This window comes from Myroides sp. LJL116, assembly GCF_054871685.1.
The window spans coordinates 288,356-403,698 of sequence record NZ_JBTXLR010000001.1; the positions used below are offsets into that span (position 1 = coordinate 288,356).

The 115,343-nt window shown below is 34.0% G+C and carries 95 protein-coding genes and 10 tRNA genes (1 of these 105 cut by a window edge); 54 read left to right on the plus strand and 51 right to left on the minus strand.

Annotated elements, in window-relative coordinates; all coding sequences use genetic code 11:
- Positions 1 to 56: 56 nt before the first annotated feature.
- Entirely contained in the window at positions 57 to 659 is a 603-nt protein-coding gene (locus ACYSNM_RS01350; protein ID WP_461755313.1) for a thioredoxin family protein, read from the plus strand.
- 194 nt (positions 660 to 853) lie between these two features.
- Positions 854 to 1,150 carry a hypothetical protein gene (locus tag ACYSNM_RS01355; RefSeq protein WP_461755314.1) on the plus strand — a complete coding sequence of 99 codons (297 nt, stop codon included), beginning with the start codon at positions 854 to 856 and terminating at the stop codon, positions 1,148 to 1,150.
- A gap of 58 nt (positions 1,151 to 1,208) precedes the next feature.
- Here ACYSNM_RS01355 and truB read toward each other — a convergent pair whose 3' ends face one another.
- From truB to ACYSNM_RS01375, 4 genes are read right to left on the minus strand one after another with little or no spacing between them, the layout of a single operon-like run.
- Positions 1,209 to 1,925, minus strand: a complete 717-nt coding sequence (truB, locus tag ACYSNM_RS01360) for a tRNA pseudouridine(55) synthase TruB (protein ID WP_461755315.1) — start codon at positions 1,923 to 1,925, stop codon at positions 1,209 to 1,211.
- On the minus strand, positions 1,925 to 2,734 hold the full coding sequence (locus ACYSNM_RS01365) for an undecaprenyl-diphosphate phosphatase (protein WP_461755316.1): 810 nt from the start codon (positions 2,732 to 2,734) through the stop codon (positions 1,925 to 1,927). Before ACYSNM_RS01365 ends, truB begins: the two co-directional genes overlap by 1 nt.
- A gap of 20 nt (positions 2,735 to 2,754) precedes the next feature.
- Positions 2,755 to 2,982, minus strand: coding sequence for a DUF3098 domain-containing protein (locus ACYSNM_RS01370; RefSeq protein WP_461752932.1), 228 nt, complete (start codon positions 2,980 to 2,982; stop codon positions 2,755 to 2,757).
- Between the two features lie 9 nt (positions 2,983 to 2,991).
- The gene (locus ACYSNM_RS01375) at positions 2,992 to 3,873 is read right to left on the minus strand and encodes a cell division protein FtsX (protein ID WP_461755317.1); all 882 of its coding nucleotides are present in this window, start codon (positions 3,871 to 3,873) and stop codon (positions 2,992 to 2,994) included.
- 174 nt (positions 3,874 to 4,047) lie between these two features.
- On the opposite strand from ACYSNM_RS01375, the gene leuS reads away from it, so the two are divergent.
- The gene (gene leuS / locus ACYSNM_RS01380; RefSeq protein WP_461755318.1) at positions 4,048 to 6,861 is read left to right on the plus strand and encodes a leucine--tRNA ligase; all 2,814 of its coding nucleotides are present in this window, start codon (positions 4,048 to 4,050) and stop codon (positions 6,859 to 6,861) included.
- A gap of 114 nt (positions 6,862 to 6,975) precedes the next feature.
- On the opposite strand, the gene ACYSNM_RS01385 is transcribed toward leuS, so the two are convergent.
- Positions 6,976 to 7,356 (minus strand): SPOR domain-containing protein, encoded by a 381-nt coding sequence (locus ACYSNM_RS01385; RefSeq protein ID WP_461755319.1) that lies wholly within the window; start codon positions 7,354 to 7,356, stop codon positions 6,976 to 6,978.
- 217 nt (positions 7,357 to 7,573) lie between these two features.
- Between ACYSNM_RS01385 and ACYSNM_RS01390 the strand changes: the two genes are divergently transcribed.
- From ACYSNM_RS01390 to tsaB, 27 genes are all read left to right on the plus strand, one after another.
- The gene (locus tag ACYSNM_RS01390; RefSeq protein ID WP_461755320.1) at positions 7,574 to 8,854 is read left to right on the plus strand and encodes a cytochrome c3 family protein; all 1,281 of its coding nucleotides are present in this window, start codon (positions 7,574 to 7,576) and stop codon (positions 8,852 to 8,854) included.
- Between the two features lie 40 nt (positions 8,855 to 8,894).
- Entirely contained in the window at positions 8,895 to 11,945 is a 3,051-nt protein-coding gene (locus tag ACYSNM_RS01395) for a TAT-variant-translocated molybdopterin oxidoreductase (RefSeq protein ID WP_461755321.1), read from the plus strand.
- A 38-nt stretch (positions 11,946 to 11,983) separates the two neighbouring features.
- Positions 11,984 to 13,393: an NrfD/PsrC family molybdoenzyme membrane anchor subunit gene (gene nrfD / locus ACYSNM_RS01400; RefSeq protein WP_461752938.1), complete on the plus strand. Its 1,410-nt coding sequence runs from the start codon at positions 11,984 to 11,986 to the stop codon at positions 13,391 to 13,393.
- Between the two features lie 6 nt (positions 13,394 to 13,399).
- Positions 13,400 to 13,921 carry a DUF3341 domain-containing protein gene (locus ACYSNM_RS01405; RefSeq protein ID WP_461755322.1) on the plus strand — a complete coding sequence of 174 codons (522 nt, stop codon included), beginning with the start codon at positions 13,400 to 13,402 and terminating at the stop codon, positions 13,919 to 13,921.
- 7 nt (positions 13,922 to 13,928) lie between these two features.
- Positions 13,929 to 14,477 carry a c-type cytochrome gene (locus ACYSNM_RS01410; RefSeq protein ID WP_461755323.1) on the plus strand — a complete coding sequence of 183 codons (549 nt, stop codon included), beginning with the start codon at positions 13,929 to 13,931 and terminating at the stop codon, positions 14,475 to 14,477.
- 31 nt (positions 14,478 to 14,508) lie between these two features.
- Positions 14,509 to 15,816: a quinol:cytochrome C oxidoreductase gene (locus ACYSNM_RS01415; RefSeq protein ID WP_461755324.1), complete on the plus strand. Its 1,308-nt coding sequence runs from the start codon at positions 14,509 to 14,511 to the stop codon at positions 15,814 to 15,816.
- A 17-nt stretch (positions 15,817 to 15,833) separates the two neighbouring features.
- Positions 15,834 to 16,955 carry a cytochrome c oxidase subunit II gene (locus ACYSNM_RS01420; RefSeq protein WP_461755325.1) on the plus strand — a complete coding sequence of 374 codons (1,122 nt, stop codon included), beginning with the start codon at positions 15,834 to 15,836 and terminating at the stop codon, positions 16,953 to 16,955.
- 28 nt (positions 16,956 to 16,983) lie between these two features.
- Positions 16,984 to 18,780: a cytochrome c oxidase subunit I gene (locus ACYSNM_RS01425; protein ID WP_461755326.1), complete on the plus strand. Its 1,797-nt coding sequence runs from the start codon at positions 16,984 to 16,986 to the stop codon at positions 18,778 to 18,780.
- 112 nt (positions 18,781 to 18,892) lie between these two features.
- Positions 18,893 to 19,903, plus strand: coding sequence for a Holliday junction branch migration DNA helicase RuvB (ruvB, locus tag ACYSNM_RS01430; RefSeq protein ID WP_461755327.1), 1,011 nt, complete (start codon positions 18,893 to 18,895; stop codon positions 19,901 to 19,903).
- A 23-nt stretch (positions 19,904 to 19,926) separates the two neighbouring features.
- Positions 19,927 to 20,853, plus strand: coding sequence for a tRNA epoxyqueuosine(34) reductase QueG (gene queG / locus ACYSNM_RS01435; protein WP_461755328.1), 927 nt, complete (start codon positions 19,927 to 19,929; stop codon positions 20,851 to 20,853).
- Positions 20,854 to 20,916: 63 nt separating this feature from the next.
- Positions 20,917 to 23,196: an NADP-dependent malic enzyme gene (locus ACYSNM_RS01440; RefSeq protein ID WP_461755329.1), complete on the plus strand. Its 2,280-nt coding sequence runs from the start codon at positions 20,917 to 20,919 to the stop codon at positions 23,194 to 23,196.
- A gap of 93 nt (positions 23,197 to 23,289) precedes the next feature.
- On the plus strand, positions 23,290 to 23,871 hold the full coding sequence (ruvA, locus tag ACYSNM_RS01445) for a Holliday junction branch migration protein RuvA (RefSeq protein ID WP_461755330.1): 582 nt from the start codon (positions 23,290 to 23,292) through the stop codon (positions 23,869 to 23,871).
- A gap of 180 nt (positions 23,872 to 24,051) precedes the next feature.
- Complete coding sequence (sov, locus tag ACYSNM_RS01450) at positions 24,052 to 31,482, plus strand: T9SS outer membrane translocon Sov/SprA (RefSeq protein ID WP_461755433.1); 7,431 nt, start codon at positions 24,052 to 24,054, stop codon at positions 31,480 to 31,482.
- Between the two features lie 59 nt (positions 31,483 to 31,541).
- Complete coding sequence (gene gcvH / locus ACYSNM_RS01455) at positions 31,542 to 31,922, plus strand: glycine cleavage system protein GcvH (RefSeq protein WP_461752948.1); 381 nt, start codon at positions 31,542 to 31,544, stop codon at positions 31,920 to 31,922.
- Positions 31,915 to 32,292: a VanZ family protein gene (locus ACYSNM_RS01460; RefSeq protein ID WP_461755331.1), complete on the plus strand. Its 378-nt coding sequence runs from the start codon at positions 31,915 to 31,917 to the stop codon at positions 32,290 to 32,292. The genes gcvH and ACYSNM_RS01460 overlap by 8 nt, the downstream gene beginning before the upstream one ends.
- A 50-nt stretch (positions 32,293 to 32,342) precedes the next feature.
- A complete protein-coding gene (deoC, locus tag ACYSNM_RS01465; protein ID WP_461755332.1) occupies positions 32,343 to 33,095 on the plus strand; it encodes a deoxyribose-phosphate aldolase in 753 nt (250 codons plus the stop codon).
- 159 nt (positions 33,096 to 33,254) lie between these two features.
- Positions 33,255 to 34,100: a heme o synthase gene (gene cyoE, locus ACYSNM_RS01470; RefSeq protein ID WP_461752967.1), complete on the plus strand. Its 846-nt coding sequence runs from the start codon at positions 33,255 to 33,257 to the stop codon at positions 34,098 to 34,100.
- Between the two features lie 3 nt (positions 34,101 to 34,103).
- Positions 34,104 to 34,688 (plus strand): cytochrome c oxidase subunit 3, encoded by a 585-nt coding sequence (locus ACYSNM_RS01475; RefSeq protein WP_461752951.1) that lies wholly within the window; start codon positions 34,104 to 34,106, stop codon positions 34,686 to 34,688.
- Positions 34,689 to 34,732: 44 nt separating this feature from the next.
- Positions 34,733 to 35,728: a cytochrome c oxidase subunit 3 gene (locus ACYSNM_RS01480; protein WP_461752952.1), complete on the plus strand. Its 996-nt coding sequence runs from the start codon at positions 34,733 to 34,735 to the stop codon at positions 35,726 to 35,728.
- A 21-nt stretch (positions 35,729 to 35,749) separates the two neighbouring features.
- The gene (locus tag ACYSNM_RS01485; RefSeq protein ID WP_461755333.1) at positions 35,750 to 36,103 is read left to right on the plus strand and encodes a cytochrome C oxidase subunit IV family protein; all 354 of its coding nucleotides are present in this window, start codon (positions 35,750 to 35,752) and stop codon (positions 36,101 to 36,103) included.
- Between the two features lie 79 nt (positions 36,104 to 36,182).
- The gene (locus ACYSNM_RS01490) at positions 36,183 to 36,839 is read left to right on the plus strand and encodes a hypothetical protein (RefSeq protein ID WP_461755334.1); all 657 of its coding nucleotides are present in this window, start codon (positions 36,183 to 36,185) and stop codon (positions 36,837 to 36,839) included.
- 2 nt (positions 36,840 to 36,841) lie between these two features.
- Positions 36,842 to 37,465: an SCO family protein gene (locus ACYSNM_RS01495; RefSeq protein ID WP_461752955.1), complete on the plus strand. Its 624-nt coding sequence runs from the start codon at positions 36,842 to 36,844 to the stop codon at positions 37,463 to 37,465.
- Between the two features lie 2 nt (positions 37,466 to 37,467).
- Positions 37,468 to 38,013, plus strand: coding sequence for a DUF420 domain-containing protein (locus tag ACYSNM_RS01500; protein WP_461752956.1), 546 nt, complete (start codon positions 37,468 to 37,470; stop codon positions 38,011 to 38,013).
- A 15-nt stretch (positions 38,014 to 38,028) separates the two neighbouring features.
- Complete coding sequence (locus ACYSNM_RS01505; protein WP_461755335.1) at positions 38,029 to 38,259, plus strand: hypothetical protein; 231 nt, start codon at positions 38,029 to 38,031, stop codon at positions 38,257 to 38,259.
- 94 nt (positions 38,260 to 38,353) lie between these two features.
- Positions 38,354 to 39,787, plus strand: coding sequence for a TolC family protein (locus ACYSNM_RS01510; RefSeq protein WP_461755336.1), 1,434 nt, complete (start codon positions 38,354 to 38,356; stop codon positions 39,785 to 39,787).
- 12 nt (positions 39,788 to 39,799) lie between these two features.
- A complete protein-coding gene (locus ACYSNM_RS01515) occupies positions 39,800 to 41,056 on the plus strand; it encodes an efflux RND transporter periplasmic adaptor subunit (protein WP_461755337.1) in 1,257 nt (418 codons plus the stop codon).
- A gap of 11 nt (positions 41,057 to 41,067) precedes the next feature.
- Complete coding sequence (gene tsaB, locus ACYSNM_RS01520; protein WP_461755338.1) at positions 41,068 to 41,745, plus strand: tRNA (adenosine(37)-N6)-threonylcarbamoyltransferase complex dimerization subunit type 1 TsaB; 678 nt, start codon at positions 41,068 to 41,070, stop codon at positions 41,743 to 41,745.
- Positions 41,746 to 41,747: 2 nt separating this feature from the next.
- On the opposite strand, the gene ACYSNM_RS01525 is transcribed toward tsaB, so the two are convergent.
- Both ACYSNM_RS01525 and ACYSNM_RS01530 read right to left on the minus strand, forming a co-directional pair.
- Positions 41,748 to 42,509, minus strand: a complete 762-nt coding sequence (locus ACYSNM_RS01525; RefSeq protein WP_461755339.1) for a mechanosensitive ion channel family protein — start codon at positions 42,507 to 42,509, stop codon at positions 41,748 to 41,750.
- 15 nt (positions 42,510 to 42,524) lie between these two features.
- Complete coding sequence (locus ACYSNM_RS01530; protein ID WP_461755340.1) at positions 42,525 to 44,525, minus strand: thioredoxin domain-containing protein; 2,001 nt, start codon at positions 44,523 to 44,525, stop codon at positions 42,525 to 42,527.
- Between the two features lie 145 nt (positions 44,526 to 44,670).
- Here ACYSNM_RS01530 and ACYSNM_RS01535 point away from each other — a divergent pair, with 145 nt between their 5' ends.
- Positions 44,671 to 46,953, plus strand: a complete 2,283-nt coding sequence (locus tag ACYSNM_RS01535) for an inorganic phosphate transporter (protein WP_461755341.1) — start codon at positions 44,671 to 44,673, stop codon at positions 46,951 to 46,953.
- Positions 46,954 to 47,155: 202 nt separating this feature from the next.
- On the opposite strand, the gene ACYSNM_RS01540 is transcribed toward ACYSNM_RS01535, so the two are convergent.
- Positions 47,156 to 48,055: a NifU family protein gene (locus ACYSNM_RS01540; RefSeq protein ID WP_461755342.1), complete on the minus strand. Its 900-nt coding sequence runs from the start codon at positions 48,053 to 48,055 to the stop codon at positions 47,156 to 47,158.
- Between the two features lie 117 nt (positions 48,056 to 48,172).
- Here ACYSNM_RS01540 and ACYSNM_RS01545 point away from each other — a divergent pair, with 117 nt between their 5' ends.
- From ACYSNM_RS01545 to ACYSNM_RS01555, 3 genes are read left to right on the plus strand one after another with little or no spacing between them, the layout of a single operon-like run.
- Complete coding sequence (locus ACYSNM_RS01545) at positions 48,173 to 50,764, plus strand: T9SS type B sorting domain-containing protein (protein ID WP_461755343.1); 2,592 nt, start codon at positions 48,173 to 48,175, stop codon at positions 50,762 to 50,764.
- A gap of 7 nt (positions 50,765 to 50,771) precedes the next feature.
- Positions 50,772 to 51,779 (plus strand): PorP/SprF family type IX secretion system membrane protein, encoded by a 1,008-nt coding sequence (locus tag ACYSNM_RS01550; protein WP_461755344.1) that lies wholly within the window; start codon positions 50,772 to 50,774, stop codon positions 51,777 to 51,779.
- Between the two features lie 50 nt (positions 51,780 to 51,829).
- On the plus strand, positions 51,830 to 52,351 hold the full coding sequence (locus ACYSNM_RS01555) for a gamma carbonic anhydrase family protein (RefSeq protein WP_461754083.1): 522 nt from the start codon (positions 51,830 to 51,832) through the stop codon (positions 52,349 to 52,351).
- A gap of 43 nt (positions 52,352 to 52,394) precedes the next feature.
- Here the strand turns inward: ACYSNM_RS01555 and murI are convergent, their stop codons facing one another.
- The 8 genes from murI to ACYSNM_RS01595 all read right to left on the minus strand — a co-directional run bounded on the left by murI (position 52,395) and on the right by ACYSNM_RS01595 (position 60,922).
- The gene (murI, locus tag ACYSNM_RS01560; protein ID WP_461755345.1) at positions 52,395 to 53,174 is read right to left on the minus strand and encodes a glutamate racemase; all 780 of its coding nucleotides are present in this window, start codon (positions 53,172 to 53,174) and stop codon (positions 52,395 to 52,397) included.
- Between the two features lie 64 nt (positions 53,175 to 53,238).
- A complete protein-coding gene (locus tag ACYSNM_RS01565) occupies positions 53,239 to 53,754 on the minus strand; it encodes an OmpH/Skp family outer membrane protein (protein ID WP_461754085.1) in 516 nt (171 codons plus the stop codon).
- A 40-nt stretch (positions 53,755 to 53,794) separates the two neighbouring features.
- On the minus strand, positions 53,795 to 55,066 hold the full coding sequence (locus ACYSNM_RS01570) for an OmpH/Skp family outer membrane protein (protein ID WP_461755346.1): 1,272 nt from the start codon (positions 55,064 to 55,066) through the stop codon (positions 53,795 to 53,797).
- Between the two features lie 26 nt (positions 55,067 to 55,092).
- Positions 55,093 to 57,759, minus strand: coding sequence for a BamA/OMP85 family outer membrane protein (locus ACYSNM_RS01575; protein WP_461755347.1), 2,667 nt, complete (start codon positions 57,757 to 57,759; stop codon positions 55,093 to 55,095).
- A 15-nt stretch (positions 57,760 to 57,774) separates the two neighbouring features.
- The gene (locus tag ACYSNM_RS01580; protein WP_461755348.1) at positions 57,775 to 58,512 is read right to left on the minus strand and encodes an isoprenyl transferase; all 738 of its coding nucleotides are present in this window, start codon (positions 58,510 to 58,512) and stop codon (positions 57,775 to 57,777) included.
- Positions 58,513 to 59,229, minus strand: coding sequence for a type IX secretion system protein PorG (porG, locus tag ACYSNM_RS01585; protein WP_461755349.1), 717 nt, complete (start codon positions 59,227 to 59,229; stop codon positions 58,513 to 58,515).
- A gap of 137 nt (positions 59,230 to 59,366) precedes the next feature.
- Positions 59,367 to 60,251, minus strand: a complete 885-nt coding sequence (locus ACYSNM_RS01590; protein ID WP_461755350.1) for an NAD kinase — start codon at positions 60,249 to 60,251, stop codon at positions 59,367 to 59,369.
- A 2-nt stretch (positions 60,252 to 60,253) separates the two neighbouring features.
- On the minus strand, positions 60,254 to 60,922 hold the full coding sequence (locus tag ACYSNM_RS01595; protein WP_461755351.1) for a CBS domain-containing protein: 669 nt from the start codon (positions 60,920 to 60,922) through the stop codon (positions 60,254 to 60,256).
- Between the two features lie 96 nt (positions 60,923 to 61,018).
- Here ACYSNM_RS01595 and ACYSNM_RS01600 point away from each other — a divergent pair, with 96 nt between their 5' ends.
- The 8 genes from ACYSNM_RS01600 to clpX all read left to right on the plus strand — a co-directional run bounded on the left by ACYSNM_RS01600 (position 61,019) and on the right by clpX (position 69,589).
- Positions 61,019 to 61,732 carry a pyridoxine 5'-phosphate synthase gene (locus ACYSNM_RS01600; RefSeq protein WP_461755352.1) on the plus strand — a complete coding sequence of 238 codons (714 nt, stop codon included), beginning with the start codon at positions 61,019 to 61,021 and terminating at the stop codon, positions 61,730 to 61,732.
- A complete protein-coding gene (locus tag ACYSNM_RS01605) occupies positions 61,732 to 62,505 on the plus strand; it encodes an alpha/beta fold hydrolase (RefSeq protein ID WP_461755353.1) in 774 nt (257 codons plus the stop codon). Before ACYSNM_RS01600 ends, ACYSNM_RS01605 begins: the two co-directional genes overlap by 1 nt.
- A gap of 411 nt (positions 62,506 to 62,916) precedes the next feature.
- A complete protein-coding gene (locus tag ACYSNM_RS01610; protein ID WP_461755354.1) occupies positions 62,917 to 64,167 on the plus strand; it encodes an OmpP1/FadL family transporter in 1,251 nt (416 codons plus the stop codon).
- 38 nt (positions 64,168 to 64,205) lie between these two features.
- A complete protein-coding gene (locus ACYSNM_RS01615) occupies positions 64,206 to 65,795 on the plus strand; it encodes a hypothetical protein (protein ID WP_461755355.1) in 1,590 nt (529 codons plus the stop codon).
- 27 nt (positions 65,796 to 65,822) lie between these two features.
- Positions 65,823 to 66,179, plus strand: a complete 357-nt coding sequence (locus ACYSNM_RS01620; RefSeq protein WP_461755356.1) for a phage holin family protein — start codon at positions 65,823 to 65,825, stop codon at positions 66,177 to 66,179.
- A 99-nt stretch (positions 66,180 to 66,278) separates the two neighbouring features.
- Complete coding sequence (locus ACYSNM_RS01625; RefSeq protein WP_461755357.1) at positions 66,279 to 67,592, plus strand: trigger factor; 1,314 nt, start codon at positions 66,279 to 66,281, stop codon at positions 67,590 to 67,592.
- Positions 67,593 to 67,675: 83 nt separating this feature from the next.
- Entirely contained in the window at positions 67,676 to 68,335 is a 660-nt protein-coding gene (gene clpP, locus ACYSNM_RS01630) for an ATP-dependent Clp endopeptidase proteolytic subunit ClpP (protein WP_461754098.1), read from the plus strand.
- A gap of 6 nt (positions 68,336 to 68,341) precedes the next feature.
- A complete protein-coding gene (gene clpX, locus ACYSNM_RS01635) occupies positions 68,342 to 69,589 on the plus strand; it encodes an ATP-dependent Clp protease ATP-binding subunit ClpX (RefSeq protein WP_461755358.1) in 1,248 nt (415 codons plus the stop codon).
- A 95-nt stretch (positions 69,590 to 69,684) separates the two neighbouring features.
- Here the strand turns inward: clpX and ACYSNM_RS01640 are convergent.
- From ACYSNM_RS01640 to ACYSNM_RS01675, 8 genes are all read right to left on the minus strand, one after another.
- A tRNA-Leu gene (locus tag ACYSNM_RS01640) sits at positions 69,685 to 69,773 on the minus strand.
- 507 nt (positions 69,774 to 70,280) lie between these two features.
- Positions 70,281 to 70,369 (minus strand) — tRNA-Leu (locus ACYSNM_RS01645).
- Positions 70,370 to 70,739: 370 nt separating this feature from the next.
- Positions 70,740 to 70,828: transfer RNA gene (locus tag ACYSNM_RS01650), tRNA-Leu, on the minus strand.
- Between the two features lie 189 nt (positions 70,829 to 71,017).
- Positions 71,018 to 71,377, minus strand: coding sequence for a hypothetical protein (locus ACYSNM_RS01655; protein ID WP_461755359.1), 360 nt, complete (start codon positions 71,375 to 71,377; stop codon positions 71,018 to 71,020).
- Between the two features lie 102 nt (positions 71,378 to 71,479).
- Positions 71,480 to 71,568 (minus strand) — tRNA-Leu (locus ACYSNM_RS01660).
- 11 nt (positions 71,569 to 71,579) lie between these two features.
- Positions 71,580 to 71,652, minus strand: a tRNA-Gly gene (locus tag ACYSNM_RS01665).
- Between the two features lie 205 nt (positions 71,653 to 71,857).
- On the minus strand, positions 71,858 to 74,458 hold the full coding sequence (gene mutS, locus ACYSNM_RS01670; RefSeq protein WP_461755360.1) for a DNA mismatch repair protein MutS: 2,601 nt from the start codon (positions 74,456 to 74,458) through the stop codon (positions 71,858 to 71,860).
- Between the two features lie 83 nt (positions 74,459 to 74,541).
- Positions 74,542 to 75,084, minus strand: a complete 543-nt coding sequence (locus ACYSNM_RS01675) for an FUSC family protein (protein WP_461755361.1) — start codon at positions 75,082 to 75,084, stop codon at positions 74,542 to 74,544.
- A gap of 256 nt (positions 75,085 to 75,340) precedes the next feature.
- Between ACYSNM_RS01675 and ACYSNM_RS01680 the strand changes: the two genes are divergently transcribed.
- On the plus strand, positions 75,341 to 75,871 hold the full coding sequence (locus ACYSNM_RS01680; RefSeq protein WP_461755362.1) for an RNA methyltransferase: 531 nt from the start codon (positions 75,341 to 75,343) through the stop codon (positions 75,869 to 75,871).
- 33 nt (positions 75,872 to 75,904) lie between these two features.
- Here ACYSNM_RS01680 and folK read toward each other — a convergent pair whose 3' ends face one another.
- A complete protein-coding gene (folK, locus tag ACYSNM_RS01685; RefSeq protein WP_461755363.1) occupies positions 75,905 to 77,050 on the minus strand; it encodes a 2-amino-4-hydroxy-6-hydroxymethyldihydropteridine diphosphokinase in 1,146 nt (381 codons plus the stop codon).
- A gap of 125 nt (positions 77,051 to 77,175) precedes the next feature.
- Here folK and sppA point away from each other — a divergent pair, with 125 nt between their 5' ends.
- Complete coding sequence (sppA, locus tag ACYSNM_RS01690) at positions 77,176 to 78,936, plus strand: signal peptide peptidase SppA (RefSeq protein WP_461755364.1); 1,761 nt, start codon at positions 77,176 to 77,178, stop codon at positions 78,934 to 78,936.
- A 69-nt stretch (positions 78,937 to 79,005) separates the two neighbouring features.
- On the opposite strand, the gene ACYSNM_RS01695 is transcribed toward sppA, so the two are convergent.
- The gene (locus ACYSNM_RS01695; protein ID WP_461755365.1) at positions 79,006 to 79,806 is read right to left on the minus strand and encodes a DUF2797 domain-containing protein; all 801 of its coding nucleotides are present in this window, start codon (positions 79,804 to 79,806) and stop codon (positions 79,006 to 79,008) included.
- Between the two features lie 109 nt (positions 79,807 to 79,915).
- Here ACYSNM_RS01695 and ACYSNM_RS01700 point away from each other — a divergent pair, with 109 nt between their 5' ends.
- Positions 79,916 to 81,442 (plus strand): GH3 auxin-responsive promoter family protein, encoded by a 1,527-nt coding sequence (locus tag ACYSNM_RS01700; protein ID WP_461755366.1) that lies wholly within the window; start codon positions 79,916 to 79,918, stop codon positions 81,440 to 81,442.
- Positions 81,443 to 81,510: 68 nt separating this feature from the next.
- On the opposite strand, the gene ACYSNM_RS01705 is transcribed toward ACYSNM_RS01700, so the two are convergent.
- Complete coding sequence (locus ACYSNM_RS01705) at positions 81,511 to 81,741, minus strand: hypothetical protein (protein ID WP_461755367.1); 231 nt, start codon at positions 81,739 to 81,741, stop codon at positions 81,511 to 81,513.
- Positions 81,742 to 81,871: 130 nt separating this feature from the next.
- Positions 81,872 to 84,025 carry a S46 family peptidase gene (locus ACYSNM_RS01710; protein ID WP_461755368.1) on the minus strand — a complete coding sequence of 718 codons (2,154 nt, stop codon included), beginning with the start codon at positions 84,023 to 84,025 and terminating at the stop codon, positions 81,872 to 81,874.
- Between the two features lie 275 nt (positions 84,026 to 84,300).
- Between ACYSNM_RS01710 and ACYSNM_RS01715 the strand changes: the two genes are divergently transcribed.
- Complete coding sequence (locus ACYSNM_RS01715; RefSeq protein WP_461755369.1) at positions 84,301 to 85,140, plus strand: aldo/keto reductase; 840 nt, start codon at positions 84,301 to 84,303, stop codon at positions 85,138 to 85,140.
- A 90-nt stretch (positions 85,141 to 85,230) separates the two neighbouring features.
- Here ACYSNM_RS01715 and ACYSNM_RS01720 read toward each other — a convergent pair whose 3' ends face one another.
- Positions 85,231 to 86,466 carry a 3-deoxy-D-manno-octulosonic acid transferase gene (locus ACYSNM_RS01720; protein WP_461755370.1) on the minus strand — a complete coding sequence of 412 codons (1,236 nt, stop codon included), beginning with the start codon at positions 86,464 to 86,466 and terminating at the stop codon, positions 85,231 to 85,233.
- Between the two features lie 158 nt (positions 86,467 to 86,624).
- On the opposite strand from ACYSNM_RS01720, the gene ACYSNM_RS01725 reads away from it, so the two are divergent.
- A complete protein-coding gene (locus ACYSNM_RS01725; RefSeq protein ID WP_461755371.1) occupies positions 86,625 to 87,758 on the plus strand; it encodes a DegT/DnrJ/EryC1/StrS family aminotransferase in 1,134 nt (377 codons plus the stop codon).
- 74 nt (positions 87,759 to 87,832) lie between these two features.
- Here ACYSNM_RS01725 and ACYSNM_RS01730 read toward each other — a convergent pair whose 3' ends face one another.
- From ACYSNM_RS01730 to ACYSNM_RS01760, 7 genes are all read right to left on the minus strand, one after another.
- The gene (locus ACYSNM_RS01730) at positions 87,833 to 89,020 is read right to left on the minus strand and encodes a multidrug effflux MFS transporter (RefSeq protein ID WP_461755372.1); all 1,188 of its coding nucleotides are present in this window, start codon (positions 89,018 to 89,020) and stop codon (positions 87,833 to 87,835) included.
- 73 nt (positions 89,021 to 89,093) lie between these two features.
- Positions 89,094 to 89,966, minus strand: a complete 873-nt coding sequence (gene fabD, locus ACYSNM_RS01735) for an ACP S-malonyltransferase (protein ID WP_461755373.1) — start codon at positions 89,964 to 89,966, stop codon at positions 89,094 to 89,096.
- 116 nt (positions 89,967 to 90,082) lie between these two features.
- Positions 90,083 to 92,185: a peptidylprolyl isomerase gene (locus tag ACYSNM_RS01740; RefSeq protein ID WP_461755374.1), complete on the minus strand. Its 2,103-nt coding sequence runs from the start codon at positions 92,183 to 92,185 to the stop codon at positions 90,083 to 90,085.
- A gap of 246 nt (positions 92,186 to 92,431) precedes the next feature.
- Positions 92,432 to 92,626, minus strand: coding sequence for a hypothetical protein (locus ACYSNM_RS01745; protein WP_461754578.1), 195 nt, complete (start codon positions 92,624 to 92,626; stop codon positions 92,432 to 92,434).
- A 1-nt stretch (position 92,627) separates the two neighbouring features.
- Positions 92,628 to 93,188: an LPS export ABC transporter periplasmic protein LptC gene (gene lptC, locus ACYSNM_RS01750; RefSeq protein ID WP_461755375.1), complete on the minus strand. Its 561-nt coding sequence runs from the start codon at positions 93,186 to 93,188 to the stop codon at positions 92,628 to 92,630.
- A 14-nt stretch (positions 93,189 to 93,202) separates the two neighbouring features.
- A complete protein-coding gene (locus ACYSNM_RS01755) occupies positions 93,203 to 94,471 on the minus strand; it encodes a hypothetical protein (protein WP_461755376.1) in 1,269 nt (422 codons plus the stop codon).
- Entirely contained in the window at positions 94,443 to 95,198 is a 756-nt protein-coding gene (locus ACYSNM_RS01760) for a type III pantothenate kinase (protein WP_461755377.1), read from the minus strand. The genes ACYSNM_RS01755 and ACYSNM_RS01760 overlap by 29 nt, the downstream gene beginning before the upstream one ends.
- A gap of 129 nt (positions 95,199 to 95,327) precedes the next feature.
- Here ACYSNM_RS01760 and ACYSNM_RS01765 point away from each other — a divergent pair.
- The 5 genes from ACYSNM_RS01765 (at position 95,328) to ACYSNM_RS01785 (ending at position 95,859) form a co-directional block, all read left to right on the plus strand.
- Positions 95,328 to 95,400 (plus strand) — tRNA-Phe (locus ACYSNM_RS01765).
- 32 nt (positions 95,401 to 95,432) lie between these two features.
- Positions 95,433 to 95,505 (plus strand) — tRNA-Phe (locus tag ACYSNM_RS01770).
- A 27-nt stretch (positions 95,506 to 95,532) separates the two neighbouring features.
- Positions 95,533 to 95,605: transfer RNA gene (locus tag ACYSNM_RS01775), tRNA-Phe, on the plus strand.
- 81 nt (positions 95,606 to 95,686) lie between these two features.
- Positions 95,687 to 95,759, plus strand: a tRNA-Phe gene (locus tag ACYSNM_RS01780).
- 27 nt (positions 95,760 to 95,786) lie between these two features.
- Positions 95,787 to 95,859: transfer RNA gene (locus ACYSNM_RS01785), tRNA-Phe, on the plus strand.
- A 116-nt stretch (positions 95,860 to 95,975) separates the two neighbouring features.
- Here the strand turns inward: ACYSNM_RS01785 and ACYSNM_RS01790 are convergent.
- The 7 genes from ACYSNM_RS01790 to purH form a co-directional block, all read right to left on the minus strand.
- Positions 95,976 to 96,509 (minus strand): hypothetical protein, encoded by a 534-nt coding sequence (locus tag ACYSNM_RS01790; protein WP_461755378.1) that lies wholly within the window; start codon positions 96,507 to 96,509, stop codon positions 95,976 to 95,978.
- Positions 96,510 to 96,577: 68 nt separating this feature from the next.
- Positions 96,578 to 97,831 (minus strand): rod shape-determining protein RodA, encoded by a 1,254-nt coding sequence (gene rodA, locus ACYSNM_RS01795; RefSeq protein WP_461754573.1) that lies wholly within the window; start codon positions 97,829 to 97,831, stop codon positions 96,578 to 96,580.
- Complete coding sequence (gene mrdA, locus ACYSNM_RS01800; RefSeq protein ID WP_461755379.1) at positions 97,828 to 99,690, minus strand: penicillin-binding protein 2; 1,863 nt, start codon at positions 99,688 to 99,690, stop codon at positions 97,828 to 97,830. Before mrdA ends, rodA begins: the two co-directional genes overlap by 4 nt.
- Complete coding sequence (locus ACYSNM_RS01805) at positions 99,687 to 100,211, minus strand: rod shape-determining protein MreD (protein WP_461755380.1); 525 nt, start codon at positions 100,209 to 100,211, stop codon at positions 99,687 to 99,689. Before ACYSNM_RS01805 ends, mrdA begins: the two co-directional genes overlap by 4 nt.
- 3 nt (positions 100,212 to 100,214) lie before the next feature.
- Complete coding sequence (gene mreC, locus ACYSNM_RS01810; RefSeq protein ID WP_461755381.1) at positions 100,215 to 101,036, minus strand: rod shape-determining protein MreC; 822 nt, start codon at positions 101,034 to 101,036, stop codon at positions 100,215 to 100,217.
- 10 nt (positions 101,037 to 101,046) lie between these two features.
- On the minus strand, positions 101,047 to 102,075 hold the full coding sequence (locus ACYSNM_RS01815; protein ID WP_461754569.1) for a rod shape-determining protein: 1,029 nt from the start codon (positions 102,073 to 102,075) through the stop codon (positions 101,047 to 101,049).
- Positions 102,076 to 102,128: 53 nt separating this feature from the next.
- Entirely contained in the window at positions 102,129 to 103,658 is a 1,530-nt protein-coding gene (gene purH / locus ACYSNM_RS01820) for a bifunctional phosphoribosylaminoimidazolecarboxamide formyltransferase/IMP cyclohydrolase (protein WP_461755382.1), read from the minus strand.
- Between the two features lie 158 nt (positions 103,659 to 103,816).
- Between purH and ACYSNM_RS01825 the strand changes: the two genes are divergently transcribed.
- A complete protein-coding gene (locus ACYSNM_RS01825) occupies positions 103,817 to 105,073 on the plus strand; it encodes an ABC transporter permease (protein ID WP_461755383.1) in 1,257 nt (418 codons plus the stop codon).
- Positions 105,074 to 105,136: 63 nt separating this feature from the next.
- Here the strand turns inward: ACYSNM_RS01825 and accD are convergent, their stop codons facing one another.
- From accD to tamL, 3 genes are read right to left on the minus strand one after another with little or no spacing between them, the layout of a single operon-like run.
- Positions 105,137 to 105,991, minus strand: a complete 855-nt coding sequence (accD, locus tag ACYSNM_RS01830; protein ID WP_461754566.1) for an acetyl-CoA carboxylase, carboxyltransferase subunit beta — start codon at positions 105,989 to 105,991, stop codon at positions 105,137 to 105,139.
- Positions 105,992 to 106,033: 42 nt separating this feature from the next.
- The gene (gene fbaA / locus ACYSNM_RS01835) at positions 106,034 to 107,101 is read right to left on the minus strand and encodes a class II fructose-bisphosphate aldolase (protein WP_461755384.1); all 1,068 of its coding nucleotides are present in this window, start codon (positions 107,099 to 107,101) and stop codon (positions 106,034 to 106,036) included.
- Between the two features lie 47 nt (positions 107,102 to 107,148).
- On the minus strand, positions 107,149 to 109,716 hold the full coding sequence (gene tamL / locus ACYSNM_RS01840) for a translocation and assembly module lipoprotein TamL (RefSeq protein ID WP_461755385.1): 2,568 nt from the start codon (positions 109,714 to 109,716) through the stop codon (positions 107,149 to 107,151).
- A gap of 39 nt (positions 109,717 to 109,755) precedes the next feature.
- On the opposite strand from tamL, the gene ACYSNM_RS01845 reads away from it, so the two are divergent.
- A complete protein-coding gene (locus ACYSNM_RS01845) occupies positions 109,756 to 110,490 on the plus strand; it encodes a TrmH family RNA methyltransferase (protein ID WP_461755386.1) in 735 nt (244 codons plus the stop codon).
- A 65-nt stretch (positions 110,491 to 110,555) separates the two neighbouring features.
- Here ACYSNM_RS01845 and porT read toward each other — a convergent pair whose 3' ends face one another.
- The 5 genes from porT to ACYSNM_RS01870 form a co-directional block, all read right to left on the minus strand.
- Positions 110,556 to 111,365 carry a type IX secretion/gliding motility protein PorT/SprT gene (gene porT / locus ACYSNM_RS01850; RefSeq protein WP_461755387.1) on the minus strand — a complete coding sequence of 270 codons (810 nt, stop codon included), beginning with the start codon at positions 111,363 to 111,365 and terminating at the stop codon, positions 110,556 to 110,558.
- 1 nt (position 111,366) lies between these two features.
- Positions 111,367 to 112,095 carry a bifunctional demethylmenaquinone methyltransferase/2-methoxy-6-polyprenyl-1,4-benzoquinol methylase UbiE gene (gene ubiE / locus ACYSNM_RS01855; RefSeq protein WP_461755388.1) on the minus strand — a complete coding sequence of 243 codons (729 nt, stop codon included), beginning with the start codon at positions 112,093 to 112,095 and terminating at the stop codon, positions 111,367 to 111,369.
- A gap of 145 nt (positions 112,096 to 112,240) precedes the next feature.
- On the minus strand, positions 112,241 to 112,801 hold the full coding sequence (locus tag ACYSNM_RS01860; protein WP_461755389.1) for a GNAT family N-acetyltransferase: 561 nt from the start codon (positions 112,799 to 112,801) through the stop codon (positions 112,241 to 112,243).
- A 53-nt stretch (positions 112,802 to 112,854) separates the two neighbouring features.
- Positions 112,855 to 114,330, minus strand: a complete 1,476-nt coding sequence (locus tag ACYSNM_RS01865) for an alanine/glycine:cation symporter family protein (RefSeq protein ID WP_461755390.1) — start codon at positions 114,328 to 114,330, stop codon at positions 112,855 to 112,857.
- Positions 114,331 to 114,894: 564 nt separating this feature from the next.
- Positions 114,895 to 115,343 carry the 3' portion of an inorganic diphosphatase gene (locus ACYSNM_RS01870; protein WP_461755391.1) on the minus strand. The gene runs 79 nt beyond the window's last position, so 449 of the gene's 528 nt are visible here — the last part of the coding sequence; its start codon lies off the right edge, out of view — the gene reads right to left on this strand; the stop codon is at positions 114,895 to 114,897.

A 115,343-nucleotide genomic window follows, 5' to 3' on the forward strand; every position in this document is an offset into this window, starting at 1 on the left:
TAAGGATTGATAAAATATCTTACCTTTGATAGATGTTTAATCTAAAATTAAGGAAAATGAAGCACATTAGCTTAGATTTAATAGAGAAAAGTATAAAATATTCTGCATTTCGAGATTTAATAACCAATGCATTGGAAAATGACCCTTCTGTTTTGGAATTAAGTGAAGATTATTTGCAATATGCCATTTTGAATCAAACTCGCGTTAAGCGTTTGGATAAAACCTTAAAAGTACTACCGGAAGTTAAAGAACAACTGGAGCATCTTAGTAAAGATTTTATTTGGTTAGTAATCACCGAGAGCTGGTGTGGTGATGCAGCACAGATTTTGCCTATGATTCATAAAATGAGTGAATGTAGTGCGCATATTAGTCTTAAAATTTTATTCAGAGATCAAAACTTGGAATTAATGGATGCTTTTTTAACTAATGGGGCAAGGGCAATTCCTAAATTAATTGTGTTAGATAAAAAAAGTTTAGAGGTCTTGGCTTCTTGGGGGCCACGTCCAAAACTTGCTCAAGATGTGGTTGTAGCCTATAAACAAGAGCACGGGGTGTTTGACTCTCAGGGTGGTACCGAACTACAGTTATGGTATACTAAAGATAAAGGTGTTGAAATTCAAAAAGAGATTGCGGCTCTAATGCAGACCCTAAATAAATAATTCTAGGTTAAAGCTTGGGGATGCTGTTTTTTAGTTTACTCAAGAAAAAGGTTTGTTAGCATAATTTCTTAATGCTTAATACATGTTTTATGCTATTTTTACTTTTAATAATTAGTCAACTATAACAAGTGAGATTTTTCTATTTAATAAAAATTCTATTAGGATTAAGCTTTTTAATTTGCTGTAAAAATTCCATGGAATCAATAGCAGATAATAAACGTTCAAAATCCTTTTCTGTTAACTACTGTGAGTTAGTAGAGAAAGAGTCCCTTTTAGAGGATAAGGCAGTTTCATTACGGGTAACGGCTAAACAAAAAAGTGGAGTCATTTACAATGGAGAAATTTTTTTTAAAGGAGATATTGGAGCAGGCTATGTCAATAATAATGTGAAAGATTCCATATTTATTCATGTTCGCCGCTCTATCAGTCTAGGTTTTATTGGAGTTGATCTCAATGGAAATAAGTATCAAGTTCTTATTCAGAGTAATTAATATACAAAAAAGGCTGTCTTTTAAAGACAGCCTTTTTTGTATGTATAAGTTGTAAACCTTATTCCTGTAATGGAGTACTTTGTAAAATTTCTTTTTCAAAATCTTCTATGTTCCACGCATTATCTACATCGTAAAGACCTATCTTGGTTCTTCTTAATGCAGTTAAATGTGCTCCGCTTTGTAGAGATTTCCCTATGTCAAAAGCTAGTGAACGAATATAGGTTCCCTTTGAGCAGTCTACTTTGAAATCTATAGTAGGTAGGTCTATTTTAGTAAACTCTAAATCAGCAATATTAATTAATCTGCTTTGGATTTCTACTTGTTCTCCTTTTCTAGCATGTTCATAAAGACGTTTACCATCTTTTTTTAAAGCGGAGAAAATTGGTGGAACTTGTTGAATATCCCCAATATAACTTAAACGAACTTGCTCAATATTCTCTTGGGTGATGTGTTGAGTCTCAAAAGTTTGATCAATCTGAGTTTCTAAATCATAGGATGGTGTAGTTGCACCTATAAAAATACTACCTGTATATTGTTTTTGTTGGCCTTGTAACTCAGAAATAGACTTTGTCATTTTTCCGGTACAAATTAAAAGTAATCCTGTGGCTAGTGGATCTAAAGTTCCAGCATGTCCAACTTTTATTTTCTTTAAATTGTATTGCTTTTTAATTAGCCATTTCACTTTGTTAACCACTTGGAAGGAAGACCAGTTAAGTGGTTTGTCTATTAGTAAAACCTGGCCGTTTTCAAAGGCTTCTTTTGTAAATTGAGTCATTATGCTTTAATGTATCCGAAGTAAATTAATAAAATAATACCAACAATAATTCTATAGTAACCCCATGGTTTAAAACCATATTTACTAATAATGTTGATAAAAAACTTTATAGCAAAAATTGAAACGATAAATGCAATTAGGTTTCCTAGTAAAAACATATTCATGTTTTGTTGGTTTTCCAACAAAAGTTCATATCCAATTTTTCCAGATTCGTATTTTTTTATTGCTATAGAATAAACAGTTACTGCTAACATTGTAGGAACTGCTAAGAAAAAGGAGAATTCTGCAGCTAATTTTCTGGTTAGCCCTTGTTGCATTCCCCCAATAATAGATGCAGCTGATCTACTTGTTCCTGGCATCATGGCTAAACATTGCCAGAATCCAATTGTAATAGCCTGTTTGATTGAGATATCTTTCTCATGATGTGTTTTGGGATTTTTAAACCATTTATCGACAAATAAAAGGACGATTCCTCCTACAATCAACATGATTGCAATGTAAATTGTTTTACCTAAAACTGCGTCAATTTTTTCATCTAAAAGCTTACCAAAAAATAAGGCTGGTATAACTGCTAGAAATAGTTTTAAAAAGAAATTTATACGGGTAAAATCTAGGAATTTTCTCCAATATAATACAACAACTGCTAGGATTGCACCAAACTGAATAGCTGTTTGGAAAAGTTTGACAAAGTCATCATTTTGAATATTGTAGTACGAGCTAACAAAAATCATGTGAGCTGTTGAAGATACCGGAAGGTATTCAGTTAATCCTTCTACAATTGCAAGAAGAATTGCTTGTATTAAATCCATTTATTGAATGTTATAGTTGTTTACTTTTTGAAAATAGCATAGATAGCTGTAGCTATTCCAATGAAAAATACTGTAGGAGCTAATCGAATTCTTCTAAAGCTATAGATTTGCTCATTGAACTGAGTAGGATCATCATTAGAAGCCCCTGCCATTAAAATAAAGCTTAATGCAATTAGTGCTAGTGCTATAAATAAGATATAATAGTTTTTCTTTTTAAAAAGAAGTTCTTTTTGAGGTGTGTTTTTCATAATGTAAGCTTAGTAAAGTTCATCAGATTTTAGATTTAAAAATCGTTGGGTTGCAAAAAAGGTACTAATTGAAGTGATAATAATACCGATTAAAAACAAGCCAAGGCAAACAATAGCCAAAGGCATATAATCTTCTTTTGGATTAATGTCTAAATCAGGAAATTTGTTGTCGATATAAAAGTACAAACCAGTTAAGGTTATAATAGCCAATAATGAGCCGATACAACCTAATTTTATACTATGTCTGATAAAAGGTCTTCGAATAAAGTTTTTAGTAGCTCCAACCATTTGCATTGTTTTAATGGTAAATCTGCTAGAGTAAATAAGTAGTCGCAAAGAGCTGTTTATTAGTAGCATGGAAATAAAAGCTAACACTGCTGTTAATATTAAAACCCACTTAGTGATTACTTTTATATTTTCATTTACAAGACTAACTAAGTCTTTGTCATAGGAAACCTGAGATACACCACTTGCTTTTAAAAAGGTATCTTCAATTTTCTGAATACTATCTGTTTGCACATAATCTCCTACTAAATAAATATCGAAAGAGTCTTGTAAAGGGTTAAAGCCAAGAAATTCAAGAAAGTTTTCTCCTAAGTCTTCTTGATGTTGCGTAGCAGCATCCTCTTTAGAGACATATTTATACTCTTTAATATAAGGAAGGCTTTCTAAGTTTTTGTCGAATTCCTTTACTGATTTGTCTGTTGCTTTTTTATCGAAAAAGACAGTCATTGGAATAGTTTCTCTAAAATTATTAGATATTTTTTGAGAATTTATTACAAATAAGCCTAAGCTTCCTAGTAAGAAAAGAACAAGGAAAATACTAAATATTACCGAGAAATAAGAGGTTATTAATTTTCTCTTTTGATATTTTTCGTATGAACTAGCCATAGTGAGTGTTATTTTAAAGGTGTAAAAATAGCAAACAAAAATGTTTTTAAAGGATTATAAGCATTAAAGTTTTCTAATTGTTAGAAATATAGTTTATTTTTGCCTTTAAGGCGTGGTTTTTAAATAAGAATTGCGCGATGTGAATTTATTGTAAAATCTATTTATAAAAGTAGTATGAAGTATAATCCGAATGAAATTGAAGCCAAATGGCAGAAATTTTGGAGTGAGAACCAGACCTTTAAAACCGACAATGTTTCGGATAAACCAAAATATTATGTGCTCGACATGTTTCCTTATCCTTCAGGAGCAGGACTCCATGTAGGACATCCGCTTGGATATATCGCCTCTGATATTTTTTCACGTTATAAACGTCACCAAGGTTTTAATGTCCTTCACCCACAAGGATATGATAGTTTCGGATTGCCAGCAGAACAATATGCTATTCAAACAGGACAACACCCTGCAATTACCACTCAAGAGAATATTGCTAGATATCGTGAGCAATTAGATCGTATTGGATTTTCTTTTGACTGGGATAGAGAAGTGCGTACTTCTGATGCTGATTACTACAAACATACACAGTGGATTTTTATACAATTGTTTAATGCTTGGTTTAATTTAGATAAGAATAAAGCGGAAGATATTTCGACGCTTATCCAAGAGTTTGAGCAAAACGGAAACACTAAGGTGAATGCTGTTTGTCAAGACGATATTTCAAGCTTTAGCGCACAAGAATGGAATGCGTTTACGGATAAAGAAAAGCAAGAAGTTCTTTTACAGTATAGAATGACTTATTTGGCGGAAACAGAAGTGAACTGGTGTCCAGCACTAGGTACAGTTTTGGCCAATGATGAAATTAAAGATGGACTTTCTGAAAGAGGTGGACATCCTGTTGTTCGCAAAAAGATGATGCAATGGAGTATGCGAATCGCTGCTTACGCAGATAGACTATTAGAAGGATTAAATGATATTGACTGGACAGAGAGTTTAAAAGAAAGTCAAAGAAACTGGATAGGTAAAAGTGTTGGTGCTTCCGTTGTTTTCAATGTTAAGGACTCTAATGACACTATTGAAGTCTTTACTACTAGACCAGAAACTATCTTTGGGGTGACTTTTATGACTTTAGCTCCTGAGCATGAATTAGTAGAGAAAATAACTACTGCAGAACAAAAAGAACAAGTACAACAATATGTTGAAGCTACTTCTAAGCGTAGTGAAAGAGAGCGTATGGCAGATGTTAAAACTATCTCTGGAGTTTTTACAGGAGCTTATGCTGAACACCCGTTTACAAAGGAGCCTGTTCAAATTTGGATTGGAGATTATGTGTTAGCTGGTTATGGTACAGGTGCAGTAATGGCCGTTCCTTCTGGAGATACTAGAGACTATGCTTTTGCTAAGCATTTTGACATTCCTATTATTAATGTTTTTGATAAAGATATTTCAGAACAAGCCTATAGTGAGAAAACAGGTTTTAAATTAATAAACTCTGATTTTTTAAATGGGATGTCTTTTGAAGATGGTGTTGCAAAGGCTATTGAAGAGTTAGAGAAGATTAATCATGGTAAAGGGAAAGTAAATTACCGTTTACGTGATGCAGTGTTCTCAAGACAAAGATATTGGGGAGAACCTTTCCCTGTATATTACCAAGATGGTTTACCTCAGATGATCGATAAGGAATTTTTGCCAATTGTTTTACCAGAGGTGGAAAAATATTTACCAACTTCTGATGGACAACCTCCTTTAGGTAATGCCAAACAATGGGCTTGGGATACTGTAGCAAATAAAGTAGTAGCTACGGATTTGATTGATAATAAAACAGTCTTTCCTTTAGAGTTGAATACTATGCCAGGTTGGGCTGGTTCTTCTTGGTATTGGATGCGTTATATGGATGCAGATAATAAGGAAGAGTTTGCAAGTAAAGAAGCTTTAGATTACTGGAGAGAGGTAGATCTATATATAGGAGGGAATGAGCATGCAACAGGACACTTATTATATAGTAGATTTTGGAATAAGTTTCTTAAGGATTTAGGTTATGCTCCTACAGAGGAACCTTTCAAGAAGCTTATTAATCAAGGAATGATTTTAGGTACGTCTGCTTTTGTATATAGAATTGAAGGGACAAATACCTTTATATCTAAGGATATGATTACAGATCAGAAAGTACAACAATTATATGTGTATGTTGGTTATGTAAATTCTTCTTCAGAATTAGACACAGATAGCTTTAAGGCATGGAGACCTGATTATGCAGATGCGGAATTTATTTTAAATGATCAAGGAAAGTATATCGTTGGACACGAAGTAGAGAAGATGTCAAAGTCTTATTTCAACGTAGTTAATCCAGATGATATCTGTAATGAGTATGGTGCAGATACCCTTCGTTTGTATGAAATGTTTTTAGGACCTTTGGAGCAAGCTAAGCCATGGAATACAGCTGGTATTTCAGGTGTGGCAGGGTTCTTGAAAAAGTTATGGAGACTATATGCAGATGACAATGGAGTAATTGTAAATGATGACAAGCCAACTCCTGAGATGTACAAGACTTTACATAAGACAATCAAGAAAGTAATCGAGGATATTGAAGGTTTCTCTTTTAATACTTCTGTTTCTCAGTTTATGATCTGTGTAAATGAGCTTAGTCAGCAAAAATGCCATAACCGTGATATTTTAGAGCCATTGGCAATTTTAGTATCGCCATATGCTCCACATATAGCAGAGGAGCTATGGTCTATGTTAGGGCATACAGAATCTATCTCATTGGCAAAGTTCCCTGAATTTAACCAAGAATATTTAGTGGAGAGTTCTAAGGAGTATCCAGTTTCTTTCAATGGGAAGATGCGATTCAAAATTGAATTAGCATTAGATTTGACTTCTGAGCAAATCCAAGAAATTGTATTGGCAGATGAGAGAACAATAGCTCAGTTGGCAGGTAAGCAACCTAAGAAGATAATTATTATTCCAGGAAAAATTATCAACTTAGTAGGATAGATTTTTTAGGATAGTAAATTTAGATAATTAAAAAACGCTTGTTGAAAAGTATGCATACTTTCAACAAGCGTTTTTTTTTTTAGAACAAAAAACTCTAACGGTAGAAGATTAGAATTACTTTCCAGGTCTTATTATAAAGGAGTTTGGAAAGTCTATTTTTATAATTTGCATATGCTTTTCAGCTTCTAATCTAGTTTTGAAATTCCCTACCATTACTTTATATGAAGGTGCGCTATATATTATAGTAGCATCCAAGTTAGGGTAAGCTAATCTAAATTTTTGTAAGGCCTCTTGGGCTGCTGTATTCTTTCCATAAAAAACTTGGATTTTGTATTTGTCATTTGTTATGGTGGATGAATTATGAGTCTTTTTATAATCAAGCAAATTTGTAACTGCTGAAGGCTCATTTATGTGTGCATTTTTTTCCTGACCATAGAATGTAGTAATGCTAAAAACTACGGTAGTATACGCTAATAAAACTCTTAAAATTCTCATAATGAAATGTATTTTGTGTAAAATTACAATTATTCTGTAATATCAGGCAAAAAGGTTTTATTTAGAATGGGTATAAATTAGATTTAAAGGGCAGTAAAGGTTTTAAGAGTAAGGCATAAATTGTATTTTTGTCGGAGTTTGTAAATAAGGTGTATAAGATAGCGGTCTAATTGGCTGTTAAATAAGACCAAATTTAGTTGAAAATCATTTTATAACTATGAAAAAAGTGGGTAACCATAATTCGTTTTCAAAGATTTTATTCTTTTGTTTAGCGTTAATGCTATCGTTTACGACAATTTCGTCTGCGCAAGATGCAGTAAAAGGTAAGGAATTGTTTAATTCTAACTGTGCCGCATGTCACAAGTTAGATGGTGCTGCTACTGGACCGGCTCTTCGTGGAGTTGTTGATCATCACGATGGAGACGTAGAATGGCTGCATAAATGGATTAAAAGTAGCTCTTCTTTGATTAAGTCAGGGGATGCAAGAGCTGTGAAACTGTTTGAGGAGTGGAACAAAGTTGTTATGAATGACTTCCCGGCGTTGTCGGATGAGGACATTGATAACATCTTAGCATATACTTCTTTACCAAAAGCTGAGCCAAAAGCGGGAGCAGTAAGTGGAGCACAAGCGCAAAATGGAGGGAATTCTGATGGAGTTTCTAACGTTATTGTGTTAGGTGCTTTAGTTGTTGTTTTACTGTTATTGGTTACAATGTTATTCTTTGTACGTAAAGTATTGAATAGAATTGTTGAAGCTAATGGATTAACACCAGAGATTGAAAAAACTATGCCATTATGTAAGGCTTTTATTAAGAATCAGTTCTTAGTAATCGTTTCTGTAATTGTTATGGTTTTAGTAGGGTCTTATTTTGCATTTGGGTATTTAATGCAAGTTGGAGTTGATCAAGGGTATGAACCAGTTCAACCAATCCATTTCTCGCATAAAATTCACGCTGGTGACAACGGTATTGATTGTAAATACTGTCACTCTGCTGCACGTACAAGTAAAACTTCAGGTATTCCTTCATTAAATGTTTGTATGAACTGTCATGAGAACATTAGTGAGTTTACAGGGGTAGAAGGTAAAGATTATGGTGTTTATACTCCAGATTTTTATACTGCTGAAATCCAGAAGTTATACGAGGCTGTTGGATGGGATGTTGCAACTCAGAAGTACACTGGGAATGTTAAGCCAGTTAAATGGGTTAGAATTCACAATTTACCTGATTTCGCTTACTACAATCACTCACAACACGTAAATGTTGCAGGATTAGAGTGTCAAACTTGTCACGGACCTGTTGAGGAAATGGAAATCGTTAGACAATATTCTCCATTAACAATGGGATGGTGTATCGATTGTCATAGAAAGACAGATGTGAAATTGCAGGATAATGAGTACTATGCTAAAATTCACCAAGAATTATCTGAGAAATACGGTGTTGAGAAATTAACTGTAGCTCAAATGGGTGGATTAGAGTGTGGAAAATGTCACTATTAATATAATTAATTAAAGAATAAGAAGCTAATATATATATACAATGGCATCAAACAAAAAATACTGGAAAAGTGTTGAAGAGCTGAACGAAAATAGTTCTATTGTTGAGACGCTAAGAAACAATGAGTTTGTTGATCAGATTCCAACAGATGAGTTTCTTGGTGATAAAGACGCTTTGTCTTCGTCTTCTACTACTCGTCGAGACTTTTTGAAATATGTAGGTTTCTCAACTGCTGCAGCTACATTAGCAGCATGTGAGGGTCCTGTTGTAAAAGCTATCCCGTATGTTGTGCAACCAGAGGAAATTATCCCTGGGGTTGCGGATTACTATGCTACTACAATAGCAGACGGATTTGATTTTGTGAATGTTTTAATTAAAACACGCGAAGGACGTCCAATTAAAGTTGAAAATAATAGATTAAGTGGTGCTTACTCAGGTGCTAATGCTCGTGTAAATGCTTCAGTTTTATCTTTATATGATAGTCTACGTTTAAAAGGACCAAAGATCGACGGAGAAGCCGCTTCTTGGGACGAGGTAGATGCTAAAGTTAGAGCTAGTTTACAAGATGCTAAAGCTAAAGGTGGTAATGTTGTATTATTAACTAATACAATGGCTAGTCCTTCAACGGATAAGATTATCGCTGAGTTTTTAGCTCAAAACCCTACTGCTAAGCAAGTTGTTTATGATGCTGTATCAAGTTCAGCTGCATTAGACGCTTACCAAAAAGCTTACGGTACTAGAGGTTTAGCTGATTATGACTTCGGTAAAGCAGACGTGATTGTAGCTGTAGGAGCTGATATTTTGTCAGATTGGCAAGGTGGAGGTTATGATGCTGCTTACTCACAAGGACGTATTCCTAAAAATGGAAAGATGTCTAAGCATATTCAAATGGAAGCTAATATGTCTTTAGCAGGAGCTAATGCAGATGTTAGAATTCCTTTGACTGTTGCAGAGCAAAAAGCTGCTTTAATCAAATTATATAACGCTGTTACAGGTTCTTCAGTTAAGGCTGCTGCTACATCTCAAGATGAGAAAATTGCAAAAGCTGCTCAGCAATTAAAAGCTGCTGGATCTAAAGGTGTTGTTGTTACAGGTTTAGAAGATGAGAATGCTCAGTTAGTTGTTTTTGCAATTAATGAGGCTTTAAAATCTCAAGCATTCTTACCAGAGCAAACAAAATTTGTTAGACAAGGTAACGCTAAAGAAGTAAGTCAATTAATTAAAGATATGAATGCTGGTAAAGTACATACTTTAATTATGAGTGGTGTTAACCCAGTTTATACTTTAGCAAACAGTGCTGATTTCGTAAGCGGATTAGGGAAAGTAAATACTTCTGTTGCATTTTCATTAAAAGAAGATGAAACAGCTTTACATTCTACTGTTGCTGCTGCTGCTCCTCATTACTTAGAATCATGGGGTGATGTAATGATCAAAAAAGGACATTATTCGGTTACTCAACCAACTATTCGTCCATTATTTGATACACGTCAGTTCCAAGATGCTATGTTATTATGGACAAATAATAATACTTCTTACTACGATTACGTAAAAGCTGTTGGTGCTAATATCGCTTCAGGTTTAACTTGGAATAAATTAGTTCACGATGGTTTTGCTTTAGTAGACACGCCAAGTAAAGTAAGTTCTTCAATAGATCTTTCTTCTGCTGCGACTGCTTTAAGTAATAGCAAAAACGTAGATGGAATGGAGTTAGTTTTCTATACTAAAGTTGGTATGGGAGATGGACAACAAGCAAATAACCCTTGGTTACAAGAGTTTCCAGACCCAATCTCAAGAGTTTCATGGGATAACTACGTTACTGTTTCTAGAAAAGATGCAGAGAACTTAGGTATTAAAAACTACCATGTTGCTAACGGAGGTTTAAACGGAAGCTATGTTACTTTAACAGTTAATGGAGTTACTTTAGAAAATGTACCTGCATTAATTCAACCAGGACAAGCGCCTAATACTGTAGGTTTAGCTTTTGGTTATGGAAAACAAGCTGGATTAAAAGAGGAAATGCAAGTTGGTGTTAATGCTTATGCGTTATACAATAACTTCGATGGTGTACAATCTGTTACTGTTGAAAAAAGCTCTGGAGATCACGAATTTGCATGTGTTCAGTTACAAAATACATTAATGTCTAGAAGTGATATCTTAAAAGATACTACTTTAGATATTTACAATACAGAAGATCCTTTAAAATGGAATATTCCTGCTGTTGTTTCTTACGATCACCAAGAGGTGAAAGCAAATACAATTGATATTTGGGAATCTTTTGACCGTTCAGTAGGACATCACTTTAACCTTTCTATCGACTTAAATGCTTGTACTGGATGTGGGGCTTGTGTTATTGCATGTCACGCTGAAAACAACGTTCCAGTTGTTGGTAAAGATGAGATCCGTAGAAGTAGAGATATGCACTGGTTACGTATCGATAGATACTATTCATCAGAAGATACTTTCGCTGCTGATTATCAAAAGAAAAAGGATGCAACTGGTTTTGGAGAATACCGCGAGGCTTTCCAAGAATTGGAGCACCCAGCTGATAACCCACAAGTTGCTTTCCAACCTGTAATGTGTCAGCACTGTAACCACGCTCCTTGTGAGACTGTGTGTCCGGTAGCTGCAACTTCTCATGGTCGTCAAGGACAAAACCAAATGGCTTATAACCGTTGTGTTGGTACTAGATACTGTGCTAACAACTGTCCTTACAAAGTAAGACGTTTTAACTGGTTCTTATATTCTCAAAATGATGCATTTGATTTCAATATGAATGACGATTTAGGTCGTATGGTATTAAATCCAGATGTTGTAGTTCGTTCAAGAGGAGTTATGGAGAAATGTTCTCTATGTATCCAAATGACTCAAGCTACTATTTTGAAAGCTAAAAACGAAGGTAGAGCTGTACGCCCTAATGAATTCCAAACTGCTTGTTCTGCTGCTTGTTCTAGTGGAGCGATGGTTTTCGGAGATGTTAATGATAAAGAATCTGACGTAACTGAGTTAGCAGAATCTAATCGTGCATACCATTTATTAGAGCACATTGGTACTAAACCAAACGTATTCTATCACGTGAAGGTTAAAAACGTGTAATTAAAAGAATTATTAATTAAAGAAACATATAAAGGATTATGTCGTCACATTACGAAGCACCCATTAGAAAACCTTTAGTTATTGGTGAGAAAACTTATCACGATATAACTGTGGATGTGGCTAGACCTGTAGAAGGAAGAGCAAATAAACTTTGGTGGAGAGTTTTCACATTAAGTTTAATCGCGTTTCTATGGGGAGTAGGTTCTATGGCTTACACAGTAGGTACTGGAATTGGAACTTGGGGATTGAATAAAACTATTGGATGGGCTTGGGATATTACCAACTTCGTTTGGTGGGTAGGTATCGGTCACGCAGGTACACTTATCTCAGCCGTATTATTATTATTTAGACAAAAATGGAGAATGGCCATTAACCGTTCTGCAGAGGCAATGACAATTTTCTCTGTTGTTCAGGCTGGTTTATTCCCTATCATACACATGGGACGTCCATGGTTAGCTTACTGGGTATTACCTTTACCTAACCAATTTGGGTCATTATGGGTTAACTTTAACTCTCCATTATTATGGGACGTTTTCGCAATTTCTACGTATTTATCTGTATCATTGGTTTTCTGGTGGACAGGTTTACTTCCAGACTTTGCTATGTTACGTGATAGAGCTATTACGCCATTTACAAAAAGAGTTTACGGAATTTTATCATTTGGTTGGTCAGGTAGAGCTAAAGACTGGCAACGTTTCGAGGAAGTTCACTTAGTGTTAGCTGGTTTAGCTACACCATTAGTACTTTCAGTACACACGATTGTATCTTTTGACTTCGCTACTTCTGTTATCCCAGGATGGCACACTACAATCTTACCTCCATATTTCGTAGCAGGAGCTATTTTCTCTGGATTCGCGATGGTAACAACGCTTTTAATCATCATGAGAAAAGTTTCTAACTTAGAAGACTATATTACTGTTCAACATATTGAATTAATGAACATTATTGTAATGATCACTGGTTCTATTGTTGGAGTAGCATATATCACTGAGTTATGGGTAGCTTGGTATTCAGGAGTAGAGTATGAACAATACGCTTTCTTAAACCGTGCTTCAGGACCATACTGGTGGGCTTATTGGTTGATGATGACTTGTAACGTAATTTCTCCACAGGTTATGTGGTTTAAGAAAATTAGAACTAGTATCATGGCTTCATTCATTATTTCTATTATTGTAAATATTGGGATGTGGTTTGAGCGTTTCGTAATTATCGTTACATCATTACACAGAGACTACTTACCATCTTCTTGGACGATGTTCCAACCTACATTTGTAGACGCTGGAATTTACATCGGAACAATTGGATTCTTCTTCGTATTATTCTTATTATACTCTAGAAGTTTCCCTGTAATTGCTCAAGCAGAGGTAAAAACTATCTTAAAGTCTTCAGGAGAATACTATAAGAAAGAAAGAGACAGTAAAGCGAATCATCAATCTTTAAATCATTAATTCGTTATGAGTAATAAAGTAATTTACGCTATATACAATGATGATGATGTATTGTTAGATGCAGTAAAGGAAACTAGATCTGCTCATCATCATATTGAAGAGATTTATACTCCTTTCCCAGTACACGGCCTAGATAAGGCTATGGGATTAAAACCAACAAGACTTGCAATTTGTGCATTCTTATTCGGATTAGTAGGTTTAGCATTTGGAACAAGTATGATGTATTATATCATGATTGTTGACTGGCCTCAAGATATCGGTGGAAAACCAAGTTTTAGCTTTATCCAAAATATGCCAGCATTCGTGCCTATTATGTTTGAGATGACTGTACTATTTTCTGCTCACTTAATGGTAATTACATTCTTCTTAAGAAGTAAGTTATGGCCATTTAAAGAAGCTGAAAATCCAGATGTTAGAACAACGGATGATCACTTTTTAATGGAAGTAGCTCTTAAAGGTGATGAAGAAGCTGCTGTTGAGTTCTTCAAGAATACTGGAGCAGTTGAAGTTAAAGTAATTGAAAAGTAATTGTAGAATGAAGAACATATATAAAATAGTAGCTTTAGTAGGAGTGTCAGTATTGAGTGCTTCTTGTTTTAATAAAGAGCGTCCAAACTATCAGTTTATGCCTAATATGTACGAAGCAGTACCATATGAGACTTATTCTGAAGTTCCTACAACTGTTTTTGCAGATGGAATGGAAGCTCAATTACCAGCTGAAGGTTCAATCCCTAGAGGGTTTGAACCAGAAGTTTACCCTAATACTCCTGAAGGATTAGCACAAGCGAGACTTTACTTAAAGTCTCCACTTGCTGATAGTGAGAAAAACCTTGAAAAAGGAAAAGAGTTGTACTCAATTTATTGCTCTGTTTGTCACGGTTCAAAAGGAGATGGGAAAGGTACTTTAGTTAAAAACGAAAAGTTTTTAGGAGTTCCTAACTACCACGATCGTGATCTTACTGAAGGTGGTGTTTACCAAGTGATTACTTATGGTTTGAATTCTATGGGTTCTCATGCTAACCAATTAACGCAACACGAACGTTGGTTAGTAACAGATTACGTTTTAAAATTGAAATCAGAATAATAAATTGTAAAACTTATTTGAAAGTTTAGATATGTACACATTATCAAAAAATTTAAAAACCTTTGCGATGGTCCTTATGGTTCTAGGATTAATAGGGATTGCATATGGTTTTTTTAGTGCACCTAAGACAACTGCTGAAGTAGAGCAGATCTTAACTGAGCAAGCACACCACAGTGGAGATGCTCATCAAGAGTCATCGCATGCAGTTTCTGAGGCTGATCATGCTGCCCACGAACAGCACTTAGAGCATGTTTTAACTCAGTTACAAAACAAACCTTGGACTGCAGTATATACGGCTTGTATCTTTGTTATGTTAGTTTCTTTAGGGATCTTAACATTCCAAGCTATTAACCAAGCTGCAAGTGCTGGTTGGTCTCCTATCCTTTTTAGAGTGATGGAAGGTTTATCAGCTTACCTATTACCAGGATCGATTATTTTCTTCGTTATCCTTGTAATCTCAGTAATGGGAGGTAACCATTTATTTATTTGGGCTGACCCAGAAGTAGTAGCAAATGATGTTATTATTCAAGGAAAAACAGCTTACTTAAACGTTCCTTTCTTTTTAATTCGTGCAGTAGTGTACTTATTAGGATGGAACTTCTACAGAATCTATTTACGTAAGCAGTCATTAGCTTTATGTGAAACTGGAGATTTAAGTTACCACAAGAAAATTTTCAAAGCATCAGCTGCTTTCTTAGTTTTCTTCATCGTAACAGAATCAATGGCTTCATGGGACTGGATTATGTCAATCGATACACACTGGTATAGTACATTATTCGGATGGTACGTATTTGCTAGTTTCTTCGTAACTGCTATTACTACTATTGCTTTTGCTACTTTATACCTTAAGAGTAAAGGACATTTAGAGCTTGTTAATCATAGCCATATTCATGATTTAGCTAAATTTATGTTTGGATTAAGTATTTTCTGGACTTATCTTTGGTTCTCTCAATTCATGTTACAGTGGTATTCTAATATTCCAGAGGAGGTTACATACTTCATCTTTAGAATTCAAGAGTTTAACTTACCATTCTTTGGAATGTTATTATTAAACTTTGCTCTACCTTTGGTTTTATTAATCAATACAGACTTCAAACGTTTAGGATGGGTTGTAGTAATGGCTGGTACTTGTATCATCGTAGGACATTACCTTGACTTCTTCTTAATGATTGCACCTGGTACAGTTGGAGGTTCTTGGTTTATTGGTGTTCCTGAAATTGCTTCTTTAATGTTCTTCATAGGATTATTCATCTATGTTGGATTTAGTGCAATTGCTAAAGCGCCATTAGTTTGCCATAATCACCCACTTATTGAAGAGAGTAAACATTTTCATTATTAATATTTAAAGATAAACAGATGACAAGTTTATTAATAATAACTGTAGTTGTATTATTAGGAATTGCTATTTGGCAATTAACTAAGATATTCGATTTGACTCAAGTTGGATCTGGATCAAAAGATGCAGCTTCAGAGATCGCAAATGACAAGGACAATAACATTAATGGTTATTTGAATTTCGCTTTCTTAGGGTTTATCTACGTCTTTACTATTTTTAATTTAGTGAAGTATGGTAGTTTTCCTTTAATGAGTGATTCTGCGTCAGAACATGGTGAAACAGTGGATAACTTAATGTGGATCTCTATGGGTCTTATTGGGTTTACACAAATTTTCACTCAATTCTTACTTTACTGGTTCGCTTTCAAAGGAAGAGGAGTAAAAGGAAGAAAAGCTCTTTATTTTTCAGATAATGATAAATTAGAGGCAATATGGACAATTATTCCAGTAGTTACTTTATCTGGTTTAATCCTTTACGGACTTTTCGCTTGGAACGACATTATGTTTGTTGACGAGGAAGAAGATGTTTTAATTGTAGAGGTTTATGCTAAGCAATTTGGATGGGATGTTCGTTATTCAGGAAAAGATAATGTTCTAGGAAAAGCAAACGTTAGATTCATTGAAGGAATCAACGTTGTTGGAGTAGATATGTCAGATCCAAACTCGTATGATGATCAAATGGCTTCAGAATTACACTTACCATTAGGAAAGAAAGTAGTTTTAAAGTTCCGTTCACAAGACGTTTTACACTCTGCTTACTTACCTCACTTTAGAGCTCAGATGAACTGTGTACCAGGAATGGTTACTCAATTCGCTTTTACTCCTACAATCACTACGGAGGATATGAGATCTCGTGAAGCTATGGTTACTAAGGTTAATAACATTAACAAAATTAGAGCAGAGCGTAGCCAAGAATTAATTGCAAAAGGAGAGGAAGCATTAGATCCTTACCAATTCGATTACTTAATCCTTTGTAACAAAATTTGTGGTGCTTCTCACTATAACATGCAAATTAAAGTTGTAGTTGAAACTCCAGAAGAGTTTGAGAACTGGGTTGACGCACTTCCTACTTTAGGAGAGCAGTTAGCTCAAACAAAAGAAGTAACTAACACATCGGATGAATTTGCTCAAGTTGTAAAGTAAAACACTCGTATTAAAATCAAATTATACTATGTCAGCATTAGGACACGAAATAATTCATGATCATGACCATGATCATCACGATAAAGGGAATTTCTTTACTAAATATGTATTTAGTTTAGATCACAAGATGATCGCGAAACAATACTTGATAACTGGTATTATCATGGGTATTGTTGGGATCATGATGTCTCTTTTATTTAGAATGCAAATTGCATGGCCAGAGGAATCTTTTACGCTTTTTAAATGGTTACTAGGCGAAAAAATGGCTCCTGATGGAGTAATGAAGAACGATGCGTACTTAGCCTTGGTAACAATGCACGGTACAATCATGGTATTCTTCGTATTAACTGCAGGTTTAAGTGGTACGTTCTCGAACTTACTTATTCCATTGCAAATTGGAGCTAGAGATATGGCTTCAGGATTCTTAAACATGTTATCTTACTGGATTTTCTTTATCTCTGCAGTATTAATGATTATCTCATTATTCGTAGAAGGAGGACCAGCTTCATCAGGATGGACTGTATACCCACCATTGAGTGCGTTACCACAGGCAATCCCAGGATCTGGAACAGGGATGACTTTATGGTTAGTTGCTATGGCTTTGTTTATTGTATCTTCTACAATGGGATCATTAAACTACGTTGCTACAGTTATTAACATGAGAACTAAGGGAATGTCTATGACAAGATTACCATTGAGTGTTTGGGCTTTATTTACTACAGCTATCATTGGTATTGTTTCTTTCCCAGTATTATTATCAGCAGCTTTATTATTATTATTTGATAGAAGCTTTGGTACATCTTTCTTCTTATCAGATATTTATTTAGCTGGAGAGGTATTACACTACCAAGGAGGATCACCAGTATTATATGAGCACCTTTTCTGGTTCTTAGGACACCCGGAAGTTTACATCGTTATTTTACCAGCGATGGGATTAACTTCTGAAATTATTGCTTGTAACGCTCGTAAACCAATTTTCGGTTACCGTGCGATGATTGCTTCAATTTTAGGTATTGCGTTTTTATCAACGATTGTATGGGGTCACCACATGTTCGTTTCAGGAATGAATCCATTCTTGGGATCTGTGTTTACTTTTACAACTCTTTTAATTGCAATTCCTTCAGCTGTTAAGGCATTCAACTATATTACTACTATTTGGAGTGGAAATATCCAAATGAACCCTTCTATGTTATTCTGTATTGGTTTCGTTTCTACGTTCATTACAGGAGGATTAACAGGGATCATCTTAGGAGACTCAACTTTAGATATTAACGTTCACGATACATATTTCGTTATTGCTCACTTCCACTTAGTAATGGGTATTTCTGCTCTTTACGGAATGTTTGCTGGTATCTACCACTGGTACCCGAAAATGTTCGGAAGAATGATGAACAAAAACTTAGGATACATTCACTTCTGGGTAACTGCAGTTTGTGCTTACGGAGTTTTCTTCCCAATGCACTTTATCGGATTAGCAGGTTTACCTCGTCGTTACTACACAAATACAGCGTTCCCATTATTTGACGAGTTCTATGATGTTAACGTATTAATTACAGTATTTGCTCTTGTAGGATCAGCATTCCAGTTATTGTTCTTATGGAACTTCTTCTATAGTATTTTCTACGGTAAGAAAGCTCCTCAGAACCCATGGAAAGCTAACACTCTTGAATGGACTACTCCAGTGGAGCACATCCACGGAAACTGGCCAGGAGAGTTACCAGTTGTTCACAGATGGCCTTATGACTACAGTAAACCAGGTTTACCAGAAGACTATGCGCCACAAACTATGCCAATGCAAGAAGGTGAAGAAGAATTACATCACTAGAAGTATTTAAATAGAAATATAAAAAAGGTCATCCAATTTTTTGGATGACCTTTTTTTTTATACTGTTCGTAATTGTATTTTAAAGCAGCAATTTTTAGTATATCTTTGTAGTATGAATGAGAATTTAGACCCTACAGCTAGGCATTTTTCCTCAGAGGAATTTGATGTTGAAAAGAAGTTGAGACCCCTTAGTTTTGATGATTTCGCAGGACAAGAAAACGTATTAGATAATTTACAAGTTTTTGTAGAAGCTGCTAATATGCGTGGTGAGGCTTTAGATCATACTCTTTTTCACGGTCCTCCAGGGCTAGGTAAAACTACATTGGCCAATATTTTAGCCAATGAGCTTAATGTAGGTATTAAAATTACCTCTGGACCTGTTTTGGATAAACCTGGTGATTTAGCCGGTCTTCTAACGAATTTAGAGGAAAGGGATGTTTTATTTATTGATGAGATTCATCGTTTAAGTCCAATTGTAGAAGAGTATTTATATTCTGCTATGGAAGACTTTAAGATTGATATCATGATTGAATCTGGTCCTAACGCTCGTTCTGTTCAGATTAATTTAAATCCATTTACATTAGTTGGTGCCACCACTAGAAGTGGATTACTTACAGCTCCTATGCGTGCTCGTTTTGGTATTCAAAGTCGATTACAATATTATAGTAAAGAACTTTTAGCTGGTATTATAGAGCGTAGTGCTTTTATTTTAGGTGTGCCTATTTCTATAGAAGCTTCCATTGAAATCGCTGGTAGGAGTAGAGGGACTCCTCGTATCGCTAATGCTTTATTGCGCCGTGTACGAGATTTCGCTCAAATTAAAGGTAATGGTAGTATCGATTTGCCTATCGCACAGTATGCTTTGAACGCCCTTAATGTAGATTCTCATGGTTTAGATGAAATGGATAATAAGATTCTTTCGACTATTATAGAAAAATTTAAAGGTGGTCCTGTTGGTTTGTCTACTTTATCGACAGCCGTTTCTGACAATGGAGAAACCATAGAAGAAGTTTACGAGCCATATTTAATTCAAGAAGGTTTCATTGTTCGAACTCCTCGTGGTCGAGAAGCTACTCAAAAGGCTTATCAGCATTTAGGAATTGAGTTTGATCTGGAAGATTAGCACTATTAAAAACGCCTAGTTTTATGATTAATAATCCTAGTTTATATTCTAAGTTAATTAAAGACCGTGCTTTAGAGCTTGGCTTTGCACAATGTGGTATCTCTAAAGCTGATTTTTTAGCTCAAGATGCACCAAGATTGGAAAGTTGGCTTAAAGCTGGTATGCATGGGAATATGCAATACATGGAGAATAATTTTGACAAGCGTTTAGATCCTAGAATTTTAGTTCCCGGTGCTAAAAGTGTTATTTCTTTGTCTTTAAATTATTTTCCCGATAAAGTACAGCTTGGCGATACCTATAAGGTTTCTAAGTATGCCTATGGAGAAGATTATCATTTTGTTATAAAGGACAAGCTAAAGGAATTATTTGCCTTCATTCAAGAAACTATTGGTGATATAGATGGGAGAGTCTTTGTTGACTCAGCACCTGTATTAGACAAGGCGTGGGCTGCTAAGAGCGGGCTAGGTTGGGTTGGTAAGAATAATAATTTAATCCATAAAAAGATGGGTTCTTTCTTTTTTTTGGCCGAACTTATTATCGATCTTGAGTTAGAGTACGATTCTATTACCACAGATCATTGTGGAACTTGTACAAAATGTATAGATGCTTGTCCAACACAAGCAATTGAAGGACCTTATATTGTCAATGGGAGTAAGTGTATTTCTTATTTAACCATTGAGTTAAAGGATGACATTCCAAAAGAATTTAGTGGTTTATTGGATGATTGGGCTTTTGGTTGTGATATCTGTCAAGATGTATGTCCGTGGAATAGATTCTCTAAAGCGCATAATGAACCTCGTTTTTCTGCTAATGAGGCTATTTTGAACTACGATAAGAAGCAATGGAATGAGATAACTCAAGAAACTTTTAATGAAATTTTTAAAAAATCTCCTGTAAAACGTTCCAAGTATGTTGGGTTTATGAGAAATATACAATTTTTAAACGACTGAGTTAAGGAAGTTTGAATGTAAAGTAAAAACGTTACCTTTGTTTGAAATGAAAAACTAGTTTTTATGAACAAAGATAATTTACGTAGGGAGGCATTGAAATACCATGCTGAGCCAATACCTGGAAAAATTCAAGTAGTTCCTACCAAAAAGTATTCTTCGCAAAGAGATTTATCTTTAGCTTACTCTCCGGGAGTAGCAGAGCCTTGTTTAGAGATTGCAAAAAATGTGGATGATGTTTATAAATACACAGCAAAAGGAAATTTAGTTGCTGTTATTTCTAACGGAACGGCTGTATTGGGGCTTGGAGACATTGGTCCAGAAGCTTCAAAACCGGTAATGGAAGGAAAAGGATTATTATTTAAGATTTTTGCTGACATTGATGTTTTCGATATCGAAGTAGATGCCACAGATGTGGATAAATTTATTGAAACTGTAAAAAATATTTCTCCTACTTTTGGAGGAATAAACTTAGAAGATATTAAAGCTCCTGAATCTTTTGAAATCGAAAGAAGATTAAAAGAGGAGTTGAACATTCCTGTAATGCACGACGATCAACACGGTACTGCTATTATTTCTGCCGCTGCTTTATTAAATGCTGTAGAATTAGCTGGTAAAGAGATGAAAGACGTTAAGATGGTTGTTTCTGGTGCAGGTTCTGCTGCTATTGCATGTGCTAAATTGTACGTTGCATTTGGTGTACAGATACAAAACATTAAAATGTTCAACAGTAAAGGTGTTTTAAAGAAGGACGATTCTCGTATTTCTGACTTACAAAGAGAATTTGCTGTTGATCAGGATATTTCTTTAGCGGATGCTGTTAATGGTTGTGACGTTTTTATTGGATTATCTACTGCAGATGTATTAAAGCCTGAGATGCTTGCAAGTATGGCTGAGAACCCAATCGTTTTTGCTATGGCTAACCCATCACCAGAAATCGATTATAACTTAGCAGTTGAAACACGTAAGGATGTTATCATGGCTACAGGACGTTCTGATTTCCCTAACCAGGTAAATAACGTTTTAGGTTTCCCATATATTTTCCGTGGAGCATTAGATGTTCGCGCAACAAAGATCAACGAGGAAATGAAAATGGCTGCTGTAGTGGCTTTAGCTAAATTAGCTAAAGAACCAGTGCCAGAACAAGTGAATATTGCTTATGGTGCTACTAAATTAAGTTTTGGTAGAGAGTATATTATTCCTAAACCTTTTGATCCAAGATTAATTACTATTGTTCCTCCTGCAGTTGCTTTAGCAGCAATGGAAAGTGGAATTGCAAAAGCTCCTATTACAGATTGGGAAGCTTATAAGCAAGAGTTAGCCTTGAGAATGGGGTCTGACAACAAGCTTTTACGTATGTTGATTAATCGCGCTAAAACTTCTCCTAAGAAAGTTGTTTACGCAGAGGCTGATCATTTAGATGTTTTAAAAGCTGCTCAAATCGCTTATGAAGAAGGAATGGTAACTCCAATCTTATTAGGAGATAGAGATACTATTGTTGAACTTAAGAAAGAGATTGATTTTAATGCAGAGATTGAAATAATAGACCCTAAATGTGATGCTGAAAAAGCAAGAAGAACTAGTTTCGCTAAGTCTTATTGGCAAGCAAGATTACGTAAAGGGATTACTTTATACGATGCAGAGAAATTAATGCTAGAGCGTAATTATTTTGCAGCAATGCTTGTGAATGAAAATCAAGCTGATGCTATGTTAACAGGGTACTCTAGAGCTTATCCAACGGTTGTAAAGCCAATCTTGGAATTAATCCCTAAGGCACCTGGTGTGTCAAAGGTGGCTACTACAAACCTTATGATGACAAAAAGAGGACCTATGTTCTTAGCAGATACTGCTATTAATCCTAATCCAACAGCTGAGGAAATTGCTAAAATTGCTGTAATGACAGATAAAGCAGTTAGAATGTTTGGAATGGAGCCAGTAACAGCATTATTATCTTATGCTAACTTTGGATCAGCAGATCAAAGCTCACCTTCAAAAATGAGAGATGCAGTGAAAATGTTACATGAGCAACATCCTGATATGGTTGTAGATGGTGAAATTCAAATTGATTTTGCTTTAAATGATCAAATGCTTAAAAATAAGTTCCCTTTTTCTAAGTTAGTTGACAAGCAAGTTAATACGTTGATTTTCCCTAATCTAGATTCTGCTAATATTACTTATAAAATGTTAAAAGAATTGAATAAGGCAACTTCTATTGGACCTATTATTTTAGGTTTAGATCGTGCTGTTCACGTATTTCAATTAGGGGCTAGCGTGGATGAAATGGTTAATATGACTGCTGTAGCAGTGGTAGACGCTCAAGTTCGCGATAGCCGTAAACGCAAATAAAAAATAAAAATTCGCCTTTTGTTAGAGTGTGATTTTTAATGCTAATAATAGTTAATTTTTATTGCTATTTTTGAGCTTAAATTAAAAAATAACATGATAGCACATATTCAAGGGCGTTTAGTGGAAAAAACACCCACTGAAGTAGTAATAGATTGCGGGGGAGTAGGATATTTAATCCATATTTCCCTGCATACTTTTTCTCAACTAGGCTCAAGTGAGCAAGTTCGATTATATACCCACCTACAAATTAAAGATGACGCACATACCCTTTTCGGTTTTAGTGAAAAGATTGAGCGTGAACTATTCAAATTACTGATTTCTGTATCAGGTATTGGAGGAAATACTGCTCGTAATATGCTTTCCTCTATTAATCCAAATGATCTTTTCAAAGCAATTGCAAATGCCGATGCAAAAACAATCCAATCTGTAAAAGGGATTGGTACTAAAACGGCCCAACGCGTTATTTTAGACTTACAAGAGAAAGTAGTTAAATTATACGATATGGACCAAGTTTCTACTACTTCTAACAATACAAACTTAGAAGAAGCGTTATTAGCATTAGAGGTTTTAGGGTTTGCAAGAAAAGCTGCTGAGAAGGTAGTGAATAAAGTTTTGCAGCAGAATCCTGATGCTAGTGTTGAAGTTATTATTAAACTAGCTTTAAAAAATTTGTAGACATTGAAGGGGTACTATCCTAATTTATATCTTTTGTTACCTATAACAGTTTTATTTTTGTTCTTAACCACCTTTGGTTTTGGACAGAATATTATTGTGCAACCAAGTGAGCCAGAATTTGGGACTACCCAAGAGCTTACTTTAGAGGAGCAAGAAGAAATAGAACAATGGGAAGCCCAAATGCTACAAGATTGGGAAGATTTTGAACTTAATCAAGTCCAAGATTCTTTGGCTCCTGCTTATAAACCAGGAAATATTACTTTTCCTGATCCAAGTTTTATACGCGAAGTTTATTCCTACAACCCAGTTACTGATAAATACTATTACACTAGGGGATTAGATACCTATGATATTAATCTACCTGTAATCCTATCTAGGCCTGAGTATGAGCAATTAGTACTTAGGGCTGAAATTAGAAAATATTTCCAATTAAAGTTTGACGCAATGCATGGCCGTTTAGAAGACGAAGAAGCTATGCGTGATATGTTGCCTCGTTATTATGTGAACTCTAAGCTATTTGAGGGTATTTTTGGATCGAATACCATCGATGTAAAACCAACAGGTTCGGTTGAGTTCGACATGGGTGTACGCTTTAGTAAGCAAGATAACCCAGTTATTTCTCCTCGAAATAGAAAAAGCATGACTTTTGATTTCGATCAGCGTATTAGTATGGGACTTCATGGAATGGTAGGAACACGTATGGGGGTTAATATTAACTATGATACCCAAAGTACCTTCGATTTTCAGAACATGATGAAATTGGCCTACGAGCCAGATGAAGATGCAATTATTAGAAAGATTGAGGTAGGTAACGTAAGTATGCCTATTGGAGGAACCCTTATTAGAGGTGCTCAAAGCCTTTTTGGAGTAAGAACAGAATTGCAATTTGGTAAAACAACCATTAGTGGAGTGTTCTCTGAGCAAAAAAGTCAAACTAGTAGTGTAGTTGCTCAAGGAGCAGGTACCTTAGAAGATTTTGAATTGTTCGCTTTGGATTACGATGAAGATAGACACTTTTTCTTGTCCCAATACTTTAGAAATAATTACGACAGTGCTTTAGAGAAATACCCTTATATTAACTCTAGAGTTAGAATTATACGCGTAGAGGTTTGGGTTACTAATCGCTATAGTCGAATGGGACCTACTAATAATAACTCTAGAAATCTTATCGCAATTCAAGATTTAGGGGAAGGTAGAAATAAAAGAGGTACTGGGGAACGAGTAGTTTCAAAAGACGAACCAGGTTTCTTTGTTAACCCTAATCCTAATGCCTATCCGGATAACAATAATAACTTATACGACCCTAGTAAAATTGGTGTAGGTGGATATTATTTGAGTCCATCTATTAGAAATAGTACCTCTGGTGCACAAGGGTTTAATACTTCTGTGCAAGAGGGAAGGGATTTCGTTAAATTAGAAAGTGCTAGAAAACTAAACAGTAACGAATTTACTTTTCATTCCCAATTAGGGTATATTTCTTTGAATCAGCGTTTATCCAATGATGAAGTCCTTGCTGTAGCTTTTCAATATAGTGTTGGAGATAAAGTTTACCAGGTTGGTGAATTTGGAAATGACACTCAAGTAGCTCCAGAGAATATAGGAACAGTACCAGGGGATGATCAACCTGTATTACTATCAGAAGCTTTAGTGGTTAAACTTTTGAAAAGTAGTTTAACTCTAACGCATGCACCTGTGTGGAATTTGATGATGAAAAATATTTATCAAATCCCAAATGCTTCTTACGTTACGCCGGAAAAATTCAGATTTAATATTCTTTATACCGATCCAAGTCCTTTGAATTACATTTCTTCTGTGGATGGAAATGAATTACCTGAAGGAGTGGAAAGAACAGCTTTATTAAATGTCTTCCATTTGGATAGATTGAATTCAGTGAATGACCCACAAAAAGGTGGGGATGGTTTCTTTGACTTTCTACCTAATGGGGGACTACAAAATATTTATGATCCGAATAATCCTTCAGGTAGTTTTACTGGAAATAACAATAACCAACCTGGCTATGGCTCAAACAATGGTTTTGGAAGCAATGGTAGTTTAAATAATAACAACCAACCAGGCTATGGAAGCGGAGGAGGAAATTATGGTGGTGGTAGCTATAACAACAATAATGGTAATAACCGCAATAGTTTTGATGGAATTACCATAGATGCAGTTAATGGTAGATTAATTTTCACAACTGTAGAACCTTTTGGAGAGTACCTTTATAATAAGTTAGATAAAAATCCAGGTAATAATCCAGATGCTTATTATAACCAAGCTTCTTATAATGAAAATCAACGAAAATATGTGTTTTCTGAGTTGTATAGAAGTACCAAAGCCACTGCAATTAGAAACCAAAGTAATAAGAATAAGTTCTTATTAAAAGGAAAATACTCTAGTCAAAATGGAGAGGGAATCCCTATTGGTGCTTATAATGTGGCAGCTGGTTCTGTTGTGGTTAAATCTGCTGGTAGATTATTAGTTGAAGGAGTAGATTATACGGTGGATTACAACAGAGGAAGGGTGATGATTTTGGATCAGGCTTTGTTAGCCTCTAATGCTCCTATTGAAGTATCTGTGGAAAATAATACGATGTTTGGCCAGCAAACAAAAAGATTCTTTGGACTTAATATTGAACACAAAGTGAATAAGGATTTATTATTTGGTGGTACTATACTTCGATTATCAGAAAGACCTATGACACACAAAAGTGTTTATGGGCAAGAAGCTGTAAATAATACTATTTGGGGGATTCATGGACAATACTCAACCGAAGTGCCGTTTTTGACTCGAATGGTTAATAAGTTACCAAATATCGACACAGATGTAGAATCTAGAGTTACACTAAGAGGAGAATTCGCTTACCTTAAACCAGGAAGTTCTAAGATAGATCAAATGAATGGAGAGGCTACCTCTTATTTAGATGACTTTGAAGCTGCTCAATCCAACGTTGATATTAAAGGATCTTTTGCATGGAAATTAGCTAGTACGCCGTTAGGATTTTATACTGAAAATTCTAGTGATGCGGAAAATTCCTTAGGTAATTACTCCTTAGTGGATGGCTATAGAAGAGCAAAGTTATCTTGGTATACTATTGACCCTACTTTTTATTTAGGTTCTAGACCAAATGGAGTAGATGAATATGATTTGAATTCTAGTAGAACTCGCCGTATATACAGTGAAGAACTTTTCCCTACAAAGGATATTGCTTATGGAGAAAGTAGGGTGATTAATACTCTGGACTTAACCTATTATCCTTTTGCTAGAGGGCCATATAACTTTAATCCTAAATATAAAAATGCAAGCGGTTCAGCTTCCATAGAACCCTCTAGAAACTGGGCTGGTATTATGCGCGGATTAACCACTACTAACTTTGAGCAAAGCAATATTGAATTTGTACAATTTTGGTTGATGGACCCTTTTGTGGGAACTTCTGTGGATAATTTCTCTTCCCAATATTTAAGTGATAAAGGAGAATTACGTTTTAACTTAGGTTTAATCTCTGAGGATGTTTTACGCGATGGATATAAGCAATACGAGAATGGTTTACCAGGAAGTGGACAAAACCAAGTTACCACTATTGAAACTATTTGGGGTAGAGTACCTGCTGCTCCATCTTTAATTTATGCCTTTGATGTAGATGCACGATCTCGTGCATTGCAAGACGTTGGTATTGATGGACTAGATGATGAACAAGAGAGAATCTGGTTCAAAGATTTTGCCCATTTAGATGACCCATCTGGAGATAACTTCGTACACTATTTAGATGCAGATGGAGGAATATTAAATCGTTATTACAATTATAATGGTACACAAGGAAATAGCCCGATTAATGATGGGCGAGGTGGTAATAACTTACCCGATACAGAAGATATCGATTCCGATAATACCATGAATACAATTAATGCTTACTTAGAATATAAAGTTCCAATTCGAGCTAATTTACAAGTAGGTGATCTTTATGTAGCAGATGTTAGAGAAGAATTAGCTCAACTTGCCGATGGTAAATTAGAAAAAGTAAGATGGATTCAATTCAAAATTCCTATCGACAGAAATGGGCTGGCTAAAGGAGACTTAGCTAATTCTGCGGACTCTAGTTTTGATGACGTAATTCGTTCGATACGTTTTATGCGTATGTATGTTACTGGTTTTAAAAGTCAGATAACACTGCGTTTTGCAACATTAGATTTAGTTAGGAGTAATTGGAGAAAGTCAGATAGAGACATGCAAATTAGTTCAAATGGACAGTATCCAGATGAGTCTCAACCTGAACGAATTTCCAATACAGGTTTTGATGTGTCCGCTGTAAATATCCAAGATAATTTTGATAGAAAACCAATCCCTTATGTGACTCCTCCAGGAGTTCGTAGAGAACAAGCTTATATCAATAATACCCTAATTAATCAAAATGAACAGTCTTTAGCTTTACGATTATATCCAAAGGATTTAAACAGCCAGCCTAATGGTCTTCGTTCAGGAGATGCAAGGGGAGTTTATAAAGGCTTTAATGTAGATATGCGACAATATAAGAAGTTGCGTATGTTTGTGCATGCGGAGGCTTTAACTAATGCTAGTGCTGCTGGATTGATGGATGATCAAGCGTATGCTTTCATTCGTTTAGGAAGTGATTTGACTTCCAATTATTATCAAATTAGAATCCCATTAAAGGTAACTCGTCCAGGGGCAAGTACTCCAGAGGAAATTTGGCCTGAAATCAATGAGTTCTTAGTTGACTTAGATCTTTTGACAAAAATCAAAGTGAATAAAATGACCGATAAAGGTCAATCTTCCACTGATGCAAATAGCTTTTATGAATTATCTGCTACTGAATTAGGCGGGGAAAGAAGTGATATGTATATCGGTATAAAAGGAAATCCTAATTTCGCAAATGTTCGTATTATGATGTTGGGAATTAGAAACGAGAGTTTATCTGATTTAGCTGGAGAGTTTTGGTTTGATGAATTGCGTTTATCTGATATGGATAATAAAGGCGGATGGGCGGCAATAGCAACTGTAGATGCCAATATTGCTGATTTTGCAACTGTTTCAGCTAGTGGTATGCGTTCAACAGCAGGCTTTGGTGCATTAGAACAAGGACCAGAGCAAAGAAGTAAAGAGGATTACAAATCCTATAGTGTTGTAGCGAATGTAAACTTGGGTCATCTTTTACCAAAACATTGGGGTGTAGTAGTTCCATTTAACTATGCTATAAGTGAAGAAACAATTACCCCGGAATACGATCCTGGAAACTTAGACTTAAAATTAAGTCTAGTGAAAAGTTATGCAAAATCTTCAGCCGAGGCCGAAGAGATTGAGAAAAGAGCCTTAGATTATACCAAGCGTAAGAGTATAAACTTTATAGGGGTAACTAAGCAAAAAAATCCTGAGAAGAAAAGTACACCAATAGATATTTCTAACTTTACGGTTTCACACTCTTATAATGAAGTCAAACACCATGACTATGAAGTACAGTCCATGTTAGATCAACAAGTGCGTAGTTCGGTGGATTACGGTTATTCATTTAGTCCTAAAACGGTAGAGCCATTAAAAAATGTAAGCTTCTTATCTAATGATTATTTTGCTCTTTTACGTGACTTTAACTTCAATTATATTCCTTCTAATATTACTTTTAGTAGTAATGTTTTACGCCAATACAATAGACAGGAATTTCGATTGTTGGATGTTCAAGGGATAGGATTGGATCCTTTATACCGTAGAAATTATTTCTTTAATTATACCTATGGCTTTAATTTTGACTTGACACGCTCTTTGCGTATAACTTATGTAGGGGGAAGTAATAACGTAGTTAAGAATTACTACGATAGTACAAATGGTATAGTGGATAATACCAATACGATTTGGGATGATTATTTTGATATTGGTACACCAAATCAATTTACTCAGCAGTTAAACTTTACTTATGAGCTGCCAATTAATAAACTTCCATTTTTAGCATTTGTTCGATCAAGCTATAATTATACTGGAACCTATAACTGGCAAAAATCATCTGAATCATTTTCTAATATTGAATTAGATGGACAGTTTTATAATTTAGGAAATACAATACAGAATTCAAGAACACAGGTATTAAATACAACCTTTTCTATGGATGTTTTCTATCGATACATAGGATTGGTGAAAAGTTCACAAAGAGGAAAAAAACCTAAGAGTAACGCGCGTACAGCTGCTATTGTTCCAGGACAAAAGGTAGTGCAACAACCTAGTGGAAATAAGCAACAAGAAAAAGAGCCTTCCAAATTATTGGATGCTGTAATTGGAGTGATAACTTCAGTGAAGAACATCCAAGTAAACTATAGTGAGAATAGTGGAACCATGTTACCAGGATTTTTACCAGGAGTAGGCTTCTTTGGGACTAGTAAACCAAATTTTGGTTTTGCTTTTGGAAGTCAATCCGACATTAGAGATGTAGCCGCAAATGCAGGGTATTTAAGTAACTTCCCTAACTTGAGCGAGTCTTTCTTACAAATTAGTAATAAGACCTTAAATCTGAATGCTACTTTAATGCCTATACCAGATTTGATTATTGATGTTTTTGCCATGAGAAGTAAGTCCGATAATCTTTCGGAGCAATTCAAGATAGAAGACTTTAATTATATAGGCTTAGCCCCTTATAATTATGGTAACTTTAGCATATCTACTAATATGATTTCTACATCATTTAGCAAATCAGATTTAAACTACTCTGATGTTTTTAATCAAATGTTAGACAATAGATTAATTGTTGCTAATCGATTAGCCCAGGCTGATGGGATTGATATTAATAATCCCGCTAATTTAGATGCACAAGGTTTCCCGATTGGTTATTCTTCTAAGAGCCAGGCGGTAATTTTACCTTCTTTCTTAGCAGCTTATACAGGAGGTGATGCAAACGGAGTTTCTACTAGTATGTTTAGAAGTATGCCTCTTCCTAACTGGAATCTTAAATATAACGGGTTTATGAAAATCGGATTTATTCGCAAGAATTTTAGAAGATTTTCTGTTCAACATGGATACTTAGCTTCCTACACATTAGGATCTTATACTTCTAATTTAGCATACTATAATAAGGAAAGTGATTTAAATCCTGTCAGAGGGGATAAACCAGTAAAAGACCTTATAAGTAATGCTACTTTGTATGAACAGTTTAATCCGCTAATTCGCGTTGATTTAGAAACAAGAAGTGCTATTCGTTTCTTAGCAGAGATGAGAAGAGATAGAATGCTTTCTTTAAGTTTTGATAATAATTCATTAACTGAAACCCAAGGGCAAGATTTTATTTTGGGTCTTGGTTACAGAATAAAAGATGTTGGATTTAATTCCTCTTATGCCAATAACGGTTATGGAGGTAGAATTAGTAGTGATATTAATATTAAGGCAGATGTTACCTTGAGTAAGCGACATACCTTAGTGCGTTACTTAGATTATGAGAATAATCAAATGGGAGGAGGACAAAATACTTGGTCCTTGAGATTAACAGCAGATTATATGCTTAGTCAAAATTTAACTGCTATTTTCTTTTATGATCATTCCTTCTCTAAAGCGATAATTTCCACCATGTACCCTATAACAAATATACGAGCTGGTTTTACCATTCGATACAATTTTGGAAATTAATTGCTAGAAGCTTTAGTTTATTGCAATATTATTATACATTTGTCTAAAACTAAATTATAATGAACATACCAGCTAACTTAAAGTACACCAAAGACCACGAGTGGGTTTCTATTGAGGGTGATATCGCAACAATCGGAATTACTGACTTCGCACAAAGCGAATTAGGAGACATCGTTTATGTTGAAGTTGAGACATTAGATCAAACTTTAGACAAAGACGAAGTTTTTGGAACAGTTGAAGCAGTAAAAACTGTATCAGATTTATTTTTACCATTAACAGGAGAGGTTATCGAATTTAATGAAGGATTAGATACTGAGCCAGAATTAGTAAATACAGATCCTTACGGAGCTGGATGGATGATTAAACTGAAAATAACAGAAGTTTCAGAAATCGAAGGTTTACTTTCTGATGAGCAATATAAAGAAATCATAGGTGCGTAACATTATTTTAGGTATAGCACTTTGTTGGACTATACTTATAATAATTTTATGTTTAGTAGAGGCAAATAACTTTGCTTCTAGTTCAAACTTAAGCATACCTTTTAAAGATAAGATTGCCCACTTTATTTTTTACTGTACTTTTTCCTTTTTATGGTTAATGTATTTGATAAAAAGTAATAAAAAGGCAAGTAGAATTTCTCTAACATTGCTTATCTTTACCATAGCTGCTATTCTTGGAGGCGGTATAGAATTAGCTCAATTCTATCTTACCTCAAGTAGAAGTGCAGAATGGGCAGATTTCTTTGCGAATTGTTTAGGGAGTTTAACAGGTTTACTACTCTGCTTAACAATCACCAGAAAAAACAAATAATTTAAAAAGCCCCTTATTTTAAGGGGCTTTTTTATTTAAATATCTACATTATGCAAGAAAAGGATTTAAAAGAGTTTATGGATTCTACTTATTTGAAGCAACCTGAACACGCAGGGTTAACAGTAGAACAAAATAATTTACAAGTAGCTGAATTAGTAAAAGAGGCAATAGAAGAAAACTTTAAGTTAGCAATGATCCGTCCTGAACAAGTTAGTTTTGCTAGAAATTGCATTGATCAAGCTAAAAGTAATGTTTTAGTTGGAACTGTAATTGATTTCCCTCTAGGACATGGAGGATTACAAGCTAAATTGGAGCAAGCTCAGAAGGCTATTGATGATGGAGCAGATGAACTAGACTTCGTTGTGGATTACACCGCTTTTATTAATGGACAAGTGGATAAAGTTAAAGAGGAAGTAAATAAATGTACTGCTTTAGGTTTGAAGCATAAGAAAGTAGTCAAGTGGATTATTGAAAGCGCTGCTTTAACAGATAATCAAATTGCGGAGATAACTAAGTTAATCAAAGGAGAAGTTATCATGCACTTTCCTCAAGAAGTTTTTGAAAAAGTATATGTGAAGTCTTCCACTGGTTTTTTTGTAACTAACGATGGAAAACCTAACGGTGCTACCTTCGAAGCGATTAAAATTATGCTTGAAAATGCTGGCCCATTACCAGTTAAAGCATCTGGAGGGATAAAAGACCGCAAAACTGCAGCTCAAATGATTGAGTTAGGTGTTAAAAGATTGGGAACTTCTTCAGCAAAAGCAATAGTTAATGGGATTGAAGGCTCAAATTCTTATTAAAACTTAAATAAAGGTTATATTCAAAGGTGTGCTACTTGTTTTTAAGGTTTGTTTTAAAATTTGAATTATATTTGCACTGCATTAAAAATAAATAAAACAGCTTTGAGTATATCTTCAAATAATAACAACCCTGTTTCAGTGTTGAAAGAGTTTAAGGAAATGACCAAAATGGGATTAGCCTTTAGCGTAGTGTTTTCTACTATTGCGGGTTATCTGATTGCAATTCCAGATTTTCGAGATATAAATTATTGGGTTCTATTAGCATTAGCAGTAGGAGGCTATTGTATGGTAGGGGCATCTAATGTTTATAATCAAATAATAGAAAAGGATTTAGATGCTAAAATGGATCGAACTAAAAATCGACCAATTGCTTCAGGGAGAGTAACTCCTAGAGCAGCATTTGTTTTAGCAAGTATTTTAACTGTGTTAGGTATAGGGATTCTATATGCAGTTAATCCTAAAACAGCCATGTTTGGCGCGATTTCTATTTTTTTATATGCTTGTATTTACACGCCTTTAAAAACAATAACGCCTTTATCTGTTTTCGTTGGAGCCTTTCCAGGAGCTATTCCTTTTATGTTAGGATGGGTAGCGGAAACAAATCATTTCGGAATTGAGGCTGGAACTTTATTTTTGATTCAGTTTTTTTGGCAGTTCCCTCACTTTTGGGCTATTGGATGGTTTTTATATGATGATTATAAAAAAGGAGGATTCTCTATGTTACCTACAGGTAAAAGAGATACCAAAACAGCCATGCAAATCATTCTTTATACTGTTTGGTTAATAATTATTTCTGTTTTCCCAGCAACTGGATTAACAGGTAGACTATATTTATCGCCAATTGCAGCAGCTTTAGTGTTCATTGCTGGACTTTGGATGCTATGGGCAGCAATCAGGCTATATAAACAGCGTACTGCTAAAGTAGCACGCGCTTTGATGCTTGTAAGTGTAACTTATATTACATTAATTCAAATTATTTATATTCTCGATAAAATTTTTAGATAACCAATGGATACTTTAACACAACAAGAACAATACCTGAAAAAGGGTAAGGCTTTAAAGATAATGTTACTATTTGCAATCGGAAGTATTGCAATGGTTTTTGCTGGACTTACTAGTGCCTATGTAGTAAGTGAGTCTCGACCTGATTGGTTAGAAGATTTTGTATTACCGCCAGCTTTTTTATACAGCACAATAGCAATTTTAATAAGTAGTGGGACATTTCACATGGCATATCGTGCCGTTTTGGATAATAAACAGTCAAAAGCGACAGTTTATTTGCTTTCTACTTTGATATTAGGATTCTTATTTGTTTTTTTGCAGTTCGAAGGCTTTGCTGAAGTTATTTCAGAGGGGTATTTCTTCACTGGAAGTGAAAGTACAATTACTACATCATTTTTATATGTGATCGTAATTGTTCATATTGCTCACCTGATTGGTGGGATGATAGCGCTTATGGTTGTAATTTATAATCATTTTAAACAAAAATATAATGCACAGCAACACATTGGTATTGAGTTGTGTGGGTGGTTTTGGCATTTCTTAGGATTGCTTTGGCTATATTTGTTTTTGTTTTTTACATTCTATAAGTAAAAAAAATAAACTAAATTTGAGAACTTTATAACTAACAACTTTTTATGGGAGCGACAGTTACTACAGCAGCTACTAAGGAAACAACATGGGGTGGAGGAAATGAGCCCTTTAAAGTAAGCTACGGTAAAATGATGATGTGGTATTTCATATTATCAGATTCATTAACATTTTGTGGATTCCTTGTAGGATACGGTTTTACAAGATACAAGTTCATGGATTCTTGGCCAATTGCGGATGAGGTATTTAATCACTTCCCGTTCTTACATGGGGTAGATGCACCAATGTACTATGTAGCATTAATGACATTTATCTTAATTTTCTCATCTGTAACTATGGTTTTGGCTGTAGATGCAGGGCATCAAATGAAACGTAATAAGGTAGCTACTTATATGTTTATGACAATTATCGGGGGATTAGTTTTCCTTGGGTCACAAGCATGGGAGTGGAAAAACTTTATTCAAGGAACGTATGGTGCTGTTGAGACAAGAGGAGGTGCTATCTTACAATTCGTTGGAGCGGATAACAAACAAATTGCATTGTCTGATTTTGCTATTATAGACAAAAATAGAGATGAAACGACTATGCAAAGAAACGACGGTTTATGGTTTATGAATGGACCAAAAGTACCGACGTATTCAATGGAAGAGATCACAAAAGGATTTTTAGCTAATCCTGATCTTAAGATTAGAACACAATTTACTATCGAAGATCAAGAAACTGGTCATAGAGAGAAAGAAGTGTTAACTAGAGAAGAGTCTATTAGCCGTCTTCAAGATGCAGTAATCGTAGTAGAAGGTGCTAACCTTATTCGCAACGAATATGGACACAGAACTTTCGGAGATTTCTTCTTCTTTATTACTGGGTTCCACGGATTCCACGTGTTTACTGGTATTTTAATTAACACTATTATCTTCTTTAACGTACTTATTGGTACTTATGACAGAAGAGGTAGTTATGAAATGGTTGAAAAAGGTGGATTATACTGGCACTTTGTTGACTTAGTATGGGTATTCGTATTTACCTTCTTCTATTTAGTTTAATCTTACAAAAATTTATTTGAAATGGCAGCAGAAGGACATAAATCAAACACGAAAAGAATCTGGAGTGTATTTATCATTTTATCTTTAATAACTCTTGTTGAGGTTGTTTTAGGGATTTACAAACCAGACATGTTACACAACGTACGTCTTTTCGGATTAAGTGTGTTAAATTATATCTTCATTATTTTAACAATTTGGAAAGCATACTATATCATGTGGGCGTTCATGCACTTAGAAGGTGAAACTAAAGCATTTAGATGGTCAGTAGCGGGAGTTCTTTCTTTCCTATGTACTTATTTGATTACATTAGTTTTAATTGAAGGAGATTACGTATTTGAGGTTTACCAACAGTCTCAAATCAGATGGATATTTTAATAACTAATTATAGTTTTAAAGGCGGTTTATTGACCGCCTTTTTTTATTTTTGTACCTGAGTGATTTAACAAAATATAAAATGAAGAAGTATCTTATTTTAGCTTTGCTTTTTATTATGCCTATATGTGCATATCTTTTTTTTGCTACTGGCGTAAACCAATTTCAAAGGCTACCCATTATTAGTGAAAACGTAAACGAGTTACCTAAGGGTAAAACTCTATTGGGTAATGAACCTAAATTAGAAGGTAAGATTACTATTCTTGGTTTTCCTGGTGCTAATCTTTTAGCCGATAAAGGGGATGCTTTCAATTTAAATCAAAAGATTTATAAACGCTACATGGATTTTGAGGATTTTCAATTGATTATGATTCTTCCAATCGGTAGTGAAAAGCAAGCCCAAGCTGTAGTAGATGAATTATCTCCTATTTCAGATATGTCTAATTGGAACTACTTGTTTTTAGAACCACAGCAAATCACTGAATTTTATAACTCTTTGGGACTTGTTGGTAAGTTAGATGATGAATTGGCAAGTACCAATATCTACATTATAGATAAAGATTTGAATGTTCGCGGAAGAAATGGAAAAAACAAAAAAGGAGACTTCGAATATAAAGAAGGATATTCAACCATCTCTGCAGCAGAACTACACAACGATATGATGGATGATGTTAAAGTTGTTTTAGCAGAATATCGTCTAGCATTAAAGCAATATAAACGTATTAATAAACAAGATTAAATATGAAAGATAAATCCTATATCTGGATATCCTTAGTTGTTTTGGTTTTTGGAATTTGGGCTGTACCAAAGATTGTAGATCGTTTTTCTTCTCCAAGTTTACATGTCATGGGTAAAGCTCCTGCATTTGAACTTACCAATCAACACAATAAAATTATTACTCAAGATAATTATAAGGGGAAAGTACATGTAGTAGAATTCTTTTTTGCTAACTGTCCGACAATTTGTCCTATTATGAATCAAAATATGTTGAAACTTCAAAATGACTTTTATGGAAATATGAAGTTTGGTATTGCCTCTATTACTATTGATCCAACCAATGATACTGTTGAGGCTTTAAATCAACATGCTAATGATTTAGGGGTTAAAAATCCATACTGGTACATGTTAACTGGAGATTCAAAGTATATTTATGATTTAGCTGCACAGTTTAATTTATATACAGGTGTTAATCCAGAGGCTCCAGGAGGTTTTGAACATTCTGGGTTATTTGCCCTAATTGACCAAGATGGAAATATTCGTTGCCGTGAAGATGAATTTGGTAATCCAATTTTATACTATGACGGAACAACTGACGAAGGTTACCAAATGATCAAAGAAGATATTAAATTACTATTAGGAAATTAATCATGCAAAACGAAAAAGATTTAGAGAAGAAATATACAAAATGGATTTGGATTTTATCTATTACTATTCCTGTGGTAGTAGCTATTTTATTCGGAGTAAATTTGCAAAAGTTAGGGTATGATGTAAAACCGTTGACGTTTTTACCTCCTATTTATGCTACAATAAATGGAATTACTGCACTTTTACTTGTACTAGCAGTTAGAGCAGTTAAGAAAGGTAATGTAGTTTTACACGAGAGATTAATCAAAGTGTGTATAGGATGTTCCATAGCCTTTTTAGCTATGTATGTTGCCTACCATATGACATCCATTGAAACCAGTTATGGAGGGGAAGGATTTATCCGTTACGTTTATTTCTTTATTTTAATTACTCATATTTTATTATCCATTATCATTATCCCTTTTGTATTAGTTACTTTTGTTAGAGGGATTGCAGGTTCTTATCAAAGACATAAGAAATTAGCGAGAATCACTTATCCTATGTGGCTTTATGTTGCTGTTACTGGTGTGATTGTTTACTGGATGATTTCTCCTTATTATATTCACTAATTTTTTTATAAGACCATGAGAAAGAAATTTAGTTGGCTACTTGTTTTTACTCTGCTAGGAAGCTTTTCTACCTATGCCCAATGTGCAATGTGTAGAGCTGCCTTAGAAACGGAAGAGGGAGGAGTTAAAGCCGAAGCAGTAAATGATGGAATTGTTTATTTGATGATTTTCCCTTATCTGCTTGTAGGTATTGCTTTCTTTTTAACGTATAGAGTTTATAAAGGTAAGACCACTCAAAATAAATAAAATAAAAACCGCTTTTATAGCGGTTTTTTTTATTATTTTAACCTAAGTGTAACATTTGTTGTGTTAGTGCGTCTTATTATAAAATACAATAGGGATGAGAAAAGTTAATATTTGGATTTTTTTAGCATTGTTTGGTAATTTGGGCTTGTATAGCAGTATGGCGCAAGATTCCAAATTATGGACTTTAGAACAATGTATAGAACACGCAGTACAGAACAATATACAAGTTAAGCAAGTACTAATTGAACAGGAGGTTGCTGGGATTTATAATCAGAATGCCAAGTTGGATTTCTTGCCTACTTTAAGTGCCAGCTCTCAACACTCTTGGACATTGTCTGATGTATTAAACACCCAAAGTAATACCTTTGAGAGTCAAACTTTACAAGGAACTAGTATAGCCGGGGCCTTAAGTGTGGATTTATATAAAGGGATGGAGAAGCAGCACCGTATGGTAAAGACTAGATTAGATCTATTAGCTGCAAGTTATTCCTCTCAAAAAATGAAAGAGGACATTTCTTTAAATGTTATTAATGCTTACTTACAGGTTATTTTTAATAAAGAATTGGTTTCAACTAATGAAAAGCAGTTAGCCTATGACCAAAGTCAAGGGGAAAGAACACAATTATTAGTAGATGCTGGATCTGTACCTGCAGGAGATTTATTAGAAGCTAAAGCGACTATAGCCACCAGTAATCAACGTTTGATTTTATCGCAGAATCAATTAGTGATGGCCCGACTTAATTTGGCACAATTATTACAAATACAAGCCTATGAGTCTTTTGATGTGGCAGCGGATGATTATCCAGTTAGTATTAGTGAGGCTTTAAGTTATACCCCAGCTCAAGTAACCCAGCGTGCTTTTGAGTCCTTGACAGATATAAAAACAGCCCAAGTACGTGCAGAGATTGCTCAAAAGAATGTAGATATCTCTAAAAGTGCCTTACTTCCAACCTTAAGAGGGTTTTATAATTTATCGAGTTCCATGAATTATGGAAGTAGGATAGTAGGACAAAGTACAGAAGCCATTGAAACTAGTATAGGTTATGTAGAAGGAACTAATCAAAGAGTTTTGACTCAAAGTTATATGCCTGTCTATGGAGCGGAGGATCCTTTTTTTAGACAATTTAAAGATAATCTAAACTCTAACTTTGGTCTTTCTTTATCCATTCCTATATTCAATGGAAACAAGGCTAGAAATAATGTCAAAATAAATCGTTTGATTTTAGAACAAGTAGAAAACGAGAAAGAACAAGCTATCCTTAAGTTAGAACAATTAGTTTTTAAAGCTTATACCGATACACAAAGTTCTTTGAAGAGTTTTGAAGCTAGTCAGATTACTTTAGAAAGTAGAGAGAAGAGTTTTGAATATGCCCAAGAGAGATATCAAGTTGGATTAATTAATATTTTCGAATTAAATCAAAATCAAATTTTACTAGTAAATGCCCAAAGTGAGGTGTTAAAGGCAAAATACGATTATATTTTTAAGACAAAGATATTAGAGTATTATTTTGGAATTCCCCTTTTTTAAAAAGTTAGTTTTATGAAAAAAAAATATATTTATTTAGGCCTTGCAGTAGTAATTATCTTAGGTCTTGTCTTTAGTGGTTTATTTGATAAGAAACCAGTAATAACCAATGTAGAGGTTAGTGAGCTTGGTAAACGTGAGATTATTCAAGTAGTTTCAGGTACAGGAAAGATTCAACCTGAAATTGAAATAAAAATTTCTTCCGAAGTATCAGGAGAAATCATAAATTTGCCTGTTAAAGAAGGTCAAGTTGTAAATAAAGGGGACTTATTGGTAAATATAAACCCGGATTTATATGACTCCCAAGTGGATAGGAATAAGGCTCTTTTAGCTACTAGTATTGCCAATTTAGCTATGGCGGAAGCTCAGTTAGTAGAAACTAAGTCCAACTATAATAGAAATAGTACTTTATTTGAAAAAGGGGTTATTTCTGGAGCAGAATGGGATAAGGTGATCTCTAGTTTTGAAGCAGCAAAGGCAAGTCATAATTCTGCTTTTTATAATGTAGAAAGTGCGAAAGCTGCCTTGACTGAAGCTCAAAGAAATTTATTGCGTACCACTATCTATGCTCCTACCTACGGAACTATTTCTCGTATAGATGTAGAGTTGGGAGAAAGAGTTCTTGGAACCCAACAAATGGCTGGTACAGAATTATTGCGTATTGCCAACTTGTCTAAAATGGAAGTAGAGGTAAACGTGAATGAAAATGATATCGTAAAGATTAAAGAAGGAAACGATGTTATTATAAATGTAGATGCCTATTTAAAGAAAGAGTTTAAAGGTAAAGTTAGTAGCATTTCTAATTCTGCTTCCAATGAAAACCTTTCTGCTGATCAGGTAACTACTTTTAAAGTAAAAATAAAAATTTTAGAAGATTCTTATCAGGATTTAATTGATACAGAAGTTGAGAATTACTCTCCATTTCGACCTGGGATGACCGCGGCTGTAGATATTATTACAGAGGTTAAGCCCGATGTGTTTTATGTGCCAATTTCTGCCGTAACAGTAAAAAGACCAAGTGACACTATTGCTAATAAAGAGGAGAATTTCGATATAGATAAAGAATTAGCTCGTGAAGCAGTTTTCGTGGATGAAGGTGGAATAGCTAAAATTAAATTTATCAAAACTGGAATACAAGATGATCGTTACATTGAAGTAAAAGAAGGATTAAATAAAGAGGATAAAATTATCACTGGTCCATATACTGTTGTTAGTAGATCTTTAAAACATGGCGATCAAATAAGTAGTACAATAAAGAAAAAAGAAGAATAGTAAAATAAAGAATGGTTACAATATTAAATATAGAAACATCAACTAAAAATTGCTCTGTTTCTCTATCCCAAAATGGGGTCTTAGTTCAAATTAAGGAAATTGCAGAGGAGAATTTTTCTCATGCAGAAAAACTACATGTGTTTATAGAAGAACTCTTGCAAAACAACCAAATGAACTTTAAGGATCTAAGCGCTGTTGCTGTAAGTCAGGGTCCAGGATCTTATACAGGATTGCGCATTGGGGTATCTAGTGTAAAGGGGTTATGTTATGCTTTGTCCATTCCAATGATTGCATTAGATACTTTAGAAATCCTTGCCAGACAAGTAGATTCTCCAAATGCTTGGATAGTAAGTTTGATTGATGCAAGGAGAATGGAAGTATTCTCAGCTATTTTTGATTCTAATTATACTACCCTTCGTGAAATCCAAGCCAATGTTATAGAACCTGGTAGTTTTGATGAGCTGCCTAGCGATCGTCTTGTTTACTTTTTAGGTGATGGCGCCTCAAAGTGTAAAGAAATACTTGAAAAGGAAAATACTATATTCTTAGAAGAAAATTTATATCCTTCTGCAAAAGAAATGGTAGAGATGAGTTACCAAAAATATCTGAATAAAGATTTTGTAGATACGGCCTATTTTGAGCCATTTTATTTAAAAGACTTTGTGATGTTGACAAAAAAAAATAAGTGATGCTACATAGCATCACTTATTTTTTTTGCAGCTCCTAAAACAAGAGAGCTAGCAGAATTGTAATTATCATTTTCTACCCAATATTGTACTGTGTAGGTTATTTTAGTATCTAGTAATTCAGTAATTAATATTTTAGGCTTTGGTTGATTTAATATAATATCGATTTCTTGTAGACTTTCTAATAGTTCAGAAATGAATTTATTGGTATCCTTAGTCAAAGAGGTTTGAAAGTTTATTTGGGCTCTTCTTAGATTGTTTTGACTTATATTTTTAATCTTTCCATTGGATAATATACCATTGGGTATATAGATGGTGTTGTTCTGGTAATTTACAATTTGCGTGGAAAAAATATGAATTGCTATTACTTTTCCACTTTCTTGTTGGGCTTCAATGATATCTCCAATGCGAAATGGTTTAAACAACACAATTAATACTCCTCCTGCAAAGTTACTCAAAGAGCCTTGGAGCGATAAACCGATAGCTAAACTCATCGCCCCAACAATGGCTACGAAAGAGCTAGTTTGAATTCCCATTTTTGAGGCTATAATTACAAAAAGTAATACGCGTAATCCCCAAATTAAAGCATCTATTAAAAAGCTAGCAAAGGTTGGTTCGATTTTCTTTTCCAAAAAGATTTTTTTTGCGAATCTCTTTAAGATTTTAATAACCCAGCTACCAATGGCTAGTATAATAATGGCGTTAAATATTTCTGGTATAAATTTGAGTATTTTTACAAAGTAGCCATTTAGTATATTATCAAACATGGGTGTAAATTTTTTTTATAGTGTATGTTGTTTTACAAAGCCTAGGTTGTCACTAGCAGGTAAGCAGGTATTATCAGTACAAAAATAGACTGTTAACTCCTGGTTAGTTTTAGGTTTATTCAAATAGGGGATAGAACAATCTTGTACTACAGGAAAAACTAATGTAGTGGTAAGGATTTTTTTTCTAAGTTCTAAAGACAACTTTAGAGCGTCTTCTCCTACTAAAACAAGTTCATTTGGGTTGTTTTTATATAGATGTAGCAATAACCAATTGGAAAAGGCAGAAGGATAATCTACCTGGGTAAGAATTACCTCGAGCATATTATGGGCTATTTTACTGTAATGTGAATTTTGGAATAAGATACCAAGTTGGTATAAATTATGTCCCATAGTGGAGTTACAGCTCACAATTACATTGTCTTCCGTTTCTATGCTATTTAAGATTTCTTCCTGTTTATTTTGGCTATAGAAGAAAAATCCTGATGTAGTATCCCAGAAATGATCTAAAGAATAGTCCGTTGCATGCTTGGCAATTTCTAAGTACTGACTTTGACCTGTGTGCTTGTAAAGGTAGATACTAGCTTGAATAAAAAAGGCATAATCATCCATAAAGGCTAAGGGACCTTTTTGCGAATTAGTATAGCTTCTATAAAGACCTTTTTCGCTACAGTGCATTTTAGTGTAAATAAAGTCAAATACAGCAACGGCTTTGTCAAGATATTGTTTTTGGTTTAAGGCTGTATATGCATCTAATAAACCTACAATATATAATGCATTCCAACTTGCAAGACTTTTATTATCTAAAAATGGTTTAGCTCTTTTGCTTCTATGGGTAAGAAGCAATTCTTCCATTGCTGCCTTTTTTTGCTCTAAGGCCTCTAGAGAAATGGAATATTGCTTAGCAATATCATCTAAAGGTTGGTTTTGAATAAGTACATAGTTATCCTCTTCCCAATATCCATACTCATTTATATTGAAAATAGTGGAGAATAAACTAAAATCGTCTTTTAAAATATCTTTTAACTCTTGTTTGGACCAAACATAGTATGCTCCTTCTTGTAGTTGTTTGGATGAATTTAAGCTATCTGCATCTAAGGCGCTATAATATCCTCCTTGTGCATTAGAAAAGGTATTACTTACAAATTTTATGGTTTTTTCAATGACTTGTTTATATAAAGGGTCTTGTGTTCTTTTATAAGCATCTGCATAAAGGCTTAAAAGCTGTGCATTGTCATATAGCATTTTCTCAAAATGAGGAATATGCCACTTATGATCTACAGAATATCTACAGAAGCCTCCTTCTATTGGGTCAAATATTCCACCCCAAGCCATAGATCTTAAACTCAAATCAACATAAGATAGTAAAGTAGTATTATTATTCCTTACAGCATTCTTTTGTAAATACAGTAAATTATTGGGCATCATAAATTTTGGTGCGATAGCATATCCACCAAATTCCCAATCGAAACTTTTGGCCCATTTATCCATTAGTAGATCTAAATTAAAACGGGTTTTCGGATCTAAAAACGGACCACTACTTATAGCAGATATACCTTGTTGTAATTTCTGAGCAAATTCCTCCACTTTTTCGGGGTCCTTGGCATAAAGTTCTTGTAGTTGGTTTAAATAATCCATCCACTGTTGCCTTGGAAAATAGGTTCCACCCCAAATAGGGTGTCCGTTAGGTAGACAAACCACATTTAAGGGCCAACCAGCTTTTTTAGTCATGATTTGTACTGCCTTAATATAATAGTTGTCTACTTGAGGAAGTTCCTCTCTATCTACTTTTATATTAATAAAGTGATTGTTCATTAATTGAGCAACCTGGGGGTTTTCAAAACTTTCGTGTTCCATTACATGGCACCAATGACAAGTGGAATACCCAATACTAACTAGTATTAATTTATTTTCACTTACCGCTCTTTCAAGGGTTTTTTCATTCCAAGGCTTCCAATGTACTGGATTGGAGGCATGTTGAAGTAAATAGGGGCTTGTTTGCAGATGTAATTCGTTCATAAAATGGAAATGATTTTTAAAGCTTAAAGATACGGAGGTTTTTTCACAGATAAAGTACCTTGAAAGCATAACACTAACTTAACATTGGACAATTGGTTTTTTTAGACCTTTGCAGCTCACTGAAATTAAATAATTAAATTAGAAAATGGAGCAAATTTTTATTGTTATGTTAATTGCCCTTGCACTTTTAGCCATTGTGGATATCATGGTTGGGGTAAGTAACGATGCTGTAAACTTTTTAAACTCTGCTATTGGATCTAAAGCTGTACCATTTAAAGCAATTATGGTTGTAGCATCCTTAGGTATTTTAGTAGGATCAATATTCTCTGAAGGGATGATGGAGATTGCCCGAAGTGGAATTTTTGTACCAAGTATGTTTACTTTTGACGATGTTATGGTCATCTTTTTAGCCGTAATGATCACTGATGTTTTACTACTGGATGTGTTTAATACCTTAGGTTTACCCACTTCCACCACAGTTTCTATTGTTTTTGAATTATTGGGAGCCGCTGTGTGTATGGCAGTTATTAAAATAGTTAACTCAGATCAAAGCTTTGATATTCTTCCTACCTTTATCAATACCGATAAAGCAACAGAGATTGTTTCGGGAATTTTGCTTTCTGTGTTATTAGCCTTTACTTTAGGTGCTTTTGTTCAATACATTTCTCGTTTAGTATTCACTTTCAATATCGATAAGAAATTACAAAGTGTTGGAGGAATCTTCGGAGGAGTTGCCATTACTGCTATTAGTTTCTTTATCCTTATTAAAGGATTAAAAGGTGCAAGCTTTTTAAGTAAGGAAACTAGTATTTGGATTGGAGAAAACCAAATGCTATTAGTTGGAATAAACTTTGTTTTCTGGACAATTTTATCTCAAATCTTAGTAAGCTTTTTTAAAATTAATATCCTAAGAGTTATTATTGTGGTTGGTACTTTTGCTTTAGCTCTTGCTTTTGCTGGAAACGACCTTGTAAACTTTATTGGTGTTCCAATTGCTGCTTTCCAATCTTTTGAGTTCTTTACTGCATCGGGTATGCCTTCTGATACCTTTATGATGGGGCAGTTAGCAGAATCCAACGTGGTGGCGCCATTTTACTTTTTAGCTATTGCTGGAATTATCATGGTATATACGTTATGGACTTCTAAAAAAGCTCATAATGTAGTAGAAACAGAAATGAACCTTTCTCGTCAAGATGCAGGAAGTTCAGATGAGCGTTTCTCTCCAAACGTGTTTTCTAAAGCGGTAGTTCGTTCTATGGTAATTTTAGGAATGGGAATGAACTATATCTTACCTAAAAACTTACAAATTACTTTAGATAAGCGTTTTGAAAAACCAGAAAAATCTACTGTAAAATTAAGTAGAGAAAATGAGCCTGCTTTTGATATGGTAAGAGCGAGTGTGAATTTAATGGTAGCTAGTATTTTAATTAGTATTGGTACTTCTTTAAAATTGCCATTATCTACCACTTATGTTACCTTCATGGTGGCTATGGGTACTTCTTTTGCTGATAGAGCATGGGATAGAGACTCTGCTGTTTACCGTGTTGCTGGAGTAATCAATGTAATTGGTGGATGGTTTGTAACAGCTATTGTAGCTTTTGTTGCGGCATTTATCGTATCTTATATTCTTCGTATAGGAGAGATTTACGCTTTAGTTGCTATGTTAATCCTTGTAGCTATTTTACTGTACAGAAGTAAGAAAGCACATGAGAAGAAAGAGAAAGTTAAAAAGGAAATTGAGATGCAATTAGATAAAGTAGATATCGATAGCATTCAAGGAGTAATTTCCGAGACTTCTTCTCAGATTGCAAAAACTATAGCTAAGGTTAATGAACAATACACTATTGTTATTGATGCAATTGCGTTACAGGATTTAAATAAACTAAAACGCAGCCGTAAGAAACTCAAAAAATTAGAGAAGGAAGTAGATAGTTTAAGAGGAAATGTATATTTCTTTATTAAAAACTTAGATGATACTTCCGTTGAGGCAAGTAAATTCTATGTCTTAACCTTAGGTTACTTACAAGATATGATTAAAGCAATTAGCTTTATATCTCAAAACAGTTATAATCACGTAGATAATAACCATAAAAAACTTAAGTTCAACCAAATTAGAGACCTTAAGTTAGTAGACAAAAAACTACAAGAATTATTTGATAAAATACATGAGTTATTCTCTCAAGAGAAGTTTACTCAAATTCAAACTATTCTTCAGGATAAAGAAGATTTAACTACAACAGTAGATAAGTTAATCCAAAAGCAGATAGTTCGTATACGCACAACAGAAACAAGTGCTAAAAATAGTAAGTTATATTTCTCTATTTTATTTGAGTCGGATGATTTAATTAAATCAACTATCGCCTTATTAGAATTATTTAGAGATTTTGATATAGAATCTAAAGGCAAGTCTTTTAAAAGAATGAGCTAAGGATATTTAATCTATAAAAAAGGGATTGTTAGTTTATAACAGTCCCTTTTTTTGTGGCTTAAAAATAGTAGAAATCCATAAGGGTTGAATAAGCAATAGTACTCCATCTTACTTTTATGATCTAAGCTGTAATAGAAAAAGGGTTTATTGCCAAGCAATAAACCCTTTTTTATCTTGAAATTACCACTATTGGGTAATTGTTTTATCCGTTATATGCCTCTACAATAATTGCATTGTCTTCTAGCATTTGACGTAACATATTCTCAATTCCATTTTTCAATGTAAAAGTAGAAGATGGACATCCACTACAAGCACCTTGTAAAACTACCTCTACCGTATTATTAGAAGGGGTATATTGTTTAAAAGCAATATTTCCACCATCTGCTTGTACTGCAGGTTTAACATACTCCTCTAAGATATTAATGATTCTTTGAGATTTCTCGTCTAAAGAATCAAAATGAGTTTCTTCTTGCTTTTCTAACTCTTTTGTATCTGTAATTAAAGACTCATCTACTGCAAGGTTCCCTTGTTCTAAAAACTCTTTAATAAAAGTTCTTGTACTTTGGATATGCTCATTCCAATCGTATGCATCGTACTTAGAAATAGATACATAGTTTTCATCAATAAAAATTTCTTTTACAAAGGATTGTTTGAACAATTCTTGTGCTAATAAAGAAGATTGAGCTTCATCAATATTTTTAAGTTCTAATGCTTTCTTTGTTAATAGCTTATTGGCAACAAATTTAATTACTGCTGGGTTAGGCGTAGATTCTGCATAGATAGTTACTGGTTGCTTTTTATTTTCTGTTTTAGTTTCCAGTAGTATTTTATTACCTTTATCCAAGAATGTTTCAATCTGCTGAGCAAGGGATTCTTTTACATCATCCCACTCTACAATTGAAAATTTTTCCACTGCAATGAAATTATTTGAGATATAAATCGTTTTAACAAAAGGAAGATAGAAAAGTTCACGCGCAAGAGGAGAGTTAGCAGTCTCATCTATGTTTTTAAATTCGTGATTTTCACCTTTTACTATAAAATCTGGTAAAACAAATTTTATAATTGTAGGATTTGACGTATTTTGAATTTGTATTTTTGACATATTACTTTTTAGTTTTTTCAAAATTAACAAAGAATAAATGGAACAATCAAAGATATAATCTTTTTAAACAATTAATTAACATATAGTAAGCATTAATAATTTAAAGTAACAATTAACATGAGCAAAACAATAGGGCTTTTATTATCTGTCTTTATGTACTTGTTTTTTGCCACTCCCAATTATGGAAAAAGTGGTAGTAGCGATTTTGAAGCAAAAGCGCTTTTCGAAACAGAACATAGCATGGGATTTTTGCAAGAACAGCAGCCTGAAATAAAGTACGGTAAGCCATATAATTTGACCCAATGCGCTGGACCTGCTTTACAAGATCCTGCAACTTTCTATTTACCAGATGCAGTAAGAGGAATTGGAGACCAAGCAAATGGTAAAGATCAAGATGGAGTAGCTATTGTTCCTTTTGGTTTTTTATATGACTTTTATAAAAGTCAAAGTGATGCGGAAATTCAACGCGAGAAAATAAACAGTAGAAATCTTTGGATTAGTTTACCAAGAGATAGTGCTCCTGTTAGTTATTATGTTAGAGTTTATTCGGTACAGGACCCAGATCAGTATAAGGTGTGGGGGTTTGATCTTGTTGTAAAGCAAGAGGATTGTACTATAGCAGATATGATTGTATCTGTAGCGGACTTATATAAAAGTGTTGGCTCGCCAAGTGATAAAGCAAGCTTTAATTTGGGGATAAATGCAAATGAAGCCTTTTTAGGTAATGTTACTTTATATAAAGTACAGCTTTTTGAAGTAGTCCAAGGTGTAAGAGGTCAAGAGATTTTAGATGTAGATAATAATTGGGATAATTATCTAGCCTCTAACAATACTGTGATCGAGATACAGGTGAGCGATGTGAAGAACCCTTCTAATGCTAAAGGACATAAGCGTTTTACTTTGTATACGGAGTTTTTAGACACTAATGCTACTGCTGTACTTTCTGCTCAACAAAGTAACGAAGAAACCCAAGAAGATAAACGAGAAGGAATTTTTGACCTAACACAAGCTCAAAGCCAGATCGGCAATGGTGTAATGACACCTTATTTATCTATTAGCTATTATTCGGATCACAATTTTACCAAGATCATTGAAAACCCAACTGAATTCACTGCTTTAGATGGTACAGTAGTATATGCTAGAATTAGTAATCCACTTTTTCATGCTACCCCTGTTGTGGTTAAAAGTGCTTCGATTACACTGTCTATTATAGCTAAACCAGTTATTGGTGCATTTGATAATCTAACCATGTGTACAGATAATAAAACACAGTGGAATTTTGATTTACTTGTTTTAAACAAAGATATTCTAGGAAGTTACCCGGAAGTATCGGAAGATGGAACAACCGGATATACTGTAGCTTATTTTGACAACGAACAAGATGCTATAAAGAATGAAAATGCTATCTCTAATAGTTTAGATGTTAGATTAAATGAAATTCGCACCTTATGGGTTAGGTTAACAGATGTAGAAACGGGGAATTTTAACCATAAGAGCTTTACTGCTTCTTTAGGATACAGCAAGATTACCACTTATAATTATGCTATAAACTATTGTTATAACGATGTACAGCAAAATACAGCTAATCTTTACGCTGGTGCAAATGGTGTGAAAGGTGCTACCGTTATAGAACGACCTGATCAAGAGTTTTATCCGAATTATGATCAATTAGATGTCTTGTTTTTCGAAAATGAAATCGATGCACAAAATAACACAAACGCTCTAACTAGAGAGCAAGCTCAAAATTATCCTCTTGGGATTGGTCAAAAAAAGCAATTGTTTTCTAGAGTTAAGATGGTGGAAGGATTTGCTTGTCAAAGCGATGATTATAAAACCTATACTATTAGTAGCAATTTAAGTGTGAGCGGAAGTTTTGGACCTGAACAAAATTCTTTACAATTATGTAATAATGGACAAGACCAAGGGACTATTGGTAGTAATGTTTGGTTCGAGCCAAATGACCAACAAGTATATAGAGTTACTCTTTTCAAAGTAGTAGAGAATAATACAGCAATTGCTGTTGCAACAAAGATAGGAAGTAATAAAGAGGAATTAGAAATGGAGATTACACAGGATGGTACGTATTTCCTTCAAGTGACTTATGCACAAAATCCTTATCCAGATTCTACCCCTTGTTCATTGCGTTCTCATAATTGGCAAGTAAAACCAGTATTTAACGTATTTATTTTAAATGCGGATGCTACCAATATGGTAAATTCTTTAGATATCGATCAAAATGGTCGTGCATTTGTAGAAATCGGAGTATCTACCGATGAGGTAGATGATTTTGAATACGCTATTGATAATGGGGCGTTCCAAAATTATAATCGCTTTGATAATATTCCTATTGGAGACCATGTTGCATGGGTAAGAAGTAAGTACAGTAACTGTGCAGTTATGACAGTGTTTTCAGTATTTGGATATCCTAAGTACTTTACACCAAATGGGGATGGATACAATGATACATGGAATATACCTGGGCTAAGTGGACACCCTGAGGCTAGAATTAATATATTTGACCGCAATGGTAAGTTATTAAAACAAATGAGTCCTAACAATATGCAAGGATGGGATGGGCTTTATAATGGTCGCCAATTGCCTTCCACAGATTATTGGTTTACAGTAGAGTTTACTAATGATTTACCTGGTAATGATGAATTAAATGGACGTTCAGTAAAATATACAGGACACTTTTCTTTAAAAAGATAATTAAGTTATGAGAAGAATATTAAAAAAAGGATACCTTGTTTTAGCATTAGCTTTTGCTCAATTGGGGTTTGCCCAAGATGGTTTTGCAGTGTACACGGAGTATTTAGCAGATAACTATTATCTTTTACACCCTGCTTTGGCTGGGATTAAAAATAGTGCTCAATTTCGATTATCCACTCGTCAGCAATGGAGTGGAGTGGAGGACGCACCTAGTTTATTAACTTTTGCTGGAAGTACTAGAGTTGCAGAGCGATCTGGAGTAGGAGTAATTGCCTATGATGATAAAAACGGATACCATAAACGAAGCGGTTTTAAAGCTACTTATTCACACTTTATCACCTTTAGTGAATCACGCTATGATTTAAACTTATTGTCCTTTGGTATTAGTGCAGGTTTTGATCGAACTAGTTTAGACGAGACAGAGTTTGGTGGATTTGATCCTAGTATTAATGGTACTATAGTAACAAAAAGCTCAAACTTTCTAGTAGACGTAGGAGCAGCTTATAACTATGAAAACTTATTTACTATGTTTACTATTCAAAATTTGATTAGTTCTAAAAATAAGCTCTATAGTGATGCACAGGACAATAATTTCAGAAAGTATTTACTTGGTGCTGGATATGCTTTTGGTAATACTAAATATGGACAAGGATGGATCTATGAGCCTTCCACTTTAGTACAGTATACGGAAGAATTAGAACAGTGGACTGTGGATGTAAATATGAAGGTGTATCGTCAATTGGATTTTGGTAGAATTTATGCCGGACTATCCTACAGACAATATACCGATGGAGCCGAGTATATTACTCAAGGAAAAGTAAAAACCCAACGTATGCAGTATATTGCTCCTTTAATAGGAGGTAATTATAAGAACGTGTCCTTTACTTATTCTTACGTAGAAGGATTAGGGGATTTGAAAATTTCCAATTCCGGAACTCACGTATTCACTTTTGGTATAAATTTATTTGCTAAAAGAAGTAGTTTAGATTGTAATTGCCCTCATGTGCAAGATTAATAATAAAAAATAATCCCGATATTTATCGGGATTATTAATTTAACCCCGTTATGAATATACTATCCCTAAGAGGTAAAACTCCTCAAATTCCTGAAGATTGTTTTGTGGCACAGAATGCTACCATTATTGGTGATGTTACCCTTGGTAAACAGTGTAGTGTTTGGTTTAATGCTGTAATACGCGGTGATGTTAACTCCATTAGTATTGGTGATAAAGTAAACATCCAAGATGGAGCAATTATTCACTGTACCTATTTAAAGCACCCAACCCTAATTGGTAATAATGTATCTATAGGACATAATGCAATGGTACATGGATGTCATATTCACGATAATGTTTTAATTGGAATGGGAGCTATTGTGATGGATAATTGTGTAGTACATAGTAATACAATTATCGCAGCAGGAGCTGTTGTAACTCAAAATACAATAGTAGAATCAGGAGCTATTTATGCAGGTGTTCCTGCAAAAAAAGTAAAAGATATTAGCGCATCTGATTTTCAAGGAGAAATAGAGCGTATTGCTCAAAACTACGTCATGTACTCTTCTTGGTATACACAAGAGCAAAAATAAGCCTTTAAAAAAAGCGCCTTTGATAAAATCAAAGGCGCTTTTTTTAAAAATCTTCATAGCGGATTGTTGCATTTTCTTTTACGAAACTCTTCAATATAGTAGGGTCCGTATTGGTAAGTAAAGTATGCGCACCGATTCGTTCTAAATGGTTTAAAAGCCCATTGTCTAACAGTATTTTTTTGGTTTGTTTTGCAACGGCTTGTCCAGAATCTATGATTGTAATATTATTTGGAATAACCTTTTGAATTTGCTGTTTCAAATAAGGATAATGCGTACATCCTAATACTAATGTATCTATTCCTTTGTCTACCATAGGTTGAAGGTATTGCTGTAAGAGAATAGTCATTTGAGGGGAATTGATTTGACCACTTTCTATTAGTGTGACTAAATCGTAGCCTATTTGCTCTATTATCTCTACCTGGGGGTATAGTTTTATAGTTGAGGTGAACAAATCGCTTGTAATGGTTCCTTTAGTGGCTAAAACGCCAATCTTAGATGTTTTAGTAAGAATTGTTGCAGGTTTAATTGCGGGTTCTATCCCAATGATTGGAACTTGGTAATGATTTCTTAGTTCTTTTACAGCATTTGTGGTTGCTGTATTACAAGCTATAACAATTATTTTAGCATTTTTAGAAAGTAGATAATCTATATTTTTCATACAAAGATCTACGATAGCTTGCTTGGACTTAACCCCATATGGTGCATTTTTTTGATCAGCTAAGAATATAGTGTCTTCACAGGGTAATAATGTAATTAATTCCCTCCAAATTGTGGTACCACCAATTCCTGAATCAAATAAACCTATAGGATCTGTATTTTGCATAGGCAAATATAAAAAAAAATCCACTCTAATTTTAGAGTGGATTATATATTAATTATTAGGAAAATTAGTTAACTCCTAATTCTTTTTTAACTGCTGCTAATAGGTTGTCCCCATCTGCTAATAAAACTCCAGATCCCATTGAAGAATCTAATACATAGTTAAAACCTTGTGCTTTACCAACTTTTTGGATTGCAGCTAAAGTTTTCTCTAAAATTGGTTGAGATAACTCGTATTGTTTTTTCTGTAAATCTTGTTCCGCTGTTGTACGGAATTGTTGAATTCTTTGTTGTAAGTTTTCAATTTCTAAAGCACGCTCTTCGTTAGTTGCATCACCAACTGTAGCAGCTTCTGATTGGTATTTTTGAATCTTAGTTTGGTACTCCGTCATCATTGTTGTGAAGTTTTTATCGTAGTCTTCACCAAGCTTTTTTAATTGAGCTTCTGCTGTTTTCATTGCAGGAAGTTCACTCATTAAAACTTGCACATCAATATGAGCTATTTTAGATTGCGCCATTACAGCTGTAGTACCTACGCCGAAAAACATCACAGCTGCAATTAATAAAGATTTCATTTTTTTCATTGTTACTCGATTTTTTGATTTATTGTATATAATTATTTTTCTATTTTTTTGCCTCTTGGTCCTTTTTTAATTGATCCTTTTTATCTTGGATTTCTTTGGCAATTCTTTCTTTTCTTTCTTGTTGCTCTTTGAGAGCTTTCTCTCTTCTTTCTTGAGCCTGTTGTCTAACTTGCTCTATTTCTTTGTTTCTTCTCTCTATAGCTTGCTCTCTATTTATTCGAGCTTGCTCTTGCTTTTTCTCTTGATCAATGCGTCTTTGTTCACGTAGAGCTTCAATATCCAAGGTTGGCTTATTGCTTTGTCTTGCTTGGTTCAACTCTATACGCTTTTGTCTTTCTTGCTCAAGGAGTAAATCTCTTTGCCTTTTCTGCTCTTCGATTTCTCTTTTTTGCTCTTCGATTAAAAGCTTTCTTTCTTCTAAAGCGTCCATTTTAGCCTGCTGGTTTTTGAGCCTTTGTTCTTGCATTTCTGCTTGCTTTTGCTCGTAGAGTTTTTCCTGTTGGGCTATTTTCTCTAACCTAGCTTTTTCTTGTGCTTCTAATTTAGCTTCTCGTTGTCTTTGTAATTCTTCTCTCTTAGCAATAGCAGCTTGTTCTTTTTGGTACTGAGGATCGTTGGCTTGTTGAGCTAAACGTTCTTTCTCTTGTTGACGTAAGATACGATCTGCTTCTGCTTTTCTTCTTTGTTGCTCTTCACGACGCGATTGTCTAAGAGCCATTTGATCTTCTTGTTTTTCTTCCTCTTCCAGCTCAGCAACCTGTTTTTTAGTCATGTTTTGCTTACGCCTTGCACTGTTCATTCTTTTTAAAACAAGTTCACTTATATCATAGCGAGCACTTGCTAGAACCATAGTCGACTCCGTATTCTTATCCAAGACATAATCAAATTTCCTTGCCTGGGCGATATCCTCTACTACAGAAAATACTTGGTCTTGAATGGGTTTAGATAGCATTACTTTTTGAGTAATTAAATCTCCCTTGGTACCAAATCTTTTTTGTTGGTATTCATATAACTCTTGCTCTAAAATGGAAATTTCTTGTTCTTTTTCCTCTATTAGTTCTCGAGTTAATAGAATTCTTTCATTGGACAATGCCTGCTTCAAGGCTTGAATCTCTGCTTGCTTTTTATCGCCTTGGGCTTTCCACTGGTCGGCTCTAGAATCGATAGCAGCTGTAGCTTCTATGTATTCTGGGGTTTTACTAAGGATATATTCCATATCAATAAATGCCACCCTTGCACTACCTCCTTGGGCTATTGCCATGGAGAAAGATAATGTAAATATACAAATTATAGAAGCTAAAACAACTCTCATTATATCGATTTTAAGTATAAACTACATTAAAATGATTGTCCTAGGATAAAATGCGTTTGCCACCCACTTTTTTGTGTTGAACCTGGAACTGGATCAAACCCATATCCAAAGTCAATACCTAAAAGTCCGAACATTGGCATAAATACACGCACTCCAAAACCTGCAGAACGTTTTAATTCAAACGGTTGGTAGTTTTTAAAAGTGTCGTATGCATTACCTGCCTCTGCGAAGGATAATAGATAAACTGACGCGCTAGGTTTTAATGTAATTGGATATCTTAACTCTAACGTAAATTTATTGTATATAGTACCTCCAATTTGTTCTCCTCTATCATTTATTGGAGTTAATGTTTGATTTTGGTATCCTCTTAATTGAATTACCTCACGGCCATCCAAAGAGAAGTTAGCTAAACCATCTCCACCTAAATAGAATCTTTCAAATGGTACGATACCTCTGTGCTTGTTGTAAGCACCCATATATCCAAACTCTCCAAGAGTTCTAAGTACTAACTTTCCTGTAAGGGTAGTGTACCAGTCTCCTTTGAATTTTAATTTATAGTATTCTAACCAGTTGAAACGTTTTTGGTCAATTTTACCTTGATCTGGCGCTGCATCTTGCCATTTAGCAACTGCTTGCCCTTTAGCATTGATGTACTGTCCTTCTGCTAGAGGTAATCCAGTAGATGGGTCAGTCATTCCTTTTTTAGCTCTTAATTTATAAGCTTGTTCGTTTTGTAAGTTTTCATAGTTTACATTGTTGAACAAAGAATATGGAGGGGTAAATTTACCACTGATGCTAAAGAATGAACCAAAGGTTGGGAAAATTGGGTCAAAACCACGGTTATCACGTCTTAATTCAATTTGGTAAGCTAAGTTTTTAGAATCTCCATCTCCGAAGGTGAATAAACCAGTATTATAGTTTTTCATATCGTAGTATTGGAAGCTCAATGTATGAGATAATACAAAGTAATCATCTGGTACATTTAACTGTTTAGCTAGTCCAAAAGATAAAGTAGTAATGTTAAATCCTCTACTTCTATCTGTAGTACGCGTATAATAATCGTACATATTTTGCTGGCTATAAGCAATAGTTCCAAAGAAACTAACTGGCTTTCTTCCACCAAACCAAGGTTCAGTAAAGCTTAAACTATAAGTCTGGTAGTAGCTACTTCCTTGTAAACGAAGTGCTAAAGACTGACCGTCTCCCATTGGGAATGGTTTATATGCATCTTTATTGAAGATGTTTCTCAAAGAGAAGTTATTAAAGGAAAGCCCTAAGGTTCCGATAAAACCACCTCCACCGTAACCACCTTGTAATTCTACCTGGCTAGATCCTTTTTCTACTACTTGCCAGTCAACATCTACTGTTCCTGCTTGAGCATCGGCATTTAAAATGTCTGGAACAATTGCTTGAGCATCAAAAATCTGTAATTGACCTAATCTTCTCATAGTTTCCATAACCTGTGCCTTTGACCAAGTTTCCCCAGGTCTAGTACGAAGCTCTCTGTGGATTACACGGTCATTGGTGTTTTGGTTACCACTAACAGTAATATTATTGAATCTTGCAATTGGACCTTCTAAAACTCTAATTTCAAAATCAATAGTATCATTGGCAGTCTTTACCTCAATTGGTTGGATACTTGAGAATAAATATCCATTGTTTTGGTAAAGGTTAGTCAAATCTTGTGCGTCAGGATTTTTGTTGTCTTGGATTCTTTTATCTAAAAGAACTCCGTTGTACACTTCTCCTTTTTCAAGTCCTAAAACTCTAGAAAGGTAGGCATTGTTATATACAGTGTTTCCGATAAAGCGAATGTCTCCAAAGTAATATTTATTACCTTCTTGTACATCAATATCAATAGCAACTGTATTTGTTATTGGATCATAACCTGTAGTGTCTGCTACAATACGAGCATCACGGTATCCGTTTTCTTTATATTTATCAACAATATTTGCTAAGTCTTCTTCATATTTAGTAGAAATAAACTTAGAGGCTTTAAAAATACGAAGTGGATTCCAAGGGCTACGCACTTTGGTATCTTTCATCGCTTTCTTTAAGGCCTTATCACTTAGTTGTTCATTTCCGTTAAAATGAATATCCGATATCTTTACTTTTTTACCTTTATCTACTCCAATGATTAGATCCACTCTTCTACCAAGAGAATCTGTAGGAATAGTTTGAAGGGTAACTTTAGTATTGTAGAAACCGTCTTTTTTGTATTTATTTAATAAAAAGTACTTTGTTGTAGAAAGGAAGTTTTCATTAACAATTTGTCCTTTTGTCAATTTAGCTTCTTTGATAAGACTTTCTGATTTTGTCTTTTTATATCCATTAACGCGTATGTTATCTAAACGCGGTAATTCATTTAAAGTAAGCTCTAAATTGATTGTATCATTAACCACAGATGTTTCATAGATATTAATATCTGTGAAGAAATTTAAATTCCACAACTTTTTAAGTGCGTCTGAAATTTCCTCACCAGGAACAGCTATTTTTTGCCCTTTGTTAAGGCCAGTAAAGGTTATAACGGTTTGAGGGTTATAATTGTATTTTCCAGTTACGGTGATATCTCCAAGGGTATAAATTTTTGGAGATTCAAAAGAAGGAAAGTTTATACTGTCTTGTGCTTTTGTTTGGGTGCAGAAGAATCCTGCGACTAACAGTGCAAAAAGAGAGGTACCTTTTTGAAACATTATTTACGTTTTTTATTAAAGTTGTTCACTAGTTTTTCCAAATCTTCTTTCCCTATTTTGGTAGGTCAGAAGGGCCTTATAAAATTCTTGTTCACTAAAGTCTGGCCAAAGTACTTCGGTGAAATATAATTCCGCATAGGCGATTTGCCATAGCATGAAATTACTGATTCTCTGCTCTCCGCTAGTTCTAATTAACAGATCCACATCAGGTAAGCTACGCGTGTAAAGATGCTCATTAATAATTGATTCATCAATATCGCTTGGCGAAATTAAGTTATTTTTAACTTTAATCGAAATATTTTTTATTGCTTCGATCATTTCGTTGCGAGAACCGTAACTTAGGGCTAATGTAAGTGTTAATCCTGTGTTAGATTTTGTGGTTTCCATAACTTCCGCTAAGTTCTTTCTCACCTTAGAAGGCAATAGATCTAAATTACCTATTGCAGTTAACATTACATTGTTTTGCATAAAGGTAGGAAGTTCTTTCTTTAAAGATCTAACCATTAAGTCCATCAGCATATCAATCTCGAATTTTGGTCTTGACCAGTTTTCGGTTGAAAAAGCATACAAAGTCAAATAGGGGATTTTGAAGTCAACACAGGTTTTAATAGTAGAGCGAACGGATTTAATCCCATTTTCATGGCCAATTGTTCGTAAAAAACCTTGTTTTTTTGCCCACCTACCGTTACCATCCATAATGATAGAAACGTGTTGTGGTAATTTTTTTAAGTCTATTTCTTGTTCTAAATTCATTTAATCTGCACAATAACATGGGTTTTTTCCAAAGGTATAACTCAATGAAATACCTGAGAAGAAAAACCAATCATTTCGGTTTTTTCCGAAACTATAGGGTTGTCTAATTTCTTGGGTTGGGTGGCTTCCATCTAAATTATTGGTAAAGGTGTAATTAGCCGCAACCTCTGCATTTATGTTCAAAGTTGGAGTTAATCTAAATTTTATTCCCAGGGCAAATGGAATTGCCATGGAATTTTTCTTATCTCCTTTCACTAAATCTATTCTCGAAGAAGGATACATATTATCCTCGGGTTCATCTGGCCTATAATATAAATCTGTATAGCGGATTGCCGATAAACCTAAATACATATAAGGTGTTAAACCAAATTCTTCTTCATGTAAATCAAATTCAAAAAAGTTGAATTCTATACCAATAGCCAATTGATCAATGGTATTTGTGAAATTCAAACCTCTTTCTTTTCTGTAACCCATATCGGATTTGGCGTCATCTCCACTGATTTTAGTTTGTGTGTAACTTAATCGGTAAGAGTGTCTTGGACTGCGATTTAATCTATAAAAAACAGAAAATCCTGGGTCTTTTGGGTTGATAAATTGGGTAGAACCTATATCTCCAACATAATTTCCTGCTCCAATGCCAACTCCTACTTCATGGATTTGCCCATAGCAAAGAGTTAGACTAAAGGTCAATAATAATGACAGTAGGATTTTGCTCATTCTGTTAAATTAATTTACAAATATAGTAATATAGACAAATAATAACGTAATTATTTTTTAGGGAAGTAAATTACCCTATCCTGTTATAACTCTTCCCCTAGCATTTTAGTATATAAGCTGCGGGTTATTTGTTATTGTTAGTTTCGTTTGTCTTCTCCCCAAAGTAGTTTTGTTCTCAGAGTTTTTATAAAGCTTTGAGAAGGGAATTCTACTAAATCTATTGTAAATGAAGCTTTTGAAATGGTAAGTTCTGTCTCGTTATCTATTGCTTTAGTGGTAGTGTCTAAAGAAACTAAAAATTGACTTTCACGGCTACTTACTTTTAACTTTATATCTAAATTGTCTGGAATTACTAAGGGTCTTACATTTAAATTATGAGGAGCCAATGGAGTGATTACAAAGCAATTTGTCTCTGGTTCAATAATTGGACCTCCACAGCTAAGGGAATATCCAGTTGAGCCTGATGGGGTAGAAATAATTAGACCATCTGCCCAATAAGTAGCCAAATATTCGTCGTTTAAATAAGTATCTACAGTAATCATCGATGTGGTGTTTTTTCTAGAAACTGTTACCTCATTCAAAGCATACTGAATATCAAAATCGTTGTTTTTTGCAGGATTACATTGTAAAGACAAAAGTGTTCTTTTTGATAAAGTATAGGTGTTCTCGAAGATATGCGGTAATAAAATTTCTATGTCATCTTGTTGTACGTTAGCTAAGAATCCAAGGCGACCTGCATTAATACCCACAATAGGAATATTCATGCTCTTTATAAAGTTTGCTGCTCTTAACATGGTACCATCACCTCCAATACCTATAAAGAAATCAACATCATCACTTAATCGGTTCTCTTCTCCGAAAGTAGTATATTCTTTAGAAAGTATATTGTTTTGTTTTAGTAGGTGGTAAAAGTGGGCTTCAAATATAATTTCAACCTCATATTCTTTAAAAACATTTAAAAGCCTTAGGATAATATTTTGAACTATAGGCTTACTTGTTTGTCCGTAGATTGCAATCTTCATTATTATATGTTTAGAAATTTATTGATGTATTGAGATCTCTCTTGTAAATCATTTAGGTAATCATCCTCTATGTGATGGGTTATAATTTGATAACCATGACGCCTTAATTCATCTAGGATGATCTTAGTATTGTGTTTGTTTTTCTTTAAAAGGATGTGCATTTGGTCCTCTAGAGTTTGTAAGATAACAATGCCGTATAATTTGGCATTATTGCTTTCTACAATCTGACTAATGGTAGAAATACTATATTGCTGTATATGATGACTAACAACTAAAGTCGTGCCAACTTCATCCAAAAAAAGGGTAGAGGGCCAAAAGTTTAAAAGGCTTTGTTTTTTTACAATTCCAAGCAGTTGTCTGTTTTGGTCAATCACAGCTAGTACATTAGCATCGTTGTTTATTAAAATATCGTATATCTCAAAGACGTTCAAAGTTGTAGGGCTTTGAAGATAAAAATGCTCTAAGTCATAGATGATTTCTTTAATGGAATCATTGGCATTTTCCTCTTGGAAATCTTGATGGTATAAACAGCCCAAAAATTGACCTTGAGCATTGCTCAATGGTAAATGCGAAAGGTTATTTTCCTTTAAAAAGGCCAAAGCTTGCGCAATACTACTTTCTGGGGTGAAAGTAGGAATTGGATGAATTAATTCCGATTTAAAGTCAAACATTATACTACCAGTTTATTATCAACTGCAAAATAATCAAAAATTAATCAATTAAGGTTAATTATACTTTGTATTTTTGTGTTTAAATTTTTTTTAATTATGACTAAATTATCTGTTAATATTAATAAAATTGCCACTCTTAGGAATTCAAGAGGTGGGAATGTGCCTGATTTATTACAAGTGGCTCGTGATGTTCAAAAATTTGGTGCTCAAGGAGTGACTATTCACCCAAGACCTGATGAAAGACATATCCGTTATCAAGATGCTAGAGATTTAGTAGATGTTGTTCATACAGAATATAATATTGAAGGGAATCCTATGGATAACTTTTTAAATCTTGTATTTGAATGTAAACCAACTCAAGTTACATTAGTACCAGATACGGTGGGTCAACTTACTAGCAATGCTGGTTGGGATACGATAAAAAATAAATCTTTTTTAAGCGAGGTTATACAGGAATGTAAAGCAAAAGGTATTCGTACCTCTATCTTTGTTGATCCAGAGCTATCTATGATTGAAGGTGCTGCTTTAGTTGGTACAGACCGTATCGAATTATATACCGAAGAATTCGCTACTCAATATGGTCTTGGTAATTTAAAGGCAATTGAGCCTTATACTAAATGTGCAGAGCTAGCAAATGAATTAGGATTAGGAGTTAATGCGGGACACGACCTTAGTTTAGATAATATTGCTTTTTTCAAGCAAAATATTCCAGGACTACTAGAGGTGTCTATTGGACATGCTCTAATTGCTGAATCTTTGTATTTAGGATTAGAAAATGTTGTTAATATGTATGTTAGAAAATTACAATAATGCAAAATATATTACATTCTAATATCCAAGGTGAAGGAGGTATTCCTTTTATAGTTATGCACGGCTACTTAGGTATGAGTGATAACTGGAAGAGCTTTGCTAGACAAATGGCCAATATAGGCTATGAAGTTCATGCTTTGGATTTGAGAAATCACGGTAGAAGTTTCCATAGTGAAGTATGGTCTTATGAAGATATGGTGCAAGATGTGGTAAATTACATGGACCATCATACTATAGCCAAAGCTATGGTGTTAGGACACTCTATGGGGGGGAAAGTAGCTATGCTTTTGGCTACTGAGTATCCAGAGAAAGTGGAGCGTTTAATTGTGGCCGATATATCACCAAAATTCTACCCAGAACATCATCAGGGTATTTTCAAGGCTTTAAATGCAGTAGATTTTAGCCTTAAGCCCTCTAGAGCTGAGGTGGATGAAATTATATCTTCTCATTTAAAGGATGCTTCTACTAAGATGTTTCTATTAAAAAGTTTGTATTGGGTAGAGCCAGAGCAGCTAGGTTTTCGTTTTAACCTAGATGTATTCAATAATAACCCAAAAGTAGTTGGACAAGCTTTACCTGAAGAAAATATCTATAATGGACCAACCCTTTTTATTAGAGGAGGAGCCTCAGATTATATCCAAGAAGAAGATTTTGAATTACTTCATGCACATTTCCCATTAGCAGTTGTGAAAACTATTTCAAATGCAGGACACTGGTTGCATGCACAAGAACCTCAAATGTTTTTTGAATTTGTAGAAGAATTTTTACAATAATATAAAAAAATGCTTTTTGACATAAAAAAGAGGTGTTTTTAAGAGTAAAAAACTATAAATCAGCCGAATAATCTTTTAGATGATTCGGCTGATTTTTTTTGCAAAAAAAGTAAATCTGCATTTTTTAGGCAATTTACTGGATGGATTTTGAAGTATATTATGGTATTGTGAGATTATAGTCTTAATTTTTTTACAATAATGGCTTTTTATTTAGAAAAATTTAAGTGTGCTGTGTTTTGTATAATTTCGTAATATTTAGATAAAATCAATTATTATGCTTGCATAGTATGTGTTATTATTGATAATAATGTATTTATCATTCTTTAAATGTTAAAATAAGAATTAAAAATTTGTAAAATTATTGTAATCAGTTATATTTGAATAATGACGAAATTTAAATAAAAAACGATTATGATTAGAAAATTAATATCATTGTCCCTGTTGTCTTTGATTTCTTTCTCTGCTTTTGCAGGAGGATATCGAGTTAGTATGCAAGGAAACAAACAACTTGCAATGGGACACACGGGGGTAGCTGTTATTAGTGGTGCGGAGACTTTGTTCTTCAACCCTGCAGCTTCGGTTTTTTTGAAAGATAAGTGGACTTTTTCAGCTGGGGTTAGTTACTTAGTAGCCGATACTAAGTTTGAGAACAAAACCTACGATTGGAAAGATGAAACCCGCAATCCTGGAACTCCTATGTATGCTTATGCTGTTTATAAGCCATTGGAGTGGCTGAGTTTAGGATTGGCTATTTACACTCCTTATGGAAGTAAAGTAGAATGGGATAAAGGATGGCAAGGTGCTCACCTTGTAAATAATATCGATTTAAAATCCTTCTATGTTCAACCAACTGTTGCTGTAAAAGTAAATGAACGCTTTAGTTTCTCAGGAGGACCTATCTTTGTTACAGGAGGGGTAACTTTTAATCGAAATGTATCCAGAAGCTTAGCGGATGAGCAAGGTAACTACACTAATGTTACTGTGAAATCTCATAATGTAACAGCTTGGGGATGGACAGCAGGTTATTTGCTAAATGTGGATGATCATTTGCGTATAGGAATGAATTATCGTTCTGAAATAAAAATGAAGGCTAAAAATGGTACTGCTACTTTTTATGATGTACCAAGTTTTGCACAGGCCCTTTTTAAAGATGGTAAAATTACTGCAGAGATGCCTTTACCAGCTGAGTTAACTGTTGGAGCTTCTTATGAATGGAACAAATGGTTATTTGCTTTTGATTACAATAGAGCTTTTTGGAATGTATATAAGTCCTTGACTATTGATTTTGTAGATAGTCCAGCTATTGGTACTTCTGTTAATCCTAGAAATTATAAAGACTCTAGTACTTACCGTGTCGGAGTACAATATACAGTAAATGATGCGTGGAGTGTACGTGCAGGATGGTATTACGATGAAAGTCCAGTACAAGATGGTTATTTCGCACCAGAAACTCCTAGAAATGACTCTAGAGCATATACAGGAGGATTTACTTATAAATTTAAAAATGGTATTGGTATCGATGTTGCTGCCAACTTTATGAACTTCAGTAGTATAAAGAACTCTTATGACTATTACCTAGAAGATGGTAATTATGTTTCTTTCGGTGGAGTATATAAAAGTGCAGTTACAAGTGGGAGTGTAGGAATTAGCTATAGCTTCTAAGACGTAGACCAACAACCAGCCAACAAAAACTATAAATTATGAAAAAAAGATATTTATTTATACTACCAGCTTTAGCACTTCTTGCGAGTTGTGAACCAGATATTAAGGATGGTATTGATGGGGGAACCTATTATGCAGGGGAAGCAGATTTTTCCACCTATGTAGCTATAGGAAATAGCTTAACTGCCGGATATATGGATGGAACCGTATTTAAAAGTGGTCAGCAATATTCCTTTCCAAACATTTTAGCGGGTCAATTCAAAGTAGTTGGGGGTAGAGAATTTACCCAGCCTTCTTTTGAGGATGACGTTAACAATGTAGGAGGATTATTGTTAGGTGGACAAGTAATTGCACCAACTCGTTTAATTATGAACATGAGTACAAGTTCACCTGAGAATATCAAAGGAACTATAACTATTGAAGTTTCCAATCAGCAAAAGAAAGCTTTTCATAATGCCGGGGTACCAGGAGCTAAGAGTTTTCATCTTCTTGCAAAGGGATATGGAAGTTTAGCTGGTGTTGCCAATGGTACAGCTAACCCTTATTTTGTGCGTACAGCTACCTCAGAGAATGCTAGTGTTATAGAAGATGCAATGAGTTTGAATCCGACTTTCTTTACCAATTGGATTGGTTCAAATGATGTATTGGGATATGCTAGTTCTGGAGGAGATGGTGTGGATCAAAACGAATTAAATGGGTTAGATCCTTCTTTGTATGGTCCAAACGATATTACTCATGTAGGGGTTTTTCAAAATGTTTACCAAACAATTACCCAAGCATTAGTTCAAAATGGAGCTAAGGGAGCTATTGCTACTATTCCTGATGTAACGGCGATTCCTTATTTTACAACAGTGCCTTATAATCCATTGACTCCAGAATTAATTGGAGTTGAAAAGATAGATGCATTAAATACCTTTGTTGGTATGCTAAAAGAAATTTTAGCTAAAGGTGGGCAAGCAGATCGCTTAGAGTTTTTCTCTAAAGACAAAGCTAACGCACTTTTAATTCAAGATAAAACTCTAGCGGATATGTCGGGGCTTTTAAAACTTGGATTAAAGCAAGCTTCTGATGCGGGCTTATTTGTGTTAACAGATCAACAAATAGCTATGTTGTCTATGGTTTATGGACAAGCAAGACATGCGACATCTAAAGATTTGTTTATCCTAACAAGTAAAAGTCAAATTGGACTTCCAATGGGAGGAGGTACTGGAAACCCTACTTTGGATGCATTATTAGTAAATGGGGTATCTTACCCAATGAGCGATTCTTTTGTTTTAAATCCAGTGGAGCAAAAGAAAGTTAAGTTAGCTACCGATAGTTTTAATGCTATTATTAAAGCAGAAGCTGTTAAGCACAATTTAGCATTAGTGGACATGAATGCTATTTTAAATCAAGCTGTGAGTGGTTTAAGAGTAGAAGATGGACAAATTTATACAGCGGATTACTTCCAAGGAATGGGTAATTTAAATACAGTAATGTTCTCTTTAGATGGTGTTCACTTAAATCCAAGAGGTTATGCGTTCGCTTCTTCAGAGATTCTAAAGGTGATTAACCAACACTATAAAGCAAATATTCCGTTAGTTAATCCTGCAAAATATCCAGGGCCAACCTTGTTGCCTACTAATTAATTTTTGATTATTTTTATAAAAAAAAATATGGCATTAATTATTCGATTATTAGTAACAACTGCAATAGTTGTTTTCCTTTGCTGGTTACTTCCAGGAGTATACGTAGAGGGATGGACATCTGCCTTATGGGTAGCTGTTGTAATGGGTTTGTTAAATATGTTCCTACGACCAGTATTGATCTTTTTGACCCTACCAGCAACTATAATAACCATGGGGTTGTTTCTACTTGTAATCAACGCTTTGATTATTCTACTCTGCGCTTATTTTGTTAGTGGATTTGTAGTAGAAGGATTCTGGTATGCTGTCTTATTTAGTATAGTATTGACTTTTTGCCAATCCATTACCAATGGTATTGTTCAAAAAGACAACCTGGAAAATCAATAAAAAAATTAATGATTGAAATACAATCAGTTAAAAACTTGGATGGGTTGTAAAAATAATTTATTTTTGCAACCCAAATTTATTATGTAAATACATCAAAAAATGAATATTACAAAGAATAATGTAGATGCTCTTAATGCAATTGTAACAATAGAGCTTGCAAAAGAAGATTACCAAGGTAATGTAGATAAGGTTTTAGCTAACTATAAAAAAAGCGCTAGTGTTCCTGGATTTAGAAAAGGAGCTGTACCAATGAGTTTAATCCTTAAACAATATGGTAAAGCAGTTTTGTTCGAAGAGGTTAACAAAATCTTACAAGACAAATTAAACAATTACCTTACAGAGGAGAAAATGGATATTTTAGGAAATCCACTTCCTGTATTAAACGAAGAGTTTGACTGGGATGCTGATGTATTAAAATTTGATTTCGAATTAGGTTTAACACCTGAGTTCAATGTAGCTTTAGAAGAGGTTGCTAATTTAGCAAAATACCAAATCGTTGCTGATGAGGCTATGCTTGACGAGCAAGTTGAGTACATCCAAAACCAATACGGTAAATTAGTTTCTCAAGAGTCTGTTGAAGAAAATTCTGAGTTATTAGTTACGGTTCAAAACGAAGAAGCTGGAGTAGAGAATGAAACTAAATTAGCTATTGCTGATATTAGAACAAAAACTAACCAAAAGAAATTCTTAAACAAAAAAGTAGGTGATCAAGTTACTATCTCTACAAAAGGATTGTTTGAGGATGAGCAAAAGTTAATGCAATTCTTAGGTTTACAAGAAGTAGTGGAAATTGATGTGGTAGTTACTATCAAAGAAATCAACGAAACACAAAAAGCAGAATTAAACCAAGAGTTATTCGATAAATTATTCGGAGAAGGAGTTGTAACTTCTGTGGAGCAATTAAAAGAGAAGATCAAAGAAGACGCAGAGAGACAATTCAAAGGTCAAGCTGATCAAAAATTCTTAAGCGACGTTTACGAAAGCTTAGTAGAGTCTACTTCTTTTGATTTACCAGCTGAATTCTTAAAGAAATGGTTACAAACTGCAGGAGAAACTACTTTAACTCCAGAACAAGCAGAAGAGGAGTACAATAAGAGTGAAAGAGGATTACGTTTCCAATTAATCGAAGGAAAATTAATGGCTCAATACGACTTACAGTTAAACTTCGAAGAGATTAAAGAACACACTGTAAAATTAATCAAAGATCAGTTAGCTCAATTCGGTCAAGCTGAACCAGATGAAAAAACAGTAGAAGATATCGTTGCTAGAGTAATGTCTAACCAAGAAGAGGTTAAACGTATTTCTGAGCAAGTAATGAGCGAAAAAGTATTAGCTTTATTTAACGATAAAGTGAAAGCTGAAGCTAAGGAAGTTTCTTACAAAGATTTCGTTAAAGAAATGTACGGAGAATAATTTTCCACGAAAAAAATAAGTATATTTGAGCGTCTTCCCAAAATGGGGAGGCGCTTATTTTTTAGAATAAAAAAGGAATATATATGGACTACGGTAAGGAATTTCAAAAATTTGCTACAAAGCATCATGGTATAAATAGCATGTACTACGACAAAATTGTTAGTAGTATGACCCCTTACATTATTGAAGAGAGACAAATGAATGTTGCTTCAATGGATGTGTTTTCTCGTTTAATGATGGATAGAATTATCTTTTTAGGTACTGCTATCGATGATTATGTTGCCAATATTATTCAAGCACAGTTATTATTCTTAGCTAGTGTAGACAATGATAAGGATATTAGTATTTATGTGAATTCACCTGGAGGTGGAGTATATGCAGGTTTGGGAATTTACGATACAATGCAATTTATTAAACCTGATGTAGCAACTATTTGTACTGGAATGGCTGCTTCTATGGGAGCTGTTCTTTTATGTGCAGGAGCTAAAGGAAAGCGTTCTGCTTTACCTCACTCTCGTGTAATGATTCACCAACCACTTGGTGGAGCACAAGGACAAGCTTCTGATATTGAAATTACGGCAAGAGAAATCTTAAAGTTAAAAGAAGAATTATACCAAATCATTTCTAGCCACTCTGGGCAAAGTATGGAGAAAGTTCACCACGATAGTGATCGTGATTATTGGATGATCGCTCAACAAGCCAAAGAATACGGTATGATTGATGAGGTGTTAATTAGAGAATAAAAATTTATGGCAAAGCAGCAGATGAAGTGTTCTTTTTGTGGTAGACCCGAATCAGAAACAAATATTTTAATAGCAGGTATGGATGCTCATATTTGTGATAAATGTGTAGATCAGGCTTATGGTATTGTTTTAGAAGATACCACACAAGAAGAAGAAGATGAATTGAACCAAGAATTGCTTTTAAAGAAGCCGATGGAAATTCGCGCGTTTTTAGATCAATATGTAATTGGTCAAGACCAAACTAAAAAAGTAATGTCTGTGGCGGTTTACAATCACTATAAACGTTTACTACAAGAATCAAAGTCCGCAGATCAAGAAGTGGAAATAGAGAAGAGTAACGTTATAATGGTTGGGCAAACAGGAACAGGAAAAACCTTAGTTGCCAAAACAATTGCAAGAATGCTAAATGTGCCTTTGGCAATTGTAGATGCTACTGTTTTAACCGAGGCTGGTTACGTTGGAGAAGATGTAGAGGGGATTTTAAGTAAATTGTTGCAAGCAGCAGATTACGACGTTGAAAAAGCTCAAAGAGGAATAATCTTTATTGATGAAATTGATAAAATTGCTCGTAAAAGCGATAATCCTTCAATAACTAGAGATGTTTCAGGAGAAGGAGTTCAACAAGCATTATTAAAATTATTAGAAGGAAGTATTGTAAATGTTCCACCAGAGGGAGGACGTAAGCATCCAAATCAAAAGTTTGTTGAGGTGAATACTAAAAACATTCTTTTTATTGCAGGAGGAGCTTTCGATGGTATTGAGCGTATTATTTCTAAGCGTTTAAACTTCCAAGCTGTAGGATATGGTTCATTAAAAGAAGGTGATCAAGTAGATCGTACTAATTTGATGCAATACATTATTCCGCGTGATATTAAGGACTTTGGATTAATCCCTGAAATAATAGGGCGTTTACCTGTTTTAACGCACATGGATCCTTTGGATAAAGAAACATTACGTTTGATCTTAACAGAGCCTAAAAACGCTCTTATTAAGCAATATGAAATGTTGTTTGCAATGGATGACATTAAGCTTGAGATTACAGATGAAGCTTTAGACTATATTGTAGATAAAGCTTTGGAGTATAAATTAGGTGCTCGTGGGCTTAGATCATTGTGTGAGGCAATTTTAACTGATGCAATGTATGAGCTTCCAAGTCAAAAAGATGTTCATGAATTAATAGTTGATGAGCAATATGCAAAAAATGCATTAAATAAAAATTTACTGCAACGTTTAGAGTCAGTAAGTCAAAACTAAAAAAAAGACGTATTACCTTGTAATACGTCTTTTTTTGTCCTTTTATTTTAAAAAAGGGAATAAAAAAAGGAGACTTGTAAAACAAATCTCCTTTATGGTACTCGGAGCGGGAATTGAACCCGCACGAACATTACTGTTCACTGGATTTTAAGTCCAGCGTGTCTACCAATTCCACCACCCGAGCCTGTGGGCTTTCCTTGTGGATTGCGAGTGCAAATATAGGGCAAAAATCTTTTGAAACAAGACTTTTTGTTGAAAAAAAATCATTTTTATTGCAGTTTGTGTATATGTTATTGGTAATTAGTTATTTAGTTAATGAAAAAAAGTCAGATAATAATTTTATTACTTTAAGATCTCTTTCGTGTGGCAATAATGGTTTTTAGATGCTTTTAAAACTATACTAATACTTATCAAGACCTATATATTTAGAGGGGAAGGCCTCGCTGTTATAAAAGGCTTTTAAAGGCATATCAATCCTGGTTGAGGTCTTTATAGGTAAAAAGGGTTTGTACTGTTATAAAGGGCTTTTAAAGCCTTATTCAACCTAGTTAAGGTCTTTGTAGTTTGAAATTTTTTTTTGTGACTCTAATAGGTTTTTAAAACCTAAAGAAAGGACATAAGATATTAATGAGAGCTCTTTGCTGAGTAAAGAGAATAAAAAAAGGAGATTTGTAAAACAAATCTCCTTTTATGGTACTCGGAGCGGGAATTGAACCCGCACGAACATTACTGTTCACTGGATTTTAAGTCCAGCGTGTCTACCAATTCCACCACCCGAGCCTGTGGGCTTTCCTTGTGGATTGCGAGTGCAAATATAGTGCAATTATTATATCTGACAAGGCTTTTTTAGAAAGTTTTTTTATTTTTTTTCGTTAGTTGTTTTATCTAGTTGGTAAGCAGTAATTTAAAGTTAGTATTTTATTGATTTTTTTTTCCATTTTAAATGGAACTAATTCTTAAGCCTTAATTAAAGGCGTAAGAGGTAGGTTTTAGTAAGGAGTAGGCTTTTTAAAATAACAGTAATCTTTAGTAATGGTAAGAAGGGGGTGAGGTAAACTTAGTAGAAGTACGAATTCTAGTGGGATAGTTTAGCAATAGCCGTTGAGTTTAATGCAAAAAAAAAGGAGACTTGTAAAACAAATCTCCTTTATGGTACTCGGAGCGGGAATTGAACCCGCACGAACATTACTGTTCACTGGATTTTAAGTCCAGCGTGTCTACCAATTCCACCACCCGAGCCTGTGGGCTTTCCTTGTGGATTGCGAGTGCAAATATAGAGTAAAAATCTTATTACACAATAGTATTTTGGTGAAAAAAAATATTTTTTTTCATGTTTTTTTCTTCATTGGAACTACTTGCTTAAAAAACAATTGTTTATCTTTTTATAGTAGAGATAACAAAAGTAATATTAAATGGATTTAGATATGGTTATTCCATTTCTTGCGGTATATCTTCGAATATATTTATACTAAAGTCAAGAATTTCTGCCTTTGTAAAACTCTTTTGAACTTCTTCAATGGCATTAGCAAAACGAATGGCTGTGTTGAATTTTCTAGAAGTAGCATAGATGTTTTGATCTATGGATAATTTGAAATAGAACTTAGCACTAGTTGTTTTATATCTTAAGATGGTAATTAGCTCAAAGTTTTCTTGTAAAAAGCCTATTGTGGCATAAATAGCTTCTTTACTGGGATACTCAACACTAGTTAATAAAGTACGACCTCTAGAGTGTTCAAAAGTGTATTTGAATTTTTCATTCTCTTTTACACTTATTACAAAAGCGCTCATAGCAAATAGGGTATAAATAAGAGTTAATATAAAATAGGATAAAGCTAAAGTAGGGTAAGTTTATAGCAAAAAAAAATCCTAAACAAAATGTTTAGGATTTTTTGGTACTCGGAGCGGGAATTGAACCCGCACGAACATTACTGTTCACTGGATTTTAAGTCCAGCGTGTCTACCAATTCCACCACCCGAGCAATTGGATTTGAGCGAAAAACGGGGTTCGAACCCGCGACCTCAACCTTGGCAAGGTTGCGCTCTACCAACTGAGCTATTTTCGCATTTTGTTTCTTTTTAAGAACGTGCATTACTTCTGTATTGCGAGTGCAAATATAGGAGGTTTTTTATATTCTGCAAACTTTATCTGTAAATAATTTTAAAGTTTTTTATAACTATTTGATTTGCAAGAAGGAGTTAAAGATTTTTTTTTCTCTTTTTATTTAAATAATCAAAAAAAGCACTCTCCAAAGGGGAGAGTGCTTTTTGTTATTTTATCTTTTTTTGTATTTCATTTAGCTTCATTAGCGCCTCTACTGGGGTAAGAGAGTTAATGTCTATACCTAAAATATCCTTTTTTAGTTGTTCCAATAGTGGGTCTTCTAAATTAAAAAAGCTCAATTGTACATCTTTTTCAATTGGTTTAAGGGTGATTTTAGCCTCAGGTGCTACTTTACTTTCTAATTGGAGTAACATTTTCTGGGCATTTTCTAGTACCATTTTTGGCATACCAGCCATTTTGGCTACATGAATTCCAAAGCTGTGTGCGCTTCCACCAGGTACAAGTTTACGAATAAAGAGTACATTGTCTTTTAATTCTTTCACAGAAACATTAAAATTCTTTATGCTATCATAGTACTTACTCATGTCGTTTAGTTCATGGTAATGTGTTGCGAATAGCGTTTTGGCCTTTGTAGGGTGTTCTACGATGTATTGAGCAATTGCCCAAGCAATTGAAATACCATCATAGGTACTTGTTCCTCTACCAATCTCATCCAATAGAATTAAACTCCTTGGAGTAAGGTTATTTAAAATAGAGGCTGTCTCATTCATCTCTACCATAAAAGTAGATTCTCCCATTGAGATGTTATCCGATGCACCTACTCTTGTGAAAATTTTGTCCACAATACCCATCTCTACTTTAGAAGCAGGTACAAAACTTCCAATCTGTGCTAGTAAGACAATTAAAGCTGTTTGCCTTAATATTGCACTTTTACCAGACATATTAGGTCCCGTTATCATGATGATTTGCTGGGATTCTTTATCTAGGTATACATCATTGGCAATATAGGGAACATCCATGGGTAATTGTTTTTCAATCACCGGGTGTCTTCCATCTTTAATATCTAAATCAAATCCTTCATTTAAAATAGGTTTGACATAATTATTAGATAAGGCTAGTTGTGCAAATCCACATAAACAGTCGATTTGTGCAATTACTTTTGCGTTTTGTTGTATTGGAGTAATATAAGAGGTACACCATTGAACAAAATCTTGGTATAATTGTGTTTCTAGTTGGTAGATCTTTTCCTCTGCACCTAGAATTTTACTTTCATATTGCTTAAGCTCTTCCGTTATATAACGCTCTGCATTTACCAGAGTTTGCTTTCTAATCCAAGAAGAAGGAACTTTGTCTTTATGTGTATTTCTTACCTCTATATAATAACCGAAAACATTATTAAAAGCTACTTTTAAAGAAGGAATTCCTGTTTGTTCAATTTCTCTTTGTTCTAATTCGTCTAAGAAGGATTTACCAGTGGAGGAAATTGCTCTTAATTCATCAAGCTCTGCATTTACTCCCTTTGCGATTGCATTTCCTTTTGTAATAGAAACAGGAGCTTGCTCAGAAATAGTCTTTCTTATTTGCTCTATAAATACCTCACAATCCTTTAAGGTAGAAGCCATTGCCTTTAAAGAGGCGTTGTCTGAACTTTGTCCAAGCTTTTTTACAGGTAATATAGCTTGTAAAGATTCCATTAATACAATTAACTCTCTAGGAGATATTTTATTAGTGGCAATCTTAGAGGATAGTCTCTCTAGGTCAGATATTTGTTTTATTTGTTGTATAAAGCTATCTAAAAGCGATGTTTCTTTACATAACTGCTCAACTATTTGATGTCTTTGCTGTATTTGCTCTAAGTCCTTTAGAGGTAGGGCTAGCCATCTTTTCAAAAGGCGCCCTCCCATAGGGGAAATCGTTTTATCGATTACATCCAAAAGGGTAATAGCATTGAAATTGGTACTTTGGTAAAGTTCTAAGTTTCTTATTGTAAAGCGATCCATCCATACATATGCATCTTGTGCTATGGGCTGAATACTAGAAATATGTTGTATTTCTGTGTGTTGGGTTTCTCCTAAATAATATAAGATAGCCCCGCTAGCTATAATACCTAAATCCAAATCTGCTATACCAAATCCTTGTAGAGAATTAGTTTTAAAATGAGCCGTTAAGGATTCAAAAGCATAATCTTTTTTAAAGATCCAATCATCTAAGAAGAAAAGGTTGTACTGGTCTCCAAATTGTTCTAAAAATTCTAATTTATGGTGCTTTTGAATAAGGATTTCACTTGGAGAGAAATTCTGTAATAATTTATCGATATAATCTTGGTCTCCTTGTGAGGTTAAGAACTCTCCTGTAGAAATATCTAAGAAAGAAATACCTATATATTTTTTATTAAAATGTAAAGCACAAAGGAAGTTGTTGGAAGTAGATTGAAGTACTTCATCATTGAAAGCAACTCCTGGAGTAACTAATTCAGTAACTCCTCTTTTTACAAGTGTTTTTGTTGTTTTAGGATCTTCTAATTGATCACAAATAGCCACGCGTAAACCTGCTTTAACTAATTTTGGAAGATAAACATTTACCGAATGATGTGGAAATCCCGCTAGTTCTATTTCACTAGCTGTCCCTGGACTTCTTTTTGTTAAAGTGATACCTAGAATTTTAGCTGTTCTAACAGCATCTTGTCCAAAGGTTTCATAAAAATCTCCTACACGAAATAAAAGACAAGCATCTGGATACTTTCTTTTTATATCGTTGTATTGTTTCATTAATGGAGTCTGCTTTTTATCGGAAGACTTAACAGTCATATTGGAATATTTAAATTGGATATCACAAATATACTCTAAGTATTTGGATTGCATAAAACCATGCAGTCAAACTCTACTATGTCTTAGGTTAAAGTTTTATTTAAAGGAATATTGTGTTTCTTTTTTAAAGCTCGGATAATAATACTTGTACTAACAGTAATTGCTAAACCTATAAAACAGCCAAGTGTTACAGATAAGGCTCTAATTAACGGAGTAGCCTCTACAATTTTACTAGCTTCTTGACTAGGTTGAGGTTGAATTAAAATAATGATTAAAGCAACAAGCGCTACTCTAGCCATGTTTAGAATATTAAAAATAAAACAGGTAATAATAGTTAAAAAGAATCCAAACAAACACATCCAAAAATCTGGAGAAGGTTCAATTTCTAAACATACCAATCCCGCTATAGATCCTACTAAGTTGGATTTAAATCGTTCAATAGAAAGCTTTTTCGAGTTTTGACCCTCAGGGGATATTACTAAGATAATAGAAATCAATGTCCACATCATTTGGTAATCGGGTAACTTTTGTAGTAGTATGTGACCAATTATCAATGCAAGTGTACAACGTACAGAGTAGATGATAACTGGGGTAGTAATGATGTATTTAATAAATCTATTAAACATTTTGATTTTTAATTTTAGCCTGCAAATTTACCACCCTTATTGTCGTTAATCAATATTTATCCTATAGGATTTTGTTAAATATAAGAGGAAAGGTTTGTTAAATCTATAAAAGCTCTCGTATAATTAACTGTCTAACTCTCTTGGTATTAGGCTAGTTGGGGCAAAGTGAAAAGCAAAAATCAGTTTTGTATATTTTGGTCATTAAGCCTATTAATGCATTAAAATATTACTTAATTTTGCTGAAAATATAGATTTTATGCGAAAACTTGCAAATAGTGAACTAGATAGAATAAATGTTCAAGAGTTTAAGGAAAAGGAGAAAACGCCTTTAATTATCGTTTTAGATGATGTTAGGAGCTTACACAATATTGGTTCTGTTTTTAGAACTTGTGATGCATTTTTAATTGAAAAAGTTTATCTATGTGGTATTACAGCCACTCCACCAAACAAAGAGATTAACAAAACAGCCTTAGGTGCTACGGAAAGTGTAGAATGGGAATACGCTAAAGACATTGTTAGTGTTATTGAGGATTTAAAGCAAAAAAACGTAAATATTCAAAGCATTGAACAAGTAGAAAATAGTGTTATGCTAAATGAGTTTACCCCTGTTAGTGATCAAAAGTATGCTTTAGTTTTTGGAAATGAAGTAAAAGGAGTAAGTCAGAAAGTAGTAGATTTAAGTGATGGGGTTATTGAGATTCCTCAATTAGGAACCAAACACTCTTTGAATATTGCCGTTAGCGCAGGAATAGTAATATGGGATCTATTTAGTAAAATGCGATCTTAATAAAAAAGCCTTCTATAATAGAAGGCTTTTTTATTAACTGTTCTTTTGATTTATCTTTTCTTGGATTTGATCCAATAGGTGGATGTAATCTTTTTGGTTAGCTACAAAGTCAATATCTGAAATATCGATAGTAAGAACTTTATGAGGCGCAAGGGTTTTAATATAATTGAAATACCCTTTGGTAACACTGTCTAAATAATTTGCAGTAATTTCACTCTCATAGGACCTACCTCTTTTTTGGATATTCTCTAATAAACGAGAGGTATTCTGGTAAAGAAAGATATAAATATCTGGCTCAGGAGTTTCTTTATACATAATTTCAAAGATCTGCTTATATAAGCTAAATTCATCTGGCTCAAGGGTGATTTGAGCAAAAATCAGTGATTTATGTACGTAGTAATCGGAAATGACAAATTCTTTAAATAAGTCCAATTGAGCTAAATCGTCGGATAGCTGACTATAGCGATCTGCTAAAAAAGACATTTCTAAGGAAAAGGCATAGCGATCAGCATCCTGGTAGAACTTTGGTAAAAAAGGATTGTCTGCAAATCCTTCTAAGATTAACTTGGCATTGAAATCTTGGCTAATTCTAGAGCTTAGAGTTGTTTTACCTGCTCCAATATTACCTTCTATGGCTAGAAAATTTATAGTCGAGAAATCATATTTTTTTAAAGGAGAATCCAAAGTGGTTATAAATTCACCTTTTGTTTGGTCTGGACATTGTTGTAATAGTTCTTTGACATCCTTTTTTAAAATAGGATGTTCCCAAGATGGATTTAGCTCCATCATTGGTTCTAATACAAACTTTCTTTCCTGCATTAAAGGATGCGGAATAGTTAGGTTGGGCTCTTGATAAATTTGCTGGTTGAAACTAATAATATCAATATCAATCACTCTAGCTATATAACCTGGAGAGTCAGATCGAACTCTACCTAAAATTTGTTCGATTTCTAAAACCTTAGAAATTGCTTGTTGTGCATTTATTTTGCTATGAAGTAGTATGGCACAATTGTAAAAGGGTTCGCTTTGAAATCCCCAAGCAGGATACTGGTATATAGAAGAAGTTTTCACAACCGTACCTACTTGATTATGAATTAATTCAATAGCTTTTTTAATGTTAGCTATCTTATCTCCCATATTGGTCCCAATGGATAAAACGATGTTGTTTTGTGTATACATGGGGGCAAAGTAACTAAAACAAATTCAATTTTATGCTATTTTACCTATAGTTATTGGTCACAAAGTTTTGTAAAATGTGTAACAAATAGTAGATTTATACAACTAATAGAAGTAAATAATAAGATATGAGATTTTTAGGTAATGTATTAGCTACAATATTGGGGCTATGTTTGTTTTTTGGACTTTTATTTGTCCTTTTAATAGGCCTTGGAGCTGCAATGGGAAGTAGTGATACAGTAGTGGTGAAGGATAATTCTGTGATTGTACTAGATTTATCTAAAGTTAAGTACGACTATAGTGGTAAGTTTAATTATAAAGAGTTTAGCTTTAAAGATCAGCCCAAAAATGGTCTGAGTAATGTTTTAGAGGCAGTTAATCGAGCAACAGAGGATTCACGTATTTCCGGGATTACTTTAGTTAACGAGCACTCTGGTTTAGGAATTGTTCAAATGAGAGAATTGCGCCAAGCTTTACAGGATTTTAAAGATTCTGGAAAGTTTGTAATGGCATATGCAGATTACTATACTCAAAAGGACTTTTACTTAAATTCAGTAGCGGATTCTATTTTTTTAAATCCTGTAGGAATGGTTGATTTCAAGGGATTATCTGTGGAAATCTTATACTTAAAGGATTTACAAGAAAAGACAGGGATTAAAATGGAAGTTTTGCGTCATGGAAAATACAAAAGTGCTGTTGAGCCTTATTTAGAAAATAAGATGAGTGAAGCAAATCACATTCAGACTACAGAATTTTTAAATTCTATTTGGACTACTATTGCCACAGATATTGCAAAGAGTAGATCGGTTTCTTTAGAGCAAATAAATGATGCAGCTAGTAATTTATATGGTAACACTGCTTTAGGAGCTTTAGAGCATAAATTAGTGGACCGTGTTGCTTATCAAGATGAATTTGAAGCTAGTGTAAAATCCTTAGTAGACGTTGCACAAGATAAAGAATATAATAAAATTACTATCCTAGATTATATTAAAGCTCCTTCTAGTTCTAATGTAAAACTATCCGCGGATCAAATCGCGATTGTATATGCCCAAGGACAAATTTTAAGTGGAGAGGGGAATGTCAGTTATGTAGGAGAGTTATCTATCAATAGAGCTTTAAAGAAAGCTCGTGAGAATGATAAAGTAAAAGCAGTAGTTTTACGAGTGAATAGTCCAGGTGGTAGTGCACTTACCTCAGAGTTAATTTGGAGAGAAGTGGAGCTTACCAAAGCTGTTAAACCTGTAATTGTATCTATGGGAGATGTTGCAGCCTCTGGTGGTTATTATATTGCATGTGGAGCGGATTATATTTTTGCCGATCCTGCTACTATTACTGGAAGTATAGGTGTTTTTGGTATGCTGCCTAATGTTAGTACATTAAGTGAGAAATATGGGGTTAATCCTCAAATCGTTCAAACCCATAAAAATGCTGCTAACTATAGTATTTTTGCGCCATTATCACCAGAATATAAACAGACCGTAACCCAAAGTATTGAACAAATCTATACTACTTTTGTTTCTCGTGTTGCTACAGGAAGAAATATGAGTTTTGAGCAGGTAGATGAATTAGCCCAAGGAAGAGTATGGGTTGGTGTAGATGCTTTGAAAAATGGATTAATTGATGCTTATGGTGGATTAGATCAGGCAATAGCTTATGCTGTTGAAAAGACAGAAATCCAAGATTATAGAGTAGTGGAGTACCCAGAGTATGAATTAAACTTTGAGGATTTATTAAATAATTACTTCGGCTCATCTATTTTCAAAAGCCAAGATCAGCTTATCTTAGAAAAAATTGGAGAGCAGAATTATCAACTTTTACAAAGGTTAAATTATTTTTCCAACCTTCAAGGTAACCAAACCATTTTGCCTTACGAACTAAATATTCAATAAATAAGAATAAGATAAATAATAAAAAAAGCCCATAAATAATTTTATGGGCTTTTTTTGTATCTATATTTATTAGGATAGGATTTCTAGTGAAATCACTGTTCCTTCATTGCTTCTAACGTTGAAAACGGTACCGTCTTCAAATAATAGGTATTGTCCTTTTACACCTTTTAAAACCCCTTGATAGCTTGGAGTTTTCTCCAAGTTAAGAGTTTTTATCTTTGTTGGGTACTGCAATACAGGGTAGTTTAATTCTATTAAAGAACTTGGGGTAGAATCAAAATAAGGCTGTACTTCTAAGGGAAGCTTATCTTTTAAAGATTCTCTAATTTGTTGAATGTCGAAGTCTCCTATTTCATTGACTAGCATTTTTCTCCAATTGGTTTTATCGGTGAATTCTTGCTTTAAGGCAACCTCTGTAATACCTGCTAAGTATCTATTTGGCACCTCTACAATTTCAATGGCCTTAGAGGCTCCTTGATCAATCCATCTAGTAGGTATTTGAGATTTTCTAGTTACCCCAACTTTTACATCACTAGCTAAAGCGAGGTAAACACTATGAGGTTGTAGTTGGCATTTTTGTTCATAAGCCAAATCTCTATCCTCAATCCCTAAATGAGCAGTACTTAACTCCGGACGCATAATCCAATCTCCTACTGCAGGGGAGCTATAAAAACACTCATAACAAAATCCTTGTCGAAATATTTTCTTATGTTCCTGACAGTTTAAACATTGATAGTCAAGGAAGTTAATTCGTACTTTTCTATCTAATATTTGGTTGATATGAATAAAGTTACTCTCCAATACTAAAAAGTATTCAATAGGATTGTTAAACTCAGTTTGCATTTTGTTTAAAACTCCTTCGTAAAGCATAAATAAATTGTTATTTTTGGGTAGGTGGTAAAAATACGAAAACATTTCGTATCCCACTATTTACTTTATCCAGTAATAAAGTAAAGGATTTTTTAAATGAAGGTTTATTATGGCATTTACAATTATAAATTCAATCGCATCTTGGATTTTAAAAAAGAGAATTCATCAAATTGATGTATTTCGAACAAATCCCCATCAGGTACAACAGGATCTGTTTTTAAGCTTAATGAAAACAAATCAAAATACGCTTTTGGGAAAGCAGTATGATTATGCTAGTATAAAAAATTACGAAACCTTCGCTAGTAGAGTTCCTTTGTTTAAATATGAAGAATTCGAGCCATATATAGAGCGTTGTAGAAGAGGGGAGAACAATATTTTTTGGCCTGAGCCTATTCGCCTTTTTGCTAAAAGTAGCGGAACAACTAATGCTAAGAGTAAATTCATTCCAGTAAGCCAAAGTGCTTTAGAAGATTGTCATTATAAAGCTGCTAAAGATTTATTGTGCCTGTATTTGAATAATAATCCAGATAGCCAACTCTTCACAGGAAAAGGTTTGCGTCTAGGAGGTAGTAAAGAACTATACCAAGACAATGATACTTTCTTTGGAGATTTATCTGCCATTTTAATCGATAATATGCCTTTTTGGGCAGAGATCAGTAGCACCCCTTCAAATAAGACTTCACTTATGAGTGAATGGGAAACTAAGATGGATGCCATTATAAAAGAAGTACGTCACCAAAACGTTACTAGTATAGCAGGAGTACCTTCTTGGATGCTGGTTCTTTTTAACCGTATTATAGCTGAAACTAAAAAAGAAAACCTTTTAGAATTATGGCCTAATGCTGAGGTGTATTTCCATGGAGGAGTAAGTTTTGAACCTTATAGAAAGCAATACGAACAACTTTTCCCAAGTCCTAAGATGAAGTACTATGAGATTTATAATGCTTCAGAAGGTTTTTTTGCTATCCAAGATCAAAATGATTGCAATGAGCTGCTTTTAATGTTAGACTATGGTATTTTCTATGAATTTATTCCTATGGATACCTATGGAACATCTAACCAAAGAGTAATTCCATTATCTATGGTGGAGCTAGGAAAAAACTACGCTATGGTTATTACTACCAATGCTGGTTTATTACGTTATGAAATTGGGGATACAGTACGATTTACTAACCTTTTGCCATACCGTATTAAAATTACAGGTAGAACCAAGCATTTTATAAATGTGTTTGGAGAAGAACTGATGATTGAAAATACCGATAGAGCTTTGGCTAAGACTTGCGCGGAGTTTCAAGTAAGCGTTTTAGAATACACCGTTGGACCAATTTTTATGGAGTCTAAACAAAATGGTGCTCATCAATGGGTTATTGAGTTTGAGAAAAATCCCCAGGACCCAGCACTATTTGCTAAGGTTCTAGATAAAAACTTACAAGAACTAAATTCCGACTATGAGGCTAAAAGAGCAAATAATATGACCTTAAATCCTTTAAAGTTAACTTTAGCTAGAAAGAATTTATTTTATGATTGGTTGAAAAATCAAGATAAATTAGGAGGACAACATAAGATACCAAGATTGTCCAACGAACGTACTATAGTAGAGCAACTTTTAAAAATGCAAGAGTTGCAAACCGTATAAAAAAGAAAAACCTCGCAATAATGCGAGGTTTTATTTTTTAGCCTAAGCTATTTTTGAAAAATCAAAAATTACTTAGCTGCTTCTTCTGTAACAACTTCTTCTGTTGCAGTTTCTTCAGTTGCACCTTCTTCAGTTGCAGGAGCTTCTTCAGTAACAGTTTCTTCAGCTACTGGAGCTACTTCTTCGATAACTTCAACACCTTCTTCTGTTGCAGGAGCTTCTTTAGCTGTTTCGTTACAAGAAACAAAAGATACTCCCATCATAGCTACTAAAGCAATGCTTAATGCGATTTTTTTCATCTTGATTAATTATAAAAGTTAATTATTAATTCAGAGCAAATATATGATTTTTTTAATTTGCTAAGATTTTTTTGCAAAATATTTTATTAATTTTTCATAACGCATAATTTGCTAATAATCAATCAGTTATTTATTTACCCTTAGGGTAAACTAATTCCATTTCCTCTATTAGATGATGAGCGCCTGCGAATTTGTCGATGATAAATAAAATATAACGCGCGTCCACCATAATATTACGACAAATACTAGGGTCATAATAGATGTCACTCATGGTACCTTCCCAAACTCTATCAAAGTTTAATCCTACTAAATTACCATAGGCATCTAAGGCAGGTGAGCCTGAATTTCCTCCTGTAGTATGTGCTGTAGAAATAAAGTTAACTGGTAGCTTTCCATCTTTTTGAGCATAGTGTCCGTAGTCTTTACTTTGGTATAGTTCAATTAGTTTTTGTGGAACATCAAACTCATAATCTCCAGGTACATATTTTTCCATAATACCATCTAAATGGGTAATTGGTTCGTAGTATACTGCATCGCTTGGAGAATAACCATCCACAATACCATAAGTAACTCTTAGAGTTCCATTGGCATCTGGGAATATTCTAGCCTCTGGGTATAATTCTAATTGAGCTTTCATATAAACGCGTTGTAAAGCGCTTATTTGTTGTTCTAAGTCTTGGTATACAGGAAGGATATTTTGGTTGTAATTTTGAAAAATTTCTTTAGCAAAACTATATGCTTTGTCTTGATTCAGTTTTTCTAAAACTTGTTTTGCATCTCCTTGTAATAATTCTTGTAAACCTTGGTAAGAAGTTAAGGCAGATTCAGCAAAAATCTCATTAGTAAGTTCTTGTGCATTAATATTCACTAAGTTTTTAGGTAAAAACTCTTTAGGAGCGTCTTTAGCATATTTTTGGATCATTGCTTGGAAAACTTCTTTGTCTACTTTAGTAGAGTAGTTTTTGTAGAAGTTTTGCGCTTTATCTAAAATATCCTGTTTCTTAGTTTCAAAATTCTTTGCATTGTCTAAGCTTTTTTCAATTGCATATACTCTTGAAGCCATACTTAAGATTTCTGCGTTACGCAGTGCAATTTCACTATAATACTCTTTACTTACTGCATAAGGAGTAATTTGAGCATAAAGTTTTTCAAAGGCTGGAATTAAATCAGCATATTGTTTGGTTGCTGTATTTTGTGAGGCACGCTTTACAAAGTCTTTTTCAAAATCTTGTTTTGCTTGAACAGCATTTGATTTTTTTAAACCTTGGCTCTCTCCAATCCATTTTTTCCAGTAGTTTGCAGTTCCTGCAAATTTAGAAGCATATTGAATTTTGATTCCTTGATCTTCTCTCATGAATTGATCTGTAATTTTCAAAGAAATATCTCTAATTCCAATTCTAGCAGGGTTTAGACTTTCTGTGATTTGTTCTACTGCAAAAGAAGGTAGGTATTCTTGGGTTCTTCCAGGGTAACCAAATACCATAGTGAAATCATCCGGTGAAACACCATCTAAGGAAATAGGGAAGTAATGCTTAGGAGTATAAGGTACGTTATCTGGAGAATATTCTGCAGGTTTGTTATTCTTATCTGCATAAATTCTAAATAAAGCAAAGTCTCCTGTATGTCTTGGCCATACCCAGTTATCTGTGTCAGAGCCAAACTTACCTATAGAAGATGGAGGGGTTCCTACTAAGCGAACGTCTTTGAAGGTTTCTGTAACAAATAAGATATATTGGTTACCTTCATAAAAGGCTTTGATTCGATTTTCTTGCCATCTTTGTTTAGGAAAAGTCTTGATGGTTTTCTCAATATTCTTAGCGATTTTATCCTTTTTTACTTTCTCGCTATCACTTGGTTTGATACCCTTTGTTACCTCTGTGGTAACATCTTGTATTTTTACCATAAAAGTTACAGAAAGATTTTCATTAACAAGTTCCTGGCTTTTGTCCTTTGCCCAGAATCCATCTTGAAGGTAGTCATTCTCTATAGTGGAATGTGCTTGTATTTGACCATAGCCACAATGGTGGTTAGTTAATAAAAGACCATTTGGAGAAATCACCTCAGAGGTACAACCTCCATTGAAATGAGGTACAGCATCCTTTAAGCTAGAGTTGTTGACATCATAGATATCAGAAATGGACATCTTCATACCCAATGTTGCCATTTCTTCTTGGTTCATTCCCTCTAATAAGGAAGGAATCCACATACCACCTTGTTGACTAAAAATAGGCATTGCAACAAGAAGTAGTGCTACTTTAAAAATGTTTTTAATGTTTTGATTCATGTTAGTATTAGTTAGCATTCTAAATTCCTTGGCAATATAGCATTTTTGAGGCTAACCTTATGCTTATCAAATGGATTTAACACCCCTAGATTATTTCTATTTTAGGGTTTGTTTTGACTTTGTGAGTAAATATGTCAAATTGAAGTATTGTGTTAAATTTTAAGATAAATTTTCTAGGATGAATTTTGCAGTAATAATTATATAAATATTTGTTGTTAATACTCTTTAAAGTTTGTAAATTGTACAGAGTAAAAACTATAAAAAACCATTTGATCGTGAAACACTATAAACTACAAAATGGAGTTCTAATTCCAGCAATTGGATTTGGAACTTGGCAAATTCCTGAAGGTAATGCAACTATAAAAGCGGTAGAAGAGGCCTTGGAAGTTGGCTATCGTCATATTGATACTGCAGCTGTTTATGGCAATGAAAAATCAGTAGGTAAAGCTATTAATGAGTCTAAAGTAAAAAGGAATGATATTTTCGTAACTACTAAACTTTGGAATACCGATCGTGGATACGAGCCTGCAATACGCGCTTTTGAGCATTCTTTGGATCGTTTAGGTTTAGATTATATAGATATGTACCTTTTACACTGGCCTTGTTCAGAGAGTCAGAACCAGAATTGGAAGGAATTAAACGCACAGAGTTGGAAGGCTTTAGAGCATTTATATACCAAAGGATTGGTTAGAGCAATTGGAGTTTCTAACTTTATGCCTCATCACTTAGAGGCTCTACAATCCATGTCAACTATTACTCCTATGGTAAACCAAGTTGAATACCATCCAGGATTTACTCAAAAAGAAGTAGTTGACTATTGTCAAAAGCACAATATTTTAGTAGAAGCTTGGGCACCACTTGGACAAGGAAATGTCATGGATAATAAGACTTTAGAGACCATGGCAAAGAAATATAAAATAACTACTGCTCAATTGAGTTTAGCTTGGATTTTATATAATGGACACTTACCATTACCTAAATCAGTAACACCTGCTTATATTAAATCGAATTTTGATGTATTTGATATTGAATTGGATCCAAGTGATGTTGCTATTTTAGATAATTTGGACTACTTTGGAGGTTCGGGATTACACCCAGATAAAGTAGACTTCTAATAAATAAAAATAAATTATACCCTAGGTATATATTAATTATTAATTCAAATAAAAAGGTAAATAACTTTTGTGTTATTTACCTTTTTTATTTTATTGTATTTTATCCATGATTTTTGCCGTAGCATCTTTATTTTTATTTATAAAGTCAAAGGCAATTTTACCTAATTGCTCTCGCTTGGTGTGATCATGTAAAAGAGTATCTAAGTTTTGATCTAGTTCTTCTTGGTTATGAACAACTAAGGTAGCCTTTAAGGCAATAAGGTCTTTAGCTTCTTGGAATTTTTGGTATTTAGGACCAATGATAATAGGAATTCCAAAAGTGGCTGCTTCTAAGATATTATGTATACCATGGGTAAAACCTCCTCCCACATAAGCTATATCACCATAACTATATGCTTTTGTTAGTAAGCTATAGGCATCTATAATATATACTTTACACTCAGATAGATTTGCGTTTTCACTTTGGGTGTGTAATACAGATTTTTGCGTTAGAGCGTTTTGTAAGTTTTGGATTTGTTCCTGTTTAATATTATGAGGAGCAAAGATAAATTTGACATCCTCTTGGGTGTTTTGATTAATATATTTGGCAAGCATTTTCTCATCATCTGGCCAAGAACTTCCAATTACAATGGTTTTTGTTGTTTTGTTTAAGGTAAAACGATCTAAGAATTCTAGATTATTATCCCTTTGTAAAATTTGACTTACTCTATCAAATCTTGTATCTCCAACTACTTCTACATTATAGTGGTTTAATTGATGTAAAAGCTCTAGACTTTGTTGATTTTGGACAAAAAAGTAAGTAAATGTATCCAAGGCCTTTCTATAAAAGCCAGCATACCATTTAAAAAAGATTTGATTTTCCCTGAAAATCCCAGAGATAAGATAAGTTGGAATATTATTTTGCTTTAATTGATGTAAATAATTTGGCCAATATTCGTATTTTATAAAGAAAGCCTTTTCAATATTTACATACTCAAGTAATTTTTTAGCATTTGCAGTAGTATCCATTGGTAAATAAATGGTACAGTGGGCAAGGGTATTGTTTTTTTTGACTTCATAACCCGATGGGGAGAAGAAGGTCAATAGAATTTTATGGGTAGGATACTTTTCTATAAGGGCTTCCATAAGGGGAAGACCTTGCTCGTATTCGCCTAAGGAGGCTACGTGTACCCAAAAAACTTTATCCGTTTTACTTAGGTTTTGTTTTATTTTTGCAAAGGATTCCTCTCTACCTTTTACAAATAAGGAAAGCTTTTTATTAAATAAAGCAATGATTTTAATAAAGAAATAAGCAATATGGATAATGGTATTGTATAGAAAAAACATAGGTAATACTTTGATTTAGCGAAATTACGTTTCTTTTATGGAATAGAGAGGTTTTCAAGTGTAGAATTTGTTATTTTTGTAGGGAGAAATCAACAAAAAACACAGGCTAGTTTAATGGATAATTTAGCCTTAAAATATATATTATAAAGGATAGAAGAATGAAAAAAATTCAAATGGTTGACCTGCAAAGTCAATATGAGACAATTAAAGCTCAAGTTAACGAATCGATCCAAAATATTTTAGAGACTTCCACGTATATCAATGGACCGCATGTACATAGTTTTCAAAAGAATTTAGAAAACTACAATGGAGTAAAACACGTTATTCCATGTGCTAACGGAACAGATGCTTTACAAGTGGCAATGATGGCTCTTGGATTAAAACCAGGGGATGAGGTAATTACTGCAGACTTTACTTTTGCTGCTACTGTGGAGGTGATTGCTCTTTTACAGTTAACTCCTGTACTAGTAGATGTAGATCCAATTACTTTTAACATTGATTTAGATGCAGTTGAAAAAGCAATTACACCTAAAACAAAAGCAATTGTTCCAGTGCATTTATTTGGACAGGCTGCCAATATGGAAGGTCTTATGGCAATCGCTGAAAAACACAACTTATTTGTAATTGAGGATAATGCACAAGGAATTGGTGCAAATTATTGTTTTAGTGATGGTAGTAAAGTAAAAACTGGAGGAATTGGACATGTAAGTGCTACTAGTTTTTTCCCAAGTAAGAATTTAGGTTGTTATGGAGATGGTGGTGCAATTTTTACAAACGATGATGCCTTAGCTCATACAATCCGTGGTATTGTAAACCATGGTATGTACCAAAGATATCACCATGATGTAGTAGGAGTGAATTCAAGACTGGATAGTATCCAAGCTGCTGTTTTGGATGCTAAACTTCCACATTTAGATACTTATAATCACAATAGACGCTCTAGTGCAATGTTGTATAATGCGCTTTTAAAAGATACTAAGGAGCTTATTGTACCGCAAATAGCTAAACAAGAGGATTCCCATGTTTTCCATCAATATGTTTTAAGAGTAGTTAATGGACAAAGAGATGCTTTATTACAACATTTACAAAGTAAAGATATCCCATGTGCTATTTATTACCCAATAGCTCTTCATAAACAAAAGGCGTATTTGGATCCACGTTATAAAGAAAGCGACTTCCCAGTGACCAATGAACTAGTGGAGCAAGTATTGGCTCTTCCAATGCACTCGGAATTAGAGAAAGAACAAATTGAATTTATTTGTACTACAATAAACGATTTTTTTAAAAAATAGATAAGCCCTTTGCTTAACGAAAAAAGACTAGTAATTTACTAGTCTTTTTTGTTTTATAATAGATTGCAATATCTTTAGTTTGCTTTATTTTTAGTAAAATAGTTGATAGAAAAGCTACATATAGCACAGCAAAGTAGGGTTAAGGCTACAAGTGGCATATAACCATCATTCAAACTATTTAAAACTACACTTGTAAAAAAAGTAAAAGCCAATTGTAATGCACCAAATAAAGCTGATGCAGTACCGCTTTGCTCCTTAAAAGGTGCTAAAGCTAAAGTAGTGGCAGTTGGGAAGATCATTCCTAAGGGAAGTATAAATAAAGGTAATGGTACTAATTGTAAATAAATCCACACATCCAAGCTAATGAATAACCAAAGCATAAAGGCTGCTATAATTTGAATAGAAGTTGCAAGGGTTAAAATGGTTGTTGGCGCTAATTTTTTACGTAAGATACTCGAGGTCAAAAAAGATCCACACATAAGTGAAATAGAGTTAACCATAAATACAATAGTAAAAATAGTAGAAGATAATTTTCCATGTTCCATTACCAAAACTGGCGCATTACTTATGTAAAGCATTAAACAACAAAAAGCAATACTACCTATAGAGGTATAGGTAATAAAGGTTCTGCTTTTAAATAAGCTAAGATAAGCGGCTATGATTTTTTTAAAATCTAAGGTAGAACCTAGTTGGGTTTTGTGCTCTTTTAAATTAATCAAAGTCATCCCTATCCCTATTAATGCAAAAAATGCCATAGCTAAAAACACTACTCTCCAAGGGAAAAATCCTATTAAAACATTACCTACAATAGGAGCTAAAATAGGAGCAATTCCACCAACTACTGCTAAAATACTAAAGATCTTCAAGGTTTGTTCCTTATCAAATCTCTTATTAACGATAGCTCTTGCAATTACAACTCCTCCACTACTACCAAAGGCCTGTAAAAAGCGATATAACCACATCATCTCAATACTTTTTACCCATAAACAAGCTAGGGATGAAATAATGAAAATGCTTAAAGAAAGTACAATGGGTGCTTTACTTCCATATTTGTCCGATATAGGCCCCCAGAATAACTGACCAATGGCCAATCCTGCTAAAAAGGTAGATAGAGATATTTGTACTTTACTTAATGAGGTATTTAGATCTACCGCAATTTTTGGGAACGCGGGAAGATACATGTCAATAGCAATTGGACCAAGTGCTGTTAAACTTACTAAAGTAAGGACAAGTATCCATTCCGAATAAGATATTTTTTCCAATGAGGTTTTTTTTAAATATAAAATCCTTGATAGAACTATCAAGGATTTTGTTTTTGTATAGGTTTACTTTTAATTAAGCTGAGTGAGTTTGGGCTTCTTTGTCAATTTTCTTAACTAGTCCAACTAAAACTTTACCTGGTCCAACTTCTGTAAATGAGCTAGCACCATCTTTAATCATTTGCTCTACACACTGCGTCCATTTTACTGGAGCTGTTAATTGAGTGATTAAGTTTTCTTTGATTTGTTGAGGATCAGTTACTCCTTGCGCAGTTACGTTTTGGTAAACAGGACAAATAGGAGTATGGAAAGTTGTAGCTTGAATTGCTTTTTCTAATTCCTCTTTTGCAGGTTGCATCATTGGAGAGTGGAAACCACCACCTACAGGAAGTAGTAAAGCTCTTTTTGCACCAGCTTGTTTTAAAGCTTCACATGCTTTTTCTACTGCTGAGGTTTCTCCTGAGATTACAAGTTGTCCTGGGCAGTTGTAGTTTGCTGCAACCACAACACCATCTATACCATTACAAACTTCTTCTACAATACTATCCTCTAGACCTAATACAGCAGCCATTGTTGAAGGAGTTACTTCACATGCTTTTTGCATAGCTAAAGCTCTTTTAGATACTAATTGTAAAGCATCTTCAAAAGTTAAAGTACCATTTGCAACAAGAGCGGAGAATTCCCCTAAAGAGTGACCAGCTACCATCTCTGGTTTAAAATCCTCTAAAGTAGCAGCTAAGATAACAGAATGTAAAAATACTGCAGGCTGAGTAACTTTGGTTTGTTTTAGCTCCTCTGCGCTACCTTCAAACATAATATCGGTGATTCTAAAGCCTAATATTTCATTGGCTTTGTCAAACATTTGTTTTGCTTTTTCATTAGATTCATATAAATCTTTACCCATTCCGGTAAATTGCGCTCCTTGACCAGGAAAAATATATGCTTTCATATGTATAGGTTTAATTTTGTGGGACAAAAATAAGATATTTTATTTAGTAAAACTATTGTAAAATAAAAGCCACCTTTTATTAAAAAGGTGGCTTTATAAAATTATTTAAAAGTAGATTATTGATAGATGTCTAATCTGTAATCTTCTATTTTAGCATTGTCTTTTAATACTTTCATAATACGCATTTGTGCGTTATTTTGATCTGTACCTTCAATTCTTGTTCTATATGCGTTGTAATTGTTTAACTCAGGAGCTTTGTTCACTTGAGTAGTTTGTATCATATAAACACCGTTTTGCCCATCAATTAATCCAGAGAATCCGTTTAATTCAGTAGCAAAAGCAACTCCAACTACAGTAGCTTCATATCCAATAGATGGAATAAGTGGAGCCTTTAAAGTAAGGTTACTTGCTGATTGTACAGAAGCATTACTGCTACTTGCAACTTGATCAAGAGTAGCACCAGTCATTGTTTTTCTAATGATTTGTGCTTTTTTCTGGTTCATTAAAATTGGCTCAACTATCTTTCTAGCCTCTACCATTGGAAGTAATCCTGAGTTATCTACAGTAGTTACTTTAACAATGATGTGACCTAAAGCAGTATCAAAACGTTTGATTGCATTTTGCTTAGTTGCAGAATTAAATGCCCATGATACTATGTTAGATTGCTCTCCAACTCCAGGTAATTGATCTTGGAATGGGTAGATAATAACATTGCTTTGTGTTGTAAAAGCTTGCTCTTGTGCTAAAGCAATAAAGTCTGTGTTATCTGCAGCTGATTGCTCTAAATTAGTTGCTTGCGCATAGATTTGGTCAGCTGTAGTATCTGAAACTTCGATTTCTCTAATTAAGTTAGCTAATTGAACAGTGTTCACTTTGTCTGTTACTTTCACAATGTGGTAACCAAAAGTAGTTTCGATTAAACCTACTTTTCCAATTGGATTAGAGAAGATATAAGTATCAAATTCAGGAACCATCATTCCTTTTGATATACCTTGGTAAAGACCACCATTTTGTTTAGAACCTGGATCATCTGATTCTAAAGCTGCTAAACCAGCAAATAAAGATGGGTCTTTTTGGATTTGTTGTAATAATTTGTCTGCTTTCTCTTTAGCTTGTTCTTTTGTCAAAGCTGACATAGAAGAAGGAGCACCTTGGTAAGAGATTAAAATATGTGCAGCATCTACTTGATTACCTACTTGTTTATCTACCATTTTAGTGATAAATAAACTATTTCCAATTTCATAAGGACCGTAAACCTCTCCAACATTTAAGTTAAATAATTGGTCTTGGAAACCTTGTGGAAGTTGGCTTTTCGAGTAGTATAAAGTATCGAATTTTTGATCAGAGTTAGTGTTAACAAAAAGAGCTACATCTTTTGTGTTTCTAAATCCAGCAATAGTATCGTTTGTTTTAGTATCTACATTATAAGCAATTGTAGGTTCTAACAATTGTACTAAAGCCTCTTTTACTGCTTCTTTATCTTCTTGTGAAGGTAAGCTTTGAATATAAGCATATTCAATTACTCTTGTTGGCTCAGAATGGAATCTGTTGCTGTGTTGCTTCATGTAAGAAGTGATTTCTTGATCGCTTACACTAGCTTCTTGGTCGTTAACAGAAGAATAAGGAACAGCTACATAATTGAAGCTAACTTTATCATTTTCTAATAAGTAAGCCGTTTTAGCATCTAAATCTGTTGCGTAAATTCCTCCTTCAATTAAAGAGAAATACATTTGTTGAAGTCCAATTTTCTCTAATTGAGCTTCAAAGTTTAACCAAGCATTCCATTGGTCTGGACCTTGTTGTTTCATCATTAAGACGAAAGAATTGAATTTATCCATAGAGAAGTTACCTGCCTCATCTTGGAAGTTTGGATCCCCTGCAATAGATGGATCATTTTTGATTACGTTTATTAATTGATCTGGACCAATTTTTAAACCTAATTTTTCTATTTCTGTAGCTAGTAAAATCTCGTTTACATCGTTATTCCAAACTGCAACAACAGCTTGAGAATTTGTCCACTGGTTGTTGTTTTTGGCTTGCTCAACCTTATAGTTGAACTCCATCGTATTAATGTCTTGTCCATTAACATGCCCGATGTTTCTCGATGCCCCATTTCCTGTACTACTAAGTACTCCTTCTATGACGAATGCTAATAAAGCAACTCCGATTACTGCAATTAACAGTGCGGACCTTTGTCTAATTTTTGATAAAACTGCCATGCTTTTTTGTTATGTGTAATTTTTTTCAGTGAGCGAAAATACAATTATCTTATTAATAATAAAAGACCTAAAGGTAATATTTTAGGCTATTTGTCAAGTTTTAGCTTTAGAAAGTTACCTAAAGCCTTAAAAAAGTATTTTCATCTAATAGGTTAATAAATTAATGTTAGTTGTTTGGGATATTTTTTTGTTAAAAAGTGGTAAGATAAAAAAAATACCACCTTAAAGAGTGGTATTTTATTTTTATTATTTTTTATTGTTTCTATCGTCCATTTTTTTTGCAAATTTACGTCTGAAAAAGAACATAAAGATTGCAACAGCAGCTACAACTAAACTAATCCAGAAGTCCTTTTGACCTGCTTGGATTTTTGTAACAGCATCATAGATAAATAATAGAGCTATGAATAAATAGAAGTAGGGTATAATTCGTAGTGCTTTCATTTTAATTTTGTTTTTTTATACTTTCCGCATAGCTGTTTTGGGCTCTGACGATATCTAAATTACTATTAAAGTCTAGACCTACACCTTGGGTGAAATTCTCTGCATCGGTAGAGGCTTTGTATTTTCCAAGGGTATAAAGCCAATTGTTTTTTTGATCATAGTACAATTGGTCGGCCTCTAATTTTTTACCCTCATGAGTTGTAATTACTACATCTCCTCTTAAATCAATAAGTTCTGTAGTAGAATAAGAAATAGCATAATTGGCCACTACGGTGCTTTTATTGTCTTGTTTGTCAAAAAAAGTAACATGTACTCCCTCAGGAAATTCTGTAAATGGATTAGAAACATTGGAATAATCTAACATTTGCTTTCCTACCAGAATAGCCTTTACTCGGCCAGAATCTACGTACTGTAAATGTATGTCTTGAGCCTCTCCAACTGGAAAGAAGCTAGTTTGATTAAATTGTTGTATTTGCTTTAGGTCATTATCACAGGAAACCCCTAGAACTGCTAAGGCAATCACAGATAAATAGCCAATAAAGCTTTTAATATCTTTTTTCATGTTAAAGATAGGGATTACTCAAACTTTCTACGTTTAAACCAAATATCGTTTAAAGAGAATCCTACAGACATATTAAAGTAATTTTCTCTAAGTAAATCTTTAGATGTTGTTCCTCTTTGCCCGTATTCAAAGCCAATATTAATATTAGTAAGTCCTCTTACAGGAAGACCAAAACCAACCGATACAGCATAGTCTTTAATAGATTGTTCTTTTAATACTAGACCAGTGTTTTCATAACGAAAACCTGCTCTATAGACAACTCTATCCATGTAACTTGTGAAAGAGTTGTATTTTGGAATATAAAAACCTCCTACAGAATATCGTCTAGTATCCTCATAACCTGAGATAGATGTAGTATTCCATGCATTGGCTAATTTGCTGTTTTCAACATAGGTGAACTGCCCAGATACAAACCATTTGAATTTTTTACCAAAACCAGCTCCTATTGCTAGGTTCTGTGGGTTTATAAAAGTGGCTGTTTCATCCACAAGTACTTCTTCTTTTGACGGGTAAGAAGGAGCGAAAACATCATATATTCCTATTTTAGTAGTATTGGTTACATCCCACTTAGTTTGTGGAGCATAGGTGATGTTAGATTGAAAATCATATTTGTTTATTTTTGCTTCATATTGAGCAGAAACTGTATAAGAAAAACCTTTGTAATCTAGGTTTTTATGTTCTAGAGTTTGTGTAGATAATGGAGTACCATCTCCTATATCCTTCATCCAAGTAAAGGTTTTATTGTCTGTTTTTCCAAAGTGGTAACCAGCATCAAAACCTACACTCAAGTTAGAGGTAAGTTCTACACCTGCTCCAATAAATGCACGGTTCACTCCACCATCTCCAGTAAAGCTATTTGCAGTGGTTTGACCTAAAGGATTGGTAGTTTCTTGTCCCATGATTTTATAACCTACATTAGAATAGGGAAGAATACCAAAAACTACACCAGCCTTTTCAGCTATTGGGAAACCTAAAGTAAAATAATCAAAAGATTGTCTTTTTGCTTCATCTTTACTTTGATCGGATTTGAAACGATAATAATGAGCCGTTGCCCCAAGGGATAAAGTCGTATACTTTAATTTGGCAAAAGACGCTGGGTTTTTTAAATTTACATGGATACTATCCGCATAAACACTAGTGCCTCCCATTGCTTTGTATTCATTGGTACCGTTGTAATTAACATTACCTAAACCGTAAAATGAATACGGAGTAGCTGTTCCTTGCTGTGCTATTGCAGCTGTAGCAAAAACTAAGCTAAGACTTACGAGAATTTTTTTTATCATTTTCAATTATGGATTGATATAAAGCATTCAAACTCTCTAATAAAAAGTTTGAATTAGCAAATATTACATTTTTTAATCTTTTTGCCAAAAAAAGTGTATCACCACCTGTTAAAATAATTGTTAAATTAGGATATGACTTTTCATATTGCGCAATAAAACCCTCTATTTCATAGGTAATTGCATTTACAATTCCAGCATGTATACTTTGGCTGGTATCTTGTCCAATATAGTAGGAAGTATCCATGGGATCCAACAAAGGTAGCTTTGCGGTGTAGTGATTTAAAGCATTATAACGCATTTGTAGTCCAGGGGATATAGCTCCACCTAAATAATTGTTATCCTGATCAATGAAATCATAGGTTATACAAGTGCCCGCATCGATTACTAAACGGTTTGTGTTTTGGTATCTAAGGGTAGCTCCTGCAGCTAGAACCATTCTATCTATTCCTAAAGTAGTGGGGGTTGCATATTTATTTGTAAATGGCATCTCACTTTTATGGGTGATTGTAGTCAAATGTACATTTTTTTCTAACCAAAGTACTATTTCATTTTTATTTTGTGCCACACTTGTTAGCACAACTGGAGTCGTGGGGTCGAATTTAGAAAAAAAAGATAAAAATTTTTCAGTGAATTCTCCAGTGGGAAATTGTATTTTTTCCACAAGGCTATTGTTTTCAAATTGAGCTACTTTGGTGGCTGTATTGCCTATGTCTACTGCTAAAATCATGGATGTTTTCTTTGTGAATTCAAAGATAGCAAATGATTTTTTTAAGAAAAAGTTTTGCAAGTATAAAAATCTATTCTATATTTGCAACCGCTTAAGAGAACAAGTTTCTCTGTTTGTAAAAGGCTAAATGGTGCCTTAGCTCAGTTGGTAGAGCAAAGGACTGAAAATCCTTGTGTCCCTGGTTCGATTCCTGGAGGCACCACAAAAAACTTTTACAAATCAAGTAGAAATACTGGTGCCTTAGCTCAGTTGGTAGAGCAAAGGACTGAAAATCCTTGTGTCCCTGGTTCGATTCCTGGAGGCACCACTAAATTTCCACTTTATAAGCACAACAGGTGCCTTAGCTCAGTTGGTAGAGCAAAGGACTGAAAATCCTTGTGTCCCTGGTTCGATTCCTGGAGGCACCACTTGTTGAAAATCCCCGATATTTTCGGGGTTTTTTATTCTTTTAGAATAGAAAATATCTTTTTTAGATACCTTATTTTTTAGGTGCCTTAGCTCAGTTGGTAGAGCAAAGGACTGAAAATCCTTGTGTCCCTGGTTCGATTCCTGGAGGCACCACTAAAAAAACTAAGTGTATAAAAAAAGGGTGCCTTAGCTCAGTTGGTAGAGCAAAGGACTGAAAATCCTTGTGTCCCTGGTTCGATTCCTGGAGGCACCACAAAAGCAAAACTTCAAGAGAAATCTTGGAGTTTTTTTCATTTATACCCATTTTATCTTAGTGGGGTAGAGGTTATAAAAAAAGCCATCTTTAATATAAAGATGGCTTTTTTCTATTTACTTGGTTAAAGTTTCAAATTGTAAAGTAAGTTTTTTTACTTCAAATTCTGCTTCTGTAACCTTTGTTTGTAGTTTTAATAAAACTGCTTTTGTTTTTAACTCTTCAATAGGAGTAGTTTTTCCTAAAGCTTGTCTAGTTTGGAACTTGGTAGTTGCTTTATTGAATTTGTCTTGTGCTTTGTGTAATTTACTAGTTGCTTTATCTAGTTTATTTTGAGCACTGATAATTTCTTTTTGCTTTTTTAATTCTCTCTTATGTTCCTTTTCTTGCTGTTTTTGGGCTTTTAGTTCTGCTTTTAATTTTTGATCTGCAATTTTTTGCTCTTGTTTTAAGCGTTTTGCTTCACTTAAATTATTTTCAAGCTCTAACTTCTCAATCTGAATTTTTGTGTCCAAAGCAGCTTTCTCTTGTGCTAAGTCTTCTACATTTTGAGTTAAAGTAGAGATAACTTTAGGTTCTACTTGTTCTTGTGCATTTAGGGTATTTAATGCTAGAAGTAGGGATGCTGTTAAAAAGAAGTTTCTTTTCATTGTCTGAGTTTTTATGTAATTATTGTTTTATTGTTTGCCATGCAAGGGCAAGAACCAACAATGGAATATTACCATTCATTGATTTTATTTGCATCGAGTTTTAAAAAGATAAAAAGTAATACGGTAAAAGCAATTAAGCTAGAACCTCCATACGAGAAAAAGGGTAGGGGAACCCCAATAGTTGGAAATAATCCAATTAGCATAGATAGATTAAAGGCAAAGTGGATAAATAGAAAACAAATCACACAGTACCCATAAACGCGATTAAATCTTTTCTTTTGTCTTTCCGTTAAATAGATTAGTCGGTAAAACAAACATAGAAATAAAGCGATAACTACCGTAGCTCCAGCAAAGCCCCATTCCTCTCCAACGGTGGTAAAAATGTAGTCGGTATGTTGTTCTGGAACAAAACCTCCTTTGGTTTGGGTTCCTTGTAAAAAACCAGTTCCAGTCCATCCCCCAGAGCCAATAGCAATAATAGATTGGTTTAGGTTATAGCCTTCGGCTTGCATATTTACATCTTCCCCGATTAATACATTGATGCGGTCCTTTTGGTGGGGCTCTAAGACCTTGTCATATACATAGTCTACAGATAGCACAAAGGTAGACATAATAATGGTCAGTGCTATATATATCAAAGGGTTCCTTTGTATGGATTTATTCATATAAAAATGAAGTCCAGTCAAAAGTGCAATCAGCGCTACGATGATTAAAGGTTTAACAAGCAAAGCGCTTATAAAAAGTACAATACAGATAAATCCTGTCCATAAATACCAACTAGGAAGGCCTTCTCTATAAAGTACAAAGATCAACGATACAAAAAGCATTGCACTTCCAGTATCGTGTTTTAAAATAAATAGAGTAGGAATACCAATAATGGTAAGTGCCATGATTTGTTCTTTGACAGTGGCTAAATGGTCTTGATTATCCGAGAGGTATTTAGCTAAGAGCAAAGCAGTGGTAGTTTTTACAAACTCAGAAGGTTGTATACCAAAGCCACCAATAGAATACCAGTTAGTCTGTCCTTTGACGCTCTTTCCAAAAAAGAATAAACCTAAAATGGATAAGAGTCCTATGATGTAGAAGATTAAGGCATATTTTTCATAAAACTTTGCATCTATAGATAGTATCAGTATAATGACAGGGATAGTTGCAAAAATAAACATAAGCTGGCGCCCATAAATTTGATCTAAATCAAAAATAGAGGTAGTTACTGCTGGTAAAGAGGCAGAATAAATATTTACCCATCCAGCAAAAACTAATAAAAAATATATTAGTACCGAGATCCAATCTATATTTCTATGTACGCTTACGCTTCTCATTTTGTCTTTTTTGGTGTATTGCTATATAATTGTAATACTTTGTCGTATTCGCTTTGTAGACTTCCGTTAATCATTCGAGTTTCTAAATCTTTTCTAACTATCTCGCCTAAAAGATATTTTTGTATCATCAAAGAGCTAATCGGACCTGCCCATCTTGAGCCCCAATATCCATTTTCAATGAAAACTGCTACAACAATTTGAGGATCATCCACTGGAGCAAAAGCCACAAATACCGAGTGGTCAGTAAGCTGGTATCTCTTGCCGTTGATTCTGGTAAAGTTTTCAACTGTTCCAGTTTTCCCACCCATTTCTATTTCTGCTACAGCTACACTACGACCTGTACCAGTGTGGAATACTTCATTCATCCCTTTGATTACTACATCAAAGTGCTTTGGATCAATAGTAGTTACATGTTTAGTGGTAAACTTAGGATCAATAGGTTGATGCTCTATATTTTTAATAATATGTGGAGTGTAGTAATATCCTCTGTTAGCTACTGCTGCAAAGGTATTGGCTAACTGCATTGGCGTCATTATAATCTCTCCTTGACCAATAGAGTTAGAGATCGTAGTTGTACTACGCCAACCTCCATTTGGATACCATCTATCGTAATAGTTGGAATCTGGGATATGTCCTTTTCTACCCTCAGGTAAATCATAACCAAGAAATTGCCCTAAACCAAAACTTTGTAAATGCTTATGCCAAGCATCAATACCAACTTTAGGACTTTTGTATTTTTCGATAATCCTTTTATAGGTTTGGCCAAAATAAGTGTTACAACTCTTTGCTGTTGCTTCATAGATGTTCCAGCTACCATAATCGTGACAACCCATCCAAGCACCTTTACCATAGAAGAAACCTCCTTGGCAAGGGAAAGTAGTATGGGTATTGATCACTCCTTCTTGCAAACCTATTAACGCTGTTAATATTTTAAATGGAGATCCAGGGGAGTATTCTCCTGAAAGAACTCGATTATAAAGTGGTTTTGCCAAAGAATCGTTATAAAGAGCTGTATAGTTTTTAGAGCGTTCTCTTCCCACCAATAAGGAAGGGTCATAAGAAGGAGCATTGACAAGGGCTAATATTTCACCTGTTTTAGGTTCTATGGCAACAATACCTCCACGCTTATTTTGCATTAAAAGTTCTCCATAGGCCTGAAGCTGGCTATCGATAGTTAAAGTAATATCGTCCCCTTTTTTAGCCAAAGTGTCGTATATACCATCTTTAAAGGAACCAATTTCTCTGTTAAAACGGTCTCTTTGTATGTATTTAACTCCCTTTTCTCCTCTTAAGATACTTTCGTATTCTTGTTCAATTCCCTGTATTCCTATAAGATCTCCTGGTCGATAGTAGGGATTTTTTTTAATATTATAATCTGTTACCTGACGTATATAACCAAAAATATTTGCCCCTGAAGAAACTTGGTAATCTCTTAGGGATCTCTTTTGGATATAAAACCCATTAAAGTGTCTAATTTTCTCTTGGAAAGCCGCATATTCTGCTTTGCTTAACTGAGGTAAAAAGATCGATGGAAGTCTAGGGCTATATCTTCTAGCCTTATCTAATTTAGTTTTAAAATCCTCTATGGGAACTTGCAGTAAATCACAAAGAGCCAATGTATCAATATTGACCACTTCTCTAGGGATTACCATAATGTCATAAGAAGGCTGGTTGGCAATTAATAAAGTGCCATTTCTATCAAATACATATCCTCTTTCAGGATATTCATAAACTATCTTTAAAGCGTTATTTTCTGATTTTTTAATATAGGTATCGTCTACCACTTGTAAGTAAAAAAGACGACTTAATACTGTTATTGAGATTAGACCAATAACAATGGGTAATAAGTACTTTCTCATTTTCTAACAGGTTTCATTAAGAATAAAATCAAAATACAAGTCAGTAGGGTAGCTACTGTAGTTAGAACTATTCTCAAGCCTAGTTCCAAAAGGAAATCAAAGCGTAAAAATTCTAAAGTAAACAAAACTACATGGTGTACTAAGATACAAATAGCCAAGTAACCAAAAACCTCTAAGGATTTAAATAAATCAGAAGTTACTTTTCTAAATATGTTTAAGTTGTGGTATTCATAGGATATACCAAAGGAAAATTTCAATATAGAAGGTCTTGCAAAAGCAAGAATTAAACTTGCAGCTGCTTGTACACCTCCTGAATTTTCAAAGGTATCAATACATAGACCTAGTAAAAAACTAGAGATATAAAAAAGTGCCTTATTTCCATTTACCGGATATAGAATAATAAATAGGATATAAGGATAAGGATTTATAAAGGTGAATAGGTCTATATTGTTGAAAATAAGAACTTGTGCCAATAATAGACAAGTAAACCTTACGATATTTGATAATACAATACTATTCATTTTTTAATTACTGTGTTCTAGTTCATTAATTTCTTGGATGTCATTATTTTTCAAGATGTAAACATAGCCCAAATTAGTCATGTCATTAAATAGACGTACGGAAATTGTGAAATAATTAGAACTTTCGTTAGTGAAAGCCTTGTCAATTACTCCAATTGGGATGTTTTCAGGAAAAATAGTAGATCTACCTCCAGTAACGATAGTATCTCCTTTATAAATCTCAGCTAATCTAGGTACATCTGTTAAATTGACATAACCTGTGTTTTTGCCATCCCATTGCAAAGTTCCAAAATGATTAGAACCTTTGATTTTGGCGTTTATCTGAGATTTTATATTAAGTATGCTTTGAACAGTAGAGTAATTAGCGGAAGATTTTTCTACAATACCAAGTACTCCCTTACTATTTATAACCCCTAAGTCTTTAGTGATACCTTGGTTTTCACCTCCTTTTATGGTTAAGTAGTTTTCCTTTGTATTAAAGCTATTTTTAATTATTTTGGCTACAATAATGGAGTAGTTTTGGGTCTCACTTGGCCTATATTTCTGGATTTCAAGAGAGTCTAAAACTGATGTAGTATTGTAGACAATAGATTTTAAGTAAGCGTTTTCTAAGACAAGAGCATCATTTTCACTCTTTAAGTGAACGTATTCTTTTAAATCGTTCACATTCTCATATACGTATCCTGTCACATCGTTTGCTGAACTAATAAAAGAACTCTTGTGAAAAGCATGAGTTCTTATTATTAGTGCAAGCGATATGAATAAAAGCAGCAAAAACAGTAGCTTAGTACTGTTTTTTATAAAGAAGTTAATTATCTGCTGCATAGTTGTTTATTTATTTGATAAGTACGCTTTTATACTTGTCAATATTTTTAATTGCTAAGCCAGTACCTCTAACTACTGCGCGAAGAGGATCTTCTGCAATATATACAGGTAAGTCTGTTTTTTGAGAAATTCTCTTATCTAAACCTCTTAATTGAGATCCACCTCCTGCTAAATAGATACCTGTGTTGTAAATATCTGCAGCTAATTCTGGCGGAGTTTGTGATAATGTTTCCATTACTGCGTCCTCAACTCTTTGAATAGATTTGTCTAAAGCTTTAGCAATTTCTCTATAAGATACTGTTACTTGTTTAGGTTTTCCAGTTAATAGGTCACGCCCTTGAACAAGCATATCCTCTGGTGGTGTTTCTAAATCTTCTGTAGCTGCACCAATTTGAATTTTTATTTTCTCAGCAGTACTCTCTCCAACAAATAAGTTGTGTTGTGTACGCATATAATAAATAATATCGTTTGTAAATACATCTCCAGCAATCTTCACTGATTTATCACAAACAATCCCCCCTAAGGCGATTACTGCAATTTCTGTTGTACCACCCCCTATATCTACAATCATATTACCTTTAGGTTGCATGATATCTACTCCGATACCAATAGCAGCACTCATAGGTTCATGTATTAAATAAACCTCTTTACCATTAACGCGTTCACAAGATTCTTTTACCGCACGCATTTCTACCTCTGTAATTCCAGAAGGAATACAAACGATCATACGTAGTGCAGGAGTGAAAAGTTTCTTTCTTAAAGAAGGAATGCTCTTGATAAAGAGGCTTATCATTTTTTCAGATGCGTCGAAATCAGCAATAACTCCGTCTTTTAATGGGCGAATGGTTTTTATATTACCGTGAGTTTTACCTTGCATTAGGCTCGCTTCTTTTCCTACAGCAATAATTTTCCCCGTGGTCCTATCACGAGCTACAATAGATGGGTTATCCACCACCACTTTCCCATCGTGAATGATAAGAGTATTGGCTGTACCTAGGTCAATGGCGATATCCTCGGTCATAAAATCAAAAAATCCCATAAAATTAAAAAGGCTTTTAGAGTTAATATTTTTTACTACGCAAAAGTAATAAATTAATGTTTAAAATGACGTGTTCCAGTAAATACCATTGCCATATTATTTTGGTCACAGTATTGGATGCTTAATTCGTCTTTGATAGATCCACCAGGTTGAATTACACTAGTGATACCAGCATTGTTTGCAATTTCTACACAATCAGGGAAAGGGAAGAATGCATCACTAGCCATAACAGCACCATTTAAATCAAATTCAAAAGAAACTGCTTTTTCAATTGCTTGACGAAGTGCATCTACTCTTGAAGTTTGTCCTGTTCCAGAGGCGCATAATTGTCCGTCTTTTACAAGTACAATAGTATTTGATTTTGTGTGTTTACAAATCTTAGAAGCAAAAATTAAATCATCGATTTCTTTTTCGCTTGCTTGTTTGTTTGTCACTTTTGTTAAGTGTTCTTTACTATCTGTGATATTATCTTTGTCTTGTACTAAAATACCGTTTAAACAAGTTCTAATTTGTTTTGTAGGTAAAACAATATCGTTTAAAACTAAGATAATTCTGTTTTTCTTTTCTTTTAATATTTCTACAGCGTTTGGCTCATAACCTGGTGCAATAACTACTTCACAGAATAATTTATTGATTTCTTCTGCAGTTTCAGCGTCAATGATAGTGTTAGAAATTAAAACTCCACCAAAAGCTGAAGTAGGATCACCTGCTAATGCATCTAAATAAGCTTCTTTGATTGTGTCTCTTTGTGCAACTCCACAAGCGTTATTGTGCTTTAAAATAGCAAAGGTAGGTTTATCACCAGCGAACTCATTCATTAAGTTTACTGCTGCATCTACGTCTAAAAGATTGTTGTAAGATAATTCTTTACCGTTTAGTTTTTCAAATAAAGATTCAAAATCTCCATAGAATTCTCCTTTTTGGTGTGGGTTCTCTCCATAACGTAAAGAAGTACCTTTGTCTATACTAATCTTTAATGTATTACTTTGGTTGTTGTTAAAGTAATTAAAGATTGCAGAGTCATAATGAGAAGAAGTATGGAAAGCTCTAGTTGCTAAGTATTGTCTTTGCTCTAAAGTCGTTGCTCCTTCATTTTGTTGGATCATCTCTAAAAATGTAGCGTACTCTTCTACAGAAGCTACAATGTTAGTGTCTTTGAAGTTTTTAGCTGCTGCTCTAATTAAAGAGATTCCACCTATATCGATTTTTTCGATGATTTCTGCTTGGCTAGCTCCTTGTGCAACTGTTTTTTCAAAAGGGTATAAGTCAACAATAACTAAATCAATTTGAGGAATATCAAATTCCTGCATTTGCTCCACATCACTTGGGTTATCTTGTCTGTTTAAAATTCCACCAAAAATTTTAGGGTGAAGTGTTTTTACACGTCCTCCTAGAATAGAAGGGTAAGAAGTTACATCCTCTACTGGAACTACCTCAATACCTAAATCTTTAATAAAAGCTTCTGTACCTCCTGTTGAATAAATAGTTACATTGTGCTTATGTAATTCTCTAACAATAGGTTCTAATCCGTTTTTATCAAAAACAGAGATAAGTGCTGATTTAATTTTTTTTGCTGTGTTCATGTTGTGTTTTTAATTAGCACACAAAATTAAGTATTGTAAGTGTAATTATGAAGTTTAAAACAGAAGTTTTATCTTTATTTATAAAGTTTATTTTGTAACGAATCCAATTTTGTTTCGTCTTATAGATATTGTATGTCTTTTTTTAATCCCAATCGACTATGTTTCTGTACTTTAGGTTATTGTCTAGTAGTTTTGTTTTTGCTTTAAACGCCCTTAGAACCAATAAGTTGAGGGCTGTTTTATCTCTTTTAGGAGTAACTGTAGGTATTTTCTCCATTATTGCTGTGCTTTCAGCGGTAGATTCTTTGGAAAAGAATATTAAAGAGCAGCTAAGTAGCTTTGATTCCAATATGATTTATTTGTTTGATTCTTCCTTTGGACCAAGCGATGTACCTAGTTGGAAGCAAGAGCAATTTCCCGATGTTACCTATGAGGAGTATGAGTATTTAAAAAGAACCGTAAATGCTGCTCAATATATGAGCTTCGTTCTTTTTACAAATCGTGAAAATATCATGTACAATGGAAATTATGCCAATTCCATTACTATACAAACTGCTATGGTGGATACCCAGTTTTTAGACAATATAAAGATTGATCAAGGCAGATTCTTTACAGAAGCGGAGGACAATAGTGGAAGCTTTGTAGTGGTATTAGGCCATGAGGTGGCAGAAAGTCTTTTTAAAGGAGTAGATCCAATTGGGAAGAAGGTAAGGATATACGCCAGAAATTTCACGGTGATTGGGGTAATGGAAAAGCAAGGTGCTAGTAGTGTAAATATAGGAGGGAATATGGATGAGAAAGCCTATATTCCAACCAACACTTTGCGTATGCTCTATGGGGATAATAGTACCATGACTAAGCCTGTTATTGTAACTAAACCTTTTGATTCTTATGATATGAATTCCTTTGAAGATGAATTAAGAGGTAAGTTAAGACTCTTTAGAGGGTTGAAGACAGACGACTTGGATAACTTTTTTATCAATATTTTCGGTGGGCTAATGGACTTTATAGATAACATTATTTCCCAAATGAATGTAGTAGGGTGGATTGTAAGTGGATTTTCCTTACTTGTAGGAGGCTTTGGAATTGCCAATATTATGTTTGTGTCTGTAAAAGAAAGAACACATTTAATTGGAGTTCAAAAAGCCATAGGTGCTAAAAACCACTTTATTTTAATTCAGTTCTTATTCGAGGCAATTATACTTGCTTTGATTGGTGGTTTAGTTGGTGTTTTCTTTGTGTGGATTATTGCTTTAGTGGTTAGTGCTACAACAGATTTTCATTATATTCTAAGCTTCTATAATATAATAGTAGGATTGGGAATCTCCATGATTATTGGAACCTTATCTGGTTATTTCCCAGCTAGAAGTGCTGCGCATTTAGATCCAGTGGAAGCTATTCGCTCTGGTATATAATCCCTTGAAGTAAGAAATAGAAGTATAAAAAAAAAGCACCTTTTTAAAAGGTGCTTTTTTTTATTATCTCATTGGTCTATTTAAAACTAAGTCTAAATATTGATTTACTTGATTTTTTAAGTTTTTACGGTGAACGATAAAATCTAAAAATCCATGTTCTAATAAGAACTCAGAAGTTTGGAAACCTTCTGGTAAATCTTTACCTGTTGTATCTTTAACAATTCTAGGCCCAGCAAATCCGATTAACGCTCCAGGTTCAGCAATATTAATGTCTCCTAACATTGCAAAAGAAGCAGAAATACCTCCTGTTGTTGGATCCGTACATAATGAAATGTAAGGAATCTTAGCATCGCTTAGTTGAGCAAGCTTTGCAGATGTTTTAGCCATTTGCATTAATGAGAAACCTGCTTCCATCATTCGCGCTCCACCTGATTTTGAAATCATCATAAATGGAATTTTATGCTTTAATGAATAATCTATTCCTCTAGCAATTTTTTCTCCTACCACAGATCCCATAGAACCACCGATAAAAGCAAAATCCATTGCTGCAACTACTAATTTTTCTCCTTTTGATTCTCCCACAGCAACTCTAACAGCATCTTTCAATTGTGTTTTAGTTGTTGCTTCTTTCAAACGATCTACATATTTTTTGGTATCCTCAAACTTTAAAATGTCTTTTGAAGAAAGGCTTTTGGCTATTTCCTTGTAGTCGTTATCGTCAAAAAGAATTTCGAAATATTCTTTACTACCAATGCGAACGTGATAATCATCCTCTGGAGATACCCAAAGGTTGTCTGCTAGTTCATCAGAATCAATAATTTTTCCAGTTGGAGATTTATACCAAAGTCCTTTTGGAACATCTTTTTTGTTTTCTGTTGGTGTTTGAATTCCTTTTTCTTTCCTTTTAAACCAAGCCATAAAATGATTGTTTTGTTTATATTAAGTTTGAAAGCAAGGAGTCTATAACGTATTCACGTTATTTAGATCTTTAAAAGCTTGTTCTAAACGTGCAATTAAAGTCAATTCTCCTTGTCTAACCCAAGTTCTAGGGTCATAATATTTCTTATTAGGAATATCATCTCCTTCTGGGTTACCTATTTGAGTGTTTAAATAGTCTATTTTTTGAATCATGTAATCTCTTACTCCTTCTGTGTAAGCAAACTGAGTATCTGTATCAATATTCATTTTAATTACACCATATTCGATAGATTCTTGGATTTCAGCTTGAGAAGAACCAGAACCACCGTGGAATACGAAATCAATTGGATTATGTCCTAAGTTAAATTTCTCTGACACATAATCTTGTGAATTACGTAAAATAATAGGAGTTAATTTCACATTACCTGGCTTGTAAACCCCGTGAACGTTTCCAAATGCAGCAGCGATCGTAAAACGATTACTCACTTTAGATAGTTCCTCGTAAGCATAAGCAACTTCTTTTGGTTGTGTATAAAGACGAGAGCTATCCACATTTGTGTTATCTACTCCATCTTCTTCTCCTCCTGTAATACCTAATTCTATTTCTAAAGTCATTCCTAATTTATCCATACGCTCTAGGTAGGATTTAGAAATAGCAATATTTTCCTCTAATGATTCCTCAGAAAGGTCAATCATATGAGAACTAAATAAAGGTTTACCATACATCTTCATGTGCTCTTCTCCAGCCTCTAAAAGTCCATCAATCCAAGGAAGAAGGTTTTTAGCAGCATGGTCAGTATGTAAAATAACCGTTACCCCATAAGCTTCTGCTAAGGCGTGAACATGTTTAGCACCAGCAATAGCACCAGCAATTGCTGCTTTTTGGTTTTCATTAGAAAGCCCTTTTCCAGCTATAAACGAAGCTCCACCATTAGAGAATTGAATAAAAACAGGAGCATTTAATTTTGCAGCAGTTTCCATTACCGCATTAATCGTACTAGAACTAGTTACGTTTACTGCTGGCAAAGCGAAACCTTTTTGTTTTGCATATTTAAAAATTTCTTGCACTTGATCTCCAAATGCAACTCCTGGTTTAATATTATGTGCCATGTGTTGTGTGTTAAAAAGTTTTGACAAAAATAGTAATTATTATTTGATTAAAAGGGATAATTAATCCCAACATTTATCACAGACTCTTTAAAGTTAAATTCCTGAAACCATTTTCTTTGGGTTTCTATCGAAGGATTAAAGGTCTTGAATCCCATATCTAAACGAAATACAAAGAAACTAAAATCATAACGAATACCAAAACCTGTGGCTACAGCAATGTCTTTAAAAGACGAGACGCCATTAAAGGTGTAGTTCTTGTCTTTTATCTCGTCAAATATATTCCAAATATTAGAAGCATCCATAAAAAATGCTCCATTCCAGCTTCCTGTTATATTAAAGCGGTATTCTGCAGAAAACAAAAGCTTCATGTTGGCTTCATTGAAATCATTGATACCTCCGCTTCTTCCTGGGCCCAGACGGTAGGATTGCCATCCTCTGTTATCATTAGAACCTCCTCCAAAGTAACTTCTTGTAAAAGGGATGGAATTAGAGTTGCCATATGGTATTGCTAGACCTGCAAATCCTCGAATAGCTAGTACTTTTTTTCTACCTAAGTCCCAGTATTTTACGAAGTCTAGTTCCGTTTTTAGATATTGAGAAAACTCTACATCAAAGAGTGTCTTATGGCCTGTAGGTCCTTTTTTGTCCTTGGAGCTAGTTAATAGGTCTAATAAAGTACCGGCAGATTCCACCTTTGCCCTAAGGGTATAGAAGTTGTTGTCGTTGATACTTGTTTTTGTGCTTCGTGTAAATAAAATACTAGAAGCAAAAATTAGATTGTTTTCCGATAAACGCACTTTTCTCTCGTGTATTCCCCTTACTATTCCATAGTCTTGTGGAGTCAAATCTAAAGGATTATCACTTTGTAAAGCTAGGTCTATAAAATCATTTGTAGCATTGTTTTGTATATCTAAGTCTCCTTGGTCATTAAAATAATCCTCAGGTAATTGGTCTTTATAATCCTGTGCTATAGTACTTAATCGTCTATACGAAGATTTATATACACTAAAGTAGTTACCTGGATTGGTATTTCTAACATATTGGGCATTTACCAGATCTAAACTAAACGAATTATTTCGAGTAGGAGTCCATCTATAATTGATAATAGCTGTGAAGTTATCCTTGTCTAACCCAATGTTTCTTTGCTTAGAAATACCAAATGCTGTAGTGGTGGTTGGAAGCATCGTTTTTGGGATAATTCCATCGGTTTTAATAGGAAAGAATAGTCTAGGAAAGGTTAATTTAACGTCTGCTCCGTATTCGGTTACATTAAAAAACACATTATTTGGGTTACTCATTTGTCTAGAGGAGCCAATATTTCCTTTAATAGCAAATTCTAATATTTCCGCGCCTTTGAAAACATTCCTAAAAAGTAAACCTACCCCTCCAGCAATACCAAAATCTTGTATATTCGAGTGAGTGATATCCAAAGAAGGACTAAAGGTCTTTCTCTTTCTAGAGGTTAAGTAAATATTGGTAATTAAGGAAGATCCTGTTGAGTCTCTTTTATCCTCGGTGTATTCAATAACAGGATAATTAAAAACCCTTAGGTTACTAATTGCTCTACTGGTTAAAATACGTTTAGAATCACTGAATAAACTTCCCTTGGTGATAAATATAGCATCTGTAATTGCCTTTGGCTTGTATTGTAATTTAGTTGAACTAAAGATATGGAAGTCTTTATATTGTATACTATCTAGAAAGTAGGCTTGGTTTTTACTACTGTGATCGGTATAGATATTGACATCACTAATAGTATAAATTTTAAAAGGCTCTTGGATAAGCTCATCTTCCATCTTTACCGTTCTTGGTTCTACAATAAGGTGGATGTTTGCTTTTTGTTTTACCCCTAAAACCGTGTCTACTTCATAACGAATATTGAGTTCTTGGAAATAATAAGCCCCATTGTTTCTAAAATCTGTGGTAATTCTTGTGCGTTCTTGATCAAAGTTTTTGATATCAAAAACCGTATTGCTTTTAATAAAGCTTTTTGCTTTATTTTTTTCGAATATTTCTTTTAGAGCTTCTGTAGAAAAATCAGAGCTTAATGTATCGATGTAATAAGGTAGTCCAGTTTCTACGGTATAAATTGCTTTTACCTTTTTAGGCCCTATAGTATCTACTTTAGTGGTAACATTGGTATCAAAGTAACCTTTATTGAAATAGAAGTTTTTTAGGCGTACAATAGATTTCTCTGTACGTAGAGTATCGTAAATAGCGGGAGCTTCACCTGTGGTGATTAAAAAATTATTGAATCCTGAGATAATAAAAGATTCCCCTAAGCGCTCTACTTGTTTTTGGGACAATAGGGCGGTTAAGTTTTTATTGGTCTTTGGATGGTCTTTTAACCAAATGTGATAAAGGGAGTCTGCATTTTGTTTTGCTAGGTTATACATTTGCAAACGCAGTCGCACTCCTAGAAAAGGAATGGAACTATTGGGTGGTTGATAAAGAAGTTCACTAATTTCTTCTTTATTGTTTTTCTTATTGTTTTCAATAATGGTATTTTCCATAAGTAGCATGCTTCCATCTGGAACTCTTTTGGTTAAGGAGCAGGAAAAAAAACTTATGCTAGTTAATAGAATTAATACTATTTTTGTTAAAAATTTACTCAAGGCCGTTTGTGTCTATAATCGTTCAAAAATACATTTTTTATGGTTACCAAAAACCAAATAAAGTTAATTAAAAGTTTACATCAAAAAAAGTACCGAAAAATCCATGGTTTATTTATAGCCGAGGGAATCAAGGTAATTCAAGAGTTGCTTAATTCCAGTATTGCTTTGGAACATTTATATGTGAGCGAACCAATTGATTTTAATGTAGCCTCTGATCAGTGTACCCTTGTAAAGCAGAGTGATATGCACAAGATGTCTGCTTTATCGGCTCCTAGTAATGCTTTAGGAGTTTTTTATATACCGCAGTCTAAGCAAGTAGATTATAAGGATTTGGTGGTGGCTTTGGATGATGTACGAGATCCAGGAAATTTAGGGACTATTATTCGCCTTTGTGATTGGTTTGGTATTTCTCATATAATATGTAGTAGTTCTACTGTGGATATGTTTAATCCTAAAGTAGTGCAATCTACCATGGGATCTTTATCAAGGGTTAACTTAGTGTATGGAGATTTGAAACAGATGATTCAACAAAGTCCTAACCCTTCTATAGTATATGGTACTTTTATGGATGGGGCTAACATTTACAAGACCCCTTTGAAAAAGGATGGTATTCTTATTTTTGGAAACGAAGCAAATGGTATATCACCAGAACTTGAGGCGGTAGTTAGTCAAAAAATAAGTATTCCTCGCTTTGGAGATTTACAGCAAACAGAGAGTTTAAATGTTGCCATGGCAACTTCTATTGTTCTAAGTGAGTTCAGACGAAATCTATAAAAAGGAGTGTAATCAATATAAAATAAAAACGCAAAATAGGATCTATTTTGCGTTTTTTATATCTTTTAATGAAAGGTGAAGTTAATAAAGACACCTCTTGATTTCATGGAGGTAATACCCGATGTCCATGGACTATTGGAGTTGTTATCCGGAATCAATTCATTATCTAAACCAAATACTCCCCTAATGGAAGGAGAAAATTTAAAGTATTGAAAGTAAATATCAATACCTGCTCCTAGTTCATAATTAAAGGTCCACTTCTTCATTCTCCAAACTCCTTCATAGTTATCTTCCTGGGAAGTACTATTGCTACTTAAATTTAAGTCAGTAGAGAATCCTCCTAAAATATACGGACGTATGTTTCCAGTTCTTTTAGCAGAAAACTTTAAAAGTAAAGGTAAATGAATATATGTACTACCAACTTCTTTGGTAGAGGCCATATCTATTTCTCTACTAGTAGGATTTGGGTTGTTATATTGTTTATCAAAATAATGGTAAAAGATAGCCTTTGGATAGTGTAGGGTTCTTTTAGTATAATATAAACCTGGTTCAAAACGAAGGTCTAAATACTCCATTAACCGCAAGTTCCCAATAAGTCCAACGTTAAAGCCTATAGCAGAAGTTACTTGAATTTCACTATAATCTCTAGGAGTTTGTTCTTTATAGGTATCTTGGTATTGTTTTAATTGCTCATAGTAATTCTGATCATAATTAATTTTATAATTATAGGAGTTAAACCCTAAGTAGTATCCCCAATGTACGCGTTGTTTATCCCAATCCTGCTTGTTTAAAATAGGATTTCTAGAGAATAACCCTTGTGAAAAGCTTGGGATAGTAGCAAATAGAACTACTATAATGCAAATAAATTTTCTCATATTATTTTGACGATCTATAAATGGTAGCAACACCCATAGTTTGAGGGAAGTGTTGTACATCTTTAAACCCAACTTTGGTTAAAATATTGTTCAATTCTACACCAAAAGGGAAGTTTTTAGCCGAATCAGACAAATATTCATAAGCTTGTTTATCTTTTGAAAATAATTTCCCCATTAAAGGTAGGAAAGTTTGTGTGTATAGGAAGTAACCTTGTTTAAAAGGAAACTTAGTAGGTACAGATGTTTCTAAAATAACAAAAACACCTCCTGGTTTTAATACTCTTAAAATTTCACCTAAACCTTTTTCTAGATTTTCAAAGTTTCTAATTCCAAAACCAACTGTGATTGCATCAAAGCTATTGTCCTGGAAAGGTAAGTTTTCTGAATCTCCTTGAATCATTTTTATTTTTGATTCTAGGTTTAATGCTTTTACTTTTTGTTTTCCAACCTCTAACATACCAGCTGAAAGATCAAGACCTGTAATACTTAAAGCATCCGATTTGGATAAAAGTATAGCCAAATCTCCCGTACCAGTGGCAATGTCTAAAATGTTGACAGGGTTAGATTGGCTAACCATTTTTAATACTTTCTTTCTCCAACCTTGGTCTGTTCCTAAAGAAATCATTCTATTTAAATTGTCGTAGTTCCCTGAAATGTTATCAAACATTTGTTCAACTTGCTTTTTTTTGCCTAAATCTGATTCTTTATATGGAGTTATGTTTTTTGACATTGCTTATTAATTTTTGAGCAAATATAATTATTTAAAGCCAATAAGTAAGTTTACTTAAAGGGTTAATTCCTTTATTTATTACTTAAATAGCTAGCTTTGTTGGTAAAAAAAAGTCCCAAGTGTTTTTTACTTGGGACTTTATATCTTAGATATACATATTGTAATATTCTTTTTGGGCAAATTCTATAATTTCTCCTTGCTTAAAACCTAACTTTTGGTAAAGCTTCATAGCTTGGGGATTATCTAAATCTACAATTAACCCTACTTTTTGATGACCGTTTGCCTTGGCATGATCCACAATAAAGTTTAAAAGCTTTGCACCAATTCCTTGACCTTGGGCCATTACACTTACAGCTACAGTGTCAATGTAAAATTGATCTTCCCCTGTTTCTGCCTCAGGTACGTAGTCATTGTTATATTTTTGTTTCATATGCTCTAAAACTGGTTGTCTTAAAGCTTCAAACTTTGCACCATCATAACCTGTAATACAACCTAAAACTTCTTGGTCTTGATTTACAGCAACAAAAGTATTTTCATAACTATATAAATTGTTCTTTTCTTTGAAAAGTACAGTCAAGAATTGTATAGCCTCTTCGATATCTTGTTTTTCAATGAAAGTAAAAACGATTTCCTCCATTGCCTGAAGCATTAATTCAGGGACAATATCATAATCTTCTTTACATGCTGGTCTAATTGTAATATCCATATTGAAGTTATTTTTGTTTTATAACTGGCAAAGGTACAAAGGATTTATATAATTTATTTTGCCTGCGCTTGTTTTTTGGCAAATTCTGCTTTTTTCTCTGCTGCAACTCTGGTCCATATTGGACTTACGTTTTTAATATTAACTGTAGCAGGGTCGAAAATTGGATCTAATCCTTGTCTGAATTGCTTGATATAATCATCCAAAGCAACCATGGCAGGTTTGTATAATAACAAAATAGCAATAAAGTTCAGCCAAGCCATAGCTCCAACACCTATATCTCCGATAGCCCATGCTGTACTTGGTTCATTGATTGCTGCAAAATATACATTGATTAAAATAACAATACGCATGATCCATCTTAGAATAACGTTTTTCTTTTTGCTCAAATAATCAAAGTTTGTCTCTGCAATAAACAAATAGGACATAGTGGTTGTTAAGGCAAAGAAAGTTAATGCAATGGCAATAAATTGAGAAGCAATAGATGGAAATTGAGTTGCTATAGCCCTTACCGTGTAACTAGCACCGGCTTCTACATCTGGTAGGTTATGAACAATATAGTTTCCAGTAGCATCTAAAACATTATACTGGTTGGTAAACAAAATCATAAAGGCTGTTGCAGAACATACAAATAAAGTATCTACATAAACAGAGAATGCTTGTACCAATCCTTGTTTTACAGGGTGAGAAGTTTCCGAAGCAGCCGCAGCATGTGGTCCAGTTCCCTGTCCAGCTTCATTGGAATATATACCTCTTTTTACTCCCCAAGCAATAGCAGCTCCAAAAATACCACTAAAGGCAGCTTCTTGGTTAAAGGCAGAGCGTACAATTAATGCAAATATCTCTGGGATTGCTTGATAATTAATTCCAATAATGGTAAGTGCCATTATAATATAAGCTGTAGCCATGAATGGAACAACAATTTGTGCGATTCTTCCTACGCTTTTTGCTCCTCCAAAAACAGAAATAGCTAAAAAGACACAGATAACAATACCAGTAATCCATTGCGGAACTGCAAAGGCTTCTTGTACACTTATAGAAATACTGTTTGCTTGAATACTTGGTAAAAACAAGGAACAGGATATGATTGTAATAATGGAGAATAATAATGCGAAAGGTTTGTTTTTTAAACCTTGTTCTATATAAAATGCTGGTCCACCACAATATTGACCGTTTTTCTCGGTCTTGTATATTTGGGCTAGGGTTGACTCAATAAAAGAAGATGCACTTCCTAAAAAAGCAATCATCCACATCCAGAAAATTGCACCTGGTCCCCCAGCGGCAATTGCAGTGGCAACACCAACGATATTTCCAACACCAACTCTACCTGCAATAGCAATGGAGAAGGCTTGAAATGGACTAACTCCTTTCTCGGAGGATCCCTCTGTAAAAAGTAGCTTGACCATGGATCGAAAGAAGCGTACTTGTATAAATTTTGTCTTGATTGTAAAAAACAATCCAGCAGCTAAACAAAGGATGATAAAAACGTTAGACCAAATCAGTTCATTGGCGATTTTAATTGCATTTTCCATAATTATTATTTATTCAGGGTAAAAAAGTAAGGATATTCTTTTAAACTACAAATTTTATTTTCAAATTGATGTTTTCATAGTGTTATTTTTGAAAGATTGTTAGGTACTAGAAATGTTGTTTTTTTTTCGCTAAGGTATCTGTAAGTATTTTCAGTTTAGCGTATTTGGGTTTGCTTAAAACAAGATACGTTTTGTAAATGTAATTGAAAAGCACAAAAAAAAGACATTTGTCCTAAATCAATATTTATAATAAGACTTATTAAAAATAAGTAAATTTGAGCTGTTTATTGGAATTATGCAATTTTATGGCATTATAGTTTAGCCCTATCTAAAAGGATGGTTTGATTGGCTGTTTTTTGGTAAAAATGGACCGACAAATTTGGTGAAATCTCTTTTTAAACGAATAATATTCTTTTTTAAAACCAATGTGGGTTTTAAGTAGTCTAAGACAAGGGAAGAATGGGGCAAAATACTTTACTATAGCTTTGTAGAAGAAGTGTCTTTAAAGGCCTTTAAAAGGCAATAAAAAAAGCCAATCTATTATAGATTGGCTTTCCTATGTTATTAGAATCGGATGCTGAATAATCCTTCTTCTTTATTTTCGATGTTTTCGAAACGTTCTGTACATTCTTGGATCATTTTTAAAGCTGCTGCTTTATCTCCGAATCCATTTGTTGTAACTTCTTTTTTCTCTAAGTCTTTGTATACTTTAAAGAAGTGTTCGATTTCTTCTTTTAAGTGCTCATTTACGTCACAAATATCATTTAATTTGTTCATAATTGGATCAGATACTGGAACACAAATGATTTTTTCATCTTGTCCTTTATCATCTGACATATAGAAGATACCTACTGGTTTAACCTCTACTACTAATCCTGGTAAAGAAGGTTCAGTAAATAAAACTAAAACATCTAATGGATCTCCATCTAAAGCTAAAGTTTCTGGGATAAAGCCGTAATCTGCAGGATATCTCATGTTAGAGTATAACATTCTGTCGAATCTTAATCTCTTTA

What these genes read in the sequence shown, in the direction of transcription:
- ACYSNM_RS01350 (WP_461755313.1), top strand. Translation starts at nt 57, where the DNA reads ATGAAGCACATTAGCTTAGATTTAATAGAGAAAAGTATAAAATATTCT.
- ACYSNM_RS01355 (WP_461755314.1), top strand. Translation starts at nt 854, where the DNA reads ATGGAATCAATAGCAGATAATAAACGTTCAAAATCCTTTTCTGTTAAC.
- truB (WP_461755315.1), bottom strand. Translation starts at nt 1,925, where the DNA reads ATGACTCAATTTACAAAAGAAGCCTTTGAAAACGGCCAGGTTTTACTA.
- ACYSNM_RS01365 (WP_461755316.1), bottom strand. Translation starts at nt 2,734, where the DNA reads ATGGATTTAATACAAGCAATTCTTCTTGCAATTGTAGAAGGATTAACT.
- ACYSNM_RS01370 (WP_461752932.1), bottom strand. Translation starts at nt 2,982, where the DNA reads ATGAAAAACACACCTCAAAAAGAACTTCTTTTTAAAAAGAAAAACTAT.
- ACYSNM_RS01375 (WP_461755317.1), bottom strand. Translation starts at nt 3,873, where the DNA reads ATGGCTAGTTCATACGAAAAATATCAAAAGAGAAAATTAATAACCTCT.
- leuS (WP_461755318.1), top strand. Translation starts at nt 4,048, where the DNA reads ATGAAGTATAATCCGAATGAAATTGAAGCCAAATGGCAGAAATTTTGG.
- ACYSNM_RS01385 (WP_461755319.1), bottom strand. Translation starts at nt 7,356, where the DNA reads ATGAGAATTTTAAGAGTTTTATTAGCGTATACTACCGTAGTTTTTAGC.
- ACYSNM_RS01390 (WP_461755320.1), top strand. Translation starts at nt 7,574, where the DNA reads ATGAAAAAAGTGGGTAACCATAATTCGTTTTCAAAGATTTTATTCTTT.
- ACYSNM_RS01395 (WP_461755321.1), top strand. Translation starts at nt 8,895, where the DNA reads ATGGCATCAAACAAAAAATACTGGAAAAGTGTTGAAGAGCTGAACGAA.
- nrfD (WP_461752938.1), top strand. Translation starts at nt 11,984, where the DNA reads ATGTCGTCACATTACGAAGCACCCATTAGAAAACCTTTAGTTATTGGT.
- ACYSNM_RS01405 (WP_461755322.1), top strand. Translation starts at nt 13,400, where the DNA reads ATGAGTAATAAAGTAATTTACGCTATATACAATGATGATGATGTATTG.
- ACYSNM_RS01410 (WP_461755323.1), top strand. Translation starts at nt 13,929, where the DNA reads ATGAAGAACATATATAAAATAGTAGCTTTAGTAGGAGTGTCAGTATTG.
- ACYSNM_RS01415 (WP_461755324.1), top strand. Translation starts at nt 14,509, where the DNA reads ATGTACACATTATCAAAAAATTTAAAAACCTTTGCGATGGTCCTTATG.
- ACYSNM_RS01420 (WP_461755325.1), top strand. Translation starts at nt 15,834, where the DNA reads ATGACAAGTTTATTAATAATAACTGTAGTTGTATTATTAGGAATTGCT.
- ACYSNM_RS01425 (WP_461755326.1), top strand. Translation starts at nt 16,984, where the DNA reads ATGTCAGCATTAGGACACGAAATAATTCATGATCATGACCATGATCAT.
- ruvB (WP_461755327.1), top strand. Translation starts at nt 18,893, where the DNA reads ATGAATGAGAATTTAGACCCTACAGCTAGGCATTTTTCCTCAGAGGAA.
- queG (WP_461755328.1), top strand. Translation starts at nt 19,927, where the DNA reads ATGATTAATAATCCTAGTTTATATTCTAAGTTAATTAAAGACCGTGCT.
- ACYSNM_RS01440 (WP_461755329.1), top strand. Translation starts at nt 20,917, where the DNA reads ATGAACAAAGATAATTTACGTAGGGAGGCATTGAAATACCATGCTGAG.
- ruvA (WP_461755330.1), top strand. Translation starts at nt 23,290, where the DNA reads ATGATAGCACATATTCAAGGGCGTTTAGTGGAAAAAACACCCACTGAA.
- sov (WP_461755433.1), top strand. Translation starts at nt 24,052, where the DNA reads ATGCTACAAGATTGGGAAGATTTTGAACTTAATCAAGTCCAAGATTCT.
- gcvH (WP_461752948.1), top strand. Translation starts at nt 31,542, where the DNA reads ATGAACATACCAGCTAACTTAAAGTACACCAAAGACCACGAGTGGGTT.
- deoC (WP_461755332.1), top strand. Translation starts at nt 32,343, where the DNA reads ATGCAAGAAAAGGATTTAAAAGAGTTTATGGATTCTACTTATTTGAAG.
- cyoE (WP_461752967.1), top strand. Translation starts at nt 33,255, where the DNA reads ATGACCAAAATGGGATTAGCCTTTAGCGTAGTGTTTTCTACTATTGCG.
- ACYSNM_RS01475 (WP_461752951.1), top strand. Translation starts at nt 34,104, where the DNA reads ATGGATACTTTAACACAACAAGAACAATACCTGAAAAAGGGTAAGGCT.
- ACYSNM_RS01480 (WP_461752952.1), top strand. Translation starts at nt 34,733, where the DNA reads ATGGGAGCGACAGTTACTACAGCAGCTACTAAGGAAACAACATGGGGT.
- ACYSNM_RS01485 (WP_461755333.1), top strand. Translation starts at nt 35,750, where the DNA reads ATGGCAGCAGAAGGACATAAATCAAACACGAAAAGAATCTGGAGTGTA.
- ACYSNM_RS01490 (WP_461755334.1), top strand. Translation starts at nt 36,183, where the DNA reads ATGAAGAAGTATCTTATTTTAGCTTTGCTTTTTATTATGCCTATATGT.
- ACYSNM_RS01495 (WP_461752955.1), top strand. Translation starts at nt 36,842, where the DNA reads ATGAAAGATAAATCCTATATCTGGATATCCTTAGTTGTTTTGGTTTTT.
- ACYSNM_RS01500 (WP_461752956.1), top strand. Translation starts at nt 37,468, where the DNA reads ATGCAAAACGAAAAAGATTTAGAGAAGAAATATACAAAATGGATTTGG.
- ACYSNM_RS01505 (WP_461755335.1), top strand. Translation starts at nt 38,029, where the DNA reads ATGAGAAAGAAATTTAGTTGGCTACTTGTTTTTACTCTGCTAGGAAGC.
- ACYSNM_RS01510 (WP_461755336.1), top strand. Translation starts at nt 38,354, where the DNA reads ATGAGAAAAGTTAATATTTGGATTTTTTTAGCATTGTTTGGTAATTTG.
- ACYSNM_RS01515 (WP_461755337.1), top strand. Translation starts at nt 39,800, where the DNA reads ATGAAAAAAAAATATATTTATTTAGGCCTTGCAGTAGTAATTATCTTA.
- tsaB (WP_461755338.1), top strand. Translation starts at nt 41,068, where the DNA reads ATGGTTACAATATTAAATATAGAAACATCAACTAAAAATTGCTCTGTT.
- ACYSNM_RS01525 (WP_461755339.1), bottom strand. Translation starts at nt 42,509, where the DNA reads ATGTTTGATAATATACTAAATGGCTACTTTGTAAAAATACTCAAATTT.
- ACYSNM_RS01530 (WP_461755340.1), bottom strand. Translation starts at nt 44,525, where the DNA reads ATGAACGAATTACATCTGCAAACAAGCCCCTATTTACTTCAACATGCC.
- ACYSNM_RS01535 (WP_461755341.1), top strand. Translation starts at nt 44,671, where the DNA reads ATGGAGCAAATTTTTATTGTTATGTTAATTGCCCTTGCACTTTTAGCC.
- ACYSNM_RS01540 (WP_461755342.1), bottom strand. Translation starts at nt 48,055, where the DNA reads ATGTCAAAAATACAAATTCAAAATACGTCAAATCCTACAATTATAAAA.
- ACYSNM_RS01545 (WP_461755343.1), top strand. Translation starts at nt 48,173, where the DNA reads ATGAGCAAAACAATAGGGCTTTTATTATCTGTCTTTATGTACTTGTTT.
- ACYSNM_RS01550 (WP_461755344.1), top strand. Translation starts at nt 50,772, where the DNA reads ATGAGAAGAATATTAAAAAAAGGATACCTTGTTTTAGCATTAGCTTTT.
- ACYSNM_RS01555 (WP_461754083.1), top strand. Translation starts at nt 51,830, where the DNA reads ATGAATATACTATCCCTAAGAGGTAAAACTCCTCAAATTCCTGAAGAT.
- murI (WP_461755345.1), bottom strand. Translation starts at nt 53,174, where the DNA reads ATGCAAAATACAGATCCTATAGGTTTATTTGATTCAGGAATTGGTGGT.
- ACYSNM_RS01565 (WP_461754085.1), bottom strand. Translation starts at nt 53,754, where the DNA reads ATGAAAAAAATGAAATCTTTATTAATTGCAGCTGTGATGTTTTTCGGC.
- ACYSNM_RS01570 (WP_461755346.1), bottom strand. Translation starts at nt 55,066, where the DNA reads ATGAGAGTTGTTTTAGCTTCTATAATTTGTATATTTACATTATCTTTC.
- ACYSNM_RS01575 (WP_461755347.1), bottom strand. Translation starts at nt 57,759, where the DNA reads ATGTTTCAAAAAGGTACCTCTCTTTTTGCACTGTTAGTCGCAGGATTC.
- ACYSNM_RS01580 (WP_461755348.1), bottom strand. Translation starts at nt 58,512, where the DNA reads ATGAATTTAGAACAAGAAATAGACTTAAAAAAATTACCACAACACGTT.
- porG (WP_461755349.1), bottom strand. Translation starts at nt 59,229, where the DNA reads ATGAGCAAAATCCTACTGTCATTATTATTGACCTTTAGTCTAACTCTT.
- ACYSNM_RS01590 (WP_461755350.1), bottom strand. Translation starts at nt 60,251, where the DNA reads ATGAAGATTGCAATCTACGGACAAACAAGTAAGCCTATAGTTCAAAAT.
- ACYSNM_RS01595 (WP_461755351.1), bottom strand. Translation starts at nt 60,922, where the DNA reads ATGTTTGACTTTAAATCGGAATTAATTCATCCAATTCCTACTTTCACC.
- ACYSNM_RS01600 (WP_461755352.1), top strand. Translation starts at nt 61,019, where the DNA reads ATGACTAAATTATCTGTTAATATTAATAAAATTGCCACTCTTAGGAAT.
- ACYSNM_RS01605 (WP_461755353.1), top strand. Translation starts at nt 61,732, where the DNA reads ATGCAAAATATATTACATTCTAATATCCAAGGTGAAGGAGGTATTCCT.
- ACYSNM_RS01610 (WP_461755354.1), top strand. Translation starts at nt 62,917, where the DNA reads ATGATTAGAAAATTAATATCATTGTCCCTGTTGTCTTTGATTTCTTTC.
- ACYSNM_RS01615 (WP_461755355.1), top strand. Translation starts at nt 64,206, where the DNA reads ATGAAAAAAAGATATTTATTTATACTACCAGCTTTAGCACTTCTTGCG.
- ACYSNM_RS01620 (WP_461755356.1), top strand. Translation starts at nt 65,823, where the DNA reads ATGGCATTAATTATTCGATTATTAGTAACAACTGCAATAGTTGTTTTC.
- ACYSNM_RS01625 (WP_461755357.1), top strand. Translation starts at nt 66,279, where the DNA reads ATGAATATTACAAAGAATAATGTAGATGCTCTTAATGCAATTGTAACA.
- clpP (WP_461754098.1), top strand. Translation starts at nt 67,676, where the DNA reads ATGGACTACGGTAAGGAATTTCAAAAATTTGCTACAAAGCATCATGGT.
- clpX (WP_461755358.1), top strand. Translation starts at nt 68,342, where the DNA reads ATGGCAAAGCAGCAGATGAAGTGTTCTTTTTGTGGTAGACCCGAATCA.
- ACYSNM_RS01655 (WP_461755359.1), bottom strand. Translation starts at nt 71,377, where the DNA reads ATGAGCGCTTTTGTAATAAGTGTAAAAGAGAATGAAAAATTCAAATAC.
- mutS (WP_461755360.1), bottom strand. Translation starts at nt 74,458, where the DNA reads ATGACTGTTAAGTCTTCCGATAAAAAGCAGACTCCATTAATGAAACAA.
- ACYSNM_RS01675 (WP_461755361.1), bottom strand. Translation starts at nt 75,084, where the DNA reads ATGTTTAATAGATTTATTAAATACATCATTACTACCCCAGTTATCATC.
- ACYSNM_RS01680 (WP_461755362.1), top strand. Translation starts at nt 75,341, where the DNA reads ATGCGAAAACTTGCAAATAGTGAACTAGATAGAATAAATGTTCAAGAG.
- folK (WP_461755363.1), bottom strand. Translation starts at nt 77,050, where the DNA reads ATGTATACACAAAACAACATCGTTTTATCCATTGGGACCAATATGGGA.
- sppA (WP_461755364.1), top strand. Translation starts at nt 77,176, where the DNA reads ATGAGATTTTTAGGTAATGTATTAGCTACAATATTGGGGCTATGTTTG.
- ACYSNM_RS01695 (WP_461755365.1), bottom strand. Translation starts at nt 79,806, where the DNA reads ATGCTTTACGAAGGAGTTTTAAACAAAATGCAAACTGAGTTTAACAAT.
- ACYSNM_RS01700 (WP_461755366.1), top strand. Translation starts at nt 79,916, where the DNA reads ATGGCATTTACAATTATAAATTCAATCGCATCTTGGATTTTAAAAAAG.
- ACYSNM_RS01705 (WP_461755367.1), bottom strand. Translation starts at nt 81,741, where the DNA reads ATGAAAAAAATCGCATTAAGCATTGCTTTAGTAGCTATGATGGGAGTA.
- ACYSNM_RS01710 (WP_461755368.1), bottom strand. Translation starts at nt 84,025, where the DNA reads ATGAATCAAAACATTAAAAACATTTTTAAAGTAGCACTACTTCTTGTT.
- ACYSNM_RS01720 (WP_461755370.1), bottom strand. Translation starts at nt 86,466, where the DNA reads ATGTTTTTTCTATACAATACCATTATCCATATTGCTTATTTCTTTATT.
- ACYSNM_RS01725 (WP_461755371.1), top strand. Translation starts at nt 86,625, where the DNA reads ATGAAAAAAATTCAAATGGTTGACCTGCAAAGTCAATATGAGACAATT.
- fabD (WP_461755373.1), bottom strand. Translation starts at nt 89,966, where the DNA reads ATGAAAGCATATATTTTTCCTGGTCAAGGAGCGCAATTTACCGGAATG.
- ACYSNM_RS01740 (WP_461755374.1), bottom strand. Translation starts at nt 92,185, where the DNA reads ATGGCAGTTTTATCAAAAATTAGACAAAGGTCCGCACTGTTAATTGCA.
- ACYSNM_RS01745 (WP_461754578.1), bottom strand. Translation starts at nt 92,626, where the DNA reads ATGAAAGCACTACGAATTATACCCTACTTCTATTTATTCATAGCTCTA.
- lptC (WP_461755375.1), bottom strand. Translation starts at nt 93,188, where the DNA reads ATGAAAAAAGATATTAAAAGCTTTATTGGCTATTTATCTGTGATTGCC.
- ACYSNM_RS01755 (WP_461755376.1), bottom strand. Translation starts at nt 94,471, where the DNA reads ATGATAAAAAAAATTCTCGTAAGTCTTAGCTTAGTTTTTGCTACAGCT.
- ACYSNM_RS01760 (WP_461755377.1), bottom strand. Translation starts at nt 95,198, where the DNA reads ATGATTTTAGCAGTAGACATAGGCAATACAGCCACCAAAGTAGCTCAA.
- ACYSNM_RS01790 (WP_461755378.1), bottom strand. Translation starts at nt 96,509, where the DNA reads ATGAAAAGAAACTTCTTTTTAACAGCATCCCTACTTCTAGCATTAAAT.
- rodA (WP_461754573.1), bottom strand. Translation starts at nt 97,831, where the DNA reads ATGAGAAGCGTAAGCGTACATAGAAATATAGATTGGATCTCGGTACTA.
- mrdA (WP_461755379.1), bottom strand. Translation starts at nt 99,690, where the DNA reads ATGAGAAAGTACTTATTACCCATTGTTATTGGTCTAATCTCAATAACA.
- ACYSNM_RS01805 (WP_461755380.1), bottom strand. Translation starts at nt 100,211, where the DNA reads ATGAATAGTATTGTATTATCAAATATCGTAAGGTTTACTTGTCTATTA.
- mreC (WP_461755381.1), bottom strand. Translation starts at nt 101,036, where the DNA reads ATGCAGCAGATAATTAACTTCTTTATAAAAAACAGTACTAAGCTACTG.
- ACYSNM_RS01815 (WP_461754569.1), bottom strand. Translation starts at nt 102,075, where the DNA reads ATGGGATTTTTTGATTTTATGACCGAGGATATCGCCATTGACCTAGGT.
- purH (WP_461755382.1), bottom strand. Translation starts at nt 103,658, where the DNA reads ATGAACACAGCAAAAAAAATTAAATCAGCACTTATCTCTGTTTTTGAT.
- ACYSNM_RS01825 (WP_461755383.1), top strand. Translation starts at nt 103,817, where the DNA reads ATGTTTCTGTACTTTAGGTTATTGTCTAGTAGTTTTGTTTTTGCTTTA.
- accD (WP_461754566.1), bottom strand. Translation starts at nt 105,991, where the DNA reads ATGGCTTGGTTTAAAAGGAAAGAAAAAGGAATTCAAACACCAACAGAA.
- fbaA (WP_461755384.1), bottom strand. Translation starts at nt 107,101, where the DNA reads ATGGCACATAATATTAAACCAGGAGTTGCATTTGGAGATCAAGTGCAA.
- ACYSNM_RS01845 (WP_461755386.1), top strand. Translation starts at nt 109,756, where the DNA reads ATGGTTACCAAAAACCAAATAAAGTTAATTAAAAGTTTACATCAAAAA.
- porT (WP_461755387.1), bottom strand. Translation starts at nt 111,365, where the DNA reads ATGAGAAAATTTATTTGCATTATAGTAGTTCTATTTGCTACTATCCCA.
- ubiE (WP_461755388.1), bottom strand. Translation starts at nt 112,095, where the DNA reads ATGTCAAAAAACATAACTCCATATAAAGAATCAGATTTAGGCAAAAAA.
- ACYSNM_RS01860 (WP_461755389.1), bottom strand. Translation starts at nt 112,801, where the DNA reads ATGGATATTACAATTAGACCAGCATGTAAAGAAGATTATGATATTGTC.
- ACYSNM_RS01865 (WP_461755390.1), bottom strand. Translation starts at nt 114,330, where the DNA reads ATGGAAAATGCAATTAAAATCGCCAATGAACTGATTTGGTCTAACGTT.